This is a genomic window from Aestuariivirga sp. (assembly GCF_020252395.1).
Taxonomy (GTDB): Bacteria; Pseudomonadota; Alphaproteobacteria; order Rhizobiales; family Aestuariivirgaceae; genus Aestuariivirga.
Genome location: NZ_JADCDB010000030.1, coordinates 1 through 112652, shown reverse-complemented (window position 1 = coordinate 112652; position 112652 = coordinate 1). Strand labels below are relative to the sequence as shown.

The window sequence follows — 112652 nt, the reverse complement described above, 5'->3', positions numbered from 1 at the left end:
TGCAGGATGCGGAAGGCGATGTCGCCGGTGCCGCCCGCCACGTCGAGGTGACTGAAACCCGCCTGCCCTCGCGGCGGGTTCAGCATGGCCACCAAATCGTCCTTCCACAGCCTGTGGAGGCCGCTGGACATCAGGTCATTCATCTGGTCATAGCGCCCGGCGACCTTGGAGAAGACGTCGTTGACGAGGCCCTGCTTCTCGCCCTCATCCACACGGCGGAAGCCGAATGCCACGTCCTGTTCGTTGTTGTTGTCTTTCATAGAAGTAACTTTAGCCTTGACTTTTCAGCGTTTCAGCATCGACTTGAACTCGGATAACCTCATGGCCCCTGTGAGGTGCGCCAATGCGAAGTAGCTGACGATGCCACCGGAGACGAGCAGCGAAAGCCCCCAGGCGGCGGCAAAAAAGCCAGCGTGTTCGGCATAATTGCCTTCCAGCAACCAAGCTCCGGCCAGCAGAAGCCCGCCCATGCCGAGCCCGGATGCGACAATCCGCGGCAGGCGGCAGCGGGCTCTCTCGTCGAGGGTGAATAGCCCGCGGCGGGATAGAGTGACGCCCAGCAGGATTGTGTTGGTCCAGGCCGCCAGCGAAGTGGCAAGCGCGATGCCGACATGGCCCATGATGCGGGATAGGACGAAGCTTCCTATCACGTTGACGACGACGGATATCACCGCAAAGCGCATGGGCGTCTTGGTGTCCTCGCGGGCATAGAAGCCAGGCTGGAACACCTTAGAAAGCGAAAAGGCAACGAGGCCGGAGGCGAAAGCCAGGAGTGCCGGCGCCACGGCAAAGGTATCCGCCCGCGTGAAGGCGCCATGTTCAAACACGGTACGGATGATGGGGTGCGGAATGGCCATCAGCGCGATGGCGGCCGGCAGCGTCAGAAACATGGAGAGTTCCAGCGCCCGGTTCTGGCTGGTCAGCGCCCCAGCCTCATTTCCGGCGCGCAGCTTGCGCGACAGGTCGGGCAGCAGCACCACGCCGATCGCCACGCCAATAACGCCGAGCGGCAGCTGGTAGAGGCGGTCGGCGTAGTAAAGGATGGCAACCGCACCCGGCAGAGTGGTGGCGATCATGGTGGCGACAACCAGGTTGATCTGCATGACACCGCCGGAAATAATGCCGGGGATCGAAAGTGTGATGACCTCTTTCACATCCGGCGTCAGACGCGGCCAGCGCGGCACGAGGCGCATGTCTGCCCGCCTGCAGGCGATGGCGAGCAGCGCATATTGCGCAATGCCCGAGGCAAAGAGGCCCCAGGCGAAAATGTAACCGGTTTTCGGCGTATTTCCCGTGGCCATGAGCCAAGCCACCACGTTAGATGCAATCATCACCACATTAAGCAGGATTGGTGCTGCTGCGGCCGCGGTGAACCTGTTGAGGCTATTGAGCACCCCCGACTGCAGTGCCGTGAGCGACATCAAGAGGAGGTAGGGGAAACAGATGCGGGTTAGGTCCACCGCCAGCTGGAAGGTTTCTCCGCTGGCGTGAAAGCCGGGAGCGATCACATAGATCACCAGCGGCATAGCGATCATCGCCATAGCCGAAAAAAAGATCAGCCACGCCAGCAGGAAAGAGAAGACCTCGATGGCAAAATCCCGGGCCTTGGCCTCGCCCTCGCCCTCCACCCGTTTGGCGAACAACGGTACGAAAGCGTTGTTGAAGGCGCCCTCGGCGAACAGCGCGCGGAACAGATTGGGGAAGCGCTGTGCAACGAAGAAGGCCTCGGCAACGAAGCTTGTACCCAGGGCGAAGGCGATCAACTGGTCGCGGACGAAGCCGAGCACGCGGCTGACGAGAGTGAGACTGCCGACGGTCGCGGCAGATCTGAGCATGGTCATGGAGGTCAGACCTTCATCGGCGCGACCTGCGCCGCCGGTTTGAGAATATTGCCAAGCGCGTTCTCGATCTGTTTGTGGCGCGTCGCGTTCTCGATCTTGGCGCCCGTGAGATCGGTTACATAGAACACGTCCACCGCCTTCTCGCCAAAAGTCGTGACATGCGCCGAGGCGATGTTGAGGTTGAGCTTGTAAAGGGCTTCGGTGAGGTCATAGAGCAGGCCGATGCGGTCGAGCCCATTGATCTCGATCACCGTGAAGCGGTTGGAGGACTGATTGTCGATGATGACGCGCGGCTCCACCGTGAAGGCTTTGATGCGCTGCTGCGGCTTGCAAGCCTTGGCCACGGCCTCCCTCAGCCATAATTCGCCGCGCAGAGCCTTGCGCACAAGTTCAGCGATGCGCTCCGCCCGGCGGCGCTCGTCCGCCTCCTCGGGGAATTCGCGCTGGATCAGGATGGTGTCCAGCGCCATGCCGTCGGTGGTGGTGAAGATCTGCGCACCGGCGATGTTGGCGCCTGCCGCCGCACAGGCGCCGGTGATCAGGGCTAGTAGCCGTGGGTGGTCAGGCGTATAGATCGATAGTTCGGTGATAGCGGTAAAGGCATCGGTCTCGAAGTTCGTGACCACGCTCTTCGGTGCGGCGCCGCCAATCAACTCGGCGTGCTTCACCTGCTTATCGGTGGAGCTGCCGAGCCAATAGGCATCATAGTGCCGTGCTGCGTAGGCTGACTTCTGCTCGTCGCTCCAGCGTGGCATGCGCGCGAAGAAGGCGGCCTGTGCGTCCGCCACGCGTTCCTTTCGGGAAACCGCGGTGTGGCCGCCCGTCAGAACCGGTTCGGCTTCAGCGTAGAGCGTGCGCAGAAGCTGGCCCTTCCAGCCGTTCCACACGCCGGGCCCGACGGCGCGAATATCGGCGACGGTGAGAATGAGCAGGAGTTTCAAGCGTTCGACGCTCTGCACCACCGCGCAGAAATCAAGGATTGTCTTGAAGTCGTTGAGATCCCGCATCTGAGCGGTTTCGCTCATCAGCAGATGATGGCGGATAAGCCATGCGACGGTTTCCGTCTCCGACGCCGTGAGCCCGAGTCTCGGACAGAACTCCAGCGCGATGCGTTCACCGGCGATGGAATGGTCCTCCTTCCGGCCCTTTGCAACATCATGCAGGAAGACAGCGACATAAAGAAGGCGGCGGCTGGTGATTGTCGGGAAGATTGCTGTGGATAGTGGATGGTCGTCCGACAGCCGCCCGCGCTCGATGGCGGAGAGATGGCCCACTGCCCGTATTAGGTGCTCGTCCACCGTATAGTGATGATACATGTTGAACTGCATCATCGCCACGATTCGGCCGAAAGGCGGAATGAAACGGCCAAGTACGCCTGCCTCATTCATCATGCGCAGCACGATGTCTGGGTCCTCTATCGTGGTGAGCAGTTCGAGGAAGATCGCGTTGGCCTCCGGATTGTCAAGAGTGTCGCGGAGGAGGCCAAGGGACTTCCTCAGAAGCTTTAGCGTGTCCGGATGAATCTCGGCCCCGTGGCGGCCGGCCACGGCGAAGAGCCGAATGATGTTCACCGGGTTCCTTGCGAAGATATCGGGCGAGCTGGGCACCACGCGGCCGCCCTCTACCCGGAAGCCGGGTGCATCGCGCAGGGCGCCGGAACTCTTGGACATGAGGCGGCCGAGCACGCGGCCGAGGCTAGGCACATCCTTCATCTGCCGGGCTTCGAGGCTCGCACACAGGATGCGCGTCAGGTCGCCCACGTCCTTGGCCACCAGAAAGTAGTGCTTCATGAAGCGCTCGACGTGCTTCAACCCGCCATGCGACTTGTAGCCGAGCCGCTCTGCGATGTCGGACTGGCGGTCGAAGCTCAGGCGGTCATTGCCGCGCTTGGACAGGAAATGCAGGTGGCAGCGCACCGCCCAGAGCAAGCGCTCGCATTTCTTGAAGATTGCGAGTTCCTCCTGGCTGAATGCGCCTTTCTCCGCCAGCTCATCGGTCGAGTTCGTGGCGTAGATGTATTTGGCGATCCAGAACAGCGTGTTTAGGTCGCGAAGCCCACCCTTGCCGTCCTTTACGTCAGGCTCGACGATATAGCGGCTCTCGCCCACCTTCAGGTGGCGGAGGTCGCGTTCGCCGAGCTTGTCCGAAATGAATTCCTTGGCCCCCTTGGACACGATCTCGCGCCGGAATTCGCTGGCCAGCCGCTCGAACAGCGCTCCGTCGCCGCAAATGTAGCGCGCTTCGAGAATGGCGGTAAGAATGGTGCTGTCCGACTTCGCGAGGCGGATGCATTCATCGATGCTGCGCGTTGCATGTCCAACCTTCTGGCGCGTGTCCCACAGGCAGTAGAGGATAAATTCGACGATGTTCTGCACCCTCTCCGTCTGGCGGGCCGGCAGCACGAAGAGCAGGTCTATGTCGGAACCCGGCGCTAGCGTGCCGCGGCCGTAGCCACCCACGGCGACGATGGCGATCCGCTCCTCTGCGCCCCGGGCGGGGAACAGCGTGGTGCTGGCCAGGTTGAACAGACTGCGGATGATTTGGTCTTCGGAATTGCTCAGCGACTCGGCACAGCGTGTTCCGTCGCCATCGGCGATGAGCTGCCTCTCAGCCAGCGCGTGAGACTGTTCGAGCGTCGCTTTCAGCACCTTAACAATACTGGTGCGCAGGTTGGCTTTGGCGGCGCCTGATTCGGCCACCGCAGCCGCAAGCTGGTCGCGCAGCTGGTCAGGCTTCACGAGGCGTCTGGGCGTAGGGTCTGCCCTCACGATGGCCGAACCCCCAGAAGGCCCTTCAGCTCGTAGACCAAAGCCAGCGCATCGCGCGGTGATAGGTCATCGGCGGCCACCTGGGCCAGTTTCTTCTCGACGGCGCTTTCCTTTGCCGGTGGCGCTGGTACAGCCGAAAAAAGGGGCAAATCGCCGGCAAGTCCTGACGCGGGCGCCTTCGATCCCTCGTGCTCCAGCCGTTCGAGCACCGTCTGTGCGCGCCTGATCACCGCCGGCGGCAGGCCGGCGATCTGGGCCACGTGAATACCGTAGGAGCGGTTGGCAACGCCCGCCACAACTTCGTGCAGGAAGATGATCTGGTCCTGCCACTCCTTCACTTTCATCGTCGCGTTGGCAAGATGGGGGAGTTTGGCGGCAAGCTGGGTCAGCTCATGGTAGTGAGTGGCGAAGAGGGCGCGGCAGCGGTTCACCCCATGCAGGTGCTCGAGCGTAGCCCAGGCGATAGAGAGACCGTCATAGGTTGCAGTGCCGCGGCCAATCTCGTCGAGGATGACGAAGGACTTTTCGGTGGCCTGGTTGAGGATGGCTGCCGTCTCCACCATCTCAACCATGAAGGTGGAACGTCCCCTCGCCAAATCGTCGGCTGCCCCGACGCGGCTGAAAAGCCGGTCGACCGCGCCAAAATGCGCCTCCGCCGCGGGTACGAAAGAGCCCATCTGCGCCAGGATGACGATGAGCGCGTTCTGGCGGAGATAGGTGGACTTGCCAGCCATGTTGGGGCCGGTGAGCAGGCAGAGCCGCTTGGCCTCTCCCGAGATCTCACAATCATTGGCGACAAAGGAACCGGACGCCTGGTCCTGCAGCGCGGCTTCCACTACGGGATGCCGCCCACCGCGCACCGTAAAGCGGGTCGACCCATCGACGCGTGGCCTCACATAACGCCGCCGCTCGGCCACTTCGGCAAGCGCCGAGGCGGCATCGAGCTGGGCAGCCGCGTCGGCGATCTTGGAGAAAAGATCGCGCCGCGCCGTCACGCGGGCACAGAGGGACTGGAAGATTTCCTGCTCCAGTGCCAGCGCTTTTTCCGCTGCTGCCGCGATGCGCTGGTCCAGCGAGGCGAGCTCAGCTGTCACGAAGCGCATAGCGTTCGCCACCGTCTGACGGTGAATGAACAGGGCCTCCTTGTCAGGCGTTTGCAGGGCCGTGGCGGAGGTTGCGGGCGCCTCAATGAAGTAGCCCAGCACATTATTGTGCTTTACCTTGAGCGACTTGATCCCCGAGATCTCGCAATAGCGTGTCTGCAGCCCGGCGATCACATGGCGGGTTTCGTCGCGGAGCGACCGGTTCCCGTCGAGGTCGGTGGAGTAGCCCTGCTTCACGAAGCCGCCATCGCGTGCGAAGACCGGCAAATCGATGTCAAGAGCGGCATCGAGTTCCTGCGCCAGGTCAAGGTCGCTCCAGCTCAGCGTCTCGCAAGTCTTGTCCAGGTTTTCCGGCAGGCCACCGATCGTGGTGCTGGCGCCGAGGCGGTGGGCAAGATGCCCCGCGATCATCAGCGCATCACGGATACTGGCTAGGTCGCGCGGACCCCCACGTCCGATGGCGATGCGGCCGAGCGCACGTTCGAGATCGGGCATGGCAGCGAGCAGCTTTCGCACGTCCTCGCGCAAGGACGCATCGGTCACGAAATGCGCCACTTCGTCAAGCCGGTTGGCGATGGCATAGGGATCGCAGAGTGGAGTCGAGAGCCGCGCGGCAATGCAGCGCGATCCGGCGGCAGTTATGGCAAGGTCGATCACCGAGAGCAGGCTGCCGCGCCGGTCGCCGGCAAGCGTGCGGGTGAGCTCGAGATTGGCGCGCGTTGCGGGGTCGATGAGCAGCACGGAGGAGGCCACCTCACGCCGCGGCGGACGCAGATGCGGCACTTTACCCGCCTGAGTGATGACGATGTATTCGAGCAGCCCGCCCAGCGCCGACACTTCGGCGCGCGAGAAGCTGCCGAAGCCATCCAGCGCCTTCACGTCAAACTGGTCCTGGAGACGGCGCTCCGCAGCAAGGGAGTCGAAACGCACAGAGGGAAGCGGCGTCACCGGCGCTCCCGGCCGGTCCAGCAGGTTCATGACCGCCGGGTCGGCCAGCAGCCCGTCGGCCGCAATGATCTCGCGAGGGTCGAGACGGGTCAGGTCGGCGGAGAGCCGTGCGGCGGAGGTCTGCATCACCGCGAGTTCACCCGAACTGATGTCCGCCCAGGCGATGGCCATTTCGCCCGTCGCTTTGCTGCGGGTGACGCTTGCGAGAAAATTGTGGGTCCGCGAGTCGAGCAGATTGTCTTCCGTCAGCGTACCGGGGGTAACCAGGCGAACGACATCGCGCTTCACCACGGCCTTGGAGCCGCGCTTGCGGGCTTCCGCAGGGTCTTCGAGCTGCTCGCACACAGCGACCCGGTGACCCATGCGGATCAGCTTCTGGAGATACGCGTCGGCGGCGTGAACAGGGACGCCGCACATGGGGATGTCTTCGCCCAGGTGCTTGCCGCGCTTTGTGAGCGTGATGCCAAGGGCCTTGGCGGCAACTTCGGCATCCTCGAAGAAAAGCTCGTAAAAGTCGCCCATCCGGAAGAACAGCAGGCTTCCTGGATTGGCCTGTTTCAGCACCAGGAATTGCGCCATGACGGGCGTTGCGCGGCCGGAGGATTCCTCGCCCACTCCTTCGCCCATATGGTCCATCTCGTTCACGGCGCCTTGCATAGCAGGAATCCACTAAAGAGGTAAAAGCGGCCATTTCGGAGCGCTTGAGTGTCTCCCCCCACCTCTCTAGTCTAACTGGTTCGCAGTCGAGAATTGTTTTTTAGGGCAAAGACATGGACCAGAAACCGCGCCGTCCGACCATCACCGATGAGGAAGCCCTGCAATTCCACCAGCGCGGCAAGCCTGGCAAGCTGGAAATCACCCCAACCAAACCCATGGCAACCCAGCGTGACCTGTCGCTGGCCTACAGTCCCGGTGTCGCCGTCCCGGTTCGCCGTATTGCCGAGGCGCCGGAGACGGCATACGATTACACGGCGAAGGGGAACCTCGTGGCCGTCATTTCCAACGGCACGGCCATCTTGGGCTTAGGCGATCTCGGCGCGCTGGCCTCCAAGCCCGTGATGGAGGGCAAGGCCGTGCTATTCAAGCGCTTCGCCGACGTCGATTCGATCGACCTCGAGGTCGATACCAAGGACGTCGAGCAGTTCATCAACGCCGTGCGCTATCTCGGCCCTTCCTTCGGCGGCATCAACCTGGAGGACATCAAGGCGCCCGATTGCTTCATCATCGAGCAGCGTCTGCGCGAGATGATGGATATCCCGGTCTTTCACGACGATCAGCACGGCACGGCCATCATCGCCACCGCCGGCCTGATCAACGCTCTTCATCTGACGAAGCGCGACCTTAAGACGGCAAAGATCGTGTGCAATGGCGCAGGCGCCGCCGCCATCGCCTGTGTCGAGCTCATCAAATCGCTGGGCGTGCCCAATGGCAATGTCATCCTCGCCGACTCCAAGGGCGTGGTCTACAAGGGCCGCACCGAGGGCATGAACCAGTGGAAGTCGGCCCATGCGGCGGATACCAAGGCGCGGTCACTGGCCGATGCCATGGAGGGAGCGGACGTGTTCTTCGGCCTCTCGGTTGCCGGCGCGCTGACGCCCGCCATGGTCAAGAGCATGGCCGCGAACCCCATCATTTTCGCCATGGCGAACCCGGACCCGGAGATCACGCCGGAGGATGTGCTGAAACTGCGCCAGGACGCGATCATGGCCACAGGCCGCTCCGACTACCCCAACCAGATCAACAACGTTCTGGGCTTCCCGTATATCTTCCGCGGCGCGCTGGACGTGCGCGCCCGCACCATCAACGACGAGATGAAGATCGCGGCCGCCCACGCGCTCGCCGGCCTTGCCCGCGAGGACGTGCCGGACGAGGTGGCGGCCGCCTATCATGGCCCCCGCCCTTCGTTCGGCCGCGATTATCTGATCCCTGTGCCCTTCGACCCGCGCCTCATCTCCACCATCCCTGTGGCGGTGGCTAAGGCGGCGATGGAAAGCGGCGTGGCGCGGCGTCACATCGCCGATCTCGATCAATACGCCCATACACTCTCGGCCCGCCTCGATCCCATCGCGGGCACCCTGCATAGCGTCTTCGGCAAGGTGCGCGTGGCGCCTAAACGCGTCGTCTTTGCCGAAGGCGAGGAAGACCGCATGATCCGGGCCGCCAACAGCTATGCCAGTGCTGGCCTCGGCCGCGCCATCCTGATCGGCCGCGAGGTGCAGATTCAGCAGACGCTGTCGAGCAGCGGACTCGAACTGAACGAGAATGTGGAAATCTCCAACGCCCGCGTCTCCGAACGCAACATCGACTATGCCAACTTCCTCTACGAACGCCTGCAGCGAAACGGCTTCCTGCTGCGCGATTGCCAGCGCATGGTGAACCAGGACCGAAATGTCTTCGCCGCCTGCATGGTGGCGATGGGCGATGCGGACGCGATGGTGACGGGCCTCACCCGCAACTTCTCCGCGGCCCTCGACAACGTGCGCCAGGCGATCGACAACCGGCCTGGCCATCGCCCGATCGGCGTTTCCATGGCGCTCGTCCGTGGACGGACGGTCTTCATTGCTGACACCTCGATCCATGAACTGCCGTCCCCCGATGAGCTGGCCGACATTGCCCAGGAGGCCGCGGGCGTGGCCCGCCGCTTCGGTTACGAGCCGCGTGTCGCCTTCCTGTCCTATTCGACCTTCGGTTATCCGCGGGGCGAACGCGCCGCCTATGTGCGCGATGCCGTGGGCGTGCTCGACCGCCGTAACGTTGACTTCGAGTATGACGGCGAAATGGCTGCGGATGTCGCATTGTCGCGCGAGGCCATGGCGCTCTATCCCTTCTGCCGTCTTACGGGTCCTGCCAATGTTCTGGTCATGCCGGCCGCGCATTCGGCCTCGATATCGACCAAGATGCTGCAGCAGCTGGGTGGCGTCACCGTCGTAGGACCTCTGCTCACGGGTCTCGATCGGCCGGTGCAAATCGCGGCGATGTCGGCCACCGCCTCCGAGATTCTGAATCTCGCCGCCATAGCGGCCTACGACATCAACCGTTAGAGCATCGCGCGAGCAAATGGGCTCAACCGCGATGCGAGAGATGCTCCAGATCCGAAATTTGGCGCAAGTTCAGGCCCTCGCCTGCTCATGCACCTGAGGGCCCATTGTGCAGGGCGCTCCGAAATGAGCGAAGTAGCGCGGATGGATGGCTGAGACTGGCAGAATAATCAGCACGTCGATGGTGTTGAACTGACGGTCGATTACCGCGCCGTCACCGATGTAGCAGCCGAGGCGGAGGTAGCCCTTGACGAGCGGAGGCAGTTGCCTCAGCGCCCGCCTCGTGTCGATTCCGTCGTGCGGCAGGCGGCGCATTTCGATGCGGTGGCTGTCGTGCGCGCGCACCGCCCATTCCGGGGGTGCTGCGGCCGTGGCGAGGAAGCTCAGCGGCAGGGCGTGCGCGCCGGGCTGTGTGCCCTCCAGGCTTGCACATCCGAGCATCACGTCCATGCGGTGGGCACGCACATAATTCCAGATTCCCTGCCACAATAATTCGACCACCGGCTTTGTGCGGTAAGGCCTCAGCACGCAGGAGCGCCCAAGTTCCAGAAAGCGCAAGCGCGGGTGTGCGACAATCAGCGGCGCGATGTCGAATTCAGCCTGCGTGTAGAAGCCGCCAAAAGCCTCGGCCACCTCTTGCCGCAGCAAGCGATAGGTGCCGATCAGCTCACCGTCGCGGAGGAAAATGGCATCTTTGACGGCGGAATCACTCCGCTTCACCACCACAAGATGGTCGCAGATCGCGTCGAAGCAGTCTCCGTCCATGCGCCGTGACGCCATTTCGCCGACGGGCGTCGCGCCCAGCTCATCGTAGAATACCTTGTACCGAAGCAGCTGGCAGGCGGAGACCTCGTCAGGCCCGCTGGCCTGTCGCAGAAGCAGGCCGCCCTTTTCGGCGCTGATGTCCGGTGATGTCTGCAGTGTCGGTCACTCCCCTTATCTGTTTGCCACAGACAACGGAGGAGCGAAAGTTCGACGACGGCCGTCAGGCCACGACTTGGCGCTTCATCAGGCGCGAGATCGCTTCCTCCAGCGCATCACGGTCGAAGGGCTTGGACAGATAGCCGTCCATGCCTGCGTCAAGGCAGGAGTCGATGTCCTGGCGCCGCACGTTGGCGGTGAGGGCGAGGATGGGGATCCGCGGCAGGCCGCGGTCTGCCTCCTTGCGGCGGATGCTGCGGGTTGCCTCAAGTCCGTCGAGCACCGGCATCTCCACGTCCATAATCACGATGTCGGGCCGCTTGCCGGCCGCAAGGATCTGCAACACATCCTTACCGTTGCTGGCGGTGGTCACGTTGTAGCCTTCGCGGCGCAGAAGCGTGCTGGCCAGCAGCGTGTTTACGGGGTTGTCCTCCGCCAGCAGTACATGAATCTGACGCCTCGGCTGGAGGAAGATGACGTCGCGTTCCGGCTGCAGGGTGGCGGCAGGGGTAGGCATCTCGTCACGAAGCGTGACAAGCCGCAGTAGTGAATGGCGGCGGAAGGGCTTCAGAAGGTAGCCGGAGAAGTTCTTGGCCAGGTGATCGGCAAACTGCCGCCGTTCCTCGCTGCGCAACATCAGGTAGACGCGTTGCTCCCGTCCGCTGCCCAGTTGCGGCCAGGTATTGTGCAGGATCTCGGCGAATTCGCTGTCGCAAAGCACGGTCGTATGGGAGGTGGCATCCGCATCGCCAAGAAACCGGAGCAGCTCATGCGGATGATTCAACATCCGCACGTTTGCACCGCTGTCTTCCAGTGTCTCGCGGATGTGGTTGGCGGTGATCGAGGGCGCCGCAGCCAGCGCGAAGCAGCGGCGGCTCAGCAAGTCCGTCGTGCCCGCCTGCAAGGCTTCGGCGAAGGGCAGAACGATATCGAACGACGATCCTTCGCCCGGCGCGGACCGCACCGAGATTTCGCCGCTCATGGCCTCGACAAGGCGGCGCGAAATCGTCAGGCCCAGACCTGTTCCTCCGTATATCTTGCGCGTGCCGTCGTTGGCCTGGGTGAACTCCTCGAAGACACGCTGCTGCTCCGCCTCGGACATGCCGATGCCGGAATCGCTCACTGTAATGACCAGTTTGCTGTCGTTGCGCAGTCTTGCACTGATGCCGACGCCGCCCGAGGGCGTGAATTTGATTGCGTTGCCGCACAGATTTAGGAGGACCTGCCGCAGCCGGCGCTCGTCGCCTCGGATCTGCGGCGGGATTCGCATGGAGATGAAACTCGAGATTTCGATCCCCTTGGCATGCGCGCGCGGCGCTAGCAGCTCGGTGACCGATTCGATCAGGGCCGCAAGGTCGAAGGGTTCCTCCGAGACGTCGACGTTCCGCCGCTCGGCGATCGAGGCATCGAGCAGTTCATCGACAATCGAGAGCAGCGCGCGCGCGGAGGAATCGGCAGTCCGGGCATAGTTACGCTGCTCGAGTGTGAGTGGCGTTTCCAGCAGCAGGCTGATCATGCCGAGGATGCCATTGATCGGCGTACGGATCTCATGGCTGGTGATCGCCAGAAAACGCGATTTCGCGACGTTGGATGCCTCGGCGCGAAGATTGGCCTCTTGCAGGGCTTCAGCGGCGGCGGCAAGCTGCATCAGCCGGCGGTCGGTGGACTTGCGCCAGATAATGTGGCCCAGCGCCAGCCCGGCGGATATGAGGAGTCCGATCGCTGCCATCGCCGCTGTTACACTTGGTGGCAGGGAAGGAAGCGCCGGCGCCGCGGCAATCCCGGCTAACAGCAGCATAAGCGCGGCAGAGGCGATGAGCCCGCTGTGATTCACGCCGGCCGGGCCGGCGGCAGCGGCGGGTGAGACTGGGGAAATCACGGCTTCCGTGTGAGGTTTCAGGCGCATGAATTGAGCATGCCATGCGCCGCTTTCGAATGTTCTATGCGCGGATGTATGTGGTGAAAAATCCGTAAACGGCCTCACGCGGCTGAAACGAACGCGGCCAGCTTCTGCCGGTAACTCAGGGCCTCGGCGATGTGAATGCGCGCCACCTGCTCGCGCCGGTCCAGGTCGGCTAGCGTACGCGCCACCCTCAGCACGCGGTGGTAGCCGCGCGCCGAGAGCTTCATCGCATCTGCCGCGTCCCGCAGCAGTGTGAGGCCCGGCTGATCGGGCCGGGAGATGTCTTCCAGCAACGCTCCGTCAGCCTCGGCATTGGTGCGCAATTCGGGCTTGCCGAGCGCGGCAAAGCGCTGGGCCTGAATCCGCCGGGCTGCCAGAACGCGGCGCGCCACGTCCTCGCTCGACTCCATGGGTGGCGGCAGGCTCAGGTCTGACGCCTTCACCGCCGCCAATTCGATTTGGATGTCCATGCGGTCGAGGAGTGGGCCGGAAATGCGCGCTTGGTAATCGGCTGCGCAGCGCGGGCCATTGCGGCAGATGTGGCCAGGTTGCCCGGCAAAGCCGCACTTGCAGGGGTTCATGGCCGCCACCAGCTGGAAACGGGCAGGATAGGTGACGTGATAGTTGACGCGGGCTACGACCGTCTCTCCCGTCTCCATGGGCTGGCGCAGAGACTCGAGCACGCGAGGCTGAAATTCGGGTAGCTCGTCAAGAAAAAGCACACCATGGTGGGCAAGCGCCATCTCTCCCGGCTTGGCGCGGAGGCCCCCACCCACCAGTGCCGGCATGGAAGCGGAGTGATGAGGCGCACGGAACGGGCGGCGGCGCGACAGTTGGCCGTTCGACAGTTCTCCGGCAAGCGAAGCCACCATGCTGATATCCAGCATCTCGCGCGAGTCGAGGGGCGGCAGTATTGAGGGGAGGCGCTGCGCCAGCATGGATTTACCCGCCCCGGGAGGACCCACCATCAGGAAGTGATGGCCGCCGGCTGCCGCCACCTCGAGCGCGCGCTTGCCGGTCTCCTGACCCTTGACGTCCTTCAGATCGGGAAGTTGTTCGGCCTCCGCCGCCACGGCGGGCTTGGGCCGGGTCAGGACTTGCGTTCCCCGCACATGGTTGATCAGCTGGATCAGGTTTTCGGGTGCGAGAATGTCGGCGTCCTCCGCCGCCCAGGCGGCCTCCGGCCCCGAGGCTTTCGGACAGATCAGGCCCATGTCGCGCCCATTGGCGGCGATGGCGGCGGGCAGCACGCCGGAAACGGCCATCAGCGCGCCGTCGAGCGCCAATTCCCCCATGGCCACATAGCGGGTGAGGAAATCCTGCGGGATAATGCCAAGCGCCGCCAGCACCGCGAGGGTGATCGGCAGGTCGAAATGGCTGCCTTCCTTGGGCAGGTCTGCAGGTGAGAGGTTGACGACGAGCCGCTTGCCGGGGAGAGCCAGCCCGATGGCATGGAGGGCGGCGCGGATGCGCTCCCGGCTTTCGGCGACTGCTTTATCGCCAAGCCCCACCACGCTGAAGGCGACTTGCCCGGACAGGAAGTGCGCCTGTACGTCCACGGGCACGGCCTCAATGCCCTGGAACGCCACCGTTGCCGCGCGAGACGTCATTCCCGATCCTCCAGAAAGTGACGTTACAGGAGGTTGCAATATCAGTCAAAACTTTGGATCAGCCAGGAGATCCATCGCCTGCGATCTCGGCATTCGGCAGGCTCACATTGCGGGAATTGATTCGTACCCGCCTCACCCGGCGGGGATCGGAGTCGAGGATCTCGAACTCAAGGCCGCTTTCATGCCGGATAATCTCGCCGCGCGCCGGTACGCGGCCGGCGATCTTGAAGATGAGTCCTGCCAGCGTGTCGGCTTCCTCCTCCTCGTCCTCCGGCAACAGGTCGACGCCAAGCTGGGCTTCGAGCTGCGCAAGATCGACGCGTCCATCCGCCAAGCGGATTCCCTCCTCCAGCTGCTTGATCTCGAGGTCCTCTTCGGTGTCGTGCTCGTCAGCAATGTCGCCGACAATCACTTCCACAAGATCCTCGATCGATACCAGCCCCTCGGTGCCGCCATATTCGTCGATGACGATAGCAAGATGGGTTCGGCTTGCCTGCATCCGCACGAGGAGGTCGGTGGCCGGCATGGAAGGCGGAACGAACAGCACCTCGCGATTGAGGCCAGCCTGCTTCACCGTGGTCGACAGCGCGGTGGCGGCAATGCTGAGGCCGGGCGGCGCCGCCGTCCCGGTCTTCTCGGTCTTCGCGGCGCGGCGCTTGCGCGTGCCGCGCGAAGCCATCCAGCGCAGGAAGTCCTTGACGTGTATCATACCGGTGATGCCGTCCAGCGTTTCGCGGTAGACCGGCATGCGGGAGTGGTTGGCATCGATGAACTTCGACAGCAGCTCCTGCATGCTGCCGGTCTCGTCGACTGCCACGATGTCGACGCGCGGCACCATCACGTCGTCGACGCGGAGGCCGGAGAATTCGATGATGTTGAGCATCATCGACTTGGCTTCCTCGCCCACCGTCTCGCCGGGGTTTTGCGCCTCGTGGCTTTCGATTGCGCCCTCAAGGCTTTCGCGCAGGCCAACGTCCCGGTTGCGGCCAAAGCGGCTTCTCAGGCGTTGCCAGAGGCTCTCCCGTGAGGTGTCGGGGGGCGCCGTGCCGCCCGGGCGGTCAGTCTCGCTCATAAGGGTCGGAAATTCCCAGGCCTTTCAGAATGCGCGACTCAAGTGCTTCCATCTCCTCGGCCTCGGCGTTGCCGTCGTGGTGGTAGCCCAGAAGATGCAAGGTGCCATGAACAATAAGGTGGGCGGTGTGGTCACGCAATGTCTTGCCCTGCGCCGCTGCCTCGCGGGCGATCACCCCATGGGCAAGGACGATGTCACCCAGCGAACGCGGCTCACCCTCCGGCACCGGCATGCCGCCGGGAATCGGAAATGACAGGACATTGGTCGGCTTGTCCTTTCCGCGCCACTCGGCATTGATTTCGGCGATCGCGGCATCGTCCGCAAACAGCACGGCGACATTGCAATTGCTGCCGTCGCGTCCGACTTCTGCGAGGGCGGCTTCGACTGCCGAATGCGCAAGTTTAACAAGCCCGGCCATGGCCGCCCAGGCATCATCCTCGACCTCGATGGAAACGGTCATTTCTTCGGCTTCGGCGCCTTCTTATCGTAGGCCGCTACGATGCGGCCGACCAGGGCATGGCGCACGATGTCCGAATTGCTGAAGCCCACAGACGCCACGCCGGCTACGCCCTTCAGCACTGCAACCGCATCCGATAACCCCGATGAGATTCCTAACGGCAGGTCGACCTGCGTCGGATCGCCCGTCACCACCATCCGGCTGCCCTCGCCAAGCCGGGTCAGAAACATCTTCATCTGCTGTGGCGTTGTGTTCTGCGCCTCGTCGAGGATGATGAACGCGGAGGACAGCGTGCGGCCGCGCATGAACGCAAGCGGCGCAATTTCGATCTGGTTTTCGGCAATACCCTTCGCCACGAGACTCGCCGGCATCATATCGTAAAGCGCATCGTAGAGGGGCCGCAGATAAGGATCCACCTTCTCCTTCATGTCGCCGGGCAGGAAGCCCAGGCGCTCGCCGGCCTCCACCGCCGGGCGCGACAGAACGATCCGGTCCACCTCGCCGTTCATCAGCGCCTCTGCGGCGCAGGCTACGGCAAGGTAGGTTTTGCCGGTTCCCGCAGGCCCGATTCCGAAGACCAGCTCGTGCTTGCGGATCGCCTCGATATAGGCGCCCTGCGTGGGGGTACGCGGCATGACAAGCTTGCGGCGGGTGCGGATGGCGCCGCGCGGAACGTTGGTGTCCTGAGCTTCGCGCATGCGAATTGCACCCTCCACCTCGCCCTTGGTGATGTCGAGACCGCGTCTGGCGCGATTGTAGAGCGCCATCAGCACGTCGCGCCCCGCGTTTCGGCCCGAATCACTGCCGCGCACGGCGAGGCGGTTGCCGCGCGGTGTGATGTCGATGTTGAGCCGGTGCTCAAGCACGGCGAGATTTTCGTCATGCTCGCCGCAGAGCAACAATAACAATCGGTTATCATCGAAGGACAGGGTGAGAGTGTCCGAATCCTCTTGCCGGGAGCCGATTGCGTGACTACCGGTCTGGGCCGCAGTGACAGGCGGATTCAAGGATTATATTCTCCGTTTCTAGACTGCATGGTCATGATGACCCCAAAGACTGTTGGTTCCAACCCCCATTATATGGGTATCCACGATCGTGCCGATAAGCCCGGGTTCCGCCTGAATATGGACGGACTGGAGATAGGGCGATCGGCCGACCAGCTGGCCAGCGTCGCGCCCGGGCTTTTCGAGTAGGACGGAAAGGGTGCGGCCCACCACGGCCGCATTGAATGCGGTCTGCTGGGCATGGATCAGAGCCTGCAGCTCCTGCAGCCGGGCCGATTTTTCGCTTTCAGATATCTGTTTCGTGCTCTCGGCCGCGGGGGTACCCGGCCGGGGCGAGTACTTGAACGAAAAGGCACTGGCGTATCTGACCTCGCGGATGAGGCTCAGTGTCGACTCGAAATCTTTATCAGTTTCCCCCGGAAACCCGACAATAAAGTCGCCCGACACAGCCAGATCGGGTCTTGCTGCGCGAAACCTCTCGATCAAACGAAGGTAGAATTCGGCCGTATGTCCGCGGTTCATTGCTTTGAGTATCGAGTCACTACCAGATTGCACTGGCAGATGCAGGTAGGGCATAAGCTTCGCGTTCTCGGCATGGGCGGCAATCAGCTCGCCCGTCATGTCCCGGGGATGGCTCGTTGTGTAGCGCAGTCTCTCGATACCTTCGATGCGTGACAATTCGGCGACGAGGCCTGCGAGCCCCAGGCTGCGGCCCCGGTTGTCCATTCCGTGATAAGCGTTGACGTTCTGGCCGAGCAACGTGAATTCCTTCACCCCCTGCCCGGCCATGCGCCGCGCCTCCCCCAGTACTTGCGCCACCGGGCGGGAGAACTCCGACCCGCGCGTATAGGGCACCACGCAGAAGCTGCAGAACTTGTCGCAGCCCTCCTGCACGGTAAGGAAGGCGGCAACCCCCCTGCGCGGCAGCGGCCTGGAATCGAGTTCCTCGAACTTCTCCTCGGCGGGGAACTCGGTCTCGACCACCGCCTCGCCCGCAGCGCGCTGCCGGGCCAGCAGCTGCGGCAAGCGATGGTAGGTCTGGGGGCCGAACACCAGGTCAACCGCCGGGGCACGTCTCACAATTTCCTCGCCCTCGGCCTGTGCCACACATCCGGCGACGGCTATGAGCATCTCGGCCCCCAGCTCCGCCCGCGTGCGCTTCATGCGCCGGATCTTGCCCAGCTCGGAATAGACCTTCTCGGCGGCCTTCTCGCGGATGTGGCAGGTGTTGAGGATGACGAGGTCGGCCTCCTCCGGTGTCGCGGTTTCGGCATAACCCAAGGGCCTGAGCACATCGCGCATGCGCTCGCTGTCATAAACGTTCATCTGGCAGCCATAGGTCTTGACGAAGACCTTCTTCGGGGCGTTGTCCATAGGCCGAGGCATCTAGCGGATTTTCGGTCCTCGGTGAAGTGCCAGCACGAGGCCGCGGCGCACCTCCTCTTCGGCATGACGGGCAAGCGCCTTGCGGTTCAACTCGCCGCTCGGCGACAAGGGCTTATGGTAGACGAGTGTTACTTCGATGGGGCCGGAGCTAACAGCGCCCAGCAGGTGTGGAATGAGGCCCATATCGCCATACCAAGCATAGGAGGGGAGCATGCGGCGGTTCATCGGCAGGTTCCAGTGGCCACGGTAGGCCAGCGTCACCGGCTGCACGGCAACGCCCGGCATCTCGGCCGCTCCGAAGAAGGAACTCTTGAACGGCAGCACGCTGCGGCCGTCACCCGACGTTCCTTCTGCGAACAGCACGAGGATGTCGCCAGATTTCAGGCGTTCCCGCATCTCTTTTCGCGCGCCGCCGGTGGCATGGCGGCGGTCGCGGTCCACAAAGACGGTGCGCTGCAGCCTCGCAAGGCTCCCGAAGAAAGGCCACCTCGCAACCTCCTTCTTGGCGACGAAGGATACGGGCGCCACGGCGCTCAGCACCACGATGTCCAGCCAGCTGACGTGGTTTGCGGCGATCAGGAGCGGGCCTTGCTCTGGCGCCTTGCCAACGACCTCCACCTTTACACCAAGAATGCGGCAGACGAGGCGGTGGTAGTGCAGGGGCAAGACCTTTGCCATTTCCGGCCACAGCCAGACGAACAGCTGCTGCAACGGAATGAGGGGCAGAGTAAGTGCGCCGAACAGGACCAGCACCAGACCCGGCTGGAACCAGTTCACGGGCGAAGCTCGCGGCGCAGCACGATGGCATCCTCAAAGCCGTCATGACGTTTATAGTAATCCTTGCGGCGGCCCGCTTCAGCGAAGCCCGAACCGGCGTAGAGCGCCTGTGCCGGCAGGTTCGATGCCGCCACCTCCAGGAAGAGGTGGCGAACCCCCTGCGCCGCCAGAACCGCCATCTGCCGCCCGATGAGCTGACGTGCAATGCCGCGCCGCTGCGCGGCAGGACGCGCGCCAATGGCGATGATTTCCGCCTCGTCCAGGACCCGGCGGGTGACGATGAAGCCCAGCGGGTCTCCGCCATCATGCGCGACCGCTGCCTCCGTACCGGGCGTTACCAGCATCTCCGCAAAGGCTTTTGCGGTCCAGCAATCGTCGAAGATCTCGCTGTGCAGAGCAGAAAGCAGCTCGGCCGCCGTGGGTCCGGCCGGCTCGATCCTCAGTGTAATGATCTTTTGCGGCAGTGCCGCCCGCGGCTTTGCGTCGGGCGACCTCAAATAGAGCGGGACAGGCATTGGGCCTGCAGCAATCCCGTCAGCCAGCCTCGCAAATTGTGAGGCGGCCGGCAGAGGAAAGGCCCGGGAGAGTGCGATGTCACTGCGCCCGCTTGCCGCCACTGCCGAACGTGCCGCCGTGCCCAGCACGATTGTCTTGCCCGGCACTTGGTCGGCCACCTCCGCCGCCGCCGCAACCCGTGGACCCATGATCAGCTTGCGATCAGCATCGAACAGGGCGGCATAGACCTCGTCATTGCGCGCATCGGATATAACGAGCAGGGGAGATTGTGCAGTCTCGTTCGCAGCGATGGCCGACAGGCTGTCGATGCCGATCACCGGAATGCTGCGCGCCAGCCCCAGCCCGCGCGCCCAGGCAAGCCCGATACGAACGCCTGTAAAGGTGCCGGGCCCGGTGGTCACGGCGATCCTATCGATTTCAGAAATGGCGAGCCCCGACTGCCTCATCACCTCCGCCACCATGGGCGGCAGGGCCTCGGCGTGGCCGCGCTCCATCTCCTTCAGGGCATCCGCCAGGGGCAGCGGCTCTTGCGTGTCGATGATGGCGGCCGAACAGGCCGCCATCGTGGTATCGAGGCTGAGGATCTTCATGGGGCGGCGTGATAGGCCGCGCCGGGGCCGGACGTCAAACGGCGCGGACTTCGCTCACTTCCGGCACGAAGTGGCGGAGAAGATTCTCAATGCCGTGCTTCAGCGTGGCGGTGGAAGATGGACAGCCCGCACAGGAGCCCTTCATGTTGAGAAAGACCACGCCCTCGCGGAAGCCGTGGAAGGTGATGTCTCCACCATCTTGCGCCACCGCGGGGCGCACCCGCGTGTCCAGCAGCTGCTTGATCGTGCTCACCACCTCGGCGTCACCTTCCTCGAAGAACTCCTCGCCCTGCGCTTCGGCCTTAAGCGTCTCGCCCAGCAGCACCGGAGCGCCGGAGAGGTAATGGTCCATGATCAGTCCGAGAATTGCAGGCTTCATATGCTGCCACTCCGCACCCGAGCGGGTGACGGTAATGAAGTCCTGGCCGAGGAAAACGCCCGCAACCCCTTTGACGGAGAAGAGTTTCTGGGCGAGGGGCGACTCCGCTGCGGTGTTGGCGTCCCGGTAATCCCGCGTACCGCCGGGCAGCACGGGCTTGCCGGGCAGGAATTTCAGCGTGGCGGGATTGGGGGTGGCTTCCGTCTGTATGAACATGTCCGATTCCTCTAGTCGGAAATCATATAGCCGGAGTTTAGAATCATTTCAAACTCCCCCGGCGCAGCACGCCGCCGCGCAGCGTCAGGAAACGATGAAACCCACGATTTCGCGCGCCTTGCGCATGATCGGCGCGGCAATCGCCCGGGCCCGCTCGGAACCTTCCTTCAATACGCTTTCGACGTAGGGCCGGTCAGCCTGCAACCTCTTGGTTTCCTCGCCCACAGGTCCGAGCTTGGCCACCGCCAGATCGGCAAGGGCATTCTTGAACGCCGAGAACTGGCCCCCGCCATACTGGCTCAGCACATTGTCGAGGCTCTCGCCGGAGAGGGCGGCATAGATGCCGGTCAGGTTGTCAGCTTCGGGGCGGCCTTTGAGACCGCCGGCCTCGCTCGGCAGTGGTTCCGGGTCGGTCTTGGCTTTGCGGATCTTCTTGGCGATTGTGCCGGCATCATCGGTCAGGTTCAGACGCGACAGATCGGAGGGGTCGGACTTCGACATCTTCTTGGTGCCGTCACGCAGGCTCATGACGCGCGTCGCGGGGCCGGTGATGTAAGGCTCGGGCGGCACGAAGAACACGCCATCTGCGAAGCCTGCCGCTTCGATCGCCTCCTTGTAGTCGAGGTTGAACTTGTTGGCGATGTCACGGGCCAGCTCGAGGTGCTGCTTCTGGTCCTCGCCCACCGGAACGTGAGTTGCATGGTAGCCGAGAATGTCCGCCGCCATCAGTACCGGATAGGTGTAGAGGCCGACGGAGGCCGCTTCCTTGTCCTTGCCGGCCTTTTCCTTGAACTGGGTCATGCGGTTCAGCCAGCCGATGCGCCCGGTGCAGCCGAGAATCCAGGCAAGTTCCGCGTGCTCCGCCACCTGTGACTGGTTGAAGATAATGCTTTTCCTTGGATCGAGGCCGCAGGCGAGATAGGCCGCCGTCACGTCGATGATGGCACGGCGCAGTTCGCTGGGGTCCTGCCATACCGTGATCGCATGCATGTCCACCACGCAGTAGATGCACTCATGCGTGTCCTGCATGTGGATCCAGTTCAACATGGCGCCCAGGTAATTGCCGAGATGCAGGTTGCCGGTCGGCTGCATGCCTGAAAAGACGCGGGGAACGAACGTGGACATGGGGACCCTCTTGATCGGAAGCGCGCCGCTTATGCCCGCAAACCGGAGCCCTGAAAAGAGCCACGCATATGGCTTGCCTTCGCCAACCCAACACGGTCTAAGCAGGCCATGCCTGAGCTTCCGGAAGTCGAGACCGTTATGCGGGGGTTGAAGCCTGTACTGGAAGGCCGCCGCATCGCGGGAGTCACCCTGCGGCGGGCAGGCCTGCGCTTTCCCTTCCCTCCGCGATTTTCCGAAAGGCTGGCGGGGCGCCAGGTCACAGGACTCTGGCGCAGGGCCAAGTACATTCTGGCTGGCTTCGACTCAGGCGAGGTTCTGCTGGTCCATCTCGGCATGACCGGGCGCTTCACCGTGTTTTCGGGCCAGCAGGCGCGGCGCCTCGGCGAATTCTATTTCGAAACCGCGGCGGGTAACGCGGGTCAGGGGCCGCATGACCATGTGGTGCTTGCGCTCGATGACGGCACGCATTTGGTCTACACCGATCCGCGCCGCTTCGGAATCATGGACCTTTTCCCGGAAGTGGAGGCCGCCAGCCACAAGCTGCTTTCCGGTATCGGCGTCGAACCGCTCGGCCACGAATTCAACGTGGACTATCTGGCCGCGCGCTTCTGCGGCAAGGCAGCGCCCCTCAAGGCGGCGCTGCTCGACCAACATATCATCGCCGGTCTTGGCAATATCTATGTCTGCGAGGCATTGTTCCGCGCCGGCCTGTCTCCCCGCCGCAAAGCCCGGACTCTGGTCAGGAAGAAGGTTCATGACCCCCGCCTCGATGCATTGGTGCGCCACGTGCGCGAGGTTCTGGCGGAGGCCATCGCCGCGGGAGGCTCCACACTCCAGGACTTTGCCCACACCGATGGCGCCGCAGGCGCATTTCAGCAGCGCTTCCTCGTTTACGGCCGTGAGGGCGAGCCCTGCATGAACTGTGGAGCGCCCGTCGAAAGGCTTGTGCAGTCGGGCCGTTCCACCTTCTACTGCCGCCACTGTCAGACATAGGACGAGCGCCATGGCCTATAAGAACATTATCGTCGAAATCCGCGGCAAGGTGGGCCTCGTGACCCTTAACCGCCCGCAGGCGCTCAATGCGCTGAACGAAGCGCTGGTCGCCGAGCTGAACGAGGCGCTGAGTGATTTCGAGTCGACACCTGAGATCGGCTGCACCGTTATCGCCGGCGCCGAAAAGGCCTTTGCGGCGGGCGCCGACGTGAAGGAGATGGCGCAGAAGGGCTATATCGAATCCTATCTTGGCAAGTTCCTGGATGGTTGGACGCGCATCGCTGAAACCCGCAAGCCGGTGATTGCGGCCGTCTCGGGCTTCTGTCTCGGCGGCGGGCTGGAGCTTGCCATGATGTGCGATATCATCATCGCGTCGGAAACCGCGCGCTTTGCGCTTCCCGAGATTACCCTTGGCATCATGCCGGGTGCGGGCGGCACTCAGCGCCTGCCGCGCTTCATTGGCAAGGCCAAGGCCATGGACATGATCCTCACGGGCCGCATGATGGACGCAACCGAAGCCGAGCGCTGCGGCCTCGTGGCCCGCGTGGTCGCACCGGAAAGGCTGCTGGAGGAGTCCCTCGCCGCCGCCGCCAAGATCGCCTCTTATTCGCAGCCCATCGTCATGATGGCCAAGGAAACGGTGAACCGCGCTCAGGAGACCGCCTTGTCGGAAGGCACCCGCTTTGAGCGCCGCCTCTTCCTCTCCATGTTTGCCACCGACGATCAGAAAGAAGGCATGAAGGCCTTCATCGAGAAGCGCAAACCCAGTTTCCGCGGCCGTTAGCGCAACGTCATCGCAGACTGGCCGGGACTTGCATTGTCCAACCTGCAGGACAGACGCGGCCTCAAACCCACCCTCGACCTCCGCGCCTTGTTCAAGGGTCTGCTGATGGATCATATGGGTGTTCCGCCGACGCTGCTCGCCAGCCAGATATTCCCGGGCGGTGCAGATATGAGTCCGCTGCGGGGCCTCATCAAGGGCGGCACGGCGCCAGCGGTCGCGTCTGCTGCATGCTGGTGCAAAGCCGCTGCAACGGGTGCTGGCCGTTCCGGGGCATTTGAGCACTTCCGCAGCGGGAATGGCGCGATTGAGAACTGAAGCACCGGGCAAGCCAGTGGACCCTGTCTTGAAGCGAACGATGCTCCGGAGTCCGCGGATTGCGCAGTGTTCCGTCCACGGGTGCGGTTGCACGCTTGGGCCCGTGGTGCTGAGACGTGGTTGATCCCGAAAGACCTCAGTCTCAGGCGGGGTAGATCACGCCCTTCCTGACGATGATGTTGCCATAAAGCCGCGGCTCGCTTGAGGCGACGATGGCGAAACATGCCCTCACCTTCCTGTAGAAGGCATCGCCGACGAGTGGCACGAGACGTTGCTTCGGCTCGTGCTTCAGCAGCACGGCAGCGAAGTCCTCGAAAACCGGTTCTATGCGCTTCGGGTCCAGGTGGGCCGCTGGCCGCCACACGGCTTCCGGCGCCATGTCATCGACCGGCATCACCGAGAGGATGGCATCTAGGATGCGCGGCGCGCCATGGCCATCGAGGCGCACCAACCGCTTGCCATGCTCCTCGGCGGGGTAGTTGCCGTCAACAATGGCAATCTCGTCACCATGGCCCATGGCGCGCAGCACGCGCAGGAGATCGGGGCTCAGCAACGGATCGATTCCCTTGAGCATCAGTCCTTATCCTTGAACAAGACATTGCGGTTGATGATGAAGTTGTCGAACAGGGGCAGGCTTGCGGCGCCCATCGCCCGGGCGTCGGCCCCGATCGTTCCCTCGAGGATCGGGAAATCGGCCAGACCCTGCCGGTCGACAAGGGCAAGCGCCTGCCGCACTTCCTCCACGAAGCGGGCCCGCACGCGGAGCGGCACTGCGCCGTCGATGACGATGGCTGCGCAGTCGAGCACCGCCATCACGCCGGCCGCGGCGGTGGCCACGTCAAGTGCCGCCCGGGCGAGCCAGCGGTCAAGCGCGGGGCCAGCGCCCTGCCATTCCCCAAGGTCGCGCCACAGGAGTTCCGGGTCACCACCATCGCGCTGGATGTCACGCTCAAGAGCGGCGAGCGAGGTCGAGCGCACCAGCTGCGCCGATTGGCCGCGTTCGGACGTTACGGGGAATGAGGCGAGCGCTCCGGCATTGCCATGCCGGCCAAGATAGAGGCTGCCATTCAGCACCACGCCACCGCCGATGAAGTAGCCGAGGTAGAAATAGGCAAAATCTGTCAGGTCACGGCCTCTGCCGAAGAGCAGCTCCGCCGCGCAGGCGGCGGAGGCGTCGTTGCAGAAGTGGATGGGCCAGGTGAAAATCCTGGCAATCTCCGCCTGCAGGTCGAAGTCCTTCCATGCCATCAGCGCGCCGGGCGGTGCACCGGCATCCTCCGCCCAGTTCCACAGCTCGAAAGGGGCGGCAATGCCCATGCCGCTGATGCGCCCGCGCTGCTCCGGGTCGAGTTCGGAAACCAGCTCTTCAACCCCCGAGGTCACGAAGCCCATCATCTCCGCCGGCGACGGGAAAGTATAAGGGCGATGGATGGTCTGGCGCACATGGCCGGCCAGATCGAGCAGCATCAGGTCGCCAGACCGCCGCCCCACCTTCAGGCCGATGGAAAAGGCGCCGTTTGAATCCAGTTCGAAGGGCACCAGCGGCTGGCCCACCTTGCCGCGCTGCGGGTTGCGGCGCTTCAGAAGGCCGTCCGCCTCAAGCTGCCGCACGATGACCGACACCGTCTGGGCCGAAAGCCCGGTGAGCCGCGCCATCTCTGCCTTCGGCAACTGGCCGCGCAGGCGGACGAGGGAGAGGATCAGCCGCTCGTTGTAGAGCCTCGCACCCCGCTGTGTTGTGCCCCGCGTCAGCGGCGTTCCCTCTAGGCTCTGCCCTCCCGGGGCGCCCCAATCTGCTGCCACGGTAGATTTTTCCGCTCCGTCCGTCGATCTGGGCAGGTTTCCAGCAAAGGAACCTTGAGTCAATGGATAAGTCACGCAGCTTTATTTATTGACTCATTCCCAGTCTTGCGTTCTTATGCCTTGAGGATCGGTTAGGGAGACCTGTCCCGGTGCCGGACCTGACATAAGAACCCAACCGTCTTTTCAGAGGCCCCAATCAGGGGCACGCATACATGGGAGGATCCAACGTGAAATCGTCATTGAAAGCCGTTCTCTTGGGCGCCGCTGCCACGGCGCTGTTCAGCGCCGGGGAGGCTCACGCCGGGGTCGGCGCCTGTCTTATCACGAAGACAGAGACCAATCCGTTTTTCGTCAAGATGCGTGAAGGCGCTGCGGCCAAGGCCGCGGAGCTGGGCATCGATCTCAAGGCCTATGCCGGCAAGGACGATGGCGACAATGAAGGCCAGGTCGCGGCGATCGAAACTTGCATGGCGGATGGGGTGAAGGGCATCCTGATCACTCCGTCTGACACCAAGGCCATCGTGCCATCGATCAAAAAGGCGCGTGACGCCGGTATCCTGGTGATCGCTCTCGACACGCCGCTTGAGCCGATTGACGCCGCCGACCAGACCATGGCGACAGACAACTTCCAGGCTGGCTTCCTCATCGGCGCCTATGCCAAGGCCAAGCTCGGCGACGCTGCGAAGGATGCCAAGATTGGCTTCCTCAATATCAATCCCAAGCAGGTCACGGTTGACGTGCTCCGCAACCAGGGCTTCATGAAGGGCTTCGGCATTGACGTGAAGGACCCGAACGTCATCGGCGATGAAGACGATCCGCGCATTGTCGGCAACGACTACACCAACGGCAATCCGGAAGGCGGCCGCAAGGCCATGGAGAACCTTCTCCAGATCAACCCCGATATCAACGTGATTCACACGATCAACGAACCTGCCGCCGCCGGCGCATATGAGGCGCTGAAGGCCGTGGGCAAGGAAAATCAAGTGCTGATCATGTCGGTTGACGGCGGCTGCCCCGGCGTCAAGGACGTCGCGGCTGGCATCATCGGCGGCACGTCGCAGCAATACCCGCTGCTCATGGCCTCGATGGGCGTCGAGGCCATCAAGAAATTCGCCGACACCGGTGAAAAGCCGAAGGCCACCGAAGGCAAGAACTTCTTCGATACCGGCGTTCAGCTGATTACCGACAAGCCGGTTGACGGGGTGCCCTCGATCGACACCAAGAAGGGCCTGGAACTCTGCTGGGGCTGATACCCCACAGCATGTCCGGTAAGCTCTGATCAACTTCAGGAGGGCGGCCCTGGCGGCCGCCCTCGGTGCAGCGACAACAAGAAACGGTTCAGGCGGAAACGACCGGCAAGCCGCGGCGGGAAGGGGTTGAGCCCATGACGCAATCGCAGGAATTCGAAAAGACACTGGAGCAAAGCGACAGCGCTGTCGCGCATTTCCGCGACGGCGATTCGGCCATCCGGCGCTTCCAGCAGTTTCTGCATACAAGTCCGGCGGCGGTACCGCTGATTGTGCTGATACTCTCGGTGGCGATTTTCGGCGTTCTGGTGGGTGGCAAGTTTTTCAACGCCTATTCCCTCACCCTGATCATCCAGCAGATCACCATTGTCGGTATTGTGGGCGCGGCGCAGGCGCTGATTATCCTGACAGCCGGAATCGATCTGTCGGTCGGCGCCGTGATGGTGCTGTCGGCCGTCGTGATGGGGCAGTTTACATTCCGTTACGGAATTCCGGTGCCAGTTTCCATCCTGTGCGGCCTTGCCTGTGGAACTCTCTGCGGGTTCATCAATGGCTGGCTGGTGGCGGTGATGAGGCTGCCACCCTTCATCGTGACCCTCGGCACCTGGCAGGTTTTCAACTCGATCAAATACATCTATTCCCGTAACGAGACGATTCGTGGCCAGGATATCGAAGCCCAGGCGCCGCTGTTGCAGCTGTTTGGCGCGCAGATCAATATCGGTGGCGCCGTGTTCACGCTGGGCGTCGCCTTCATGTTCGGCCTGGTGCTGCTGCTCTGGTACGTGTTGAATTATACCGCCTGGGGCCGGAGGCTCTACGCGGTCGGAGATGACCCCGATGCCGCCGAACTCTCCGGCGTGCCGGTCAAGCGGATGCTGATCACCGTTTACACGCTGGCGGGCCTGATCTGCGGCATGGCCGGCTGGGTGCTGATCGGGCGCATCGGATCGGTGTCGCCCACGTCGGGCGAATTCGCGAATATCGAGTCGATCACAGCGGTGGTGATCGGCGGGATGTCGTTGTTCGGCGGCCGCGGTTCCATCCTCGGCATGATTTTCGGCGCGCTGATTGTCGGTGTATTCTCGCTGGGACTGCGCCTTTACGGCGCCGATGCGCAGTGGACCTGGCTGCTGATCGGCGTCCTCATCATTGGCGCCGTCGCCGTCGATCAATGGATCAGAAAGGTAGCTGGCTGATGTCACAGGCCCCCATTCTCACGGCGCGAGGCCTGGTCAAGCGCTACGGACGCGTCACCGCGCTCGATAAAGCCGAATTCGATCTCTACCCGAACGAAATCCTGGGGGTGATCGGCGACAATGGCGCCGGTAAATCGACGCTCATCAAGGCGATCTGCGGCGCGGTCATTCCGGACGAGGGCGAAATCAGGCTTGAAGGCCGGGTATTGCATTTCAAGTCGCCGATGGATGCCCGTCTCGCCGGCGTAGAGACGGTCTATCAGAATCTGGCGCTGTCGCCCGCCCTGTCGATTTCCGACAATATGTTTCTTGGCCGGGAGATTCGCAAGCAAGGCTTGCTGGGCAGCGTCTTCCGCATGCTTGACCGCCGGACAATGGAACAGCGGTCCCGCGAGAAGCTCTCGGAACTGGGGTTGATGACAATTCAGAATATCGGTCAGGCGGTCGAAACGCTCTCCGGCGGGCAGCGCCAGGGCGTTGCAGTGGCGCGCGCTGCGGCTTTTGGCACCAAAGTGCTTATCATGGACGAGCCCACAGCGGCGCTGGGCGTCAAGGAATCGCGGCGCGTGCTGGAGTTGATCCTCGACGTGAAGCGCCGCGGCCTTCCCATCGTCCTCATCTCGCACAACATGCCGCATGTCTTCGAGGTGGCGGACCGCATCCACGTTCACCGCCTGGGCAAGCGGCTCTGCGTCATCAACCCCAAGGATTTCACCATGTCGGATGCGGTGGCGTTCATGACGGGCGCAAAGACGCCACCGCCCGAACTGATGGCGGCCTGACCCGGCAGCGCAACGCCGCTTCAGCGCGGCGTTTTCCCGTTTTCCGCCCGCATGTGTGCGGAGAGCGCCATCATCCGCCTGTCACGCCAGGCGATTGCCTCTCCCAGCTTGTCTCTTGGTATTGCGGCGCGACGCTCCGCATCGAGCCTTGCGCCAATGTCGCTGGGCCATGGCGCGGCCCCGGACTGGCTTTCGCCGACGCGGCGGATGGTGGAACCATATCGATCAAGATAATCGGCAACGCCATCCGGCGCATTGAGGTCGATCGTCTCGATAGGTCCCATGAAGCTCCAGCGCAGGGCAAGGCCATCCTTGAAGGTCTTGTCCAGGTCCCCGGCGGTCACATAGTCCCCGGCAATCAGCCGGAAAGATTCATTGAGCACTGCCAGCTGCAAGCGGTTCAGGATGAAACCCTCGATCTCCCGTTTCACCACGATGGGCGACATGCCGCAGCCAGCCATGAACTCCCTGCTTCGTGCGATCACATCCGGCGAAGTGAAATGCGCACCGCACAGCTCCACGATCGGTGCGAGGTGGGGCGGGTTCATGGGATGCGCGACGAGGCAGCGCTGCCGTGTTGCCAGCGCCCCGAATATAATCGACGGCATGATGGCCGATGTCGAACTGGAGATGATGGCATCAGCCGGGGCAATGCGTTCCACCTCTGCGAACAGCGCCTGTTTAGGCTCCGCACGCTCGACGATGGACTCCTGAACGAACGCTACGCCAGTCAGGACTTCAGCAAGGCTCTCCGCACTCCTAATGCGCCGGCCCACAGCCCCGGCGTTGCCGATCAGGCCGGCCTCCGCCATGACCGGAAGGGTGTGAGCGATGTGTGAAAGGGCCCTTTCCACTTGACCCGGCTCCCGGTCCCACAGCACCACCTCATGTCCACCCCGGCCGAAGACCATTGCCCAGGACCGTCCGATCAGGCCTGATCCGAGGATCGCAACTTTCACCGTGGCACCGGCGCGTCGTTGTGGAGCAGGCCTTGGGCCTTGAGGTCCTTCCACAGCGCCTTTGGAATCTTTGCGTCGAGTGTCGCCACGTTCAGCGTCACTTCCTTGGGGCTTATGCCGCCAGGGATCACGCTCACAACATTCCTGTGGTGCATGGGGAAGCGCAGGGCTGCCTGCGCCAGCTTTACTTTATGCTGCTTGCAGATGGCCTCGATCCGGGCCACCCGCTCAAGGATGGCCTCGGGAGCCCGATCATAATTGTACCACGCCCCCGGCTTCGGCCCCGTGGCGAGGATTCCGGAATTGTAGGGCCCTCCCAGCACGATTCCGATGCCGCGCTCCTCGCACAACGGCAGGAAGGAATTGAGCGATTCCTGCTCAAGCAGCGTATAGCGTCCGGCCAGCAGGAAGATATCGACATCGGAATTCCGCGCGAGAATCTCGCAGACCTCCCACTCGTTGACGCCCGCGCCGAAGGCTTTGATCACCTTCTCGCTGCGGAGCTTCTCCAGGGCCTTGATGCCGCTGTTGAGGATCGTCTTCACATGCGCGTCGCGCGCCGCCACGGTCTTGTGGTTGAACACGTCAACGTCGTGAACGAAGATCACGTCGATCGAGTCGACACCGAGCCGTTCCAGCGAGAACTCGATCGAGCGCATGAAGCCGTCATAGCTGTAGTCATAGATTTCCCGGCGCGACGGCGTATCGAAGAACTTGCCGATACCGGTGCGCTGTTTGGGATCGCAGACTTCGAGAAGCCGCCCCACCTTGGTGGAGAGCACATAGTCCTTTCGCTTCTTGCCGAACAGGAAGCGGTTGAGCCGCGTCTCCGATAAGCCGAGGCCATAAAGCGGCGCCGTATCGTAGTAGCGGATGCCTGCTGTCCACGCAGCGTCCAGCGTCTTCTGGGCCGCCTCCGGATCCACGGCCTTATAGAGGTTGCCGATGGGTGCCGTCCCAAAGCCAAGTTCGGTGAAGGAGATGGTCTCCCCCGAAGGCGCCTTGAAAATGCGCTTCCTCATGTGTCGATTCCTCCCGTGCTGTTGAGATCGGCGAAAAGCTCGGGCCTTTCGCGTGCGAATGTTTCGAGTTCCGCCATCACCGCATCGAGGTGACGGCACATGGCCTTGCCGGCTGCGTCCCCGTCATGTGCCTCAAGCGCGGCGAGGATCGCCTCGTGCTCGGCGAGTGTCAGTTCGAGGCGGCGGCGGGTATTGAGGAGTTGCCGCACGCGATCGAGTCCGAGGCGTGCCGTTTCCGTTGCACCCCGCACGCGCTCGAATCCCAGGTAGTCCTGCAACAGTGCGTGGAAGGCGAGATCGAAACCGTGAAAGCCCTTCAGGTCCTGGGCGTCGATTGCCACCTTCTGGTAGCGAAGGTTGCTGGCCAGCTGTTCGATCAGGGCAGCCGAAGCATGCGGCGCCAGCCGCCGCACCGTCTCCGCCTCCAGCGCCCGTCGCAGGAACATATTCTCGCGCGTATCGGAGATCTTGATGAATGCAACACGCGAACCGCTCTGCGGAATGATGTCGGCGAGGCCTTCGGCGGCGAGCCGGTTCATCGCCTCGCCGACGGGAAAGCGAGATACGCCCATGCGCAAGGCGATGGCCTGCTTGTCGAGGAACTCACCCGGTTTCAGGTCCAGCTGGACAATCGCTTCGCGCAGCGCGGCGTAGACCCTGGCGGTTGCACCCTTCGCCGCCGTGCGGCCCGGGCTCAAGAAATCATAGGTGACGGCAGCCACTGACATGCTAACATGTTAGCGATATTCCAAGGGTGGGCAAGCCCCGCAATACTTAAGCGAGTCGACCGATGATTGTAACCGTGTCCAAAATGCCCCGCATGCTGCGTCTTTCGTCTGCCGATAACGTTCTCGTCGCAATCGACACCGTCGACAAGGGCGCCGATACACCGGAGGGCATCACCGCGCTGGACCGCATCGGCAAGGGTCACAAAATGGCAGCTGCCGTAATCAAGACGGGTGAGGCCGTGCGCAAGTTCGGGCAGATCATCGGCTTTGCCAAGCAGGACATCGCCAAGGGCGCCTGGGTGCATGAGCACAACACCGGCATGCAGGATTTCGACCGCGACTACGCATTTGCTCAGGATGCGAAGCCTGAAGACATTCTGCCGCTGGCGCAGCAGGCGACGTTCCAGGGCATCCGCCGCGCCAATGGCAAGGTGGGAACACGCAATTACATCGGCGTGCTAACCTCGGTGAACTGCTCCGCCACCGTGGCCGGCTTCATTGCGGAGGAGGTGAAGCGGTCTGGAATTCTCAATGATTATAAGAATATCGATGGTGTCGTTGCGCTCAAAATGGACAATGGCTGCGTCGTGGATTACCGGGGCGTGATCTTCGACATCCTGAAACGGACCGCTTGGGGTTATGCCACAAACCCCAATATGGGCGGGGTGCTGATGGTCGGGCTGGGCTGTGAGGGGTTCCAGATCCCGCGCTTCAAGGAGGCTTATGGCATTGTAGAGAATGAGCTTTTCCGCACCATGACCATCCAGGAAACGGGTGGGACGCGAAAGACGGTGGCCGCGGGCGTTGCGGCGATCCGCGAGATGCTGCCGCACGTCAACAATGTCAGGCGCGAAACGTGCCATGCCTCGGAGCTGATCGTGGCGCTTCAGTGTGGTGGATCAGATGGTTACTCGGGAATCACGGCCAACCCGGCGCTTGGGGCGGCGGTCGACATCCTGGTGCGGCATGGGGGCACCGGCATCCTGTCGGAAACGCCGGAAATCTATGGCGCGGAGCATCTTCTCACCCGGCGGGCGGCGACCCGGGAGGTGGGCGAAAAGCTGGTCGAAATCATCAAGTGGTGGGAGGATTACACCAAGCGTAACAATATGGAAATGAACAACAATCCATCTCCAGGCAACAAGCTGGGCGGTCTCACCACCATCCTCGAGAAGTCGCTGGGTGCGGCGGCCAAGGGCGGCTCGACGACGCTCAGGCATGTCTACCGCTATGCCGAGCCGGTGACGGGGCGTGGCTTCGTTTTCATGGACACGCCGGGCTATGACCCGGTGGCGGCAACGGGGCAGGTGGCGGGCGGTGCAAACCTTCTTTGCTTCACCACCGGGCGTGGTTCGGCGTATGGTTGCAAGCCTGTCCCGTCGATTAAACTGGCAACGAATACAGATGTTTACACCCGCATGATCGACGACATGGACATCAACTGCGGGGACATTCTCGACGGTGTGCCGATCGCGGAGAAGGGTCAGCAGATCTTCGACCTGATGCTGAAGGTGGCGTCTGGCCAGAAGACCAAGTCCGAGGAGCTTGGCTATGGCGACAACGAGTATGTTCCGTGGCATGTCGGCGCGATGATGTAGATGCGTTCTTGTGTTGCTGTTGGATGCATTTTGGTTGTTGTCCGGGTCATCATTGCACCATGTTTGCCGACCATTGCTCTTCCCGGTGGGAGACCCCGGGTTCACAGCGCGTAAAGTGAGCCCAGGCTAGTCTTGCCCGCATCCGGTGGTCCGGGGGGAATGATGGGTCGGTCGGGCAGGAAAGGCGAACGGGGGCAGCGCAAGGAGCCGCAGCTGTTTTTCGGCGCGGGTGGCGGAAAGGAACGGTCCCCGAAGGCCACCGTAAAACCTGCGGCCGCGCCGCGCGCGCCGCGCCGCCGCTGGTCCTTGCTGTGGCCCGTTATTCGCTTTGGCATCACGCTGGCCTTCATTGGCGGCATCGGGTTTGCCGGGCTCTTCAGCTATATCTGGATGACGCTTGACAGGCAGGGCCTGCTGCAGATTCCGGACCGCGAGCCGGGCGTCATGATCCTGGCCAATGACGGCTCGGTGCTGGCCGAGAAAGGCTCGTTCAACGGCGACGAGGTGCGGATCGCGGACCTGCCGGACTATGTGCCCAATGCCTTCATTGCCATCGAGGACCGGCGCTTCCGCAGCCATTATGGCGTCGACCCGATCGGCGTGATACGCGCCATCTACGTCAACACCCGTTCCGGCCGGCTGACACAGGGCGGCTCGACGCTGACCCAGCAGCTGGCCAAGAACCTGTTTCTGTCGCCTGACCGCACCGTGCAGCGCAAGCTGCAGGAAGCGGTGCTGGCCGTATGGCTGGAGAAGCACTATTCGAAGGACGACATCCTGCAGCTTTACCTGAACCGCGTCTATTTCGGCTCGGGCGCCACAGGGATCGAGAAGGCGGCGCAGATCTATTACAAGAAGTCCGCCGCCAGCCTGACGCTGGCCGAGGCTGCCACACTGGCCGGCGTCGTCAAGGCGCCAAGCACGACGAACCCGCTCTCCGACCCGCAGGCCGCCGCCGGCCGCGCCAAGCTGGTGCTGCAGAGCATGGCGGACGGGGGCTTCATCTCTGCCGGGGAGGCGGCCGCCGCGATCGGCAATCCGGCCTCGGCCAGGACCAGCAGCGATATGCCGGCCAAGAACTTCGTCATCGACTGGATCGGCGAGCAGCTGCCGGAATTCGTGAAGGACTATCAGCAGTCCCTTGTGGTCGAAACCACCATCGACCCGGCGCTGCAGACCAGCGCCGAACTTGCCGTTGCAAAGGAACTGAGCGCACAGGGCGCTAAGCTCAGGGTGTCACAGGGAGCCATGGTGGTGATGGACGGCTCGGGCGCGGTGCTCGCCATGGTGGGCGGCAAGTCCTATCAGAAGAGCCAGTTCAACCGCGCCACCAAGGCGAAGCGCCAGCCCGGCTCGTCCTTCAAGCCTTTCGTTTATCTGGCTGCTCTCGAACACGGCCTCACGCCGGGTTCGGTCAAGGTCGACGAGCCGATCAAGGTGGGCAACTGGTCTCCGGAGAACTACCGCAGGAGATATCTTGGCCCGGTGGCGCTGGAGACCGCGCTCGCGCTGTCGCTCAACACCATTTCGGTGAAGCTCGTGCTGCAGGTGGGGCCGCAGGCCGTCGCCGCCGTGGCGCACCGCCTCGGCATCACCTCGCCGCTCATCGGCGATGCCTCGATCGCGCTCGGCACCTCCGAGGTGACGCCGCTCGAGCTGACCGCGGCCTTCGTGCCCTTCTCCAACGGCGGCTATCCGGTGACGGCCTATGCCGTGACGCGCATCAAGACGCGCGACGGCCGTGTCGTCTATGAGCGCAATGGCTCCGGCTTTCCAAAGGCGATCGGCGACAATGCCCTGTTCGGCATGAACCGCATGATGCGCCTTGTTGTGACCGGCGGCACCGGCACGCGCGCCGCCTTTCCCGGCTTCGACATTGCCGGCAAGACCGGCACCAGCCAGGATTACCGCGACGCCTGGTTCATCGGTTACACCAGCGACCTCGTCGCCGGCGTGTGGGTGGGCAATGACGACAATTCGCCCACCAACAAGGTGACGGGCGGCCTCATCCCCGCAACGATCTGGCGCGAGGTGATGGAGCCCGCGCACCGCGGCCTGACTCCGCGCCCGCTGCCGGGCGCACCGCAGGTGGCGATGAACACGCCACCTCAGGTGACGGATCAGCAGTATGACCAGGGTGCCGCGGAAGAGCCCACGTCACCCGCCATCGATGCGGGCAACTTCTTCGAGCGGCTGTTCGGCGGCGGCAGTCGTGGCCAGGCCAGCAGCACGAAGCACACCAGTGCCCGCGACCGCGCGATGCGCGACAAGCTGGATGAGCCATAGGAATTACTCACATCTCTCATGACCGTCACCCCGGCGAAAGCCGGGAACCCGCTACTTGGTCATTGGTGCGCATGCATGACCAGAGCATCGTGCGAGCAAGTGGAATCGCTTGCGAAGCGAAAGATGCTCCAGAGTCAAAAGCTGTCGCAACTTCAAGCCCTCAAGTGCGAATGCACTTGAGGGCCCGTTGCGCTATCCCTCACACCACCACGCGGTGCACGTCCTGGCCGTGGAGGCGGAGCCAGTTCCGGGCGCGCGCCGCGTCGGGGCAGTGGGTGCGGACGAGGCGCCAGAAGCGGGGGCTGTGGTCGAGGTGGCGGAGATGGGCCACCTCATGGGCCGCCACATAGTCGAGCACATAGCCGGGTGCGAGGATGAGCCGCCAGGAATAGGAGAGATCGCCACTGGCCGAGCAGGAGCCCCAGCGGCTGCGCTGATCCCTGATGGCGATGCGGCGGAACTTCACGCCCATGAGGGCCGCGTATTTCGCGGAGGCCTTCGTCAGGTCGGCGCGCGCCTCCGCCTTGAGGAAGTCGTGAAGGCGGCGCTTCAGATGGGCCGGATCGCCCGGTACGTCGATGTAGAGGCGGTCACGGTCTGCCGTCACCACGCCGCGCCGGCCGGGCACGTGCCGGATGTCATGCTCGATGCCGCGCAAGGGAAGTGCGGCGCCGTCGGCGAGGTGGGTGAGGCCGCCGCGCGCCTTCATGTGGTCCTCAATCCAGCTGCGCGAGCGTTCGGCGAATTCCAGTGCGCGCGCGCGCGACACGTCGCGCGGCACGGTGACCAGCACGCCGGTGCCCGTGGCATTCAGCCGGAGGACGAGGCGGCGCGCCTGGGCATGGCGGCGGAAGACAACTTCCAGCACCTCGCCGCCGGCGAGGAGCCGCGAGGGTTCAAGCGGTTTTGGCGCGACCGTTCGCTGCAGGCTTCTGAGAAGTCCGATCATCGGCGTTCTTATCCACGAACGCGACGATTCGCGGAACGATTTCCTTGCGGAACCGCGAGCCGTTGAACACGCCATAATGCCCCACGCCCGGCTGCAGGTGGTGGAGCTTCTTCTCCATGGGAAGGCTGGAGCACAGGTCCTGCGCGGCTTCCGTCTGGCCGACGCCGGAAATGTCGTCGCGCTCGCCCTCGATGGTCATCAGCGCGGTGCGGGTGATCTTGGAGGGATCGACACGCGAATTCCGATGCGTCAGCGTGCCCTTGGGAAGGTCATGGTTGACGAAGACCTTCTCCACCGTCTGCAGATAGAACTCGGCCGTGAGGTCCATCACCGACATGTATTCGTCGTAGAATTCGCGGTGCTTGCCGGCCGAATCGCCGTCGCCCTCGACCAGGTGCCAGAACAGCTCGCGGTGCGCGTCGATGTGACGGTCGAGGTTCATGGTCATGAAGCCGCCGAGCTGCAAGAACCCCGGATAGACATCGCGCATCATGCCGGCATGGGGGGCCGGCACCTTCATGATCACGTTCTTGCGGAACCAGTCGACACCCTTTTCCTGGGCGAGTTTGTTGACCGCCGTGGGATTGCGGCGCGTGTCAATGGGGCCGCCCATGAGGATCATGGTGCTGGGCGCGCAAGGATCCTTCGCGGCGTTCATCAGCGAAACGGCGGCCATCACGGGAACGGAGGGCTGACACACCGCCATCACGCTCGTATCGGGCCCCAGGAACTGCATGAACTCCGTGATATAATCGACATAGCCGTCGAGGTCGAAACCACCCTTGGACATGGGCACGCTGCGGGCATCCACCCAGTCCGTGATGTAAACGTCATAATGAGGGAGCATCGCTTCGACCGTGCCGCGCAGAAGCGTGGCATAGTGGCCGGACATGGGCGCCACAATCAGCAGCTTGTGCTGCGTGTTCTGTTGGTCCCACTGCTTCTGGAAGTTGAGCAGGGTGCAGAAGGGCTTGGCGAGGGCGGCGTGCTCCTCCACCGCCACGATATCGTCACCGATGATGACATCCTGGATTTCAAAGCGCGGCTTGCCGTAGCGGCGCGTGCCGCGCTCGAACAGTTCGAGCGAGGCGGCCAGGGACCGGCCAAACTGGGTTTCTGCGAAAGGATTGGCGGGGCTGCGCCAGAAATTCAGGCCCGCATCGGCCGCCGCGCGCCAGGGCGCAAGCGCCGCATGGTTCATCTCGTACAAATAATACAGCACAACCGGGTAACCCCTCGTTAACACGGGACGCTAGCAACTCCCCCTCACGGGAGCAACCCGTCATTTCCAGACTTTAGGGGGAAGTTCTTAGTGCTTCCTTCAGGTCCGCCGCGAGCTTTTGGGCGTCGGTGGTGTAGGCCATGTGCCTGACGAAGCTGCCGTCGGGTCCCATCAGGTAGATTATGCTGGAGTGGTCCATGAGATAGTCCGTGGACGAACTGCCGTTGGAGGCCCTGGCGTAGAAGACCCGGTAAGCCTTGGCCATGGCGGCAACCTCCCCGGGCGTGCCGGTGAGGCCCATGAGGCGGGGGCCGAAGTTTCCGACATAGGCCTTCAGCACCTCCGGCGTGTCACGCGCCGGGTCGATCGACACGAAAACCGGCTGGATGCGGTCCGCCTGCGGCCCCAGCTGGTCGAGTGCCGCCATCATCACCTGCAGTTCGGTGGGGCACACGTCCGGGCAATAGGTATAGCCGAAGAACACCAGCATGTACTTGCCGCGGAAGTCTTTCTCGGTGACGCGCTTGCCATCCTGGTCGAGAAGCGAGAAGGGGCCGCCAACCAGCGCCGTGCCGGCGCCTTGCGGGCCATGCAGACTGCCTCCCATGAAGGCAAAGCCGCCGAGCCCCGCGGCCAGCAGCAGGACCAGGGCGGCGAAGATGAGGACGGGGCGGCGCGGCATCGGTGTTCTTCCTTCAATCCACCTGCACATATGTCTAGACTGGGCGCGACTGAACCGGAACCCCCGTGCCGAAGGAGCCTAATGCCCCAGGATCTCGCTATCGACCCGAGGCCGGTTTCGGCCGGCGCCGAGATCGGCATGCTGCGTTTGAGGACGCTGGTGCGCCTGCGCTGGCTCGCCATCGTCGGGCAGGCGGGCGCCGTGCTGGGCGTGCATTTCGCCCTCGGTTTTCCGCTGCCGCTGGGCCTCTGCCTTGCCGCGATCGCCCTCAGCGCCTGGCTCAACATCTTTCTCACCATCCGCTGGCGCAAGAGTGTCAGGCTGCATGAGAGCCATGCGGGCCTTCTGCTGGTCTATGACGTGGCGCAACTGGCCTTGCTGCTGTTTCTCACCGGCGGGCTGGAGAATCCCTTTTCTTTCCTGTTCCTCGTGCCCGTCACCATCTCTGCCACGTCGCTCCCCAACCGCTGGACCCTGTGGCTGGGGCTGATGGCCTTCGCCTGCGCCAGCTTCCTCGCTTTCCGCCATTTTCCGCTGCCCTGGGCGCCGGGTGAAAAGTTCGAGCTTCCCAACGTCTATATCGGCGGCATGTGGACGGCCATCATGTGCGGCGTGGTGTTCTCGGCGATCTATGCCCGGCGCATTTCCGACGAAGCGCGGCAGATGTCGGCGGCCCTTTCCGCCACCGAGCTCGTTCTGGCGCGCGAGCAGCGGCTTTCGGCGCTCGACGGCATGGCGGCGGCCGCCGCGCATGAGCTGGGAACGCCGCTCGCCACCATCGCGCTTGTCGCCAAGGAGCTGAAGCGCGAACTGCCGGCGGATGCTCCGCATACGGAGGACATCGACCTCCTCATCAGCCAAACGGCGCGCTGCCGCGAGATTCTGGCGAGGCTCGCCAACCGCGAGGCGCAGACCGACGAGATGTATCAGCGCACCGCCATCCTCGCCATGATCGAGGACCTGGTGGCGCCGCTGCGCGGCCCCGATGCCGTGATCGCGGTGACGAGCTCGGCCGATCTCGGCGACAAGGCGCTGGGCAGCGAGCCTGTGTTCCGGCGCAACCCTGCCATTACCTATGGGCTTGGCAATCTGCTCGAAAATGCCGTCGATTTCGCCGCGGCGCGGGTCGAGGTCGATGCCCGCTGGACGCCCGCCCAAGTGTCGATTACCGTGCGCGACGATGGGCCGGGCTTCCACCAAAACGTGTTCGACCGGCTGGGCGATCCCTTCGTCACCACCAGGCCCGGCTATGGCGAAGAGACGGGCGAGGCCGGGCGGCACGAGGGAATGGGGCTCGGCTTCTTCATCGCCAAGACTCTGCTGGAACGCTCTGGCGCCACGGTGTCGCTGGCCAACCGGCCCAGCCCGGAGCATGGTGCGGTGGTGCATGTTGTCTGGCCGCGGGCGCTGGTTGATCTCGGACGCGCCTGATTGCGTAGTGGAAGTGTTTGAACCTGCGCCCTCCAGAAGCTAGAGAGCGCTGGCGCCCCCACATAACCCACACAGGCTGCGCCTGAATGACCAACGCTGCGATCCCTGCCGAAAAGACCCTGCTGCTTGTCGATGACGACAAGCCCTTCCTGTCGCGGCTTGCGCGCGCCATGGAAACCCGTGGTTTCGAAGTGCTGATGGCGGAATCGGTGGCCGAGGGCGTGGCGCATGTGAAGCGCTCCTCCCCTTCCTTCGCGGTGGTCGATCTCAGGCTCGCCGATGGCAACGGCCTCGATGTGATCGAGGCATTGCACCAGGCAAGGCCCGAGGCCCGGGCCGTGGTGCTGACGGGCTATGGCAACATCGCCACGGCGGTGACCGCGGTGAAGCTCGGCGCCATCGACTATCTGGCCAAGCCCGCCGATGCCGACGCCGTCCATGCCGCGCTGGTCGGCGACACAGATACGCGCGCCGCCCTGCCTGACAATCCGATGTCGGCCGACCGGGTGCGCTGGGAGCACATCCAGCGCGTCTATGAACTGTGCAACCGCAATGTCTCCGAAACGGCGCGCCGGCTCAACATGCACCGCCGCACGCTGCAGCGCATCCTGGCGAAACGCGCCCCGAAATAGTCAGAGGGACTTGGCCAGCGGGTCATAAAGCCCGTGCAGCCGCAGCGCCGCCGCTCGCGCGAAGGCCAGCGTCAGCGCCTTGCGGCGCGAGGCGTGGAGGCTCATTGCCTGCGTGTGGCGGACAATGTCAGCCCCCCAGCTGTCGGCAATGATGAGGCCTGCCCCGGCGGGCATGATCTCCGGCGCCATGCCGGCCGGGATCGCGAAGAACAGCCGGTCGCACCAGCCGCGGTATTCGGGCCATTTCGCATCGCTGTGGAAGTCCTGGGGCGAGGACTTGATCTCGACGATCCAGATCTCGCCTGAATCGGAAATCGCCACGATGTCGGCGCGGCGGCCCGACGCCAGCGTGAATTCCGGGAGCACCGCAAAGCTTGACGCGCGCAAAAGGCGGGCCACCCCGCGCTGGATCGTCAGCGCGGTGGCGGACTGGCGGCCGTCGGGCCGGGGAGCCGGATGCGTTCGATCCATGCGTTTCATGCCAAACAGAGCCTTGCGCCGATTTCAGGGGCGGCAAGCTCCGTTCCATCCTATGTTTGAGTAATGAAGATGAAGAACGTTCCGGCAACGGTCAACGGCGAAATGGGAGCTTTGATGATGACGCGGCGCATGCGCACCGAACGCGATTCGATCGGCGAGATGGAGATTCCGGCGGAGGCCGACTACGGCATCCACACCGCCCGGGCGGTGGAGAACTTCCCCATCACCGGCATCACGCTCTCGCATTTCCCCGAGCTCATCGAATCGCTGGCCATGGTCAAGAAGGCGGCGGCGCTGGCCAACCGCGACTTCGGGCGGCTGAAGCCGGAGATCGCCCAGGCCATCGTCTCCGCCTGCGACCTGGTGATCGCAGGAGACGAGCATCATGACTTCGTGGTCGACATGCTGCAAGGAGGGGCCGGCACCTCCACCAACATGAACGCCAACGAGGTGATCGCCAACCTGGCGCTGAAGCTGCTCGGCAAGCCGCGCGGCGAATACTCGATCGTCAATCCCAACGACCACGTGAACCTGTCGCAGTCGACCAATGACGTCTACCCCACCGCGGTGCGCCTCACCGTGCTGCGGGCCTGCCCGGCGCTGATCGAGGAACAGAAGCTGCTGGTCGATGCCTTCATGGCCAAGGCGAAGGAATTCGACGATGTCATCAAGGTCGGCCGCACGCAGCTGATGGATGCCGTGCCGATGCGGCTGGGCTCCGAGTTCCGCGCCTTCGCGGTGACGGTTGCCGAGGACATCGAGCGGCTGAAGGAATTCGCAAGCCTGTTGCGCGAGGTGAACTTGGGCGGCACGGCGATCGGCACCGGCATCAACACGCCCGAGGGCTATTCCGAGCGCGTCATCCGCAACCTGGCGGAAATTTCCGGCGTGCCCATGGTGCCGGCGGCGGACTTGATCGAGGCGACCTCGGACCTCGGCGCCTTCGTCACCTTCTCGAGCGTGCTGAAGCGCATCGCGGTCAAGTTGTCGAAGATCTGCAACGACCTGCGCCTCCTCAACTCCGGCCCGCGCGCGGGGCTGGGCGAAATCCGCCTGCCGGCGGTGCAGGCGGGTTCCTCCATCATGCCCGGCAAAGTGAACCCGGTGATCCCGGAGGTCGTCAACCAGATCGCCTATCAGGTGATCGGCAATGATCTCACCGTGACGATGGCGGCGGAGGCGGGGCAGCTGCAGCTCAATGCGATGGAGCCCGTCATCGTGCTCAACATCATGCAGTCGATGCGCATGCTGCTCCGGGGCATGGCGGTGCTGCGCGAGAAATGCGTGGCCGGCATCGAGGCGGACCGCGAGCGCTGCCAGGAACTTCTGGAAGGCTCGCTGGTCACCGTGACGGCACTCAACCCCTATATCGGCTATGCCGCGGCGAGCCGGGTGGCGAAGGAAGCGCTGACATCACGCCGCTCGATCCGCGACGTGGTGCTTTCCGAAGGGCTGATGACCGAGGAGCAGCTGCAGCAGGCCTTCTCGACCGCAACGCTCCTCGGCCAGCGTTAAAGGCCCCAGCGCAGGGCGGGGGTGTGCACCGGCGCATCCCAGGCCGTGGCAATCCCGTCGTCGAGCAGTGTGACAGTGATCGAGCAGCCGGCCATGTCGAGCGAGGTGACATAGCTGCCGACCAGCGAGCGCACCGGGGTGATGCCGTGCTTGGCGAGCTGCGCCCTGGCGGAGTTATACATGAGGTAGAGCTCCATCGCCGGCGTGCCGCCGAAGCCGTTGACGAAGAGCAGAGCGTTGCCCTTTGACCCAAGGTCGCTGGCGATGGCGGCCACCATCTCCTCGGCAATCTCGTCAGCGGAGCGCAGCGCCACGCGGCGGCGGCCGGGTTCACCATGGATGCCCACGCCCATTTCCATTTCGGCGGGGCCGATGTCGAAAGTGGGTTTGCCGGCAGCGGGCACGGTGCAGCTGGTCAGCGCCACACCCATGGAGCGCGTCGCGCGGTTCACCTTGTCGCCCAGCTGCTTCAGTGTCTTGAGGTTCGCACCCTGTTCGGCGGCGGCACCCACCACCTTCTCGACCACCAGCGTGCCGGCAACGCCGCGGCGGCCGGTGGTGTAGAGCGAGTTTTCGACGGCCACGTCATCATCGGTGATGACGGTCTCGATGTCGCGGCCCGCCATTTCGCGCGCCATGTCGAAGTTCATGACGTCGCCCTCGTAATTCTTGACGATGAAGAGCACGCCCGCACCCGTATCGACGGCCTCGGCGGCGGCGATCATCTGATCGGGCGTGGGCGAGGTGAAGACCTGGCCGGGGCAGGCCGCATCGAGCATGCCGTGGCCGACGAAGCCCGCATGCAGCGGCTCATGGCCGGACCCGCCACCCGACAGGAGCGCCACCTTGCCCGGTTTCAGCACCTTGCGCCGCACGAACTTGTGCTCGTCACCCAGCGCAATGATGTCGCGATGCGCCGCCACGAAGCCATCGAGGCTCTCGGTCAGCACGTTCGATACGTCGTTGATGAGCTTCTTCATCGCCGTTTCCCTTTCTCCCGTTCGTCCTCGATCAGCCTTGCAATGTCCCGCACGAAGGCGCTGACCAGCCCGTGCAGTTTCTTGTTCTTCGTCTCGTCGCCGAGGTCCGGCAGCTCCACCGCTGGCGCCGCGCGCGAAGGCTTCTCCGCAAGCATCTTCTTCGGATGCGCGCGCGCATAGAGCCTGGTGAACTCCTGGCGTTCGGCAGCCGAGAAATGGCACACCTCGAAGACCTGCGCGAGATGGCTCGTGGGGATCGGTGTGGGATAGGCGGGATTGGTGATCTGGCTGACGAAGCTGCGGTTCTTGGCGAGGGCCGTCGCCAGCCGCTGGCGTGTGCCGGAGGGGCGGCGGTCGATGATCGCCGCCAGCAGGCGTTTGTAGGCGGCGACCGCATCCTGCGGTGTCTGGCTGGGCGCCGGATGGGCCATGTCAGAGCTCCGCGATCGCCGCCTTGAGGCGGGCAATGCGCGCGGGCGCCACGGACAGCGACGTGAGACCTGTCTCCAACAGTGCCGCGAGATGGCGGGGTTCGCTGGCCATGTCGCCGCACAGGCTGACCGGAATGCCGGCCTCGCGGCCGAAGAGCGCCACCCTGGCGATGAGGGCGGTGACGGCGGGATGCGATGGATCGTTCAGCGCCGCCACGCGCGCGTCGTCACGCGAGGAGGCGGTGACATATTGCGTGAGGTCGTTGGAGCCGATGGAGAAGAAGGCGGCGGCGCGGAACAGTTCGGGCATCACCGCAACGGCGGGCACCTCCACCATGATGCCGAGCGGCGGCCTGTGGCAGGCCATGCCCTCAGCCTTGAGTTCCGCGATACAGGCATCGAGCAGCGCGGCGCTGCGAGTGATCTCGTCCGGCACCGTCACCATGGGCAGCATGACCTTGAGATTGCCATGCTCGGCGGCGCGCGCCAGGGCGCGCAGCTGGGTGCGGAACACGCTCTCATGCGCCAGTGTGAGGCGCACGCCGCGCAGGCCCAGGAATGGATTGGACTCGCCCTCCGGCGTCAGCCCGCGCACCGGCTTGTCGCCGCCGATGTCGAGCGTGCGTATGGTGACGGGCCGGCCTTGCGCCCATTCCGCGAAGCGGCGGTAGGCACGGTACTGCGTCTCCTCGTCCGGCAGCGGCGCGCCGTCGCGGAACAGGAACTCGGAGCGCATGAGGCCGATGCCGTCGCAGGCGGCATGGTCGATGCGATCGAGCTCCTCGACGCCCGCGACATTGATCAGGAGATCGATGCGCTCGCCGTTGCGCCGCGCCGCCGGCCGGAAGCGGAACTGTTCCTCGCTGGCGCGCGCGCGCGCGTCGGAGTCCAGCGCGGCATCGAATTGCGCGCGCTGTGCGGCATCGGGATCGGACAGAACGGCGCCGCGTCCGCCATCGACGGCAAGGATCGTGATGTTGGATGGCAGCTCACCAAGACCGGTCACCATCGGAATGCCGCGGGCGCGGGCCAGCATGGCGACATGGCTCGTGGTGCTTCCCTGCAGGAGTGCGATGGCGCCCCCCGCGGACCAGTCGGTTTCGAGGAAGGCGGTGGGCGCGATGTCGTCTCCCACGAGAACCGCACCCGTCACTGTGCCTGCCGCGTGCTCGCCAGCGAGTTGCCGCAGCACGCGGTCCCGAATGTCGCGCAAGTCGGCGGCGCGGGCGCGGAAGTAATCATCGTCCGATGCTTCATAGCCTGCGATCTCGCCATCGAGCGCTGCGGCCCAGGCAACATGCGCCGCTGTTCCTTGATCGATGGCGGAAAGGGCGGGGGCGGCGAGCGCATCATCCTCCAGCATCGCCACCTGGAAGCCGAGAATGTCCTGCGCTTCGCCCTCGACGCGTTCCATCAGGGCCGCGAGGCTGGTGATGGCACGGGCGATGGCCAGCTCCAGCGCCTCGCGTTCCGAGGCTGCATCGCCGGTGCCTTGCCGCTCCTGTTGTGCGCTCCCAAGCCGCCGCACCGGGCCGATGAACAGCCCGTCCGAGGCTGCGATGCCCTGGTGGCTAATGCCCATCGCCCGCTTCGTCGAAGTCGCGGCGCACGAGTGAGGTCACCGCATCGACGGCGGCCTGCGCATCGGCGCCCGCGGCGCGCACGAAGAGGGTCGAGCCCTGCTTCGCCTTCATCGCCATGACCTTGACGATGCTCTTGGCATCGATCCACGGGCCGTGGGCCGCGCCCGCGATCTCGAGTGTGGACGCAAAGCCCTTGGCGAGTTTCGTCAGCTTCACCGAGGGGCGCGCATGGAGGCCCACATCATGGGTGATGACCACCGATCCTTCCGCCGTCTCGCTCATTGCGGGGACAGCTCCTCTGCGGTGCGCTTGACGTCAGCAAGCGAGCCGCCGCCCCAGGCTTCGGTCGCGGCCATGACAGCACCCTCGACGACGGGGGCATTGCAGATGACGATCTTCTTCTGCTTCTCCCCGGGCAGCATCTCGATGGCCATTTCGCTGTTGGTCTCCGCACCGCCCAGGTCGACGAGGATGGCAATGCCGTCCTCCGACCAGGCGGCATCGATGGCGGCGAGGATCTTCTCCACACTGGTGCCGAGGCCGCCATCGGGGTTGCCGCCGCAGAAGCCGAGCGGCACCTCGTTGCCCACCATCTGGCGCACCATGTCGGCGGCACCCTTGGCCACATCGGGCGAATGCGACACGATGACGATGCCCACCGTCATGACCTGCCCTCCAGCACATCGCAGACAGCCGTGATCATGATCTCGCTCGAGCGCGCGCCGGGGTCCATGTGGCCGATGGAGCGCTCGCCGAGGAAGGAGGCGCGGCCGCGGATCGCCTTCAGGGGCACGGTGGCCTTCGCACTTTCCGAGGCAAGTGCTCGCACGCTGTCGAAGCTGGCCGAGCCGGATTCGAGATGGCTGGCCACGGGGCCGAGAACATCGAGCATGGTCTTGTTGCCGAGTTCCGCCTTGCCGCGGGCCTTGAGCGCCGAGACGGAGGCCTGCAGGGCGCGGCCGATGTCGGCGAGTGTGGGGTTTTCGGGCAGTTCCTTGCCGAGCGTCATGAACAGCGTGCCATAGAGCGGGCCCGAGGCGCCGCCCACCTTCATCACCAGTGTCATGCCCACTGTCTTGAGCGCCTCGCCTGTGGGCTTGGCGAGGATGTTCGCTTTCTCCGCCTGCACCGCCTCGAAGCCGCGCTTCATGTTGAGGCCATGGTCGGCATCGCCGATGGCGGAGTCGAGTGCCGTCAGCTCATCGGCCGCTGCGATGATGCGGGCCGAGATCGTGTCGAGCAGGGGTTCGAGGGGAAGCGCCACGGCGGGTTCTCTGTTTAGCGATTATGTTTACTGAACACCAAATCGCTAAACAGAGCAAGCCGCCCGTCTCGCGCCTGCGAAGATGCGGCTTGGTTGACAACGGCCTCTCATTTTTTCCGCGAAATCGCGGTAGAGTGGCCAAGTCATGATTCTCCCGGATGCCGGATGAAAAAGCTCATCGCCGCGATTGCCCTGCTCCTGTGCGTCCAGCCCGCTGCGGCGGGGGAGCTGTGGCGGGGCGTCAACGCCTATCACGCCCGCAACTACGCGGTGGCGGTGGCGATCATCCAGCCGCTCGCCGAGCGCGGCGACCCCTATGCCGAATTCACGTTGGGCGCCATGTATGACAACGGCGCCGGCGTGCCGCGCAACCTGACCATGGCGCTGGCGCTCTATAAACGGGCGGGTGCGCAGGGCTTGGCCGACGGGCAGTACATGGCCGGCCGTTTCTATGGCGGCGGCCGCGGCGTGAAGCAGAATATTGCCAAGGCGCTGTTCTGGTTCGAGCTTGCGGCGGCCGGTGGCCACCCCCTGGCGCCGCTGCTGCGCGATCAGCACTTTAACCAGCTGAGCGTCAGCGTGCGCCAGAAGGTGATGGAAGATGCCACCGCCTGGCAGTCACGCCACCCGGCACAGCTGCGCTGCGGCGTGACCCGCTGCATCTACCCCAGCTGGACCAGGCGGCCGGGCTGGACGCCCTTCGACCAGCAATTCTTCTATCCGGGCCAGAACGACAATCAGTAGCTCCTGACGCCGGGCTGCGGCAAGGCCTCAGCCGGCGGCGGCGAACGGCCCTTCCGCCCCGAAATGGCGCGGGTAGAGCAGGCTTACCAGGGTCCACACCGTGCGCTTGGCCTCCGCCTGATCGTAAGGTTCGATCAGGGTCATCATTTCGAGCCAGGTGCCGTCGATGGCGAGCCGGATCAGCCGCGCGGCGCGTATGGGCGGCGCAGTATAGCCATGCGCAGCGTTCAGCGCGGTGCACACCGCTTCCATGGTGCGGGCGTAGAGCGCATCGTTCTCGCCGCATTTGGACATGTAGAGCGGCCGGCTCTGCGCCTCGCTCCAATAGGCGGACCAGGCATTCACCCGGCTGGGCTGGCACACCTGCGGGCTGAAGTCGGCCTCGACGAGGGCCATTAGCTGCTGCTCCGGAGCGGGGCCGGAAGACGCCAGCGCCGCGCGCCAGTTGGCCTGGTATTCATCCGAGAGATAGCCGAGCGTTTCGACGAGGAGCCTCTCCTTGCTCTCGAAGTAAAACAGCACAAGCCCGTGCGAAAGCCCGGCGCGGCGCGCCACCGCGGTGAGCGTAGTCCGCGACAGGCCACATTCTGATATCGTTTCCAGCGTCGCCTCAAGCAGTTGTATGCGCCGCTCTTCACGGCTCAGGGTTCGCGGGGTGCGGAGCAGCGGTGCGGACGCGGGACGGGTCACGGGAAGTCTCGGATCATTCTTCGTTCCTAAAGTATCGGCACAAACCGTCAAACTGGCAACAACTTGATTGACAATTCAGCCAGTGGAATGGCAGCGTGAAGGCCTTCGGCCCGACGAACGACATCTGCAGGAGCCGGGGAGTATGAGATGGGTCAGGAACGACACCCGCTTTCGCCGCGCCTCGCGCGTTGCCCGGACGGCCTGCCGCGCGCCGCCTATCTCGACCCTGGCTGGTTCGGCCGCGAGATGGCGAGCTTGTTCTCCCGCCACTGGGTGATGGTGGGGCGCGTCGCGGATTTCGCGCCCGGGCTCATGCGCCGCGTGTCCATCGGCACGGCCCCGGTGATTGTCGTCCGCGCTGCTGATGGCGCCCTTTCCGCCTTCCATAATTCCTGCCCGCACCGCGGCTCCGAACTGTGCCGTGGCGAAGAACGCGTGGTGGGAAAGCTTATCCGCTGTCCCTATCACGCCTTCTCCTTTTCGGCCTCGGACGGCGCTCTCGTGGCCACGGGCCATGCTGTTCCGGCTCCCGACTTCGATCGCGCGGCGCATGGCCTGAGGCGTGTTGCCTGCCGCGCCTGGAATGGCTTCCTGTTTCTCAATCTCGCGGCGGAACCCGGGGAGCTTCACGCCGGCGTGGGCCTCAACACGCTCGATAACTGGCCCATGGCGGAGCTCGTCACGGGCCATCGCTGGCAGACGGAGATCGCCTGCAACTGGAAAACCTTCTGGGAAAATTATTCCGAGTGCCTGCATTGCCCCGGCATCCACCCGGAACTCTGCGACATGGCGCCGGTCTATGGCAAAGGCATCATGGGCCCGTCCGAAGCGTTTGGCTGGACGCCGGAAGACCCGCCAAACTCCCGCCTGCGCCCTGGCGCAACAAGTTGGACCACGAGTGGCGCGCCCTGCGGGCCCATCTTCCCCGGTCTCTCCGAGGCGGAGCGGCTGGCGGGCTACACGTTCGTGACGCTGTGGCCTGCCGCCTATGTGGTGGCCCATGCAGACTATGTGCGCTCGGTGCGGATCGAGCCCGTGGCGCCGGAGCGCACGCGCCTCGTGGCCGAATGGCATTTCAGCCGGGAGACGCTGGCCCAGCCGGGCTTCGATGCCGCGGCTGTCGCCGCCTTCGCCACGCTGGTCATCGAGCAGGATGGCGCGGCTTCCGAAATGAACCAGCGCGGCATGCGCTCGCCCGCCTTCCGCGCGGCGCGGCTGATGCCCGAGGAATACGAGATCCACCGCTTCCACCAATGGGTGCGCAAGGCAATGGAGCCTGAACCATGACCGGACTTCCCTACGACACCATTGCCATTCCAAACGGCTGGGACCGCGGCGGCCTGCCCGCCTGGACCTATCATTCGCAGGCGCTCTTCGACCTCGAGCGCGACCAGCTGTTCCTCACCCACTGGCAGGTGGTGGGCCATGTCGGCAACATTCCGGCGGCGGGCGACTGGCTCTCCTTCGACATGCTGGGCGAGCGCGCCGTCATCATGCGCGGGCAGGACGGCGTGGTGCGCGCCTTCCACAATCTCTGCCGCCACCGCGGCGCCCGCGTCGTCGATGGCAGCAAGGGCCATTGCAAGGGCGCCATCGTCTGCCCGTTCCATGGCTGGGTCTATAATCTCGATGGATCCTTGCGCGGCGCGGCGCGGCCTTCGAGCTTCGGCGAGTTGAAGCGCGAGGATTTCGGACTGAAGCCGATCGAGATGGAGATGTTCCAAGGCTTCATCTTCATCCGCTTCAAGCCGGGCCCGCAGCCATCGGTTTCCGAACTGCTCGCTCCCTACGAAACCGACTTCGCTGCCTACGGCCTCGAGAAGCTGCTGCCGGCGCGCAACCTCGACTGGACGGCGGAACTTCCGGTGAACTGGAAGTCGGTGCGTGACGTCGATAACGAGGGCTATCACGTGGCGCTCGCCCATCCGGGCCTGCAGGAACTCTATGGCCGCACCTATCGCGACCTGCACCTGAAGGATGGGCTGTCGGTGTCGATCGGCTGGTTCGACGAGGGTGCGGCGCGCGGCTGGTCGGTGAAGAATTACGCGCGCATCTCGCCGCCGCGCCCCGATCTTCCGCTGCATCTGCAGAAGGCCTGGACCTATTACGGGCTGTTCCCCAATGCGGTCTTCGCGGTGACGCCGGAAGGAGCGCAGTTCTATCAGGAGATCCCGCTGGGCCCCGGGCGTACGCGGCTTTCCGGCCGCATGTACCGCTGGCCCAATGAAAGCCGCGCCACGCGGCTGGCGCGCTACCTCGCCTTCCGCATCGACCGCTTCACCTCGGCGGAAGACCAGCAGCTTTCGATCTGGTCGAACGAGTCGATGAAGTCGGAGGCCTTCGAGGGCTTCCACCTCTCCGATCTCGAATATGGGCTGCGCCGCCACCACGACGGCTTGCGCAAGCTGATGCCCGTCATGACGCTGCCCGCTGAACCTTCGGACAGACCTTTGCCGCGTGCGAATGAAGAATTGATTTGCCAGTCCACGGCCTCGTTCTAGGCTGGCGGAAGAGATAACCATCACGGGAGGAATTGATGCCGCTGACCCGCCGTAACGTCATGGCCGCCATGGCCGCCGCCGCCGGAATTGGCATGCCCTGGGTGCGCCGCGCAAGCGCCGATCAAGGCGTGGTGAATGTCTATAACTGGGCTGATTATATCGGCGAAAGCACCATCGCCGACTTCACCAAGGAAACCGGCATCCAGGTCGTCTACGACATGTATGCAAGCTCGGAGGAGATGGAGGCCAAGATGCTGGCCGGGTCTTCCGGTTACGACGTGGTGCTGCAGGCGGGTCTCAAGCTGCCGCAGATGGTGAAGGCCAAGGTCTACCAGAAGCTCGACAAATCCAAGCTGCCGAACTGGAAGAACCTCGATCCCGAGATCCTGCAGATTCTCCAGGGCTTCGACCCCGGCAACGGCTATGGCGTGCCTTATACTTGGGGCACGGTGGGCTTTACCTACAACATGGACATGGTGAAGAAGCTGCTGCCGGACGCCGATTTCAACAGCCTCGATACGATCATGAATCCCGACAATGCCCAGAAGCTTGCGAGCTGCGGCCTCTCGATTCTCGACAGTCCCACCGACATCGGGCCGGTTGTCATGAAGTGGCTGGGCATAGACCCGAACAAGGCCGGGCCCGATGACTACAAGAAACTGGCCAAGGCCTTCGCCAAGATCAGGCCCTACATCGCCACCTTCGACAATACCAACTTTCTCACCACGCTGCCCAATGGCGAGGTCTGCGCCGTCAACACCTGGTCGGGCGACTATGGCGTGGCCAAGAAGCGCGCGGCGGATGCGGGCATCGAGCTCGATCTCGAATATTTCGTGCCGAAGTCGGGTGCGCCGGCCTGGTTCGACGTGTGGGCCATTCCCTCGGATGCGAAGAACGCCGACAATGCCTATGTCTTTCTCAACTACATGCTGCGGCCTGAGGTCGTCGCCGCCGCAACCAACTTCATCGGCTATGCCAATGCCAACAAGGCGGCAACGCCCCTGGTCGACAAGTCGATCACCAGCGACCCCGCGATCTACCCCAATGCCGAAACCAAGGCCCGGCTCTTTACCCTGAACCCCATGACGCCCGAGCAGGAAGAGACGCTGACCCGCACCTGGACCGAGATCAAGACGGGCGGCTGACATTATGGCGGCGGCGGGGGAGCCCTTCCTCAGGATCGAGAACATCTCGAAGTTCTTCGGTCCCTTCCAGGCGGTGCGTAACGTCACGCTCAGCATCAACAAGGGCGAGATCTTCTCGCTGCTCGGCGGCTCGGGCTGCGGCAAGACCACGCTGCTCCGCATGCTGGCGGGCTTCGAGGAGCCGTCCTCCGGCAAGATCTTCCTTGACGGACGGGACATGACGGGGGTGGCCCCGTGGGACCGCCCGGTCCACATGATGTTCCAGTCCTATGCCCTGTTCCCGCATATGAGTGTCGAGAAGAATGTCGGCTACGGCCTGAAGCACGAGAACATGGCGGCCGGGCAGAAAGCGGCGCGGGTGCGCGAGATGCTGGAGCTCGTGCAGCTCTTGCCCTATGCGACGCGCAAGCCGCACCAGATCTCGGGCGGCCAGCGCCAGCGCGTGGCGCTCGCAAGGGCACTCGCCCGCCAGCCCAAGCTGCTGCTCCTCGACGAGCCGCTGGCGGCGCTGGACAAGAAACTGCGCGAGCGCACCCAGTTCGAGCTGATGTCGATACAGCAGCGCACCGGCGTCACCTTCATCGTCGTCACCCATGACCAGGAAGAGGCGATGACGCTGTCCGACCGCATCGCGGTGATGGACCGGGGCGAGGTGAGGCAGGTGGGCAGCCCTGGCGAGGTCTATGAATTCCCCAACAGCAAATTCGTGGCCGGCTTCATCGGCTCCATCACCTCCTTCCCGGCCACCATTGTCGAGCGGCAAGCGGAGCAGTTGCGGCTGTCGGTGCCGGCGCTGGGCGGCGAGGTGATGGCGCGCGACGTTCCGGGCCTTGCTGAGGGGCAGGAGGCAACCCTCGCCATCCGCCCGGAGAAGCTGCTCATTTCGAAGGAACGTCCCGAGGGCGCCAATGCCTTCCAGGGCACGGTGAAGGACCTTGCCTATTTCGGCAAGGACAGCCTCTATCGCGTGGTGCTGCCGTCGGGCGCGCTGGTGCAGGCCCACGCGGTCAATGCCCGGCGCGGCGGCGAGGGCTCGCGCGCCGCCGGCTGGGATGACCGGGTGTGGATCTCCTTCGCGCCATCCTCCGCCATCGTGCTGGCGGGGTGAGATGATGGATCGCAAGGGCCTGCAGCGCTGGTTCGACCGCAAAGGCTGGTCCAACCTGCTGATCGGCGTGCCCTATGTCTGGCTGCTGTTCTTCTTCCTCCTGCCCTTCCTCATCGTCATCGCGATGAGTGTCGCCACCAAGACGGCGACAGCGCCGCCCATCTCGTTCGGCGGCGATTATCCGCTGGTCAATCTCCAGGGCTATGCGCGCGCGGTTACGGACACACTCTATTTCCGCGCCTTCATCACCTCGCTGGTGAGTGCCGGCATCGCGACGGCCCTGTGCCTGCTCATCGGCTATCCCATGGCGCTGGGCCTCACCCGCGTGTCGAAGAGCTGGCGCAACATCCTGCTCATGCTGGTGATCCTGCCCTTCTGGACCTCCTTCCTGCTGCGCGTCTATGCCTGGATGGGGCTGATGGGCCGCTCGAGCTGGTTCAACGTGGGGCTCACCAAGATCTGGAACGCCATCGTGCCGCAAGGCTGGGCCGTCGACTTCATGCCGATGATGCACTCGAACTTCGCCGTCGTGCTGGTGATGGTTTATACCTACCTGCCCTTCATGATCCTGCCGCTCTATGCCAGCCTCGAGCGCCTCGACCCGGCGCTTGACGAGGCGGCCCTCGATCTCGGTTCCAGGCCCTGGCAGGTGTTCCTCGATGTGACGCTGCCGCAGAGCATTCCCGGCATCGTGGCGGGCGGCATGCTGGTCTTCATCCCGGCCGCCGGCGAACTCGTGATCCCGACACTGGTGGGCGACGCCGCAAGCCCGATGATCGGGCGGGTGATCTCCGACCAGTTCTCCGCGGCGCGCGACTGGCCCATGGCGTCGGCCATTGCCGTGGTGCTGCTGGTGCTCATGGTGGGGCCTGCCGTGATCTATGGCCATTTCCAGGCCAAGGCGGAGGGTTCAAAGTGAAGCGCCGTCACAGTTTCCTGGTCTCGATGCTGGCCTTCGGCTTCGCTTTTTTCTACATCCCCATCCTGTCGATGATCGTCTACTCCTTCAACGCCTCGCGGCTCGCCAGCGTATGGGGCGGATTCTCGACCAAGTGGTATTTCGCTCTGTTTTCCAACAAGCAGGTGCTCGATGCGCTGGTTCTGTCGCTGGAGATCGCGCTGGTCTCCGCCACCATCGCCACCATCCTCGGCGCCATGGCGGGGATCGCACTTGCGCGATTCCCGAGTTTCCGCGGCCGGCTGCTGTTCTCCGGCCTCGTCACCGCGCCCCTGATCATGCCGGAGGTGATCACCGGCATCTCGTCGCTGATGTTCTTCATCCTGATGGCGGATTGGATCGGCTGGCCGGGCGAGCGCGGCTTCACCACGGTGACGCTCGCCCACATCACCTTCTCCATGGTTTTCGTCACCACCATCGTGCAGGCCCGCATGCTGCAGTCGGACCGGTCGATCGAGGAAGCGGCGATGGACCTGGGATCGCGGCCCTGGCAGGTGATGCGCGACGTGACCATTCCGGTGATCTCGCCCGCCATCATGTCCGGCTGGCTGCTGGCCTTCACCATCTCGCTCGACGATGTGGTCATCACCTCCTTCACCACGGGGCCTGGCAGCACCACGCTGCCGCTGCTCATCTGGTCCAAGGTGAAGCTTGGCGTAACGCCCGACATCAATGCCCTGGCAACCCTGATGGTGAGCGTCGTGGCGATCGGCGTGGCGGTTGCCGGCATTGCCATGAACCGCGCCGGGCGCCGCCGCCAGTTGGACGAGCAAATGGCATTCCGCGCCAATGGATGAAACGCTGCAGCTGCTGCACACGCCTCTTGGCATCCCGGGTTCGGGCCGCGTGCGCTATGGCGCGGCGATGGAACTGTTCCGCCAGGGCGTGCTGAGCGAGGCGCAGCTCGATCTCTATCGCGAGGCCTCGCCCTTCGACGCGCGCGACCCCGCCACACTGCTGCAGGAACGCGGGCTGCCACCGGTGCTGCCTCTGCCCGGTTCGGCGGCCAGCGTCCTGCGGCGGCTGCTTGCGGCCGCGGGCGACTACCTCGCGGATCTCACCCACCCCGGCCATGAGGACGTGCGCCGCGGTCTGGCGCGCTGCGGGCCTGAGGCGGGCCACAGTCCGGCAAAGCAGCACCCGGTCGTCGAGCGCTGGCTGGAGACGGCCCTTCGCCACGCAGCAGAACATGCCCCGCATCTCGCGGACGCGATTGCGGCGGCCGCACCCCATCTCGCCTGGATCAGCTATGACCGTTACCCTCGCCACGAGATCGGCGAGAGCTTCGCCGAAGGCCATGCCTTTGCGGCGATCGCCGGCGGTGATGCGCCCTTCCCAGCGGCGGATTTCGAACTGGGCCTGTTCCTCATCGCGCCGCATGTGCTCTACCGCGATCATTGCCACCGCGCGCCGGAACTCTACGCGCCACTCACGGGGCCCCACGGCTGGCGTTTCGCGCCGGAACGCCCGCTCATCGTCAAGCCCGCAGGCGAGCCGGTGTGGAACCCATCCCTGCAGCCGCATCTGACGAAGGTGGGGGCCGTGCCTTTCCTCTGCCTGTTCGTATGGACACGGGACGTGGCCGAGGCAGCCAGGGTCATGCCTGCCGGTGACTGGGCCGAAATCGAGGCCGCAGAACTGGCCGCTGCCCAGCGGGCAAGCTAGCACCGCATCAATGCTGTTTCATGGCGCCGGCTTCCGGCCCTTCATCCCGTTCACGTGGAGGTCTGGCTGCGCTTTACCTGCCGCAGTGATTCTGGCAGCTTGCGCGTTCGTCAGTCACGAAGACCCAGTAACCTGGCAACATGACGGTTGATCTTCAGTGTACGGCGGTTGGGCCAAGGAGGCAGAAAAATGCACATCGCGGTGACGGGTGCTACGGGCTTTCTGGGTAGGCACGTCGTTCCTGCCTTGCTGTCAAGGGGTGCGCGCGTTACCGCCATGATGCGAACCGCAAGCAACCCCAAGCCATGGCTGGAGGGATGCTCCATGGCTCACCTCGACATGGCGGAACCGCGGAGCGATGCCTTTGATCTGCTGGGGCGGCCAGACTGTGTCTTGCACATGGCGTGGCACGGACTGCCCAACTACAATTCCGCACACCATTTTGAGGTTGAACTTCCGCGGCAATATCTCTTTCTGAAATACCTCTTGATGGGCGGCCTCGGGCGGCTTTTGGTGACGGGCACCTGTTTCGAATACGGCATGCAGCCGGGAGCGCTGGCGGAGACGGACCCCACCCGCCCCTCCAATCCATATGGGTTTGCCAAGGATGCACTTCGTCGCGAGATAGAATTCCTGAAGCGGAACCTTTCCTTTTCCTTGGTGTGGGCCCGGCTCTTCTATACATTTGGCGATGGTCAGCCGGAGACGTCCCTGTTCGGGCAGTTCCTGCGCGCGGCATCCCGCGGCGAGGCTCTGTTCAACATGTCGCCCGGCGACCAGTTGCGCGACTATCTTCCAGCACCCGTCATGGGCGACATGATTGCCCGGCTTGCCCTGGGACATGGCGATCCTGGACCCGTCAATGTTTGTTCAGGCAAGCCCGTTTCGGTCCGCAGTCTGGTTGAAGGCTGGATCCGGGAACGTGGTGTGCGCATGGAGCTCAACCTTGGGCATTTTTCCTATTCCGACCTTGAGCCCCTTGCCTTCTGGGGTGACGCCACCAAGATCAGGCGCTTGCTTTCCATGCCTGACGGTGCGGGCAGGAATCTCACCACGATTCGTTCAACTGAAGGAAATCTGCCTTGACACAGCATGAAAAAGAGGTCGCTGAGCGGGTCACCCGGTGGTGGGCGGACGACACGCTCGTTGCCGAGGCTGGCGCTTTCCTGCGCGCCAGTTCCGCTGCGCTTTACCCCTACAATTTTTTCTGGTTGGGCCGCCCGATCATCCAGTATCCGCAGGATATCGTCGCAACACAGGAGCTGATCTGGCAGGTGAAGCCTGACCTCATCATCGAAACTGGCATTGCGCATGGGGGTTCGCTCATCCTCAGTGCATCGATCCTTGCACTGATTGAGTATGCCGAAGCCGTCGAGAGCGGAAAACCACTTGACCCGAGTAAGCCACGGCGGCGCGTGCTTGGAGTCGACATAGACATACGATCCCACAATCGCGCGGCCGTCGAGGCTCATCCGCTGCGCCACCGCATCGACATGATCCAGGGGTCTTCGGCCGACCGGAAGGTGATCGAAAGCGTCAGGGCCCGGGCAAGTTCATTCAATCGGGTCATGGTGCTCCTCGATTCCAACCACACGCATGAACATGTGCTGGCAGAACTCGAGGCATATGCCCCACTCACCAGCGTTGGGAGTTACTGTGTCGTGTACGACACATTGATCGAAGACATGCCGGAAGGGCATTACCCGGACCGCCCCTGGGGCAAGGGCAACAATCCCAAGACGGCGGTGCGGGAATATCTGAAGCATCATGATGAGTTCGAAATCGACAAGCTGATGGATACCAAGCTTCTCATCACGGTGGCATCGGACGGCTTCCTGAAGAGAACAAGATGACCGGCCGGCCGGCGGCGGATCAATCCGCGGTCTCCGGCCCGTCTTGGCCGGCGTAGTCAGGGTAATGGGCATCGCGTTCGGAGATGACCGCCGGGTGCGCAGGCCAGTCGATCGCGAAGGTGGGATCGTTCCAGCGAACACCCTTGCCGAAGCCAGGCTCGAAGATGCGTCCCATGTGGTAGAGCACGTCGGAATCGGGTTCCAGCGTGATGTAGCCATGCGCGAAGCCTTCGGGAATGAAAATCCCGGCCGATGAAGTTGCATCAAGCCGGATGCCGAACCAGCGGCAATATGTGGCGCTGGTTGGCCGCAGATCCAGCGCCACGTCATAGATGGCGCCGCGCGTCACATGCACAAGCTTTGCTTCCGCCCTGGGCGGATCCTGATAATGCATGCCCCGCAATGTGTGCCGCGCCGGGTTGCGTGACAGATTGACCTGCATGGGCGTGAAGCCAAGCCCGGCGGCTGCGAAGGTCTCGCCACAATAGAATCTCGTAAAGGCGCCGCGCTCATCCTTTGCGGTGTCAGCCGTCACGACAGCGAGGCCGGGGATGGACACGGCGGATATCCTCATGTCACAACTGCCGCAGCTTCGGCGATGCAACAACGAAGTGGCCACCCCATTCGCGCACATAGGCATGTTCGGCAGCGATTTCCCCGACGAGGTTCCACGGCAGGATAAGAATGGCTTTTGGACGCGCCGTCCGCAAGAGATCCGGAGGTGCGACGGGAATGTGGGAGCCCGGCAGCAGCTTTCCTTGCTTCCGGGGATTGCGGTCGACAGCGAAGCCGATATCGGCGGGCCCTACGCCGCAATAGTTCAGGAAGGTGTTTCCCTTGGCCGCCGCGCCATAGGCAGCGACGTGCTCGCCGCGCTTCCGGATCGCGGCCAGATAGTCCAGCAGGTCATCGCGCATGAGCCGTGCCCGTGACGCAAAATCACGGTAGCCGCGGGGCTGATCGAGTGCGGCTGCCGTTTCATCCTGCCGGAGCGCAGCCACACGCGCGGTTTCATCGTGGTCTGCGCCTTGAAGGCAGACAAAGACGCGCAGGCTGCCGCCATGCGTGGATAATTTCTCGACATCGAAGATGCGCATTCCGTTCTGTTTCAGGATGCGGTCCACGATGGTCAGCGACAGATAGGAATAGTGCTCGTGATAGATCGTGTCGAACTGGCAGCCGGAAATCATGCTTAGAAGGTGGGGAAATTCGAAACAGGCGACACCCTGCGGCTTCAACACCAGCGGAAAACCCGCCACGAAACCGCTGATGTCCGGTACGTGGGCCAGTACATTGTTGGCAATCATCAGATCAGCCCTGATTCCCGTGCCGGCGAGGTGCCGCGCCGTATCGCGGTTGAAGAAGGCCACCATGGTCTCAACGCCACGGGCCTGCGCGGCTTCCGCGCAATTTCCGGCGGGCTCTATGCCAAGGCAGGGAATGTTCCGGGCGACAAAGTGCTGAAGCAAATAACCGTCGTTTGACGCGATCTCGATGACCATTGAGTCCGGCCCCAGCACGAAGCGTTGGGCCGCCTCATCGGTGAATCGCTTGGCATGGGCAACCCATGAGGACGAATAGGACGAGAAATAGGCATAGTTCGCGTCGAATATTGTCTCAGCCGGAATGCTCTCCTCGACCTGGACGAGGTAGCAGGCCTCACAGATCATGATGCGCAGCGGAAAGCGCGGTTCTGCTGCGATGGCAGCAGGGCTGGGTTCGAGATAGCTGTTGGCAAGCGGCTGCTGGCCGAGATCAATAAGTTCGAGAGCCAGAGGCGATTGGCAATAGCGGCAGGGCACGCTCATTCAGCATGCTCCCGTATCGCGCCATAGCCCTCGATTTGCGCGAGAGTCAGCGCCCGCATGTCCTTGCCTTCGGACCACTGCCGGTACCAGCCGGCAGTCCATGCAATGGCGAGATCGGCCGGAAGCCGGTCCTGCCAGCCAAGGCTGCTGCGGGCAAGATCGCTGTTAAGCAGGAGAAGGCCCGATTCGCGATCGTCGTGCTGCGCCGCATGGGTGATCTGCGATGACGAACCGAGCGCGTCCCGCATGGCAATTGCGATCGATTCCACGGTCACTGCGCGTCTGCCGCCGGGCCCGAAGTTGAGCGCGCGCGGCAGGCCTGCCGGGGCGCTGACAAGCGTCTCCGCAAAGAGGAGATATCCGCACAGGCAGTCAAGCACATGCTGCCAGGGCCGCACCGAACGGGGGTGGCGCAGCAGGATGGACCTATTGCCAGCCGCGGCACGAACGCAGTCTGGCACAATCCGGTCGACAGCGAAGTCGCCGCCGCCGATCACGTTGCCCGCCCTTGCCGTCGCAATTGCCGGCCGCCCGGTGGGGAAGAAGCATTCCGCATAGCTCCTGATGACAATCTCGCAGGCCGCCTTGGATGCTGAGTAGGGATCCTTGCCGCCTAGCGCGTCATCTTCACGATACGGCCGCTCGCGTCCGTCGTTCAGATAGACCTTGTCGCTCGTGACGAAGACCGCAGCGTCGATGCCCTCCGCGTTTCTCACGCCCTCGAGAAGATTGAGCGTTCCGTTCACATTGGTTTCGAATGTCTGTCGCGGGTCCGCCAGTGACTGGCGTACGAGCGCCTGCGCCGCGAGGTGGAACACGACGGAAGGCCTGCTCTCGCGCACGGCATGAGCAAGCGCCGCGGCATCGCGAATGTCGAGCATGATCCCTGAACAGGCTTCATCGGCACGCGCTGCGTTGGCGAGTGACGGTCCCGCAGGCGGCGGCAGCGCGACAGCGCTGATCACGGCGCCAAGGCGCTTCAGCCACAGCGCGAGCCACGCGCCCTTGAAGCCGGTGTGTCCTGTCAACAGAACGCGCCGGCCCTCCCAGAAATTCGCATCGGGAAGCCTGCCTACCATATCTTCCAGGGCGCCTGTCCCGACTGCCACAGGGTTTCGAGATGCTGCTTGTCGCGCAGCGTATCCATAGGCTGCCAGAAACCATCGTGACGATAGGCCATCAATTCTCCGGCCGCGGTGAGCTTTTCGAGAGGGCCACGTTCCCAGACAGTCTGGTCATCCTCGATGGCATCCAGCGCGCGGCGTTCGAGGACAAAGAAGCCGCCACTGATGTATGTGCCGTCTCCGGGGGGTTTCTCCGTGAAACGCTCCACTCGCGAACTCTTGAGGTCGAGGGACCCGAAACGTCCGGGCGGGTTTACGGCAGTCAGCGTGGCTGCCTTGCCGTGGTTCTTGTGAAATGCGATGAGCTTGCCAATATCGACATTGCTCACGCCATCGCCGTAGGTCATGCAGAACGGACCGTCGCCCAGATAGCGCGTCACCCTTCGGAGCCGGCCGCCCGTCATCGTGTCGAGTCCGGTTTCCGACAACGTCACCCGCCAGGGTTCCGTTACCGCCTCGTGGAACTCCATGGAGCCTGTACTGGTGTCCACCGTTACGTCCGCGCCATGCAGGTAGTAATTGGCGAAGAACTCCTTGATGACATATCCCTTGTAGCCGAGGCAAATGACGAAATCGGTGATGCCGTGAGCGGCATATATCTTCATGACATGCCACAGGATGGGCCGGCCTCCGATCTCCACCATGGGCTTCGGCCGGAGCGTGGATTCTTCGGAGATGCGGGTACCGTAGCCCCCCGCCAAGATCACCGCCTTCATCGCATCATCTGCCCAGATTCCCCGATCCGCCATCCGTCACTCGCCGGACGGCCTTATAAAACCGTAACGATCGCCTATCAATCCTTAAAGCCTGCCTGCCGCGCCCGTGCAACCGCAAGCCTTGGGCGACGGCATAGTTCCAGCGCGCATCCGGCAGCCGAAACCTTAACCAATATGGAACCGGCAACCGCTTAGGCTGATCGCGGCGCGTTCCGGGAAAGGGGCGTGACGGAAGGAAAATGGCTGACAACATCCGTTACAGTATCGTCATTCCGATCTTCAACGAGGCGGAAGTGATTCCGGAGCTCATTCTCCGGCTTGACAAGCTGATCGCCCAGCTTGACGGCAGCGTCGAGGTCCTGCTTGTCGATGACGGCAGCCGTGATGACTCGGCATTCATGCTGCGGGAGAAGGCGCGGCACGACCCGCGCTACCGTCTGTTGCGCATGTCGCGCAACTTCGGCCACCAAATCGCCATAACGGCTGGGCTGGACCATGCATCGGGCGACGCGGTGATCGTGATGGATGCGGATCTCCAGGATCCGCCGGAGGTGGTCCTTGCCATGATAGGCAAGTGGAAAGAGGGTTGGGAAATCGTCTCGGGAAGGAGAAGCCGCCGGGAAAACGAAACGCTGTTCAAGCGGCTTTCCGCCTACATCTATTATCGCATTCTGCGCCGTTTCAGCTCGGTCGGAATTGACCCGGACGTCGGCGACTTCCGCCTGCTCGACCGTCAGGTCGTGGAATCCTTCCGGTCCATGCGCGAGCAGGACAGGTTCGTCCGCGGCATGATCAGCTGGCTGGGTTTCCGCCAAACCTACGTAGAATATGTTCGCCAAGGCCGCCATGCAGGAAAGACGAAATACCCGCTGATCAAGATGATCCGGCTTGCGTTGAGCGGCATCATTGGCTTTTCCGACGCACCGCTCCGCATGGCGTTCTGGTTCGGAACCGCGGTTTCTCTTGCAGCGCTCGCCTATGGCATCATCGTGATCATCAACTGGCTGTTGCATGACGCCACCGTGCAGGGCTGGGCTTCGACCGTCGTGATCCTTTCCCTTCTGGGTGGCATCAACCTGATGACCATGGGCATTGTCGGCCTCTATGTGGGACGGATATTCTCGCAGGTTAAGGAGCGGCCTCTCTACGTACTCCGGCAAGATCACGACAGGGATCGCCAACCCCGGGTTGGTCATTAGACGCAGCCAAATGCTTGTATGTTCAAGCAAATTGCGTTAAGCGGACGGGGCATGAAAGAAGGCCCATGACCCGTGTAACCATCTGTATACCAGTCCGGAATGGCGACAATTATCTTGAACAGGCGCTGGCCTCCATTGCCATGCAAACCTGCCCGGCCGACAGGGTCCTCGTCAGCGACAACGCATCGACTGACCGCACGGCCGACATACTGGAGGCGTGGAAGCAGCGCCTTCCGCTGGAGGTGATCCGTCAGCCCGCGCTGGTTTCGATGGTCGAGAACTTCAACGGTCTCCTCGACCGGGTTGAAGATCCCTTTTACATGGTCCTCTCCCACGACGACTATCTGAATGCGCCAGATGCCATATCCTCGGCACGTGCGGTGCTGGAGGCCAATAGCGACGTTTCCGCCGTTTACTGCGATCTGGCCTATGTCGGCGAAAAACGCCGTAGGCTTGCAACGCGCCGCTTCCATCGCACGGGCCGTTTCGACGCCGACGAGGCAGGCCGCCAATCGATATTCAAGACGCGCAACATGTTCGGCATCCCCTTGCTCGTCCGCAGGAGCGCCCTCGGCCCTCACCGGTATGATCCCGCCTTCCGCTATGGCCCGGATCTGGATCTCTCATGGCGGATTTCCAGGCTCCAGCCGGCCTGGCATATTCCGCGCGCCTTGATCGCCAATCGCTATCATGCTGGCAACAGTACCTGGGGCTGGCTCGGTGGCGCCGCCGATGAGTATCTTCGACTGGCTTCAAAGCATGGGATGCGGATTTCGCCTGTGCTTCGCGCGCAAATCCGGCTGCGCTGCTGGAGCGTGGGCCAGCAAAGGCGCTTGTTTGGCGCTTATGAGCGGCTGGTGTCCCGCCTTGGCTGAGAATGACGGCAAGACAGGATTGGCGCGCCACAGTCTTTCCCCGCAGATCATCCGCTATGCGCTCGTCGGCTCGTTCAACACCGCAAGCAGTTTCGCCGTCTATGCGCTGCTCACGTGGATAGGCCTGCCTGTCGCCCTCGCGAGCTTCGGCGCTCTCGCATTTGGCATTTGCCTCAGCTTTGTGACGCTTGGCCGCCTGGTCTTCCTGAGCACACTGCGCGGCCGTTTCTTCCGTTTTGTCGCGGTCTGGATGCTTCTCTATGCCGTGAACCTTGGCATCATCTCGCTGCTCATGCATTTCGGCTTGGGGCCATATGTTTCAGGCCTGCTTGCAGCCATGCCGACGGTCGCAACGGCGTTCATGCTGCAGCGTATCTATGTTTTCCGGTAATCGGCCTGCCGCGAAGAGAGGAAATGATGATGCATAACATCCTCCCGGCCTGGTGGGTATGGGCGGCGCCGGCCGCCTTCGTGGCGGTGCTCGTCCATGCCTTCAACCCCAAGCGCAAGAAGCAATTCGAGCAAGAGGCCCGGGTGCCGCTCAAGGACGATCCACCGCGCAAGCGAGCCGCGCCCCGCTGCGCTTGACAGGAGGAGCGCGCGAGTGTCTTCCTCCGCCCGAACAGGAGCGCCGCGCTGTTCCGGGCCGCGGCGCTGACGCCAAGCCTCAGCCGGCGAAGCGCGCGCTCAAGCCGCCATCCGCGCGCCAGTTGGCGCCGGTGACGAAGGAGGCCTCGTCCGACAGCAGAAAGGCCACGCAATTGGCGATTTCCGCCGGTGAGCCCATGCGGCCCATGGGGTGCACGTCCAGCACCTTCTGGCGCAGCGCGGCGTCGTGTTTTTCGAAGAACTCCTTCACCAGGAAGGTTTCTGTATAGCCCGGCGACAGCGCGTTGACCCTGATCTGGTGCTTGCCCATGTCGAGCGCCAGCGAGCGGGTGAGGCCCACGAGGCCGGACTTCGCCGCGGCATAGGGGAAGAAGCCGGGATAGGTCATGTCGGCATGGATCGAGGCGATATTGACGATGCTGCCGCGCCGGGCCGCGATCATGCCGGGCAGCACCTGGCGGGCCACCAGCCAGGCGGCCTTGAGGTCGACCGCGAAGACGTCATCCCAGTCGGCCTCGGTCATGGCCACCGGGTCGGCATAGGAATTACGCCCGGCATTGTTGACGAGGCCGGTGACCGGGCCGAAGCGGGCCACACCGGCATCATGGACGCGCGCGATGTCGGCGGCGGAGGTGACGCTGCCGGCGCCGAAGTGGCAGCGGCCCGCGGCCCCGAGAGAGGCGAGAAACTCCTCCCCCGTCGTCTGCTCGATGTCGATGAAGCTGACGCTGGCGCCCTCGGCAAGCGCTTTCGCGACGATGGCTGCGCCGATGCCCCGGCTGCCGCCGGTGACGAGCACGTGCTGGCCTTCGAGTCTCCCCGCCATCACCAGTCCGCCACGCTGCCGTCGTGCTGGTGCCACTGGATGGGTTGCACTTCGGCGAAGGGATATTTCTGCGCCGCCTCGAAATTGATTTCCACACCGGTACCGGGCGCCATGCTGGGTTCGACATAACCGCCGATAATGGGGGTGACGCCGGAGACGATCTCGTCGCGCCACGGCACGTCGGAGCGCATCACTTCCTGGATCAGGAAGTTGGGCGTGGCGAAACCGAGGTGAATGTTCACCATGGTGGCGATGGGGCCCAGCGGGTTGTGCGGCGCCATGGAAACGCCGAAGGCATCGCACAGCGCGGCAATGCGCTTCACCTCGGTGAGGCCGCCGGCATGGCAGACGTCGGGCTGCGCCACGGCGATGGCTTCGGCCTGCAGCAGGTGCAGGAACTCGTGGCGGTGGACGAGGCGCTCGCCCGCCGCGATGGGCACGCGCGTGGCGCGCGCCACGCGGGCCGTGCCGCGCCAATCCTCGGGCTGGCAGGGCTCCTCGATGAAGAAGGGCCGGTAGGGCTCCAGCACCTGCGCATACTGGATCGCCATGGCTGCGGTGGTGCGGCCGTGCAAATCGACCATGATGTCCATGTCATCGCCTCCGCCCTCGCGCGCCGCCGCCATCAGCGCCGCGGCCTCGCGCAGCGCGGCGAGCCCGTCGAGCGGGGCGGTTTTGCCGACGGCGAGAATCTTCACCGCGGTGAAGCCGTCGGCGCGCGACTGCGCCGCCTTGTCGCGGAACGAGGCCACGGCGGCGGAGTTGTAGACCGCGTCCGAATTGCCGCCGCCCAGATGGTCATACATGCGAAGGCGCTTGCGGCAGAGGCCGCCGAGCAGCTGCCACAGCGGAATCCCGAGGTGCTTGGCCTTGATGTCATGCAGCGCCTGGTCGATGCCGGAGAGCGCCGACATGGTGACAATGCCGCCTTTGAAGAAGGGATGGCGAAACATGACCTGCCACAGGTGCTCGGTGTTTAGCGGGTCCTCGCCCATGATGAGCTGCGCCAGGTCGCCGATGGCGCCGGCCACCGCGCGCGTCTGGAACTCCAGCGTCGCCTCGCCGAGGCCGTAAAGGCCGGGCACATCGGTCTCCACCCGCACGAAAATCCAGTTGCGGAGCTTCGCATTGACCAAGAAGCTCTTGACGGCCGTGATCTTCATGTCAGCGCCCGGTGATCGACTGGCGGCGGATGCGGCGCTCGATGATGGTCTGCAGCACCACCGACACGACGATGACGAGGCCGAAGCACAGCTGCGTGTAGAAGGCGTTGATGCCCGCCGACACGATGCCGGCGTTGATCGCGCCGATGATATAGGAGGCGACGAAGGACCCGACGATCGAGCCGGTGCCGCCGAACACCGATGTGCCGCCGAGGAAGACCGACGCGATGGTGTTGAGCAGGAAGCCGTCGCCCGTGGTCGGCCAGAAATAATAGCCGTAGATCGAGGTCATGATTCCGGCAAGCACGGCGATGACGCCGGTGAGCACGAAGGCCCGCGTCTTGACGCTGACGACGTCGACGCCCATCAGCCGCGCCGATGTGGGATTGTCGCCGACGAGAAAGACATGCGCGCCGAAGCGCGAGCGGTTGAGCAGCACCCACAGCACGATGGCGACGGCGATCATCCACAGCGTCTGCACGGGAACGCCCCACACCGGCTCGCGGAAGATGGCGTGGAGGGCGGGGTACTTGTCGGCCGTCAGCGGCACGCCGGTGCCGTTCATCAGAACGAGTTCGAGGCCGCGGAACAGGAAGGAGGTGCCGATGGTGATAACGAGCGAGGGAATGTTGAGCCTTGCCACCAGCGTGCCGTTGATCCAGCCGCAGATGGCGCCCGTGGCGAAGGCGCCGAGCAGTGCAATGGGCCAGGGAACGCCGGCCTGGGCGAGCAGGCAGAAGGCCGCCGTGCCGAGCGCCATGATCGAGGGAAAGGACAGGTCGATCTCGCCGGTGATGACGACGAAGGTCAACGCCAGCGCGATGATGCCGAATTGCGGCGTGGTCTGGGCGAAGGCCTTGTAGATGTCGATATTGGTGAAGACGGCGGGCGCGGCCATCACGAAGCCCAGCCACATGGCCAGCCCCACGCCGATGATGCCGAGCTGCGAGCCGTAGCGGCGGAGCCAGGAGGGCGGGGCCACGCGGTTGTCGGCCGGCCTTGCCTTTGCGGTGTCAGTCGGCATGGTGTCCTCTCAATGCAGCGAGCCGGTGCGGGCGACGTGGTAGAGCCGCTCGATCAGCTGGTCCATGGTGATCTGACTCTTGTCGTAGACGCCGGCCACCTTGCCGCGGTCCAGCACATAGAGCCTGTCGACCACGGGATAGACGTGGAAGATGTTGTGGTCGATGAAGATCGCCGATTTGCCGGCCTTCTTGATGTTGCCGACGAAGTCCAGCGTCTTCCTGGTCTCGGTCAGCGACAGGCCCATGGTCGGCTCGTCGAGGATGACGAGTTCGGCGTCGAAATAGAGGGCGCGGGTGATGGCCACGCCCTGTTTCTCGCCGCCGGACATGGTGGTGACGATGTTGTCCGGGTGCACGGCGGCCGACGTGAAGCCCATATGCTCGCTCATCAGGCGCGCGCATTCGGCCCGCATGCGGTTGACGTCGAGCAGGCCCCACTTGGTGCGCAGCTCGCGCCCCATGAACATGTTGCGCCAGATCGGCTGCTTCTCGCACAGGGCCCGTTCCTGGTAGACGGTTTCGATTCCCAGCCCGCGGGCGCGCGCCACCGACCAGTCGTCGATGCGCTTGCCTTTGAAGAAGATGTCGCCGCCGGAGTCGGGGCGGTGGAAGCCCATCACGGTCTTGACCAGGGTCGATTTGCCGGCGCCATTGTCGCCCAGCAGGCCGACGATCTCGCCCGGATAGACCTTGAAGTCGATGCCGGACAGCGAGCGCACCTCGCCGAAGGTCTTGGACACGTTGCGGAGTTCGATCACCGGCACGGATGCCGCGCCGTCCTTGTTCGCCTGTGACATGAGGCCTCTTGCAGCAGGAATGAAAACGGCGGCCCCCATTGCGGGAGGCCGCCGCAGCGGCGCGTCAGCGGATCTCGACGGCGGCCAGCGGCGCCACCGCGTCGACATTGGTCGCGTCGACGAAGGCGCCGGCGGTGTTGATGTCGAGGCCGGAGAAGCCATATTTCTTGGTGAGGCAGATGTTGAGGATCGGGATATAGCCCTGCAGGAACGGCTGCTGGTCGATGACCAGGTTCTGGAAGCCTTCCTTCACCGCCTGGGCGGTGTTGGGCGACATGTCGAAGCCCGCGAAATAGACCTGCCCCGGCTTCAGCGAGGCGGCCTTGGCATAGACGCCGACGTTGGAAGTGAGGCCGCCATGATCGGTGACCACGATCTTGACGCCGGGGTTGGCTCCCATGACGCCGACGAAAGTGGCGGTGCCGGCATTCGGGTCAGCGTTGGTGGCGGCGTCGATCTCCTGGTAGATGACCTTGGCGCCGGCCTTCTCGAAGGCGTCGATCACGCCCACGGTGCGCTGGCCGCGGTCGCCGCCCTGGCCCTTGAGGCCCCAGACGAAGACGCTGTCGCCCGACTGCAGCTTGGCGCGTTTCGCGGCTTCCGAGCCCAGCGCGAAGCCGGCGCTGTAGTTCGGCGCGCCGACATAGCCGAAGCCATTGGCGGCGAATTTCTTCTGGCTGTCGGGCAGCGCTGTGTTGAGGCTGGTGAAGATCGTGCCTTGGGCGAAGGCCTGATCGACGATCGGGCCGGTGGCCGCCTCGCCGGCGAAGCCATAGGTGGCGATGCCATCCACCTTGGTGGCCACCGCCTGCTGGATCTGCTGGAGCATCTTGTTGGGATCCCAGTCAGAGAAATAATAGGTCACCGTCGGCCCAAGGTCGGCCTCGGCCTGGCGGAAGCCGTTATAGACGTTGTTGGCGAAGACGCCGCCCTGCGGCCCGCCTGGGAAGGCGGCGATCTTCACGCCCTCGCACCACTTCGGCGTGGGTTCCGCCGCGCTGGCGGCGCCGAAGGTCAAGGCAAGGGCGGCCGCCGAGGCGGCGGCAAGCGAAACGAACTTCAGAATCATGAGTGTCCTCCCGAGACGAGTGTGTGACGCCGGCTTGAAGGCCGGTCTCTGGGCCGGATGGCGCCAGGCAGTGACGGTAAAGTAGTCATACAACTCTGTAAAGACGGATTCTGGAGGTGAGTGACCACCCTCGCCGGAGACTTGCAGAACAGGGGCTTTTGGCGCAAGCTGCCGGTGTTGGTGGTGTTGCTCCGCAACATCGCCATTGTGCTTTGCAGCAAAAGTTATATTACAAGTTGATGCCTCACGCCCCGCCCGCCGGGCTCCGCCCCTCCGCCATCAGCGTTGCCGAACGCCTGAGCGAGCACGTGCTGGGGCAGATGACGCCGGGCATGCGCCTGCCCAGCGAGTCCGATCTGGCGGAGCGTTATGGCGTGAGCCGCGTCACCATGCGCGAGGCGGTGAAGATGCTGGCGGGGCGCGGCCTGCTTGACGTGGCGCGCGGCCGCCGCGCCATCGTGCGCCAGCCGGATGGCTCGGTCTTTGCGGAGTTCCTCACCTCGCTCTTGCGCACCGACCCCAAGTGCCTGTTCGACCTCATTCAGGTGCGGCGCTCGCTGGAGATCCAGTCGGTCACCATGGCCGCCCGCCAGGCGAGCCGCGCTGGGCTGATGGCGGCGGAAGCCGCGCTGGAGCGCATGCGCGCCGCGGCCGCCGAGGTGAACAAGAACGCGGAGGGTGCGGAGCTGCGCTTCCACCAGGCCGATGTGGAGTTCCACGAGGCGATCGCGCTGGCCAGCGGCAACCGCGTGCTGTCCTACCTGTTCGAGGGCATGGCCTCGGCGCTGCGCGAGAGCTTCCATGCCAGCCGCCGCGGCCAGCAGCTGCGCGGCGTGACGCTGAAGCAATCGGTGGCCGCCCACACCCATATCCTCGCCTGCGTGAAGGCGGGCGATGCCAAGGGCGCCACCGAGGCGATGACGCGCCTCATCGACGACGCCGAGCGCGACATCCGCGCCGCCTACGGCCCGCCTGTCACGCTGTGAATGCGGGAAACGGCCCGAGCCGGTCCGCCATCTGCGCGAGCAGGGCGAGTTCGGCCTCCTCGGGGCGCAGCGCTGGCGCGCGGTCGAACACGGCCAGCCCGGCGCGCGCCGCAAACAGCCGCTTGCCATAGCAGACGAGGTGCTCGAGCGAGCGCATGGCGAAGCCGATGGCGGGCAGCGTTTCCTGGTGCAGGGCCAGCGCCGCCGCGCGCGCTCCGGCATCGAAGAGCTGCATGACACGCGCCCCATAGTCGGCGAGATCGGGGGCCAGCAGGAAGCCGTCGCAGCCGGCCTCCAGGCATTCGATCATCTCAAGCCCGCCGCGGCCGTTGAAAACGCGGAAGTCCGGGCCCGCCAGCGCCTTCAGCCGCGCCGCATCGTTGGCCGTGGCCTCCGCCTTGATGATGCGGAAGTTGGCATGCCGGCGGCGCAGCGCATCGATGTCGCGGTCGGCCAGGCCGCGGCCCAGATATTGCGGCGCGTTCTGTATGGCGCAGGGAAGCTCCGTCTCCGCCATCACGCGGCTGAAGAAAGCGATGTATTCCTCGGCCGGGTAGCTGCCCACCTGCGGCGGCTGCAGCACCAGCCACTGGGCCCCGGCCCGTTCCGCCACGCGCAGCAGCGCCACCTGTTCGCCAACCGATTGACCGCCGATGGTGAATCCCAGCGTGCTGCGCCGGTTCACGTCCTCCGCCGTCCAGTCGATAACGCGGCAGCGCTCGGCGAAACTGAGCTTCGCCACCTCGGTGGCAAGGCCGAGCGCCGCGATGCCCGCCACGCCGGCGGCAAGGCAGAGCTCCACCTGCTGGCGCATGGCGGCGCGCGACAGCTCCTCGCGCGAGTCGAAGAAGGCAAAAACGATTGCATGCACGCCACGATTCATGATCCCGTCAGCCGAATTGGGGAGACAACGCGAATGATGCATAACATCCTCCCGGCCTGGTGGGTATGGGCGGCGCCGGCCGCCTTCGTGGCGGTGCTCGTCCATGCCTTCAACCCCAAGCGCAAGAAGCAATTCGAGCAAGAGGCCCGGGTGCGGCTCAAGGACGATCCCCCGCGCAAGCGAGCCGCGCCCCGCTGCGCTTGACAGGAGGAGCGCGCGAGTGTCTTCCTCCGCCCGAACAGGAGCGCCGCGCAGTGGGCAAACTCGGCACCGCACTTTACCAGCGTCTCACCGGCCCCTTCTCGGCCGCTGGGCTCATTCTCGGCGCGCTGTTCTGGGCCGCGGCGCTCACCCCCAGCCTCATCCCGCGCGACGGGCTGCTGCAGGGGGCGATCGGCGGGCTGTGCTTCAGTACGGGCTATGCGCTCGCGGTGGGCATCGCAGCCCTGTGGGTGTGGCTCGGCCTGCCGCTGCCGCCCCGGCTGCTGCTGAAGCCCATGCGCGTGCTTGCTGCCGCGGCTGCCATCGTTATCATGCTGGCCGCGGCCTTCAAGGGCGAGGGCTGGCAGGACGAGGTGCGCAAGGCGCTGGACATGCAGCCCAATGGCGGCAGCTGGCCCTTCGTGCTGCTGATCGCCGGGGTGCTGCTCATCGTGGTTCTGATGCTGGCGGGCCGCTGCTTCGCGGCACTGCGCGACTTCGTCGGCGCCCCGCTGCGCCGCGTGCTGCCGCCCCGCCTGGCGGTCTTGATCGCCGTTGTCGCCGCCTCGTGGATCTTCTGGTCGATCGGCAATGGCGTGCTGCTCGACGCGCTTCTGCGCGGGCTTGATTCCTCCTACCGGCGCATCGACGCGCTGATCCCGCCGGAGGAGGCCCAGCCCACCGACCCGATGAAGGCGGGAAGCGCCGCTTCGCTCGTCCGCTGGGAGGACCTCGGCCGCCAGGGTCGGCTGCGCGTGCTCTCCCAGCCCACTGCGGCGGAAATCGCGGCCCTCACCGGCCATGAGGCGAAGGACCCTTTGCAGATATATGTCGGCCTCAACTCGGCTGATACACCGCAGGAGCGCGCCGCCTTGGCGCTCGCGGAACTGAAGCGCACCAATGCTTTCAGCCGCAAGTTCCTGGTGATTGCCACGCCCACCGGCACGGGCTGGGTGGATCCCGCCGCCATGCTGCCGCTCGAAGTGCTGACGGGGGGCGACGTCGCCTCCGTCTCGGTGCAGTATTCCTATCTGCCGAGCTGGCTCACGCTGTTTGTCGATCCGCAATATGCCGAGGAGACGGCGGCGAAGGTGTTCGACACCGTCTATGGCCACTGGCGCAGCCTTCCCAAGGACCAGCGGCCGCGGCTGTTCCTCTTCGGCCTGTCATTGGGCTCGCTCAACTCCGATCTTGCGACCGATGCCTATGCGCTGCTGGGTGACCCGTTCGAGGGCGCGCTGTGGGCGGGTCCGCCCTTCGCCAGCCGCACCTGGAAACAGGTGACCGCGACGCGGCTGACGGAGTCTCCCGCCTGGCTGCCGCAGGCCCGCACACCCGCCGTGTTCCGCTTCTTCAATGCCGGCGACCGCGCGCAGATCGCCTCGCCCGGCTGGGGCCCGGTGAAGATCGCCTATCTGCAATATCCTTCAGATGCCATCACCTTCTTCGAGACCGGCATGTGGCGCAGGGAGCCCGCCTGGATGAAGGCGCCGCGCGGGGCGGGCGTGTCGCCGGCATTGACCTGGTATCCCGGCATCACCTTCATCCAGCTCGCCTTCGACATGATGACGGCGACGACGGTGCCGAAGGGCCGCGGCCACGTCTATGCGGCGCGCGATTATGCGGCGGGCTGGCGCGCGCTGATCCGGCCCGAAGGCATCGGCGAGGCGGAGATGCAGAGGCTCGATCAATGGATGGAAGGGAAGGGGCTCTGAGGCTGCCCCCTTGTTCACCGTCGCACCCATCCCGTTGGGTCACCCCAGCGTGTAGCGTCCCAATTGGTTGGGGTGACGGACAGAGTGGCGGGGGATCTACGACACTGCATTCGCATAATAGAACGCAATCGCCTGGGAGCGGTTGTTGAGGCCGAGCTTCTCGTAGAGGTTCCTCAAGTGGAACTTCACCGTGTTGATCGAAATGTCGAGTTCGGCTGCGAGCTCGGTGTTGGTGCGGCCCTTGGCGAGTGCGGCGAGCAGCGTCTTCTCGCGCTCGGTGAGGCTGTCGCGCGGGTCGCGCTTGAGCGAACGCACGTCCATGAAGGGAAACACCATCCGGCCCGCAGCAACGGTGGCGGCGACATCGAGCAGCTGCTGCTCCGGCGCGTCGCGGCTCAGGAACGCCGCCGCCCCCGCAGCCATGGCGCGGCGCGGCACGTCCGGCTCGCCCGCGCCCGAATACACGACGATGCGCGGCGCATCCGGCCTGTCGCGCAGGATGCCGAGCAGCCGCTCGGCGCCGAGTTGCGGAAGGGTCCAATCGACGACGCCGATGTCGACCGGCACGCGCAGGCACGATTCGAGGAAACCCTCGGCAGTCTTGGACGTTGCAACCAGGGTGAAACGCTTGTCGCGCTCGAACAACTCCGAGAGGGCCTGGAGCATGATGGTGTTCGGGTCGGCGATGATGACACTGCGGATTTCTGTCATGAACCCACCCTAACGGGTAGGCCTAGTGTTGACAAGGAAGATTTACAGCTCGGACAGGTGGGAAAATACCCACCCTAATAGATGCCAAAAGGCTGGTTTTCCGGGTGTTTTCATTTTCGGGCCGCCCGTCCATGGTGAGACCACCACAACAACACAGATGGGAGAAAGTGCATGTCAGGAACACGGGGCCTTTTCATTCCGGGACCGACCAACGTGCCGCAGGCGGTGCGTCTCGCGATGGACATCGCGATGGAGGACCAGCGTGCACCGGACCTGCCCGCCTTCACCCTGCCGCTCTTCGCCGACGTGAAGAAGGTGTTCAAGACCGAATCGGCCCAAGTCTTCCTGTTCCCGGCGTCCGGCACCGGCGGTTGGGAAGCCGCAATGACCAACACGCTCTCGCCCGGCGACAAGGTGTTGATCGCCCGCTTCGGCCAGTTCTCGCTCTTATGGGCTGACATGTGCACCCGCATGGGCCTCGAGGCTGACGTGATCGACGTGCCGTGGGGCGAGGGCGTTCCGGTCGAGATCTTCGCCGAGAAGCTCAAGGCCGACAAGGCGCATGCCTACAAGGCCGTGCTCGTCACCCACAATGAAACCGCCACCGGTGTCACGAGCGACGTGGGCGCGGTCCGCAAGGCGATGGACGATGCGCATCATCCAGCCCTTCTCTTCGTCGATGCGGTGAGCTCGCTCGCCTCCATCGACTTCCGCATGGACGAGTGGAAGGTGGATATCTGCGTCTCTGGTTCGCAGAAGGGTTTCATGATGCCCGCCGGCCTCGCCATCCTCGCCGTCTCCGGCAAGGCGCTCGCCGCGCGCAAGGTGGCCTCCATGCGCCGCTGCTACTTCGATTTCGAAGACATGATGAAGACCAACAAGGACGGCTTCTTCCCCTACACCCCGCCGCTCCACATGCTCCGTGCACTGAGGGCCGCGACGGACCTACTGCTGGCCGAAGGCCTGGAGAATGTCTTCGCCCGCCACCACCGCCTCGCAGAGGGCGTGCGCCGGGCCGTCTCGGCCTGGGGCCTCAGGCTCTGCGCCGCAGCGCCGAAGTGGCATTCCGACACGGTCAGCGCCATCCTGCTGCCCGAGGGCTTCGACAGCGCCGCCCTCGTGCGCCATGCCTACACCAAATACAACATGTCGCTCGGCATGGGTCTCAACAAGGTGGCGGGCAAGGTGTTCCGCATCGGCCACCTGGGCGACCTGAACGAGATCATGTGCCTCCAGGCGCTGGCAGGCGCCGAGATGGCGATGCGCGACCTTGGCGTGCCGGTCACGGCGGGCGCGGGCGTGGGTGCGGCCATCGAGTATTACCGCGGCGCCACCCCGGCCGCCGCTCTCAAGAACGCGGCCTGAGGAGCACGTCATGGATATTCACGAGTATCAGGCCAAGGAAATCCTGGCCCGCTTCGGCGTGGCAACACCCAAGGGCGCGCTGGCCTACAGCCCCGAGCAGGCGGCTTACCGCGCGCGTGAAATTGGCGGCAAGCTGTGGGTTGTCAAGGCGCAGGTCCACACCGGCGGCCGCGGAAAGGCCGGCGGCGTGAAGCTTTGCCGCTCTGAAGACGACGTGATGGACGCTGCCGACGACCTGCTCGGCAAGAAGCTGGTCACGCATCAGTCGGGTCCCGCCGGCAAGATCGTCGGCCGCCTCTACATCGAGGGTGGTGTTGCCATCGCCAAGGAGCTCTATCTGGGCTTCGTGCTGGACCGGAAGTCCGAGCGCGTGATGGTCGTCGCCTCCTCCGAAGGCGGCATGGAGATCGAGGAGATTGCGGCGGAGAAGCCTCAGTCCATCGTCAAGGTCAGCGTCGAGCCGGCCGTCGGCATGCAGGCCTTCCAGGCGCGCGAGATCGCGTTCGCCCTGGGCCTCAAGCCGTCGCAGATCCAGTCGGCGGTGAATGCCCTGATGGGCTGCTACCGCGCCTTCGAGGAGCTGGACGCGACGATGCTGGAGATCAACCCGCTCATCGTCACCGAGGACGACCACGTCATGGCGCTCGACGCCAAGATGACCTTCGACGACAACGCGCTGTTCCGCCACCCGGCTGTCGCCGAACTCCGCGACAAGAGCCAGGAAGACCCGCGCGAGACCCACGCCAATGACCGTGGCCTGTCCTATGTCGGCCTCACCGGCAAGATCGGCTGCATCGTCAACGGTGCGGGCCTCGCCATGGCCACCATGGATATGATCAAGCTGGCGGGCGGCGAGCCGGCGAACTTCCTCGACATCGGCGGCGGCGCCACGCCGGAGCGCGTGGCCAAGGCCTTCAAGCTCGTGACCATGGACAAGAACGTCGAGGCCATCCTCGTCAACATCTTCGCCGGCATCAACCGCTGCGACTGGGTTGCCGAAGGCGTGGTCCAGGCGCTGGAGAAGAGCCCCGCCGGCGTGCCGGTGATCGTGCGCCTGGCGGGCACGCATGTGGAGGAGGGCCGCCGCATCCTGGCGCGCTCAGGCCTCCCCATCATCCGCGCCAATACGCTGGCCGAAGCCGCCGAACGCGCGGTGGCGGCATGGAAGAACAACGCCAACACCGTTGGCCTCAAGGTGGTGAACGCATGAGCATCCTTCTCGACCGTACGACGCCGGTTCTGGTGCAGGGCATCACCGGCAAGATCGGCTCCTTCCATGCGAAGGAGATGCGCGAATACGGCACAAACATCGTGGGTGGCGTCACCCCCGGCAAGGGCGGCACGGTGATCGACGGCCTTCCCGTCTTCGACACGATGAAGGAAGCGGTGGAGAAGACCCGGGCCACGGCCTCGATCGTTTTCGTGCCGCCGCCCTTCGCGGCCGACTCGATCATGGAAGCGGCAGACGCCAATGTGCGCCTCTGCGTCGCCATCACCGACGGCATTCCGAGCCAAGACATGATCCGCGTCAAGCGCTACATGCGCCGCTACCGGGCGGAGAACCGCATGCGCCTCATCGGACCCAATTGCGCGGGCGTCATCTCGCCCGGCAAGGCGATGATGGGCATCATGCCCGGCAACATCTATCTCCCCGGCAATGTCGGCATCGTCGGCCGGTCGGGAACGCTGGGCTACGAGGCCGCTGCGCAGATGATGGAACTGGGCATCGGCGTCTCGACCTCGGTGGGCATCGGCGGTGACCCGATCAACGGCTCTTCTTTCAAGGACATTCTCGAGCTGTTCGAAGCCGATCCCGGCACCCATGCGGTCGTGATGATCGGCGAGATCGGCGGCCCGCAGGAAGCGGAAGCCGCGGAATACATCCGCGACAACATGACGAAGCCGGTGATCGCCTATGTGGCTGGCCTCTCCGCCCCCAAGGGACGCAAGATGGGTCATGCCGGCGCCATCATCCAGGCCTTTGGCGAGGGCGCTTCCGAAAAAGTGGAGCTGCTCCGCGATGTGGGCGTGGCCATTGCGCCGACCCCTGCCGAAATCGGCAGCACGGCGCAGAAGGTCCTCAAGGCGGCGTAAGGTGGACGTCATGAACCTGCCTCTTGAAACCCCAGTGCGCCTGGGGCGCATCAGGACCGCGTCCGGCGCCATCAACGTGGTGCCGGAGCTCCGCTCCTACCGCTATGACCCTAAGCCCTGCCGCCTCTCGGCCATGCAGATGCTGGTGCTGCAGCTTGTCTGCTGCGGCCTCGCCGACAAGGAGATTGCCCATCTCCTCGGCGTGTGCAGCGCCACGGTCAAGGCCCACATGTCCCGCGCGATCCGCGAGATGGGCCTCTACCGCCGCCACCAGCTGGTGCGCTATGTGTTCGAGAACGGCCTCTTCGATCCCGAAGCGGCGCAGGCCGAAATCCTGCGCCGCCGCAAGGCCGCCTGACCTGTTGCATAGGATTGATCATGAGCTTCTTTACCGTCGAACAGGCCAAGCCGCGCCTGAACCGCAGCGAACTGGCCGTTCCCGGCAGCCAGCCCCAGATGTTCGAGAAGGCGGCGAAATCCGCTGCCGACGTCGTGTTCCTCGACCTTGAGGATGCGGTGGCGCCTGATGACAAGGCCCAGGCCCGCAAGAACATCATTCAGGCCATCGGCGACATCGACTGGGGCAACAAGTCCCTCTCGGTGCGCATCAACGGCCTCGACACGCATTACATGTACCGCGACGTGGTGGACGTGCTGGAACAGTCAAGCGGCCGCCTCGACCTCATCATGATCCCCAAGGTCGGCTCCGCCTCCGACGTCTATGCGGTGGACATGCTGGTGACGCAGGTCGAGACCGCGAAGAACCGCAAGAAGCGGATTGGCTTCGAGCTGATCATCGAGACCGCACTCGGCATGCAGAACGTGCACGAGATCTCGGCGGCCTCCAGGCGCAACGAGTCGCTGCACTTCGGCGTGGCGGACTACGCCGCCTCGACGCGCGCCCGCACCACCTCGATCGGTGGCGCCAATGCCGACTACGCCGTGCTGACCGAACCGCTCGCCGACAATTCGCGCCAGGTGCACTGGGGCGACATGTGGCACTATGCCATTGCCCGCATGGTGGTGGCCGCACGCGCCAATGGCCTCAGGCCCGTCGACGGTCCCTTCGGCAACTTTTCCGACCCCGATGCCTTCAAGGCCGCGGCAGCCCGCGCCGCGGTGCTGGGTTGCGAGGGCAAGTGGGCCATCCACCCCTCGCAGGTGGCGCTCGCCAATGAGGTGATGAGCCCGTCGGAGGCGGAAGTGACGCGCGCCAAGCGCATCCTCGAGGCAATGAAGGAGGCGGAGGCCCAGGGCAAGGGCGCGGTGTCGCTCGACGGCCGCCTGATCGACTATGCCTCGATCCGCCAGGCCCAGGTGCTGGTGGAGAAGGCCGCCCAGATCGCCGCCCACTGAGATGCGGGGCGCGGGGGATATCCCCGCGCCCTGCGCTGACTTATACTGGCGCCCTGCACCGTTTGGAGGGCTCGTTGAAGGATCCATACGAAACACTGGGCGTGGCCAAGACGGCCACGGCCGAAGAGATCAGGTCGGCCTACCGCAAGCTGGCCAAGAAGCTGCATCCGGACCTGAATCCCGGCGACAAGTCGGCGGAGGAGAAGTTCAAGCAGGCCGCCGGCGCTTATGACCTCTTGTCCGATGAAGAGAAGCGCCGCCGCTTCGACGCGGGCGAGATCGACGCCTCCGGAGCGGAACGTCAGCATGAGCGCTACTACAAGGAATATGCCCAGGACCCCGGCGGCCGCCGCTACCAGTACCAGACCGCGGGTTCGGGCTTCGACGATTTCGCCTCGCAGGACGATTTTCTCGCCGAGCTGCTGCGCCGCCGTCAGGAACAGGCGCGCCGCGCGCCCGGCGCCGACCGTTCCTATGAACTCGAGATCGACTTCCTCGATGCGGTGAATGGCGCCACGCGCCGCGTCACGCTGCCCGATGGCGGCTCGCTCGACGTTGCCATTCCCGCCGGCATCGAGGAGGGCCAGGTGCTGCGGCTGCGCGGCAAGGGCGCACCCTCGCGTGGCGAAGGTCCGCCGGGGGATGCGCTGGTGGCCATCGCCATCCGTCCGCATCGCTTCTTCACGCGCGAGGGTGACGACATCCTGCTCGAACTGCCCGTGACCATCCAGGAGGCGGTGCTGGGCGGCAAGGTGAAGGTGCCGACGGCGACGGGCGCCGTCATGGCGGCGGTCCCCAAGGGTTCCAACACCGGCACCACGCTGCGCCTCAAGGGCAAGGGCGTGCCGAAGAGGGGCGGCGGTGCGGGCGATCAGCTCGTCAAGCTCAAGGTCATGGCGCCCACCGAGCCCGATGCCGCCCTTGAAAACTTCCTATCCGGCTGGACGCCGGGGCCGAGCTACGATCCGCGCCGGGACATGCTGTCATGATCATTACCAAAAGCGAATTCCTTCTGCGCACCCATCTTGACCGGCAGACACTGGAAGTGTGGATTGAGGAAGAATGGCTGTCACCCGAGCAGGCTGATCCCGAGCCCCTGTTCTCCGAAGCCGACCTGGCGCGTGCGGGCCTGATCCGCGACTTGCAGGGCGACCTTGGCGTCAACAAGGAGGGCATCGGCGTGATCCTCAACCTCGTCGACCAGATCCACAGCCTGCGCTGGGCGCTGGCCAACAGGATTGGCAGCCAGACGGAAGAGTGATCTTCTGAGCCGCGCGGCAAGTCCGTTTTCTCCCACTCTCGCGCATGTCCCGATCAGGTGATTCCACCTGATCGGAACATGCTTTAGTATCGCGCCATGGCGAGAGCGGCAAAACGGCCCCCCAAGCGGGCAGGCACTTCCGACGAGCGGGTGCACCAGAGCCTTTACAAGGCGATCATCGACCACCGCATTGCGCCCGGCACGCCGCTCCAGGAGGATGCGCTGGCGCAGGCTTTCGGCATCAGCCGCACGGTGATCCGCAAGGCGCTGCAGCGGCTGGCGCATGAGCGGCTGGTGGAGCTGGTGCCCAATAAAGGGGCTTTCGTCGCCAAGCCCTCGGCGGAAGAGGCGCGCCACGTGTTCGAAGCCAGGCGGGCGCTGGAGCGGGTGCTGGTGGAGCGGGCGGTCGAGCTGGGCTCCGAGCGCGACATCGCCACGCTCGTCGACACCGCCCGGCAGGAGAAGAAAGCGGCTGAAAAGGGCGACAAGGAAGAGCGGCTCAAGCTCTCCGGCGCCTTCCACCTGCAGCTGGCCCGCATCGGCGGCAATCCGGTGCTGACGGGCTTCCTCACCGAGCTTGTGTCGCGCAGCTCGCTGATCATCGCGCTTTATGAATCGCCCGGCGCCGTTCCCTGTTCGCATGGCGAGCACCTGGAGATCGCCACGGCCATCCGCCAGCGCAACCGGACCCGCGCCGTGCAATACATGAACCATCACCTGCAGCACATCGAGGCGCAGCTCGACCTGTCCAATGCACTGGTGAACGTCGATTTCGGCCGGCTGTTCGGGAAGGACACCGCGCGGCGCGGCGGCATCGCCGCCAAATAGGGTTTAGCCCAGCTTGCGTTTGGGCGCCGGGTTGCGGTCCGGCGGCGCATAGGCGGCGAGCGCCCCCTTGTAGGGCTTGTGCAGCGGATAGGCGAGGTCGCCCCGCTTCGAGGTGCGAAGGCCCAGCGACACCAGGGCTTCGGCGAATTTCACCGCGGCCGTCACGCCGTCGATGACGGGCACGCCCAGCTTGTCTTCGAGCCAGGCATTGAGGTCTGCCATGCCGGCACAGCCGAGCACGATGGCGCCCGAGCCATCCTCCGTGATGGCGCGCTCGCACTCCTCGAGGATCAGCTTGCGGCTGTTGGATTCGGGTCTTTCCAGTTCCAGCACCGGAATGTCGGTGGCGCGCACCCGGCGGCAGTGATGTTCCATGCCGTAATTGCGCACGAGATGCTCGGCGATGATGCGGGTGCGCTCCAAAGTGGTGACGACGGAAAATCCGGTGGCGACGAAACTCGCCGCATGCATGGCGGCCTCGGCAATGCCCAGTACGGGCCCTTCGGCGATCTCGCGCGCCGCCAGGAGGCCGGGGTCGCCGAAGCAAGCGATCACATAGGCATCCGCCACCGGGTCCTCGTTCAGGGCGTCGACCAGGCCGACGATGCTCATCGCCTCGTCGTAATGGCCCTCGATCGACACCGCCCCGGAGCGCGAGGTGACGGGAACGATTTCGGTGCCGGGCGCGGCGACGGCCCGCGCGGCGGCGGCGATCGTCGCCGTCATCGAGGCGGTGGTGTTGGGGTTGATGACCTTGATCTTCATGTCCGGCGCTCATCCTGCAAGTCTGGCGTGTCCCGGGCGGCCTGACCGGGAATTGGGCAGGCTGCCTGAAACATAGCCAAGTGTATACAGTTGTGTTTTTTTATTGCATGTTCCGGCATTCGAGTCCAACTTCAAAATCGGACCGGCAGCCAAGCCAGACCGCAAGCCATGCGGCGGCGCCGGGCGAACCGATGGGAAGAACGTCAGACCTGACAGGAGGGACTCCATGCCTACGCTTTCTCGCCGTGCCTTGATCGGGGCCGCCAGCGCCCTTGCCCTTTTCGCCGGCGCCCATGCGGCGTCCGCCGCCGATGCCAATCTCAAGATCGGCTTCGTGGGCGTCACCAGCGGCCCGGCCGCCGCCTGGGGCACGTCCAACGTGCGCTCCATGCAGACGCTCGCCGAATGGTACAATGAGCTGGGCGGCGTGAAGATCGGCGACAAGACCTATACGATCGAGATCGTCACCTTCGACGACCAGAAGGACCCCAAGCGCGCCGTCGAGGGCATGGAAAAGATGGCCCAGGAAGGCATCCACTACGTGGTGGGCCCCAACGTCGATGACGGCGCGGCCGCTGTCCGCCCGGTGGCCGAGAAGAACGGCATTATCTATTTCCCCTATGCCTTCCCGAAGGAGCTTTACACCGCGCCCGCCTCCAACGCCGTGCTGGGCATGATCGCCAACTACCAGTCGGGCCCGGCCATCTACAAATATCTGATGGACAACAAGGGCGTGAAGAAGGTGGCCTTCGTCGCCGCCAACGAGTCCGACCCGCTGAGCCAGCGCGATTCCGGCGTCGCCGCCGCCAAGGCGCTTGGCCTCGAGGTGGTGGCCGACAAGGACACCTACCAGAACGACACGCGCGATTTCACGCCCGTGCTCACCCCCATCGTGGCGCTGAAGCCCGACCTCCTGGTGCTCTCGGGCGTCGCGCCGGCCAATGCGCCGCTGCTGATCCGCGCGGCGCGCGAGCTGGGCTATGAGGGCCTGATCTCCACCGAAACCGCGCAGGACGCCAAGGTGCTGGAAGAGGGCGCCGGCGAACTCGCCAACGGCTTCATCTCGGTGGGCGGCGCCTCGACGCCGGAGATCGCGTCGGACCACATGAAGGAATTCGTCGCGCGCTATACCAAGAAGTTCGGCGAATATAACGACGAGTCGAACACCAAGGTCTATGTCCTCGACTATATCCTCGAGACCATGAAGGCCAACCCCAAGGCCATCGACAATGTCGACGAGTTCAAGAAGACCATCGACACCTTCGAAGCGCCGAACCCCTACCTCAAGGACCCGGACGCCAAGCTGAAATATGTCGGCTCCACCTCCTTCGGCCAGAAGCGTCAGGTGGCAGTCCCCATGGTGGTCAACGAATACAAGGACGGCAAGTTCGAGACGCTGTTCGTCGGCACCGTCGACTGATGACCGCCTGACACAAGACGGCACTGGGGGCCCGGCCATGCCGGGCCCCTCAGCCATTTAAACCAGCATTCGGACGTCAGATGGAACAGGTCATCGCCAACGGTCTCTACCTCGGGGCGCAATATGCCCTGATCGCGCTGGGGCTCACGCTCATCTTCGGTCTGATGAACGTGCTGAACTTCGCGCATGGCCAGATGTATGTGCTGGGCGGCTTCATCACCTACACGGTTTACGGCCAGCTGGGCCTGCCCTTTCCCATCGCCGTCCTCTGCTCCGGCCTGACCCTCGCCATCATCGGCGGCTTCATGGAGCGCTATCTCTTCCGAACGGTGATCAGGCGCAGCCACCGCGAGGAGAGCACCATGCTGCTCGCCGCCGCCACCGCCTTCTTCTTCGATGCCGTCATGCTGCTGATTTTCGGCGAGAAGCAGCGCGGGGTCCCGAAGATCGTTAAGGGCGTGTTCAACGATTACGGCATCATCCTGCCCTATGACCGCATTGTGGTGGGCGCCGTCGCCGCCGCGATGATCCTGTCCTTCATCGCCTTTATGAAATACACCAAGACGGGCCGCGCCATGCGGGCGCTCGCGCAGGACCGCGTGGCGGCCCAGCTGATGGGCGTGGAGGTCGACCGCTACACCATGATCGGCTTCGCCATGGGCGCGATGCTGGCGGGCGTGGTCGGCGGGCTTCTCGTCTCCATCACCGGCGTAAACTCCGGCATCGGCGGGCCGATCTCGGTCAAGGCCTTCATGATGATCATGATCGGCGGGGCGGGTGTGGCCGGCGGCGCCATCGCCGGCGGCTTCATCCTCGGCATGATGGAGTCGGTGGGCCTCACGGTCTTGCGCGAATATGGCGACGTCACGTATCTTGTCATCTTCGCAGCCCTCATGGTGTTCCTCTCGATCAGGCCCAATGGCCTGATGGGCAAGCCCTGGGGTTGAGCGCCATGACCAAGAAGATCATCGGCCTCCTTCTCTTTCTCATCGCCGTCTTCGTCGTGGCGCCGTGGCTGATCGCCGCCACCGGCCGCACCGATCTCTACTATGTCTTCACCTCGGTCGCGCTGCTCTCGATCGCCAGCGCGGGCGTGTGGCTTACTTTCTATATCGGCCGCATCAACATCGGACAAGGCGCCTATGCGCTGATGGGCGGCTATGTCTCGGCCATCCTCGTCATGTATTACGGCTGGTCCTTCTGGTGGACGCTGCCGGTGGCCGGCATCTTCTGCGCCGTGGCCTCGATCCTGATCGGCGTGCCGATCCTGCGGTTGCGCGGTGTCTATTTCGCCATGGTGACGCTGATCCTCACCGAGGTGATGCGGCTGCTGGCGCTGGCCGTGCCTATCACCAACGGAGCCAAGGGCATCACTTCCATCCCCCTGCCAGGTCCGATCTCGCTTTTCGGCCTTGCGCTGGCGCCGGATTTCGCGACGCTCGAGAACCCGCGCATCGCCTTCTACTATCTCTCGGTTGTGCTGATGACCGTCTGCTTCGCGCTGATGTACCGGCTCGTCCATTCGCGCATCGGCCATATCTGTTTGTCGCTGCAGCAGAACGAGGAGCTGGCCTCCTCGATCGGCGTCAACATCGCGGCGCTGCGCGTCATGGCCTATGCCATCTCGTCTTTCCTCGGGGGGCTGGCGGGGGCGGTGTTCATCGGCGCCACGCAGTCGATCTATCCCTCGAGCTTCACGGTCACGGACAGCGTCAACTTCATGCTCAACTGCTTCCTCGGGGGCCTGGGCTACGTCTTCGGGCCGATGCTGGGCACGCTGGTGCTCTATCTCGGCTGGAACCTGCTGTTCTCGATGGAGAAGTATCAGCTGCTGATCTATTCCACCGCCATGATCGTGCTGATGCTGGTGCTGCCCAACGGCCTCTTGAGCCTCGGCGCGAAGCGGAAGGGCTGAGGCATGGCGCAGATCCTCGAGGTCAAGGGACTGACCAAGCGCTTTGGCGGCCTCATCGCGGTGAATGACGTGAGCTTCGGTGTGAACGAGAGGGAGATCCTCTCGGTCATCGGGCCCAATGGTGCGGGCAAGTCGACGCTGTTCAAGCTGATCTCGTCCTTCCTCAAGCCGACCTCCGGCGAAGTGACCTTCAAGGGCGAGCGCATCTCCAACCAGGCGCCGCACATCGCGGCGCGCAAAGGTGTCGTTCGCACCTTCCAGGAGACGACGATTTTCCGCAACATGAGCGTGCGCGACAACGTGATCGTGGCGCATCAGCTGCGCGCCAAAGCCTCGCTGCTGGGCTTCTTCCTCGGCTCCGCCGAAGCCCGCCGCGACGAGGCGCGTTTTGCCGGATCGGCGGATGAGATCCTGTCCTTCCTCGGGCTCGACGCCATCGGCGGCGAGCTGGCCCGCAACCTGCCGCATGGCCATTTGCGGGCGCTCGGCATCGCCATCGGGCTTGCCACCAACCCCACCGTGCTGCTGCTGGACGAGCCCTTCGCCGGCATGAACCATGACGAGACGATGAAGGCCGTGGCCATGGTGCGGAAGCTGCGCGAGCGCGGCCTCACCGTGCTGCTCGTCGAGCATGACATGCCGGCGGTGATGAAGATTTCCGACCGCATCGTGGTCTTGAACTTCGGCGAGAAGATCGCCGAGGGCACGCCTTCCGAGATCCAGAACAACCAGCGCGTCATCGAGGCCTATCTGGGCGTCGAGGACGAAGCGATCGGACTCTAGACGATGAGCCAGATCCTCGATTTCCGGAACGTCGATCTCTTCTATGACCACGTCCATGCGCTGCGGGGCGTGTCGCTGAGCGTCAATGAAGGGGAGACGGTGGCCTTGATCGGCGCCAATGGCGCGGGCAAGTCGTCGATCCTCCGCGCCATCACGGGGCTTCGCAAGATCCGCAAGGGCGAGATCCACTATTCTGGCCAGCGTATCGACGGCCAGAACCCCGCTGATCTCGTGAAGGCCGGCATCGCCATGGCGCCGGAAGGCCGCCGCGTCTTCCCCTACATGAGTGTCAAAGATAATCTGCTGATGGGCGCCTTCACCCGCAGCGACAAGGCGGACATCGCCCGCACGCTGGACATGGTGCTGACGCGCTTCCCCCGCCTCAAGGAGCGTTATGCCCAGGCGGCGGGCACCATGAGCGGCGGCGAGCAGCAGATGATGGTGATCGGCCGTGCGCTCATGGCCAAGCCGCGGCTCCTGCTGCTCGACGAGCCCTCGCTCGGCATCGCGCCCAAGCTCGTCCAGGACATCGCCCGCTCCATTGTCGCCATCAACAGGGACGAGAAGGTAAGCGTGCTGCTGGTCGAGCAAAATTCCCGCATGGCGCTGCGCATCTCGCAGCGCGCCTATGCCTTGACCACGGGCACGGTTGCGCTCACCGGCAATTCTGCGGAGCTCCTGGCGGATGACCGCGTGAAGGCGCTCTATCTCGGCGGCGAGATTTAGGCGTCAGCGCCGCAGCGATGGCGGCCGGGCGTCGACCCATTGCCCGCCTTGCGCGGCGCTGTCGACGGCGGCTTTGATCGCCGCGATGGAGCGCAGCCCGTCGGCCGCGGTCGGGTAATGCCCTGCCGCCGGATCGGGCGCGCGGCCCTCGCGCCTTGCGTGGATCGCCTCGGCGAGATCGGCATAGATATTGGCGAAGGCCACCAGCATGCCTTCGGAATGCCCGGTGGCGATGCGCGTGGCGCGCGCCGCATCGGGTGAATCCGCCGCACCCCGCTCGATCACTTGCGCGCGGCCGTTGAGCGGCGTCCAGTGCAGCTGGTCCGGCCATTGCTGGGCCCAGCGCAAGCCCCCCTTTTCGCCGAAGACGCGGATGTTGAGGCCGTGGAAACTGCCCACCGCCACGGAGCTCGTCCACAGCCGCACCCGCGTGCCGCCGTCCATGCGGACATTCACCATCGCGTCATCCTCCAGCTTTCGGCTGGCGATGGCGGAGAGGAAATCGGCGGACAGTTCGCGCGCATTCTCGCCGGTGACGAAGCTCGCCATGTTCAGCGCATGGATGCCGCAATCGGCGAACTGGCCGGAGAGGCCGGCCAGTGCCGGGTCGTAGCGCCAGCGCATGCGCGGGTTTTCGGCATCCGCCGCGTCGGCATGGAAGCCGTGCGAAAACTCGACAACGCAGAGCCTGATGCGGCCAAGCTCGCCCCGCGCCACCATGGCCCGCATATGGCGCACCAGCGGATAACCTGTGTAACCATAATTGACGGCGCAGATGGCGCCCGTGCGCTGCGCCGTGGCGGCAATGTCTTCGGCCTCCTCGACCGTCACCGTCATCGGCTTTTCGCACAGCACGTGGATGCCTTCCTCGAGGAAGGCCTTGGCGATCCCGTAATGGGTGGCATTGGGCGTGGCCACGGTGACGAGGTCGACCCGGTCCGGGCGGCCGCGTTCGCCCGCCAGCATCGCGCGCCAGTCGCCATAGGCGCGGCCGGGTGCTATGCCGATGCGCTGCGCGAAGTCGCGGCCCTTCGCCGGGTCGATGTCGAGAGCGCCCGCGGCGAGGGTGAAGAGCCCGTCCATCGCGGCGCTGATGCGGTGCACGGGGCCGATCTGGCTCCCCTCGCCGCCGCCGATCATGCCCCAGTTCAATCGCGCCATGCCGTGCCCCGTCTGTTCATGCCATATTCACCCAGCCGCGCCGCTCGTGCGACTCCCATGCCGCCGCGATCACCTGGTTCACGCGGTGCCCATCGGCGAAGCTCGGCCAGCGCGGCCTGCCCTCGGCAATGGCGGCGAGGAAATCCCGCGCCTCGATGACGATCTGGTCCTGGTAGCCCGTGCCATGGCCAGGGCCAAGGCAGAAGGCCTTGTAGTCCGGGTGCTCGGGGCCGGTGAGGATTTTGGTGAAGCCGCGCCGCGCCTGCGGGCCTTCGGCGCGGTAGAGCCACAGCGCGTTCTGGTCCTCCTGGTCGAAGCGGATCGCGCCCTGCGTGCCGTGAAGCTCATAGGCATAGCCCATCTTGCGCCCCGTCGCGACGCGGCTGATGAACAGGTGCCCCATGGCGCCGGAGGCGAAGCGGCACATGATCTGCGCCTGGTCGTCATTGGTCACCGCCTCTGGCCCGGCGGGCGAGGGCCTTGTGGCATGCACCGTCTCGATCTCGGCGCAGAGGCTGGCAATGGGGCCCATGAAGGCCAGCGCGGCATTGACGATGTGGGGCGAGAGATCGCCCATGTTGCCATTGGCCCGGCCACGCGTGCGCCACGAGGCGGGCTCATCCGGACTGGCGCAGAAATCCTCCGTGTGCTCGGCGCGAAACCACGTCACCCTTCCGATCTCGCCATTGGCCACGATCTGCCGGGCGAGCTGCGAGGCGGGCGTGCGGATATAGTTGAAGCCCGTCATGTGGACGAGGCCGCTGGCCTCCGCCGCCGCCAGCATCTCGGCACTCTCGGCCACGCCCATGCCCAGAGGCTTTTCGCAGAACACGTGCTTGCCTGCGGCGAGTGCCGCAAGCGCGATGTCGCGGTGCGTGTGCTGCGGGCTGGCGATCACCACGGCCTCGACCTTCGGGTCGGCAACGAGGTCGCGCCAGCCGGCGGTGGCGCGGGCGAAGCCGAACTGCCGGGCCTTCTCCGCCGCGCCCTCGGGCGTCGTCGTGCAGATCGTCTCAAGCGCGGGGCGGAGCGCGGTGGCGAACACGGAGCCCACGGCCGCCATGGCCACCGCATGGGCCTTGCCCATATAGCCGCCGCCGACGATGCCGATGCCGATGCGCGCCACGTGAAAACACCTCGCCTTTCAAGCGCTTGCAACGAAACTACACACCACCTATCCTCACCCGTCAAGAACAGGCGGGTGCATGCTGGGCACGCCAGACTCCCATATGGCGCAGATCGCCGCCAATGATTTTCTCGTGCTGGGCCGCGCCGGCATGGATCTCTATGCCGATCCGCCGGGCACGCGTGCCGAGGCCGCACAGAACTTCACCGCCGCCCTCGGCGGCTCCGCCGCCAACATCGCGGCGGGCATCGTCAAACTCGGCGGCAGGGCGGCGCTCGTCACCGCGCTGTCGGAGGATGCGGTGGGCCGCTTCGTGCTGAACGAACTGGCGCGCTATGGCGTGGGCACGCAGCACGTGCGCGGCACGGGCGGCGAGGCGCGCACCTCGCTCGCGGTGGTGGAAACCCGCCGCGAGGATTGCCAGTCGGTGATCTACCGCAATGGCGCGGCGGATTTCGCGCTGCGCCCGGAGGATGTGGCGCCGATCCGCTTCGCAGACCACGGCGCGCTCATTGTCACCGGCACGGCGCTCGCCGCCGAACCATCGCGCGCTGCGGCGTTCTGCGCCATCGGCATGGCGCGCGCCGCGGGGCGGCCGGTCATCCTCGACCTCGACTACCGCCCCTATTCCTGGGCCAGTCCGGCCGACGCCGCCCGCATTTCGGCGGAGGCGGCGGAGCTGAGCGGCATGGTGGTGGGCAACGACGTGGAGTTCGACGTGCTGGCCGGCGGCAGCGGCGGGCATGCGCATGCGCGGCAGCTCGCCGCCCGCTGCGCCGCCGTCATCTACAAGATGGGCGAAAAGGGCTCCGTCACCTTCGCCGGCGACGGCAGTTTCGAAACGCCCATCTTCCCCGTGGCGGCGCTGAAGCCCACCGGTGCTGGCGATGCCTTCATGGCCGGCCTCGTCACCGGCCTCGCGCAGGGCCTTGGCCTTGCCGCCGGGGTGCGGCGCGGCGCGGCGGCGGCCGCCATCACCGTCACCCGGGTGGGCTGTGCCCCCGCCTCGCCCACCGCCGCCGAACTCGACGCCTTCATCTCGCGCCACGCGCCCTGAGGACCCCATGCACATTCCGCCCTTCGACAACCGCAACGCCCCGATCGTCGATATCGACGATCCGCGCGTGCCGCTCAACTATTTCAACATCGTCAAGCTCGGCCGCGGCGTGTCCTTCGAATATCGGGTACCCGGCTACGAGACGGCGGTGGTGCCCGCCACGGGAACGCTCGACGTTGGCGTCGAAGGCCAGCGCTTCGCCGCCATCGGCAACCGCGGCGCCGATGTGTGGGACGGCGAGCCCGAAGGCGTGTTCGTGCCGCCTGGCGCAAGGGCGCGCTTCACCTGCGTGTCGGAGGCGGCGGAGGTGTTCATCGCCGGCGCCCGCTTCGACGGCGGCGGCGAGCCCTTCGCGGTGCGCAGCGCCGACATCGATGTGGTGCAATATGGCTCCGACGGCACCAAGACGCACCGCAAGATCAAGCATATCCTCGGCGCCAAGTACCGTGACAGGGTGGGCCGCCTGCTGGTGTCGGAGCTATTCACCGTGGGCGCGGGCGGCTGGTCCGGGTTTCCGCCGCACAAGCACGACACCGACCGTCTGCCGCTCGAAACGCGCCATGACGAGACCTATAATTTCCGCTTTCGCCCGGCGCACGGCTTCGGCCTGCAGCTGGTCCAGCGCGAGGACGGCAAGACCGGCGATGCCTATCACATCGTCAACGGGTCCACGGTGATCCTCGACAAGGGCTATCACCCCTGCGTCGCAGCGCCCGGCTACGAGATGTATTACTTCACCATCCTCGGGGGCTTGAGCCAGAGGCCGCTGGTGCAGTTCTTCCAGCCAGAACATGCCTATCAGGTGGAGACCATTCCGGGCATCAAGGACATGATCGCGAAGTTCAAATGACCGTCGCCACGCTCCGTGACCTGCTGCAGCCCGCCGTCGCCGGGCGCTATGCCGTGGCGGGTCTTGTGGTGCAGGGCTGGGAGGATGCGCTTGCCTATACCCAGGCGGCGGAGGAGGCGGGCCTGCCGGTGATCCTGCAGGCGGGGCCGGGGGCGCGCCGCCACACGCCGGTGTCCGTGCTCGGGAAAATTTTCCGCCACCTTGCCGAACATGCGCGCGTGCCGGTTGCCTGCCACATCGACCATGCCGTGACGCTGGAGGAATGCCTCGCCGGCATCGGCGAGGGCTTCACCTCGGTGATGATCGACGGCTCGTCGCTCACCCTCGGGCAGAACATCGCGCTCACCTGCCGCGTGGCAGAGGCGGCGCGGGCTGCGGGCGTTTCGGTCGAGGGCGAGGTGGGCTTCGTCGGCTATGCCGGCGGACGCGCCTCCGCCGTCACCCAGCCTGCGGATGCGGCGCTGTTCGAACGCGAAACCGGGGTGGATGCGCTGGCCATATCGGTGGGCAACGTGCACCTGCAGACCGAGGCCACGGAGGGGATCGACCTTGCGGCGCTGCAGGCCATCGCGGCAGTGACGCGCGTGCCGCTGGTGCTGCATGGCGGCAGCGGCATCAGCCCGGAAACGCGCCGCCGGCTGGCGCGGCAGCACCGCGTCGCCAAGTTCAACATCGGCACCGAGTTGCGCCAGGCCTTTGGCGCCGCGCTGCGCCGGGAGCTGGCCGGTCACCCCGGCCGCTTCGACCGCATCGAGATCCTGTCCGCCACCATCCCGGCGCAGCGCGCCGCGGCAGCCGAGGCGATCCGCAATCTCGGCCCCGGCTCATCTGACTCGCCGCTCTAGACGCTGACGCCAAAGATATGGCCCACGCCGGCGGTGATGGCCATGGCCGCCGCGCCCCAGAACAGCACGCGCAGCGTGGCGGGCAGCTTCGGCGCCGCCCCGGCATGGGCGCCCAGCGCACCGAGCCCGGCGAGGGCTACCAGTGTAGTGACCACGACGGTGGGAATGATCCGGCCCTCGGGCGCGAAGACCGCGGCAAGAACGGGAAGAGCTGCCGCCACGGAGAAGGTGAGGCCGGAGGCCATGGCCGCCTGCAGCGGGTTGGCGGCATGCACCTCGGACAGTCCGAGCTCGTCACGCACATGCGCGCCGAGCGCATCCTTTTCGGTCAGCTCGCGCGCCACCAGGGCCGCGGTGGCGGGCGACAGGCCGCGCGATTCATAGATCGCAGCAAGCTCGTGCTCCTCCGCCTCGGGCGTGTCGAGAAGCGCCTGGCGCTCGCGCGCGATGTCGGCCTGCTCGATGTCGGACTGCGAACTCACCGACACATATTCGCCCGCCGCCATGGACATGGCGCCGGCGGCGAGGCCGGCGAAGCCCGCGATCAGCACCGCGGACGGCGTGGGGTCAGCCGCCGCGACCCCGACGACCAGCGACGACACCGAGACGATGCCGTCATTGGCGCCCAGCACGGCGGCGCGCAGCCAGCCGGAGCGGTTGATGTAGTGCAGCTCCTCGTGAGCCGGCTGGTAGGGAAGTTTCGCCGCTTCATTGGCGCTCATGATGTCGTGCCTTCATTCTGGATTCTGGAGTTCTATGCATCGGCCTGTTTCGTGACGGTTTGATCTGCCGCGAGCGGAAGCCTGATCGCCGCCTCGAAACCCTGTGTGCGCCCCGTGGCGGGCGAACGCAAGATGAGCGTGCTGTTCAGCCGGCCGGCGATGGCCGCGACGATGGCGAGGCCGAGGCCGCTGCCCTCGTTGCCCGACCCGCCGCGCTCGAAGCGCCGGGTGAGGCGCGCGAGCGTTTCAGGCGGCACCACCGGTCCGTCATTCGCCACCGTCAGCAGGCCGTCCGCCGCCAGCGTGACCGCGACGGGTCCATCCGCCGCGCCATGGCGCAGGGCATTCTCGATGAGGTTGCGAAGCAGGATGCCGAAAGCATCGGGGTCGAGGTCGGAGAGCACGGGCGCCGCGGGAAGCCGAAGCGTGACCCGGCCCTCGGGCGTGCCCCGCGCCGCATCCTCCGTCACGATGCGCGCGGCGGGTCTGAGGTCGCGCGGCTGATCGAGGCGCAGCCGGCCGCCTTCCGCCCGGGCCAGCTGCATGAGGCGTTCGGACAGCCGCGTGAGGCGCTTCAGCGTTGCCTCGATCTCCGCCGCGCGCGCGGCGGCGGCGGGCTCGCCGGTCTCGCCGCGCAGGCGCTGCGCCTGGGCGATGGCGCCGGCGAGCGGAGTGCGTAGCTCATGCGCGGCATGGGAGGCAAAGCTGCGCTCGGCCTCGAAGGCCGCCTTGAGGCGGGCGAGCACATCGTTGAGCGAGGCGGCGAGCGGCTTTAGTTCCGCCGGCAGCCCGTCGGCCGGCACGGCTGAGAGATCGCTGCTGCCGCGGCCCGCGAGCCCTTTGCGGAAGCGCCGCAGCGGCGCGAGGCTCGCCCGCACCGCGAAGATGATGACGGCGAGTGCGATGGGAATGACGAGCAGCAGCGGCAGGCCGAGCGCCAGGACGATTTCCCGGAACACGGTGGCGCGGTGGCTCATGGGCTCGGCCACTGAGATCCGCACCGTGCCCTTCAGCGCATCGTCGTTGTAGATGCGGAAGCCCTCGGTCTGGCGGAAGCCCGCCCCGTCATAGGGCGGGAAGATGTTCGGGTCCGCATGATGCGACTGGAGCAGGATGCGGCCCGTCCCGTCACGCACCACATAGGTGAAATATTCATTGCGCTCGCGCAGCGCTCCCAGGCGCTGGGTGCCGGCATCGTCCTCGCGGCCGACGATGTCCATGACGGCGAGCGGCAGCAGGCGCTCGGCCGTTTCCTGGAGGGCGGAATCGAAGACCTGGTTGATCTCGCCGCGCAGGAGCAGTGCCGTGACCGAGGCGGCGGCGGCCCAGAGCAGCGTGAGCAGCAGGCCGAGAGAGATGGCGAGCCGCGCCTGCAGGCTCCAGGGTTTTCTCACGGCGTGCCCAGCCGGTAGCCGAGGCCGCGTTCGGTGTGGATTACCCCGTGACCGAGCTTCTTGCGCAGGCGGCTGACATGCACCTCGATGGCGTTGCTCTCCACCTCGGCATCGAAGGCATAGAGCTTCTCCTCGAGCAGCGCCTTGGAGAGCAATTGCCGCGGCCGCGCCAGGAAGGCATCTAACAGCGCCCACTCGCGCGCCGTGAGGGTGACCGGCTTGCCGCCGCGCCGGATGCTTTTCGCCGCGCGGTCGATCTCCAGCGCGCCATGGGTGACGATGGGGCTGGGGTTGCCGCCATAGCGCCGCGCCACCGAGCCGATGCGGGCGGAGAGTTCGGCGAGGTCGAAGGGCTTGACGAGATAATCGTCCGCCCCGGCATTGAGGCCGCTGATGCGGTCCGACACCTGGTCGAGCGCTGTAAGGATGATGACTGGCGTCACGTCGCCGCGGCTGCGCAGCGCCTTGAGGAAGGTGAGGCCGAGGCCATCCGGCAGCATCAGGTCGAGCAGCACGAGGTCGAAGGCCGCACCCGCCATGGCGTCGTGCGCGGCGTCGAGACGCTTGACCCAGTCCACCGAGTGGCCGCCGGCGGCGATCTGGTCGCGCACCGCGGCGCCCAGTACCGTGTCGTCCTCGATCAGCAGGATTCGCATGGTGGTCCGCCCGTCTTGTCAGGCCGTCTTCGCCGCCGCGGCTGACGTTTTCCTGACACCCTCCTGCGCCGGGCTTCAGGATGCCGTCAGCTTCGGCTCGCATGGTCCGGCCATTCTGGCCGTAACATGGAAGGACCCGATGCGGAAGACACTGACGATTTTGGGCCTCGTGATGATCCTGCCGGCCGGCCAGGCGCTGGCCGAGGAGGGCTGCTTCGTGCCCATGTCCGACTGGCAGCCGCGCGAGGCCGTGGTGAAGCTCGCCCAGGACAAGGGCTGGAGCGTGCGCCGGATCAAGATCGATGATGGCTGCTACGAGATCGACGGCAAGGATCAGGCCGGCCAGAGCTTCGAGGCGACGGTGCAGCCCGCGACCCTCGAGGTGCTGAAGATCGAGCACAAGAAGCCGGAAAAATCCGAGGAAGAGGACTGACGAGGGTTCGTTTTCGGATGGTAAATCCCATTTTCGGAAAATAGTCCTTGACAGCGCGCGCTGCCCGTGCTATGTTCGGCTATTCTTCATCATTGTACCTGCGACCACAGGCAAACTCTTGCTTGACATCATCATGCCCGGGCTTGTCCTGGGCATCTTTCTTGGTGGCTGCGGAAAAGGATCGCCGAGACAAGCCCGGCGATGATGAGGGGAGACGGCCATCGCAACGGGAGCGCCCGGCAACCCCGGCGATGATCGGGGTGGAAATGGCCACGATGAACGGGACGTTCATGTTTCGGGCCACTTCGCCCCGGAGCCCGCATTCCTGACGGCAAGCTGAAGCGGAAAATTCGCCGCCGTCAGGAAGCGCTCAGTTGCCCGCTGCAGGTTGCGAGGCGCTAACACAAGGAGACCCTGACGTGACCAAAAAGACGCTGACCCTGCTTTTCGCTTCCGCCGCCCTGACCGCGACTATCGCACTTCCCGCCTGGAGCGCGCTGCATAAGGCAGCCACGGGCGAGACCGTGTCGCCGCTGTCAACACGTCTCGGATCGGATGACCAGCAGCGCCCGATGATGCTGGCCGAGGACGATGACCACGAGAAGGAAGGCGGCAGCGTCAGCCGCCGCGGATCGGACGATGACGATGAGGACGAATGCGAGGACGACGATGGCAATTGCGGCCCGGCCGCCGCGGCGCCCGCCCCCGCCGGCAGCGTTCCGCCGCCGCAGAACGGGCTGTTCGACAACAGCACCGCGCCCAAGGTGCAGGTCAAGTAACGCTGACGCCGAGCTTCGGAGAATCCCGACGATGATGAAGTCCCTTCTTGCCGCCCTGGCGCTCACCACGGCGCTCTCCTTCCCTGCGGCGGCCATGGCCAGGCCCGTGACGCTGAGCGCGCAGCTTAAGGATTACGGCGGCAACAATGCCTATCTGGCGCTCTACGTCACCGACAAGAACAACAAATATGCCGGCAGCCTGTGGCTTGCCGGTTCGCGCACCCGCTACTTCCAGCACCTCGCCGGCTGGTACAATGCCACCGGCGGCGACACCTCGCAGATCAACGGCATCACCGGCGCCTCGGTCGGCTCGGGCCGCACTCTGGAGGTGACGCTGGACCTCAAGGATGCGCTGTTCGACCAGGGCTACAAGCTGCATATCGACGCCGCGGCCGAGAACCTGCGCGAGAGCCCCAATGACGTGGTGGTGCCGCTCACTTCGGCCGGCGCCGGCACGCCCGTGAAGGGCCGCCGCTATATCTCCTCTTTCACCTATTCGATGTAAGGCCCGCTATCGATGATCCGCTTGCTGCACCGCTGGCCGGGGCTTCTCGCCCTGCTGTCCGTCCTCATGCTGGCGCTGAGCGGCGCCGCGCTGTCGGTGTTCCCGGCGGCCGACCGCCTTACGGCGCCGCAGGCAGAGACCTCCTTGAGCGTGGCGGATCTCGCCGGCCGCATCGCGGCGCGCTATCCGGGCGTCGAGCAGATCAAGCGGTCACCCTCGGGCCGCATCACCGCCTACTGGTTCAACGGCGACGTGGCCGAGGCGGCGACCATCGATCCGGCCACAGGCAAGGCGGTGGCCTCCGCCGATCCGAACCCGGTGCAGCGCTGGCTCACCAACTTCCACCGCTCGCTGTTCCTCGAGGATGGCGGGCGCATCGTGATGGCGCTGGGTGCGCTGGCGATGCTGGTGCTTGCCGTGTCCGGTATGCTGCTGGTGGCGCGGCGTGCGGGCGGCTGGCGGCGCTGGTTCGCGCCCATCAAGGGCCCGCTCGCAGGGCGCCTCCATGTCGAGATCGCGCGCATTGCGGTGGTGGGCCTCATGCTGTCCTCCGTCACGGCGCTTTATATGACGGCCTCGGCCTTTGGCCTGCTGCCCGACCAGCCGGCGGCGCTGGCGATTCCCGCCACGGTCAGCGGTAACACCGGGGTCAAGGTGTCGGCGATCAATTTCCTGCAAGGCACGCCGGTGACGAGCCTGCGCGAGCTCTCCGTCCCGGCGGCCGATGATGCGACCGATGTCTTCACCGTGAAGACCGACACGGGCACCGGCTATATCGACCAGGGCAATGGCGCGCTGCTGGCCTGGCAGACGCTCAGCGGCTGGGAGCGCGTGTCCGAGACCATCTATATGCTGCATACGGGGCAGGGCGCTTCGGTGCTGGGCCTGGTCCTCGGTCTGATGGCGCTGAGCGTGCCGCTGATGGGCGCCACCGGCACGCTGATCTGGCTCGCCGGCCGCCGCAGCCGGCCGCGCATCCACAACAATGCGCCGCTCGCCAGGGCCGATACGGTGATCCTCGCCGGCAGCGAGGGCGGCAGCACCTGGGGCTTCGCCGCGACGCTCCACAAGGCGCTGCATGACGCCGGCTTGCAGGTGCATGCCGCGGCGCTGTCGTCCTTCGATGCGGCGAAGCTCCAGCATGCACATCGCGTTCTCATCCTTGCCGCGACCTATGGCAATGGCGGCGAACCGGCCTCGGCCAAGGGCTTTCTCGCGAAGCTCGAGGCGATGGAGACGCCGCCCGCGGCGCAGCTGGCGGTGCTGGGCTTTGGCGATTCGAGCTTCCCCGCTTTCTGCGGTTATGCGCAGCGTGTTGCATCGCTTGCAGCGGCGAAGGGCTGGCAGCAGATGCCCGGCGTCGCCACGGTCGATCGCCAGTCGCCGCAGGATTTCGCGCGCTGGGGCAGTAACCTCGGCGCCGTGCTGGGCCTGCCGCTCAGCCTCGAACACCAGCCTGTGCTGCCCGCGGCGACCGCGATCACGCTGGTCTCGCGCCGCGATTATGGCGCGGAGGTGCAGGCGCCGAGCGCCATCCTGCGCTTTGCCGTGCCAAAGTCCTCGCTGTGGCAGCGCCTCGCCGGCGCAGGCTTTGCGCGCTTTGAAGCGGGCGATCTTCTGGGGGTGATCCCGCAGGGTTCCACCGTGCCGCGCTTCTATTCGCTGGCGTCTGCGTCTGACGACGGCTTCATCGAGATCGTGGTGCGCCGCCAGCCTGGCGGGTTGTGCTCCGGCCAGCTGACCATGATGGAGCCGGGCGGCACGGCACTCGCTTTCCTCAAGCCCAATCCGGCCTTCCGCGTGGACGGGGGCAAGGTGCCGGTGATCCTCGTCGGCGCCGGCTCCGGCATCGGGCCGCTGGCGGGCTTCATCCGCGCCAATGCGCAGCACCGCGCCATGCACCTGTTCTTCGGCATGCGCCATGCGGCGAGCGACTTTCTCTATGGCGAGGAGATGATGCAGTGGCATGCGGAGGGCCGCCTGACGAGCCTCGTCACCGCGGCCTCGCGCGGCAGGAGGCCGCATTATGTGCAGGACGCGCTGCGCGCCGAGGCGCAGGAGGTGGTGAAGCTGATCCGCGAGGGTGCGCGCATCATGGTGTGCGGCGGGCGCGGCATGGCCGCCGGCGTGAGCCAGGCGCTGGCGCACATGCTGGCGCCCACGGGATTGACCCCCGAGCTGCTGCGGGCCGAAGGACGCTATGCCGAAGATGTCTACTGAACCGGCACGCCATGCGCTGAATGGCGCGACCATGGGCACGCGCTGGTCGGCGCTGTTCTTCACCGATGCGCGTTTTGACGTCGCTCCGCTGCAAGCGGCGCTGCAGGATGCGGTGGACGAGGTGGACCAGCAGATGTCGGGCTGGAAGCCCGGCAGCGACCTGATGCGCATCAACCGCGCCCCCGTTGGCGAATGGATGGACGCGCCGCGCCGGCTGCTCGACGTGCTGCGGCTTGGGCTTGCCATCGGGCGTGACTCGGGCGGGGCCTTCGATGTGGGGATGGGTGACGCCGTGACGGCGTGGGGCTTCGGCCCCGGCCAGGCCACCGGCGAGCGCATCCGCATCGCATTGTCGGCGAAGCGCCGGCCGGGCTGGGAGACGCTCGAGATTGGCGAAGGCCGCTTGAGGAAGACCGGGGCGATCACCCTCGACCTTAATGGCATCGCCAAGGGCTACGGCGTGGACCGGCTGGCGGAGACGCTGCAGGAGTTCGGTATCCACGCCTTTCTCGCCGGGATCGACGGCGAAATGCGGGCGGCAGGCCTGCGGCCGGATGGCCAGCCGTGGAGCATCGCGGTGGAGCAGCCGGACCCCGAGCGCCGTGCGACGCATTCGGTGCTGGCGCTGGAGGATGGCGCGGTGGCGACCTCGGGCGATTATCGCCACTGGGTCGACGTCGGCGGCCGCAGGTTGTCGCATACGATGGACCCGCGGCGCGGCGCGCCGCTCACCGCGAGCCCCGCTTCGGTGACAGTCGTCGCCGGCACCTGTGCCGAAGCCGATGGCTGGGCGACGGCGCTGATGGTGTTGGGGGCCGCCGAGGGTGGCGCACTCGCCGCACGGCTTGGTCTCGACGCGCTGTTCCTGTCGCGCGCGGCGGATGGCGCGATCACCGCCACACCGGCGGGACGCCTGTTTTCCGGCGCGTGAGCATCGCGCCCGCCAGCCTCAGTTGCCCGCTCCGCCGAAGGACAGGCTCATGAACTCATGGAAGGTGCGCGCCGCCGGACCCAGTTCTTTCGCGGGGTTCCAGGCCAGCCCGACATCCATTGTCGGAATATCCGCCACGATGTTGCGCAGCTCGATGCGCTGGCCTTCGAGCGACCAGGGGCGGTAGACCATGTCGGAGAGAATGGTAACGCCCATGCCGTCGGCCACCATGGAACGCACAGCCTCGACCGAAGACGTGGTGAAGATGACGTTCGGCCTCAGCCCGGTGGGCTTCCAATAGCGTCCGGCAGTCAGGTTGGCTTCATCGACGGTCAACATGACATAGGGTTCCGCCGCCACGTCCTCAAGCGCAATCGCTTCCGCCGTCAGCAGCCTGTGCTCGACCGGCAGCCACAGCCGGCGGCGGGAGCGGATCAGAGTTTCGAAGACCAGCCGCTTCCTGTCCTGCAGGTTGGAGACCAGCATGACGGCCAGGTCCAGCGAGCCGTCCTTGAGGCCGCCCTCGATCGCATTGCGTGGAAGCTCATAGAGCTCCGCCCGGATGCGCGGGTAGCTGCGCGCGAAGCGGGTATAGTGGCGCGGCAGGAAATAGCCCGCGACCGTGTAGGAGACGCCGATCCGCACCGTGCCGCTGATCGCCGTATCCTCGGTCAGCGGCGCATGCTGCGCTGCATTCACCGCCGCCATGATGTTGCGGGCATGTTGCAGGAAGCGCGCCCCCTCGGCGGTGAGCGAGACACCGCTGGGCAGCCGCTTGAACAGCGAAACTCCGGTGTCCTCCTCCAGCTGCTTGATCGCCGCCGTCACCGCCGATTGCGAGACGTTGAGCTCGATCGCCGCCTGGCTGACCTGGCCCGCATCCGCCGTAGCGATGAAATAGCGCACCTGTTTGAGCGACAGCGTCATATCTGATTTTCCGATAGCGGGATACAGTTTTTCTGATTTTACAATATTTCCGTTGTCCCGCAAGCTCTTGGGAGAGATGGCGCTTAAGCGCAGGATGTACAGGGCGGGAGGTTCAGGTGACAGTCATCAACTGTGACATGGGCGAGGCGTTCGGCCTCTATAAAATGGGCGACGACGCGGGGCTGATGCCCCTGATCGACGTGGCCAATGTGGCCTGCGGCTTCCACGCCTCCGACTTCAACCATATGCGCACGACGGTGCAGCTCGCCAGGAAGCACGGCGTCAAGGTGGGGGCTCACCCCTCGCTCCCTGACCTCCAGGGCTTCGGCCGCCGCGAGATGAAGATGGGGCGTGACGAGCTCGCCAACTGCATCATCTACCAGGTGGGTGCGCTCAAAGGCTTCCTCGAGGCCGAGGGCATGACCTTGAACCACATCAAGCCGCATGGCTCGCTCTATGGCATGGCGGCGCGTATGGAGGAGGTGGCCCAGGCGGTGGCCGATGCGGCGGATGTCTTCAAGGCGCCGCTCATGGGGATGATCAACACCTTCCACGAGAAGGTCTACACCGCGCGCGGCCACAGGTTCATCGCCGAATTCTATGCCGATCTCGACTATCGCGACGATGGCTCGCTCATCATCACCCGCGAGCATGAGGCGAAGGACCCCGCCCATGCCGCCGCACTGTGCCTGCGCGCCATCCGCGAAGGCAAGGTCAAGGGTGTTGGCGGCGCCGACGTCGCGGTCAGGGCCGATGCGATCTGCGTTCACTCCGACACGCCCAATGCGGTGGCCATCGCCAAAGCCGTGCGCGAGGCCGTGAAACCCTATATCGACGCTGCCTGACATTTTCAGAAACGAGGACAGACAATGGCCCAGCTTCTCTCGCCCCTTCCCGGAACCTTCTACCGCAGGCCCTCGCCCGACAAGCCCGCCTACAAGAATGACGGCGACAAGGTCGCCAAGGGTGACGTCATCGGGCTGATCGAGGTGATGAAGTCCTTCACCGAGGTGAAGGCCGAGGCCGCGGGCAAGATCACGTTCATCGCCGAGAACGAAGAGCCGGTGATGGCCGGGCAGCCGCTGGCGGAGATCGGCTGAGCATGGCCATCAAGAAGCTCCTCATCGCCAATCGCGGCGAGATCGCGGTGCGCATCATCCGCGCGGCGCGGGAGCTTGGAATCAAGACCGTGCAGGTGCATTCCGCGGCAGACGCCGAGATGCTGGCGGTGAAAATGGCGGACGAGGCTGTGAACATCGGCCCGCCGCATGCCGCGAAATCCTATCTCAACATCGAGGCCATCCTGAAGGCGGCGAAGGAAACGGGAGCTGACGCGGTGCACCCCGGCTATGGCTTCCTGGCCGAGAATGCAGGTTTTGCCGATGCCGTCGAGGCCGCAGGGCTGATCTTCGTGGGGCCGAGAGGCGATTCGATCCGCGTGATGGGCGACAAGGTGGCGGCCCGCGTTGCAGCGGAGGCCGCAGGCGTTCCCGTGGTGCCGGGCTCCGACGGGCGGGTCGACGATCCGGAACATGCCAGGCACATCGCCATGGCCATCGGCTTTCCCATCATGATCAAGGCCGCGGCGGGCGGCGGGGGGCGCGGCATCCGCATCGCGCATGACATGGGCGAATTCGAGACGCTGATGCCGCAGGCTTCCGCCGAAGCCAAGGCCGCCTTCGGCGATGGCGGCCTCTATATCGAGAAGGTCATCGAGCGGGCGCGCCACATCGAGGTGCAGATCTTAGGCGACGGCCAGCGCGCGGTTCACTGCTTCGAGCGCGAATGTTCGCTGCAGCGCCGCCGCCAGAAGGTGTGGGAGGAAGCGCCCTCCGCCGTGCTGCCGCAGGCCGTGCGCGACAAGCTCTGCGCTTCTGCCGTGGCGCTGGCCGAGGCCGTCAACTACCGCGGCGCCGGCACGCTCGAATATCTCTATGACGACGAGACACATCACTTCTATTTCATCGAGATGAACACCCGCATCCAGGTGGAGCATCCGGTCACCGAGATGATCACCGGCATCGACCTGGTGCGCGAGATGATCCGCATCTGCGGCGGCGAGCCGCTGTCGATCCGGCAGGAGGACGTGCGGATCAACGGCCACGCCATCGAGGTGCGTATCAATGCCGAAGACCCGGCCAGAAATTTCCAGCCCGCCCCCGGAACGGTGACGGCGCTGCGTATTCCCGGCGGCCCCGGCACGCGCTTCGATACCATGCTCTACCAGGGCTACCAGGTTCCGCCCTTCTATGACTCGCTCCTGGGCAAGCTGATCGTCTGGGACGGGACGCGCAGCGGCGCCATTGCCCGCATGGCCCGCGCGCTGGACGAGCTTGGCGTCGAAGGCCTGCCGACCACCAAGCCGCTGCACCAATTGCTGGCGCGGGACGCAAGCATCGCGAAGGCGGATTTCCACACGCGCTGGCTCGAGCCGTGGCTCGAAGCCAACGCCCACAGACTGAACTCATGAGGAGGATGGCGCAGCAATGAAGACGCGGTATTCCTATGGAGGCGACGAGCACATCTTCGTCGAGTGCGACGAGGAGATGTCGCTCGAAGCCTTCTTCAAGTCGCTGTCCATGACGGCGGCGGTCAAGAAGGCTAGGATCAAGGGGGTGACCGAGATCTGCCCCGCAAACGCCTCGATGCAGGTGAAGTTCGATCCGGACGTCATCAAGCCTTCGGACATGCTCAAGGAGCTGAAGGCGATCGAAAAGGCGGCGGCCAAGGCCAAGCCCGTCATCAAGTCGCGCATCATCGAGATTCCAGTGCTCTATAATGACCCGTGGACGCACGAGACGCTGATGCGCTTCCGCGAGCGCCACCAGGACCCGAAATCGACCGACATCGAATACACCGCGCGCATCAACAACCTCGATGGCGTCGACGGTTTCATCAAGGCGCATTCGGGAGCGCCGTGGTTCGTTTCGATGGTGGGTTTCGTGGCGGGGCTTCCCTTCCTCTACCAGATGGTGGACCGCAAGCGGCAAATACAGTCGCCCAAATACCTCCGTCCACGGACGGATACGCCGAAGCTCACGGTCGGCCATGGCGGCTGCTTCGGCTGCATTTATTCGGTGCGGGGTGCGGGCGGCTACCAGATGTTCGGCATCACCCCGGTGCCGATCTATGACCCCAATCAGAAGATCAAGCACCTGAAGGAGTTCATGTGCCTGTTCCGGCCGGGCGACATCGTGAAGTGGAAACCCATCGGCCGCGAGGAATACGACGCGACGGTGGCCGCGGTGGAGAAAGGCAAGTTCAACCTGAAAATGAAGGACGTGACCTTCGATCTCGGCGAGTTCAAGAAGGACATGGATGGTTACAACGCCAAGCTGATGGGGGCGCTCAATGGCCGTTAAAGTCATCAAGCCGGGCCTTTCGACCACGGTGCAGGACCTGGGCCGGCCGGGCTACTACCACATCGGCATCCCGCTCTCAGGCGGCATGGACCGCCTGGCGCTCAAGGCCGCAAACCTCCTGGTTGGCAACAAGGAAGGGGCAGCGGTGCTGGAAGCCGTGTTCATGGGCCCCGAACTTCAGTTCACGGATGATGCGACCGTTGCCGTCACCGGCGCGGAGCTTCCGCCTAAGGTCAACGGCGAGGCGCGCGAGACCTGGACCTCCTTCAAGGTGAAGAAGGGCCAGACTCTGTCCTTCGACTTCCTCAAGAAGGGGGCCCGCGCCTATATCGCCATTTCGGGCGGCATCGACGTGCCCGTGGTTCTCGGCTCGCGGTCCACCTACACGCTGGGGGCGCTCGGCGGGTTCAAAGGCCGCAAGCTCGAAGCGGGCGACAAGCTGCCTGTCGGCAAGGGCCGGGGCGCCAAGGAAGGCCGCTCCATTCCCGAGAAGCTGCGCCGCGCGCCGGGCATGCCGGCGGAACTGCGCATGCTGCCCGGCCTCTACTGGCACCGCATCACAGCGGAAGCGGGCAAGCACTTCTTCACCGACACCTGGAAGGTGGCGCCGGAGGCGGACCGCATCGGCTATCGCTTCCGCGGCGGACGCCCGCTGGAATTCGTGCCGCGCGAGCAGCCCTTCGGCGCGGGCTCCGACCCCTCCAATATCGTCGATGCCTGCTATCCTTACGGCTCCATCCAGGTGCCGGGCGGCACGGAGCCGATCGTGCTTCACCGCGATGCGGTGTCGGGCGGCGGCTATTTCATGGTGGGCACCGTGATTTCCGCCGACATGGACCTGATCGGGCAGTTGCAGCCCCACACGCCGGCGCGTTTCGTGGAAGTGACCATGGCGCAGGCGCTGAAGGCGAGGCGCGACCAGGCAAAGCTCTACGACAAGCTCAAGGCATCGCTCTGATGCAATCAGCCGCCGGCAGGGGAGTGCGCCGTCCTGCACTGCCCGCAACAGCGAGGACCGCATAATGGCCAAAGCAGCCAAGAAGCCAGCCAAGAAACGGGCAAAGAAGGCCGCCCGCAAGGCGGTGAAGGTGGACCCCATCACCCTTTCGGTGGTGCGCGGCGTGCTGGAGACCACCCAGCGCGAGATGACGCTGGCGCTGGAGAAGACCGCGCGCTCCTCGGTGTTCAACCTGGCGCATGACTATTCGACGGCGCTGTTCAACGCCAAGCCGGAGATGATCCTGCAGGGACAGGATATCCCGATCCATCTGGGCTCGCTCATCCCCGCCATGAAGTCGGTCGCCAAGTTCTTCGAGGGCGACATCCATGAGGGCGACCTCATCCTCCACAACGACCCGGCCTTCGGCGGCAGCCATGCGATCGACACCTGCATGTACAAGCCGGTCTTCTACAAGGGCAAGCTCGTCTACTGGACGGTGTGCAAGGGCCATCTGACTGACATCGGCGGTCCGGTGCCGGCTGGCTACAACCCGAACGCCAAGGAAATCTATGCGGAGTGCCTGCGCATTCCGCCGGTGAAGATCTGGGACCGCGGCAAGCCGCGCCATGACGTGCTCAACATGATCCTCACCAACATGCGCGCCAGGCGTGACCAGGAGGGCGACTTCAACGCGCTCATCGGCGCCTGCCAGGTGGGCGAGCGCAACCTCATCGCCATGCTGGAGAAATACGGCGAAAAGACCGTCGATGCCTGCATCAACGAGCTCCTCGATATGGCGGACCGCCACATGCGCGGCCTCATCAAGAGCGTGCCGGACGGCGCCTATGAGGGCGTTGCCATCCTCGAGGATGCGGGCCATGGATTTGGCGATTTCGAGATCAAGGCGACGGTGACGATCAAGGCTGACCGCTGCCACATCGCCATCTCATCTCCGCCGCAGATTCCCTATTTCATTAACTCCTACGAGGGCAATTCGCATTCGGGCGTCTATCTGGGCCTGATGATGTTCGCCGCCCTGCCGCCGCCTTACAATGAAGGTCTCTACCGCTGCGTCTCGGTCGATTTCGGGCCCAAGGGCACGATCTGCAATGCGGCAGAGCCCGCCCCGCACATGAATTGCACCACAACGCCGATGGAGACGCTGACCGATGCGGTGCGGCTTGCCTTCGAGAAGGCGATGCCCTCCAAGGTGGCGGCGAGCTGGGGCCATGCCAATGGCCTCAACATCGCCGGCTGGGATTCGCGCACCAACGAGGAATTCGTCACCATGGTGCTCGCCACCATCATCTCGGGCGGCGGCGCCACGCCGCAGCAGGATGGCTGGCACGCGGTGGGCCCCGAATGCTGCTTCGGCGCGCTCACCTCAGGCGACGTCGAGCTGCTCGAATATTCTTACCCGATCATCATCCACAAGTACTCGCTGATGACGGACTCCGGCGGTGCGGGCAAGTTCCGCGGCGGATCCGGCACGGCATGGGAGGTCGAACCCCTCGACAAGGAAATGCTCTGCATCGGCTTCGGCGAAGGCCGCCGCATTCCGGCCATGGGGGCGGCTGGTGCGAAGTCCAAGGACATCGATTCGAAAGTGGGCCGCGTGATGCTGACGCGCGGCGGCAAGAGCGAGGTGAAGCGCACCAACATCATGGAGACGATCCAGCCCGGAGACACCGTCACCAACATGAACCCCGGCGGCGGCGGATACGGCAACCCCTATGAGCGGCCGATCGAAAAGGTGGTGTGGGATGTCAAGAACGGCCTCGTCTCGATCAAGGGCGCCACGGAAGATTATGGCGTGGTGATCACCGATCCTATAACCCTCGATGTCGACATGGCCGCCACCAAGCGGCTGCGGTCGGCGGCGTAAGCGAGAGAAGGAGGACGGGCCATGCGCACCACCTATCGTCTCGGCATCGATGCGGGCGGCACCTTCACGGACTTCGTCGTCGCCAACCGCAATACGGGCGACGTCAAGCTGTTCAAGGCGCTCTCGACGCCATCGGACCCCACCAAGGCCATCGAGAACGGCCTCAAGCTGATCGCCGATGACTTCGGCATCACGCCCGCCGGTCTCGTCTCGGACTGCGACCTGTGCATCAACGGCACCACGGTCGGCCTCAATGCGCTCATCACGCATCGCGGCGGCAAGACGGGCCTCATTTGCACCGCCGGCCATGAGGACTCGATCGAGATCCGCAACGGCCACAAGGAAGATGGCTTCCGTTACGATCCGGAATATCCCGCCGCCACCATGCTGGTGCCGCGCTACCTGCGAAAGGGCGTGCGCGAGCGCGTGCTGTCGGATGGCTCGGTGCGCGTCGCGATGGACGACGGCGACGTGCGCGCGGCCTGCGAGCTTTTCGCCAAGGAAGGTGTGGAGACCGTCGCCATTTCCTTCGTCTGGTCGGTGTTGAACCCGGAGCATGAGCGCCGTGCGGCCGAGATCGTGCGCAAGATGCTGCCCAATGCGATCCTCACCGTGGGCTCGGAACTCTATCCGCAGGTGCGTGAGTATACCCGCACATCGACGGCGGTGGTGAATGCCTATCTCGCCCCCGTCATGCGGAAATACGTGAAGGCGGTCGACGCCTATTTCCGCTCGCTGGGGGCGAAGCAGCCGGTGCGCTACTTCCAGTCCAATGGCGGTCTCGCCATCGGCCAGGCGATGACGGACCGCTCTGTCTATGCCATCAACTCCGGCCCCGCGTCCGCGCCGCAGGCGGGCCTCTATGTCTCAGCCCCGTTCAAGAAGAAGAACGTGATCACGGTGGACATGGGCGGCACCTCCTTCGACATCACGCTCACCAAGGACGGCCACACCAATCTCAACAAGAATATCGACTTTCTGCGCTACAGGATCGGCGTGCCGATGATCCAGGTGGAAACGCTGGGTGCGGGCGGCGGCTCGATCGGGTGGATCGATTCGCTGGGCTTGATCCAGGTGGGCCCGCAATCGGCGGGCTCGGAACCCGGCCCCGCCTGCTATGGCCAGGGCGGAACGGAACCGACGACGTCGGATGCCAATCTCGTGCTCGGCTACCTGAATCCTGATGGCCTGCTCGGTGGCAAGCTGCCGCTCGATCTCGAGAAGGCGAAGAAGGCGATCAAGACCAAGGTGGCGGACAAGCTCGGCATCCCGGTCGAGCGCGCGGCCTATGGCATGTATACCATCGTCAACAACAACATGGTGAACGGCATCCGCCGCGTCTCGGTGGAGCGCGGCTATGACCCGCGTGACTTTGTGCTGGTGGGGGCGGGCGGCGCCACCGCCGCGCATATCACGGCCCTCGCCCGCGAGATGGGGATCGACACCATTATCCTGCCGAAGCTCGCGTCGGGCCTCTGCGCCTTCGGCCAGATCATTTCGGACGTGAAGTACAACTACATGGCCACGGCCCCCTTGCGGCTCGACAATGCCGCTGCCTGCAAGCGCATCGACCGGCTGTTCGGCGAGATCGAGAAGCAGGGCGTGGCGCATCTGAAGACGGACGGCTTCAAGGCTGGCCAGATCGACGTGAAGCGCAGCCTCGACATGCGCTATGTGGGCCAGGTGCATGAGTGCACGGTCGATATCGGCGCCTTCCCGATCAACGAGAAGACCATCGAGAAGGTGAAGGATGCCTTCCACCGCCGCCACGAGGAGCTCTATACCTATTCCGAGCGCCACAATGCGGTGGAGGTGGTCAACATCGAGTCGACCCTCTATGGCCGCATCGGCAAGCCCAAGGCCCCGAAGCTGAAGAAGGGCGCCCCAGCCGCCAAGGCATTGAAGGGCTACCGGAGGGCGATCTTCGAGGCGTCAGGAAAATCGGCCAAGACTCCGGTCTATGATGGCGCCAGACTGGGCGCGGGCGCGAGCATCGCCGGTCCGGCCATCATCGAGGAGGTGACGACCACCATCGTCATCGAACCGGGCTGGACCGCGGCGCTTGATGCCAGCGGCTCATACGTCATTACGCAAAGTAAGAGATAACGGAGGGTCATGGCCCAGTCGCTTTCAGCATCGGACGTTTCGGTTTCCTTCGAGGGGCTGCGCGCCCTCTCGAATGTGACGCTGGACGTGCCGCGCGGGAAGGTGACGGGTCTGATCGGCCCCAATGGCGCGGGCAAGACCACGCTGGTCAATGTGCTGACCGGATTCCAGAAGCCCACCGGCGGAACGGTGAGCCTCGATGGCGAAAGCATCGTGGGCGTTCCGCCCTACAAGGTGCGGCAGAAGGGCATTGCCCGCACCTTCCAGTCGGGCAGGCTCTTCGCCGACTTATCCGTGCTCGACAATCTGGAGGTGACGGGGGTTGGCCTCGGCCTCTCCCGCCACGAGGCCGCGAAGAAGGCAGACCGGATGCTGGAATGGATCGGCATCCCGCACCTCGCGGAGCGCGCCGCGGGCGGGCTTCCCTATACGGATGAGCGCCGCGTCGCCATCGGCCGCGCGTTGATGCTGGAGCCAAAATACCTGCTGCTCGACGAGCCCGCCGCCGGCATGTCGGCGGAGGAGGCCAATGATCTCGCCCAGTTGATCCGCCGCATTATCGCGGAGGTGAGGTGCGGTCTGCTTCTGATCGAACACAACATCGGCCTGGTGTTGACGATCTGCGACCATATCCATGTTCTGGACTCCGGCGAAGTGATCGAGGTGGGGCCGCCCGCCCTTATCAAGGCGTCCGAGCGGGTGCGCCACGCCTATATGGGCACGCAGGCGGAAACGGAAGGAGCGGTGCTGTGAGTCTCCTCTCCGTGGAAAACATTTCAGTCCGCTATGGCCAGCTCACGGCGCTGCGCAAGGCGTCCATAAAGGTGGAAGAGGGCGAGACGCTGTTCGTCACTGGCCCAAATGGCGCAGGCAAGTCGACGCTGCTCAAGGCCATCGCCGGCGTTGTCAGCCCGCGCGAGGGCTTCATCCAGTTTGCAGGCCGGCCGATCGCCGGCAAGCCGCCTGAAGATATCGCGAGGCTTGGCTTCTCCATGGTTCCCGAAGGCCGCGAGGTGTTCGGCGGCCTCACCATCGAGGAGAATCTCCGGCTTGGCACCGGCATGCGCGCCGACAAGGACCAGACGGCGAAGGACCTCGAGCAGGTCTATGCCGTCTTTCCCATGCTGAAGGACCGCAAGGACCAGCAGGCGGGCGTTCTCTCGGGCGGCCAGCAGCAGATGCTGGTCATCGGCCGCGCCCTGATGGCGGGGCCCCGGCTCATTGCCATTGACGAGCCGTCGCTGGGCCTGGCGCCGAAGGTCATCGACGATGTCTATGCGACCCTGATCCGCCTGCGCGACAGCCGCGGCCTCACGCTGCTCATCGTCGAGCAGAGCGCCACGCGGGCGAGCCTCACCGGCGGCCGCATGGTGCTGATGCGCTCGGGCGAAGTGGCGCTCGAGGGTGATGCGCGCGAGCTCGTCAGGGGCGAGGCGCTGCGCCAGGCCTATTTCGGATATGGAGAGCATTGAGATGACGGCGTTGCTGCAGGTCCTCTTCGATGCGCTGAGCCTCGGCAGCCTTTATGCGCTGGGCGCCCTTGGCATCGCGCTGATCTTCGGCGTCATGCGGCTCGTCAACTTCGCCCATGGCGACTACATCGCCTTCTGCGTCTTCGCCATGCTGTGGCCGTCGATCGACGCGGCGGCCATCGTGTTTGCGGGGAACCTCCCCACGGTTATCCTCGTGCCCTTCATCCTGGCGGTGGGGGCTGGGCTGTCGGTCCTCTCCGAGATCGTGGTGTTCCGCCGCTTCCGCAATGCCAATCCGGCCACGATGATGATCGCCTCCTTCGCGCTGGGCTTCGTCATCAAGTATTTCCTGCTCATGCTCTATTCGAGCCGGCCCAAGTCCATCGACCTGTGGTCCAGCCTCACCCGGCAGATCGAGATCGCGGGCGCACGCATTCCGCCGCTGCAGGCCATCACCATCGGCGTCACCATCGTCATCCTTGTTACCCTCACCGTCTTCCTGAAACGCACCCGCTTCGGCCTCGAGATGCGCGCCGCCGCCGAGAACTTCACCATGGCGCGCATGCTGGGCGTGCGCGCCAACCGCGTCATCATGCTGGCCTTCGCGGTGTCGGGCATGCTGGCTGCCGCCGTGGGCCTCATCCTCGTCACCCAGACCGGCACGGTCGACATCAACATGGGCGCCAACTTGATGCTGGTGGCCTTCGTTGCCACCGTCATCGGCGGGCTCGGCAGCCTGCCGGGTGCGGTGCTTGCGGGCTATCTCATCGGCGCCGCCACGGTCATCATGCAGGTGGTGCTTCCACCGGACGCGCGGCCCTTCCGTGATGCCTTCGTCTACGGCGCGGTCATCGTCATGCTCATCTGGCGGCCGAACGGCTTGTTCGCCTCCAAGGCCGCGAAGCAGAGGGTCTAGCGCATGGCCGACCGCCCCTCCATCCTCGCCCGCACATGGACCACGCCGGTCATCCTCATCGTCATTCTCGGCGTGCTGCAGCTGGCGGCTCTTGCCGTGGGATCGGGCCCATTCAACCAGACGATCATCGAGATCTTCATCCGCGTGGTGCTGGTGGTCGGGCTTTTCGTGTTCATCGGCAATTCCGGCGTCATCAGCTTCGGCCACATCGGCTTCACCTGCCTCGGCGCCTATATGACGGCCTGGCTCACCATGCTGCCCGCCATCAAGAAGTCGAAGCTCAAGGGCCTTCCCGACATCATCCTCGACAACAAGCTGGCCTATGGCTGGGGGCTTCTCGCCGCGGTGATCTTCGCAGGCCTTGCCGCCTATGCCGCCGGCAAGGTGCTGATGCGGCTCTCTGGCATCGCCGCCTCGATCGCCACCTTCGCGGTGCTGGCCGTTATCATCCAGGTCTATTCCAACTGGGACAGTGTCACGGGGGCGCAAAGCTCCGTCGTCGGCATTCCCATCGTGCGCGTGGTCTGGCCCTATTTCCTGTGCGCCATCGCGGTGGTTCTGGTGGCCTATGCCCACCAGATTTCGCGGTCCGGCCTGGCGCTGCGCGCCGCGCGCGACGAGGCGACGGCGGCCTCCGCCTCGGGCGTTAACATTCCGCGCGAGCGGCTTATCGCATTCACGATTTCCGGCGGCATCATGGGCCTTGGCGGCGCGCTTTTCGCGCATTCCGTCGGTGTCGTGACGCCTGACACCTTCTATCTCGGTCTCACCTTCATCACCCTCTCTATGCTCGTCGTCGGCGGCATGAATTCGCTGTCTGGCGCGGTGCTGGGTGTCGTCATCCTGTCCATCATCATCCAGCTGCTGCGCTGGATGGAGAAGGGCGTGGACATCGGCGGCGCCAGCTTCGCCCTGCCATTGGGCGTGCAGGAAATCGCCATCGGTGTCGTTATGATCGTGATCCTGATGTACCGGCCCTCCGGCCTCACCAAGAACCGTGAGCTCGTGTGGCCGTCCAACAAGCTTTCCGGCTGGGGCAAGCCAAAGGCTCCGGCGGATGGGAAGACAGTGTAAACTCAAGAGGAGGACGTTAATGAAGAGCATTCTGCAAGCAGGACTGGGCGCGGCGCTGGGTGCGCTGATGCTCGCAGCGCCGATGGCCATGGCCGACGACGGCAAGATCGTCGTTGGCTTCGCCACCGCGCAATCGGGCTTCATGCAGGCCTATGACAAGCCGGCGGAAGATGCCGCGCGCATCCGCATCGACGAGATCAATAAGGCCGGCGGTCTGCTCGGCAAGCAGATCGAGATCGTCGCCGCCGACACCAAGACCGACCGCGCCGAGGGCGCCAAGGCCGGCCTCGAGGTGATCGACAAGGGCGCCGACCTCGTGGTCGTGTCCTGCGACTATGACTTCGGCGCACCGGCGGCGCTTGCCGCGGAAGCCGCCGGCAAGGTGTCCTTTTTCCTCTGCGCCGAGTCGATCAAGGCCGGCATCCAGGGTGTTGGCCCGCATTCCTTCTCGGCCTCGGTCTTGGCGGCCGTGCAGGGCGCCACCATGGCGGAATGGGCTTACACCAAGAAGAACGCCCGCACTTTCTACCGCCTGCTCGACACCTGGACCGAATACAACAAGGGCATCTGCGACGGCTTCGACTGGATGCTGCCGAAGTTGGCTGACGCCAAGCTCGTGGGCGAGGACACGTTCAAGAACGACGACGCCTCGATCGCGGCTCAGATCACCCGCATCAAGAGCCTGCCGCAGGAACCGGACGCCATCATGCTCTGCACCATGATGCCGGGCGGCGTGTCCGCCGTGAAGCAGCTGCGCGCCGCCGGCATCAAGTCGATGATCCTCAACGGCTCTGGCATGTCCGGCAGCTACTGGCTCTCGGCGGTGCCCGATCTCTCGAACTTCTACGTGCCCGACCAGGGCTCGGTCCATGGCGATGACCCGAACCCGAAGGTCAACGAGTTCAACGCCATGTACAAGGCGGCGACCGGCTCCGATCCGTCGAGCCAGTATGTCTATCCTGGCTATGTGATGATCGACGTCTGGGCCAAGGCCGTCGAGCGCGCGAAGTCGACGGATGCCGATGCGGTGGTCGCCGAACTCGAGAAGATGAAGGACGAGCCGACGCTGTTCGGCCCGCGCACCTTCACCGCCGAACTGCACCACCAAAACAAGGGCCGCTACCTGATCACCGCCGTCGACAACGGCAAGGCCCATGTGGTGGACGAGTGGACGATCTCGGAGCCGATCCCGGTCGATTATCTCGCCAGCAAGTAAGCTCACACAGTTAAGTTGGGCGGCCGCCCGCTGGGGCGGCCGTCTTACCTTCAGCACCTGCCTCCGCGGGCGCCAGGATGTGCATGGGTTCATGAGCCTTGATGGCACACGATCAAGAAAGGAGGATTGGGCCAGGTGCTGCAACGGGGAATGATCCCAAAGCGCAATCGGACAAAGCGCCCCGATCCAGCCGCATAACGCCGGTGGCGCATCCAGCCCGTCACTGGCGAAAAGGGCAAGAAAGTCCAGCCTTGGGTAATCCAGGGAATGGGGGCGGAGCACTCCGGAGCAGGACTCTAAATCTATCTGGAGGAAATCTTCAGGGTCAGGTCACTATTCATTGAGCGGTGGTGGCCGCATTTCCAGCCATACCGGATGGTGGCCAGATGCCTTCAGATTGCCTCTCAATTTCAATAATTCGCTGGCGCACCCGACAGGATTCGAACCTGTGACCTCTGCCTTCGGAGGGCAGCACTCTATCCAGCTGAGCTACGGGTGCAGCGCGAGACATCTCTATAACCGATAGGCATGGCATTCGGCAATGGCTGGCGCTAAGGGTGTCGGTAGCACACGATATGACCGGTTTAAGTAGCACACGATCTGTCCGGTAGGCTGGCCCTTTTTTGGGGGTCAGCATGAGCCGGACGGAAGCCCG

General features: G+C 64.7%; 111 protein-coding genes and 1 tRNA gene (1 of these 112 running past the window's edge). 62 read left to right on the top strand and 50 right to left on the bottom strand.

Annotated features, from left to right (window positions below):
- The 4 genes in view from ubiE to mutS are tightly spaced (at most 24 nt apart) and all read right to left on the bottom strand, a layout consistent with a single transcriptional unit that may run on beyond the window.
- Positions 1–260, bottom strand: partial view of a bifunctional demethylmenaquinone methyltransferase/2-methoxy-6-polyprenyl-1,4-benzoquinol methylase UbiE gene (ubiE, locus tag IOC82_RS14235; RefSeq protein WP_290546860.1) — the beginning only. 508 nt of this gene lie to the left of the window's left edge; only the first 260 of its 768 coding nucleotides appear in the window; it begins with the start codon at positions 258–260; its stop codon lies off the left edge, out of view.
- 24 nt (positions 261–284) lie between these two features.
- A complete protein-coding gene (gene murJ, locus IOC82_RS14230) occupies positions 285–1841 on the bottom strand; it encodes a murein biosynthesis integral membrane protein MurJ (protein WP_290546859.1) in 1557 nt (518 codons plus the stop codon).
- A gap of 5 nt (positions 1842–1846) precedes the next feature.
- On the bottom strand, positions 1847–4609 hold the full coding sequence (locus IOC82_RS14225) for a [protein-PII] uridylyltransferase (protein ID WP_290546858.1): 2763 nt from the start codon (positions 4607–4609) through the stop codon (positions 1847–1849).
- Complete coding sequence (gene mutS, locus IOC82_RS14220) at positions 4606–7317, bottom strand: DNA mismatch repair protein MutS (protein WP_290546857.1); 2712 nt, start codon at positions 7315–7317, stop codon at positions 4606–4608. Before mutS ends, IOC82_RS14225 begins: the two co-directional genes overlap by 4 nt.
- A 113-nt stretch (positions 7318–7430) precedes the next feature.
- Here mutS and IOC82_RS14215 point away from each other — a divergent pair, with 113 nt between their 5' ends.
- Entirely contained in the window at positions 7431–9701 is a 2271-nt protein-coding gene (locus IOC82_RS14215) for an NADP-dependent malic enzyme (protein ID WP_290546856.1), read from the top strand.
- 69 nt (positions 9702–9770) lie between these two features.
- Here the strand turns inward: IOC82_RS14215 and IOC82_RS14210 are convergent, their stop codons facing one another.
- The 11 genes from IOC82_RS14210 to trpS form a co-directional block, all read right to left on the bottom strand.
- On the bottom strand, positions 9771–10532 hold the full coding sequence (locus tag IOC82_RS14210) for a GNAT family N-acyltransferase (protein ID WP_290546888.1): 762 nt from the start codon (positions 10530–10532) through the stop codon (positions 9771–9773).
- Positions 10533–10683: 151 nt separating this feature from the next.
- Positions 10684–12525: a response regulator gene (locus IOC82_RS14205; RefSeq protein WP_290546855.1), complete on the bottom strand. Its 1842-nt coding sequence runs from the start codon at positions 12523–12525 to the stop codon at positions 10684–10686.
- 74 nt (positions 12526–12599) lie between these two features.
- A complete protein-coding gene (locus IOC82_RS14200; protein WP_290546854.1) occupies positions 12600–14132 on the bottom strand; it encodes a YifB family Mg chelatase-like AAA ATPase in 1533 nt (510 codons plus the stop codon).
- 58 nt (positions 14133–14190) lie between these two features.
- A complete protein-coding gene (locus tag IOC82_RS14195; RefSeq protein WP_290546853.1) occupies positions 14191–15204 on the bottom strand; it encodes a hemolysin family protein in 1014 nt (337 codons plus the stop codon).
- A complete protein-coding gene (gene ybeY, locus IOC82_RS14190; RefSeq protein WP_290546852.1) occupies positions 15191–15664 on the bottom strand; it encodes an rRNA maturation RNase YbeY in 474 nt (157 codons plus the stop codon). Before ybeY ends, IOC82_RS14195 begins: the two co-directional genes overlap by 14 nt.
- A complete protein-coding gene (locus tag IOC82_RS14185; RefSeq protein ID WP_290546887.1) occupies positions 15661–16626 on the bottom strand; it encodes a PhoH family protein in 966 nt (321 codons plus the stop codon). Before IOC82_RS14185 ends, ybeY begins: the two co-directional genes overlap by 4 nt.
- A 60-nt stretch (positions 16627–16686) precedes the next feature.
- Positions 16687–18039, bottom strand: a complete 1353-nt coding sequence (gene miaB, locus IOC82_RS14180; RefSeq protein ID WP_290546851.1) for a tRNA (N6-isopentenyl adenosine(37)-C2)-methylthiotransferase MiaB — start codon at positions 18037–18039, stop codon at positions 16687–16689.
- A 12-nt stretch (positions 18040–18051) separates the two neighbouring features.
- Positions 18052–18828: a 1-acyl-sn-glycerol-3-phosphate acyltransferase gene (locus IOC82_RS14175; RefSeq protein ID WP_290546850.1), complete on the bottom strand. Its 777-nt coding sequence runs from the start codon at positions 18826–18828 to the stop codon at positions 18052–18054.
- Positions 18825–19934 (bottom strand): tRNA (adenosine(37)-N6)-threonylcarbamoyltransferase complex dimerization subunit type 1 TsaB, encoded by a 1110-nt coding sequence (tsaB, locus tag IOC82_RS14170; RefSeq protein WP_290546849.1) that lies wholly within the window; start codon positions 19932–19934, stop codon positions 18825–18827. Before tsaB ends, IOC82_RS14175 begins: the two co-directional genes overlap by 4 nt.
- A gap of 34 nt (positions 19935–19968) precedes the next feature.
- Complete coding sequence (locus IOC82_RS14165) at positions 19969–20529, bottom strand: NifU family protein (protein WP_290546848.1); 561 nt, start codon at positions 20527–20529, stop codon at positions 19969–19971.
- An 84-nt stretch (positions 20530–20613) separates the two neighbouring features.
- Positions 20614–21654 carry a tryptophan--tRNA ligase gene (gene trpS, locus IOC82_RS14160; protein ID WP_290546847.1) on the bottom strand — a complete coding sequence of 347 codons (1041 nt, stop codon included), beginning with the start codon at positions 21652–21654 and terminating at the stop codon, positions 20614–20616.
- A gap of 108 nt (positions 21655–21762) precedes the next feature.
- On the opposite strand from trpS, the gene mutM reads away from it, so the two are divergent.
- Genes mutM through IOC82_RS14145 form a run of 3 tightly spaced genes read left to right on the top strand, consistent with a single transcriptional unit; the run spans position 21763 to position 23746 of the window.
- Complete coding sequence (mutM, locus tag IOC82_RS14155) at positions 21763–22647, top strand: bifunctional DNA-formamidopyrimidine glycosylase/DNA-(apurinic or apyrimidinic site) lyase (protein ID WP_290546846.1); 885 nt, start codon at positions 21763–21765, stop codon at positions 22645–22647.
- A 10-nt stretch (positions 22648–22657) separates the two neighbouring features.
- Positions 22658–23431: an enoyl-CoA hydratase gene (locus tag IOC82_RS14150; protein WP_290546845.1), complete on the top strand. Its 774-nt coding sequence runs from the start codon at positions 22658–22660 to the stop codon at positions 23429–23431.
- Between the two features lie 33 nt (positions 23432–23464).
- Complete coding sequence (locus IOC82_RS14145) at positions 23465–23746, top strand: hypothetical protein (protein ID WP_290546844.1); 282 nt, start codon at positions 23465–23467, stop codon at positions 23744–23746.
- A 142-nt stretch (positions 23747–23888) separates the two neighbouring features.
- On the opposite strand, the gene IOC82_RS14140 is transcribed toward IOC82_RS14145, so the two are convergent.
- Together IOC82_RS14140 and IOC82_RS14135 are read right to left on the bottom strand one after the other, a co-directional pair.
- Positions 23889–24320, bottom strand: a complete 432-nt coding sequence (locus IOC82_RS14140) for an RbsD/FucU domain-containing protein (RefSeq protein ID WP_290546843.1) — start codon at positions 24318–24320, stop codon at positions 23889–23891.
- Complete coding sequence (locus tag IOC82_RS14135) at positions 24320–25549, bottom strand: ROK family transcriptional regulator (RefSeq protein ID WP_290546842.1); 1230 nt, start codon at positions 25547–25549, stop codon at positions 24320–24322. The genes IOC82_RS14140 and IOC82_RS14135 overlap by 1 nt, the downstream gene beginning before the upstream one ends.
- A gap of 212 nt (positions 25550–25761) precedes the next feature.
- Here IOC82_RS14135 and IOC82_RS14130 point away from each other — a divergent pair, with 212 nt between their 5' ends.
- From IOC82_RS14130 to IOC82_RS14120, 3 genes are all read left to right on the top strand, one after another.
- Positions 25762–26799 (top strand): sugar ABC transporter substrate-binding protein, encoded by a 1038-nt coding sequence (locus tag IOC82_RS14130; RefSeq protein ID WP_290546841.1) that lies wholly within the window; start codon positions 25762–25764, stop codon positions 26797–26799.
- A 134-nt stretch (positions 26800–26933) separates the two neighbouring features.
- Positions 26934–27992: an ABC transporter permease gene (locus IOC82_RS14125; RefSeq protein ID WP_290546840.1), complete on the top strand. Its 1059-nt coding sequence runs from the start codon at positions 26934–26936 to the stop codon at positions 27990–27992.
- Complete coding sequence (locus IOC82_RS14120; RefSeq protein WP_290546839.1) at positions 27992–28774, top strand: ATP-binding cassette domain-containing protein; 783 nt, start codon at positions 27992–27994, stop codon at positions 28772–28774. Before IOC82_RS14125 ends, IOC82_RS14120 begins: the two co-directional genes overlap by 1 nt.
- 20 nt (positions 28775–28794) lie before the next feature.
- Here IOC82_RS14120 and IOC82_RS14115 read toward each other — a convergent pair whose 3' ends face one another.
- Genes IOC82_RS14115 through IOC82_RS14105 form a run of 3 tightly spaced genes read right to left on the bottom strand, consistent with a single transcriptional unit; the run spans position 28795 to position 31483 of the window.
- Positions 28795–29733, bottom strand: a complete 939-nt coding sequence (locus IOC82_RS14115; protein WP_290546838.1) for a 3-hydroxyacyl-CoA dehydrogenase — start codon at positions 29731–29733, stop codon at positions 28795–28797.
- Positions 29730–30755 (bottom strand): aldo/keto reductase, encoded by a 1026-nt coding sequence (locus tag IOC82_RS14110; RefSeq protein WP_290546837.1) that lies wholly within the window; start codon positions 30753–30755, stop codon positions 29730–29732. Before IOC82_RS14110 ends, IOC82_RS14115 begins: the two co-directional genes overlap by 4 nt.
- The gene (locus tag IOC82_RS14105; protein WP_290546836.1) at positions 30752–31483 is read right to left on the bottom strand and encodes a GntR family transcriptional regulator; all 732 of its coding nucleotides are present in this window, start codon (positions 31481–31483) and stop codon (positions 30752–30754) included. Before IOC82_RS14105 ends, IOC82_RS14110 begins: the two co-directional genes overlap by 4 nt.
- A gap of 83 nt (positions 31484–31566) precedes the next feature.
- Here IOC82_RS14105 and IOC82_RS14100 point away from each other — a divergent pair, with 83 nt between their 5' ends.
- Positions 31567–33081, top strand: coding sequence for a UxaA family hydrolase (locus IOC82_RS14100; RefSeq protein ID WP_290546886.1), 1515 nt, complete (start codon positions 31567–31569; stop codon positions 33079–33081).
- 306 nt (positions 33082–33387) lie between these two features.
- Positions 33388–35367 (top strand): transglycosylase domain-containing protein, encoded by a 1980-nt coding sequence (locus IOC82_RS14095; protein ID WP_290546835.1) that lies wholly within the window; start codon positions 33388–33390, stop codon positions 35365–35367.
- 199 nt (positions 35368–35566) lie between these two features.
- Here the strand turns inward: IOC82_RS14095 and IOC82_RS14090 are convergent, their stop codons facing one another.
- From IOC82_RS14090 to IOC82_RS14080, 3 genes are all read right to left on the bottom strand, one after another.
- Positions 35567–36316, bottom strand: a complete 750-nt coding sequence (locus IOC82_RS14090) for a SprT family zinc-dependent metalloprotease (protein WP_290546834.1) — start codon at positions 36314–36316, stop codon at positions 35567–35569.
- A complete protein-coding gene (phaZ, locus tag IOC82_RS14085) occupies positions 36264–37538 on the bottom strand; it encodes a polyhydroxyalkanoate depolymerase (RefSeq protein WP_290546833.1) in 1275 nt (424 codons plus the stop codon). The genes IOC82_RS14090 and phaZ overlap by 53 nt, the downstream gene beginning before the upstream one ends.
- Before the next feature lie 73 nt (positions 37539–37611).
- Positions 37612–38220, bottom strand: a complete 609-nt coding sequence (locus IOC82_RS14080) for an SCO family protein (RefSeq protein WP_290546832.1) — start codon at positions 38218–38220, stop codon at positions 37612–37614.
- 81 nt (positions 38221–38301) lie between these two features.
- On the opposite strand from IOC82_RS14080, the gene IOC82_RS14075 reads away from it, so the two are divergent.
- A complete protein-coding gene (locus tag IOC82_RS14075; RefSeq protein ID WP_290546831.1) occupies positions 38302–39651 on the top strand; it encodes an ActS/PrrB/RegB family redox-sensitive histidine kinase in 1350 nt (449 codons plus the stop codon).
- Positions 39652–39737: 86 nt separating this feature from the next.
- A complete protein-coding gene (locus IOC82_RS14070) occupies positions 39738–40283 on the top strand; it encodes an ActR/PrrA/RegA family redox response regulator transcription factor (protein WP_290546830.1) in 546 nt (181 codons plus the stop codon).
- Here the strand turns inward: IOC82_RS14070 and IOC82_RS14065 are convergent, their stop codons facing one another.
- Positions 40284–40763, bottom strand: coding sequence for an MmcB family DNA repair protein (locus IOC82_RS14065; RefSeq protein ID WP_290546829.1), 480 nt, complete (start codon positions 40761–40763; stop codon positions 40284–40286).
- Positions 40764–40832: 69 nt separating this feature from the next.
- On the opposite strand from IOC82_RS14065, the gene IOC82_RS14060 reads away from it, so the two are divergent.
- On the top strand, positions 40833–42278 hold the full coding sequence (locus IOC82_RS14060) for an aspartate ammonia-lyase (RefSeq protein WP_290546828.1): 1446 nt from the start codon (positions 40833–40835) through the stop codon (positions 42276–42278).
- On the opposite strand, the gene dhaK is transcribed toward IOC82_RS14060, so the two are convergent.
- From dhaK to dhaL, 6 genes are read right to left on the bottom strand one after another with little or no spacing between them, the layout of a single operon-like run.
- Positions 42275–43258, bottom strand: a complete 984-nt coding sequence (gene dhaK, locus IOC82_RS14055) for a dihydroxyacetone kinase subunit DhaK (protein WP_290546827.1) — start codon at positions 43256–43258, stop codon at positions 42275–42277. The genes IOC82_RS14060 and dhaK overlap by 4 nt on opposite strands.
- On the bottom strand, positions 43255–43689 hold the full coding sequence (locus IOC82_RS14050; protein WP_290546826.1) for a hypothetical protein: 435 nt from the start codon (positions 43687–43689) through the stop codon (positions 43255–43257). The genes dhaK and IOC82_RS14050 overlap by 4 nt, the downstream gene beginning before the upstream one ends.
- Before the next feature lies 1 nt (position 43690).
- Positions 43691–45271 carry a phosphoenolpyruvate--protein phosphotransferase gene (gene ptsP / locus IOC82_RS14045; protein ID WP_290546825.1) on the bottom strand — a complete coding sequence of 527 codons (1581 nt, stop codon included), beginning with the start codon at positions 45269–45271 and terminating at the stop codon, positions 43691–43693.
- Positions 45261–45554, bottom strand: a complete 294-nt coding sequence (locus tag IOC82_RS14040) for an HPr family phosphocarrier protein (RefSeq protein WP_290546824.1) — start codon at positions 45552–45554, stop codon at positions 45261–45263. The genes ptsP and IOC82_RS14040 overlap by 11 nt, the downstream gene beginning before the upstream one ends.
- Complete coding sequence (gene dhaM / locus IOC82_RS14035; protein ID WP_290546823.1) at positions 45551–45937, bottom strand: dihydroxyacetone kinase phosphoryl donor subunit DhaM; 387 nt, start codon at positions 45935–45937, stop codon at positions 45551–45553. Before dhaM ends, IOC82_RS14040 begins: the two co-directional genes overlap by 4 nt.
- Positions 45934–46536, bottom strand: coding sequence for a dihydroxyacetone kinase subunit DhaL (gene dhaL / locus IOC82_RS14030; RefSeq protein ID WP_290546822.1), 603 nt, complete (start codon positions 46534–46536; stop codon positions 45934–45936). The genes dhaM and dhaL overlap by 4 nt, the downstream gene beginning before the upstream one ends.
- Positions 46537–46701: 165 nt before the next feature.
- Here dhaL and IOC82_RS14025 point away from each other — a divergent pair, with 165 nt between their 5' ends.
- Positions 46702–47280 (top strand): tetratricopeptide repeat protein, encoded by a 579-nt coding sequence (locus IOC82_RS14025; RefSeq protein WP_290546821.1) that lies wholly within the window; start codon positions 46702–46704, stop codon positions 47278–47280.
- Between the two features lie 27 nt (positions 47281–47307).
- On the opposite strand, the gene IOC82_RS14020 is transcribed toward IOC82_RS14025, so the two are convergent.
- Complete coding sequence (locus IOC82_RS14020; protein WP_290546820.1) at positions 47308–47970, bottom strand: TetR family transcriptional regulator; 663 nt, start codon at positions 47968–47970, stop codon at positions 47308–47310.
- Positions 47971–48117: 147 nt separating this feature from the next.
- Here IOC82_RS14020 and IOC82_RS14015 point away from each other — a divergent pair, with 147 nt between their 5' ends.
- The 9 genes from IOC82_RS14015 to IOC82_RS13975 all read left to right on the top strand — a co-directional run bounded on the left by IOC82_RS14015 (position 48118) and on the right by IOC82_RS13975 (position 57200).
- The gene (locus tag IOC82_RS14015; protein WP_290546819.1) at positions 48118–49257 is read left to right on the top strand and encodes an aromatic ring-hydroxylating dioxygenase subunit alpha; all 1140 of its coding nucleotides are present in this window, start codon (positions 48118–48120) and stop codon (positions 49255–49257) included.
- On the top strand, positions 49254–50471 hold the full coding sequence (locus IOC82_RS14010) for an aromatic ring-hydroxylating dioxygenase subunit alpha (protein ID WP_290546818.1): 1218 nt from the start codon (positions 49254–49256) through the stop codon (positions 50469–50471). The genes IOC82_RS14015 and IOC82_RS14010 overlap by 4 nt, the downstream gene beginning before the upstream one ends.
- 35 nt (positions 50472–50506) lie before the next feature.
- The gene (locus IOC82_RS14005; protein WP_290546817.1) at positions 50507–51616 is read left to right on the top strand and encodes a polyamine ABC transporter substrate-binding protein; all 1110 of its coding nucleotides are present in this window, start codon (positions 50507–50509) and stop codon (positions 51614–51616) included.
- 4 nt (positions 51617–51620) lie between these two features.
- Positions 51621–52724 (top strand): ABC transporter ATP-binding protein, encoded by a 1104-nt coding sequence (locus IOC82_RS14000; protein WP_290546816.1) that lies wholly within the window; start codon positions 51621–51623, stop codon positions 52722–52724.
- A 1-nt stretch (position 52725) separates the two neighbouring features.
- Positions 52726–53643, top strand: coding sequence for an ABC transporter permease (locus IOC82_RS13995; RefSeq protein ID WP_290546815.1), 918 nt, complete (start codon positions 52726–52728; stop codon positions 53641–53643).
- On the top strand, positions 53640–54479 hold the full coding sequence (locus tag IOC82_RS13990) for an ABC transporter permease subunit (RefSeq protein WP_290546814.1): 840 nt from the start codon (positions 53640–53642) through the stop codon (positions 54477–54479). Before IOC82_RS13995 ends, IOC82_RS13990 begins: the two co-directional genes overlap by 4 nt.
- The gene (locus IOC82_RS13985; protein WP_290546813.1) at positions 54472–55347 is read left to right on the top strand and encodes a dimethylsulfonioproprionate lyase family protein; all 876 of its coding nucleotides are present in this window, start codon (positions 54472–54474) and stop codon (positions 55345–55347) included. The genes IOC82_RS13990 and IOC82_RS13985 overlap by 8 nt, the downstream gene beginning before the upstream one ends.
- A gap of 189 nt (positions 55348–55536) precedes the next feature.
- Entirely contained in the window at positions 55537–56433 is an 897-nt protein-coding gene (locus tag IOC82_RS13980; protein ID WP_290546812.1) for an NAD(P)-dependent oxidoreductase, read from the top strand.
- Positions 56430–57200 carry a cephalosporin hydroxylase family protein gene (locus IOC82_RS13975; protein WP_290546811.1) on the top strand — a complete coding sequence of 257 codons (771 nt, stop codon included), beginning with the start codon at positions 56430–56432 and terminating at the stop codon, positions 57198–57200. The genes IOC82_RS13980 and IOC82_RS13975 overlap by 4 nt, the downstream gene beginning before the upstream one ends.
- 19 nt (positions 57201–57219) lie before the next feature.
- Here IOC82_RS13975 and IOC82_RS13970 read toward each other — a convergent pair whose 3' ends face one another.
- Genes IOC82_RS13970 through rfbF form a run of 4 tightly spaced genes read right to left on the bottom strand, consistent with a single transcriptional unit; the run spans position 57220 to position 60848 of the window.
- A complete protein-coding gene (locus IOC82_RS13970) occupies positions 57220–57774 on the bottom strand; it encodes a dTDP-4-dehydrorhamnose 3,5-epimerase family protein (protein ID WP_290546810.1) in 555 nt (184 codons plus the stop codon).
- Position 57775: 1 nt separating this feature from the next.
- Positions 57776–59008, bottom strand: coding sequence for a class I SAM-dependent methyltransferase (locus IOC82_RS13965; protein WP_290546809.1), 1233 nt, complete (start codon positions 59006–59008; stop codon positions 57776–57778).
- On the bottom strand, positions 59005–60087 hold the full coding sequence (gene rfbG, locus IOC82_RS13960; protein WP_290546808.1) for a CDP-glucose 4,6-dehydratase: 1083 nt from the start codon (positions 60085–60087) through the stop codon (positions 59005–59007). The genes IOC82_RS13965 and rfbG overlap by 4 nt, the downstream gene beginning before the upstream one ends.
- Positions 60081–60848, bottom strand: coding sequence for a glucose-1-phosphate cytidylyltransferase (rfbF, locus tag IOC82_RS13955; RefSeq protein WP_290546885.1), 768 nt, complete (start codon positions 60846–60848; stop codon positions 60081–60083). The genes rfbG and rfbF overlap by 7 nt, the downstream gene beginning before the upstream one ends.
- Positions 60849–61087: 239 nt before the next feature.
- Between rfbF and IOC82_RS13950 the strand changes: the two genes are divergently transcribed.
- From IOC82_RS13950 to IOC82_RS13935, 4 genes are all read left to right on the top strand, one after another.
- Positions 61088–62047 (top strand): glycosyltransferase family 2 protein, encoded by a 960-nt coding sequence (locus IOC82_RS13950; RefSeq protein WP_290546807.1) that lies wholly within the window; start codon positions 61088–61090, stop codon positions 62045–62047.
- 65 nt (positions 62048–62112) lie between these two features.
- Complete coding sequence (locus tag IOC82_RS13945) at positions 62113–62922, top strand: glycosyltransferase (RefSeq protein ID WP_290546806.1); 810 nt, start codon at positions 62113–62115, stop codon at positions 62920–62922.
- Positions 62894–63313, top strand: a complete 420-nt coding sequence (locus IOC82_RS13940; protein ID WP_290546884.1) for a GtrA family protein — start codon at positions 62894–62896, stop codon at positions 63311–63313. The genes IOC82_RS13945 and IOC82_RS13940 overlap by 29 nt, the downstream gene beginning before the upstream one ends.
- Positions 63314–63342: 29 nt before the next feature.
- Positions 63343–63510 (top strand): cbb3-type cytochrome c oxidase subunit 3, encoded by a 168-nt coding sequence (locus tag IOC82_RS13935; RefSeq protein ID WP_290546805.1) that lies wholly within the window; start codon positions 63343–63345, stop codon positions 63508–63510.
- A gap of 79 nt (positions 63511–63589) precedes the next feature.
- Here IOC82_RS13935 and IOC82_RS13930 read toward each other — a convergent pair whose 3' ends face one another.
- The 5 genes from IOC82_RS13930 to IOC82_RS13910 all read right to left on the bottom strand — a co-directional run bounded on the left by IOC82_RS13930 (position 63590) and on the right by IOC82_RS13910 (position 68411).
- Positions 63590–64357 (bottom strand): glucose 1-dehydrogenase, encoded by a 768-nt coding sequence (locus IOC82_RS13930; RefSeq protein WP_290546804.1) that lies wholly within the window; start codon positions 64355–64357, stop codon positions 63590–63592.
- The gene (dgoD, locus tag IOC82_RS13925) at positions 64357–65520 is read right to left on the bottom strand and encodes a galactonate dehydratase (RefSeq protein ID WP_290546803.1); all 1164 of its coding nucleotides are present in this window, start codon (positions 65518–65520) and stop codon (positions 64357–64359) included. Before dgoD ends, IOC82_RS13930 begins: the two co-directional genes overlap by 1 nt.
- Position 65521: 1 nt before the next feature.
- Positions 65522–66544, bottom strand: a complete 1023-nt coding sequence (locus IOC82_RS13920) for an ABC transporter permease (RefSeq protein WP_290546802.1) — start codon at positions 66542–66544, stop codon at positions 65522–65524.
- Positions 66545–66553: 9 nt separating this feature from the next.
- Positions 66554–67342: an ATP-binding cassette domain-containing protein gene (locus IOC82_RS13915; RefSeq protein ID WP_290546801.1), complete on the bottom strand. Its 789-nt coding sequence runs from the start codon at positions 67340–67342 to the stop codon at positions 66554–66556.
- 64 nt (positions 67343–67406) lie between these two features.
- Complete coding sequence (locus tag IOC82_RS13910) at positions 67407–68411, bottom strand: substrate-binding domain-containing protein (protein WP_290546800.1); 1005 nt, start codon at positions 68409–68411, stop codon at positions 67407–67409.
- Between the two features lie 239 nt (positions 68412–68650).
- Here IOC82_RS13910 and IOC82_RS13905 point away from each other — a divergent pair, with 239 nt between their 5' ends.
- The gene (locus IOC82_RS13905) at positions 68651–69397 is read left to right on the top strand and encodes an FCD domain-containing protein (protein WP_290546883.1); all 747 of its coding nucleotides are present in this window, start codon (positions 68651–68653) and stop codon (positions 69395–69397) included.
- Here IOC82_RS13905 and IOC82_RS13900 read toward each other — a convergent pair.
- The gene (locus tag IOC82_RS13900; protein ID WP_290546799.1) at positions 69387–70268 is read right to left on the bottom strand and encodes a dihydrodipicolinate synthase family protein; all 882 of its coding nucleotides are present in this window, start codon (positions 70266–70268) and stop codon (positions 69387–69389) included. The two genes, IOC82_RS13905 and IOC82_RS13900, sit on opposite strands and share 11 nt — an antisense overlap.
- 45 nt (positions 70269–70313) lie before the next feature.
- On the opposite strand from IOC82_RS13900, the gene IOC82_RS13895 reads away from it, so the two are divergent.
- A complete protein-coding gene (locus IOC82_RS13895) occupies positions 70314–70484 on the top strand; it encodes a cbb3-type cytochrome c oxidase subunit 3 (RefSeq protein ID WP_290546798.1) in 171 nt (56 codons plus the stop codon).
- A gap of 50 nt (positions 70485–70534) precedes the next feature.
- Entirely contained in the window at positions 70535–72196 is a 1662-nt protein-coding gene (locus IOC82_RS13890) for an alpha/beta-hydrolase family protein (protein WP_290546797.1), read from the top strand.
- A gap of 96 nt (positions 72197–72292) precedes the next feature.
- On the opposite strand, the gene IOC82_RS13885 is transcribed toward IOC82_RS13890, so the two are convergent.
- On the bottom strand, positions 72293–72907 hold the full coding sequence (locus IOC82_RS13885; protein WP_290546796.1) for a response regulator transcription factor: 615 nt from the start codon (positions 72905–72907) through the stop codon (positions 72293–72295).
- A 171-nt stretch (positions 72908–73078) separates the two neighbouring features.
- Here IOC82_RS13885 and IOC82_RS13880 point away from each other — a divergent pair, with 171 nt between their 5' ends.
- From IOC82_RS13880 to IOC82_RS13845, 8 genes are all read left to right on the top strand, one after another.
- A complete protein-coding gene (locus IOC82_RS13880) occupies positions 73079–74272 on the top strand; it encodes an aminotransferase class V-fold PLP-dependent enzyme (protein ID WP_290546795.1) in 1194 nt (397 codons plus the stop codon).
- A gap of 10 nt (positions 74273–74282) precedes the next feature.
- Positions 74283–75482 carry a malate--CoA ligase subunit beta gene (locus tag IOC82_RS13875; protein WP_290546794.1) on the top strand — a complete coding sequence of 400 codons (1200 nt, stop codon included), beginning with the start codon at positions 74283–74285 and terminating at the stop codon, positions 75480–75482.
- A complete protein-coding gene (sucD, locus tag IOC82_RS13870; RefSeq protein WP_290546793.1) occupies positions 75479–76366 on the top strand; it encodes a succinate--CoA ligase subunit alpha in 888 nt (295 codons plus the stop codon). Before IOC82_RS13875 ends, sucD begins: the two co-directional genes overlap by 4 nt.
- Before the next feature lie 10 nt (positions 76367–76376).
- Positions 76377–76724: a LuxR C-terminal-related transcriptional regulator gene (locus IOC82_RS13865; protein WP_290546792.1), complete on the top strand. Its 348-nt coding sequence runs from the start codon at positions 76377–76379 to the stop codon at positions 76722–76724.
- A 20-nt stretch (positions 76725–76744) separates the two neighbouring features.
- Positions 76745–77722 carry a CoA ester lyase gene (locus tag IOC82_RS13860; RefSeq protein ID WP_290546791.1) on the top strand — a complete coding sequence of 326 codons (978 nt, stop codon included), beginning with the start codon at positions 76745–76747 and terminating at the stop codon, positions 77720–77722.
- A 74-nt stretch (positions 77723–77796) separates the two neighbouring features.
- Positions 77797–78711, top strand: a complete 915-nt coding sequence (locus tag IOC82_RS13855) for a J domain-containing protein (protein WP_290546790.1) — start codon at positions 77797–77799, stop codon at positions 78709–78711.
- Positions 78708–78983, top strand: coding sequence for a chaperone modulator CbpM (locus IOC82_RS13850; protein ID WP_366935686.1), 276 nt, complete (start codon positions 78708–78710; stop codon positions 78981–78983). Before IOC82_RS13855 ends, IOC82_RS13850 begins: the two co-directional genes overlap by 4 nt.
- A gap of 96 nt (positions 78984–79079) precedes the next feature.
- A complete protein-coding gene (locus IOC82_RS13845; RefSeq protein WP_290546789.1) occupies positions 79080–79811 on the top strand; it encodes a GntR family transcriptional regulator in 732 nt (243 codons plus the stop codon).
- 3 nt (positions 79812–79814) lie between these two features.
- Here IOC82_RS13845 and IOC82_RS13840 read toward each other — a convergent pair whose 3' ends face one another.
- Positions 79815–80576 carry an aspartate/glutamate racemase family protein gene (locus IOC82_RS13840; RefSeq protein ID WP_290546788.1) on the bottom strand — a complete coding sequence of 254 codons (762 nt, stop codon included), beginning with the start codon at positions 80574–80576 and terminating at the stop codon, positions 79815–79817.
- 226 nt (positions 80577–80802) lie between these two features.
- On the opposite strand from IOC82_RS13840, the gene IOC82_RS13835 reads away from it, so the two are divergent.
- From IOC82_RS13835 to IOC82_RS13815, 5 genes are all read left to right on the top strand, one after another.
- Positions 80803–81996: an ABC transporter substrate-binding protein gene (locus IOC82_RS13835; RefSeq protein WP_290546787.1), complete on the top strand. Its 1194-nt coding sequence runs from the start codon at positions 80803–80805 to the stop codon at positions 81994–81996.
- Positions 81997–82076: 80 nt separating this feature from the next.
- A complete protein-coding gene (locus IOC82_RS13830; RefSeq protein WP_290546786.1) occupies positions 82077–82943 on the top strand; it encodes a branched-chain amino acid ABC transporter permease in 867 nt (288 codons plus the stop codon).
- A gap of 5 nt (positions 82944–82948) precedes the next feature.
- Positions 82949–83911 (top strand): branched-chain amino acid ABC transporter permease, encoded by a 963-nt coding sequence (locus IOC82_RS13825; protein ID WP_290546785.1) that lies wholly within the window; start codon positions 82949–82951, stop codon positions 83909–83911.
- A gap of 3 nt (positions 83912–83914) precedes the next feature.
- The gene (locus tag IOC82_RS13820) at positions 83915–84694 is read left to right on the top strand and encodes an ABC transporter ATP-binding protein (protein WP_290546784.1); all 780 of its coding nucleotides are present in this window, start codon (positions 83915–83917) and stop codon (positions 84692–84694) included.
- Positions 84695–84697: 3 nt separating this feature from the next.
- Positions 84698–85420, top strand: coding sequence for an ABC transporter ATP-binding protein (locus tag IOC82_RS13815; RefSeq protein WP_290546783.1), 723 nt, complete (start codon positions 84698–84700; stop codon positions 85418–85420).
- Between the two features lie 3 nt (positions 85421–85423).
- Here IOC82_RS13815 and IOC82_RS13810 read toward each other — a convergent pair whose 3' ends face one another.
- Entirely contained in the window at positions 85424–86581 is a 1158-nt protein-coding gene (locus IOC82_RS13810) for a Gfo/Idh/MocA family oxidoreductase (RefSeq protein WP_290546782.1), read from the bottom strand.
- Between the two features lie 16 nt (positions 86582–86597).
- Positions 86598–87707 carry a Gfo/Idh/MocA family oxidoreductase gene (locus tag IOC82_RS13805; protein WP_290546781.1) on the bottom strand — a complete coding sequence of 370 codons (1110 nt, stop codon included), beginning with the start codon at positions 87705–87707 and terminating at the stop codon, positions 86598–86600.
- A gap of 79 nt (positions 87708–87786) precedes the next feature.
- On the opposite strand from IOC82_RS13805, the gene iolC reads away from it, so the two are divergent.
- Genes iolC through IOC82_RS13790 form a run of 3 tightly spaced genes read left to right on the top strand, consistent with a single transcriptional unit; the run spans position 87787 to position 90459 of the window.
- Positions 87787–88764, top strand: a complete 978-nt coding sequence (gene iolC / locus IOC82_RS13800; protein WP_290546780.1) for a 5-dehydro-2-deoxygluconokinase — start codon at positions 87787–87789, stop codon at positions 88762–88764.
- Positions 88765–88771: 7 nt separating this feature from the next.
- Positions 88772–89614 carry a 5-deoxy-glucuronate isomerase gene (locus IOC82_RS13795; RefSeq protein ID WP_290546779.1) on the top strand — a complete coding sequence of 281 codons (843 nt, stop codon included), beginning with the start codon at positions 88772–88774 and terminating at the stop codon, positions 89612–89614.
- Positions 89611–90459 carry a class II fructose-bisphosphate aldolase gene (locus tag IOC82_RS13790; RefSeq protein WP_290546778.1) on the top strand — a complete coding sequence of 283 codons (849 nt, stop codon included), beginning with the start codon at positions 89611–89613 and terminating at the stop codon, positions 90457–90459. Before IOC82_RS13795 ends, IOC82_RS13790 begins: the two co-directional genes overlap by 4 nt.
- Here IOC82_RS13790 and IOC82_RS13785 read toward each other — a convergent pair.
- Genes IOC82_RS13785 through IOC82_RS13775 form a run of 3 tightly spaced genes read right to left on the bottom strand, consistent with a single transcriptional unit; the run spans position 90456 to position 93231 of the window.
- A complete protein-coding gene (locus IOC82_RS13785) occupies positions 90456–91181 on the bottom strand; it encodes a VIT1/CCC1 transporter family protein (protein WP_290546777.1) in 726 nt (241 codons plus the stop codon). The two genes, IOC82_RS13790 and IOC82_RS13785, sit on opposite strands and share 4 nt — an antisense overlap.
- Positions 91182–91213: 32 nt before the next feature.
- Entirely contained in the window at positions 91214–92575 is a 1362-nt protein-coding gene (locus IOC82_RS13780; protein ID WP_290546776.1) for an ATP-binding protein, read from the bottom strand.
- On the bottom strand, positions 92572–93231 hold the full coding sequence (locus IOC82_RS13775; RefSeq protein ID WP_290546775.1) for a response regulator transcription factor: 660 nt from the start codon (positions 93229–93231) through the stop codon (positions 92572–92574). Before IOC82_RS13775 ends, IOC82_RS13780 begins: the two co-directional genes overlap by 4 nt.
- Between IOC82_RS13775 and IOC82_RS13770 the strand changes: the two genes are divergently transcribed.
- From IOC82_RS13770 to IOC82_RS13750, 5 genes are all read left to right on the top strand, one after another.
- Positions 93230–93664 (top strand): PepSY domain-containing protein, encoded by a 435-nt coding sequence (locus IOC82_RS13770; protein WP_290546774.1) that lies wholly within the window; start codon positions 93230–93232, stop codon positions 93662–93664. The two genes, IOC82_RS13775 and IOC82_RS13770, sit on opposite strands and share 2 nt — an antisense overlap.
- A gap of 419 nt (positions 93665–94083) precedes the next feature.
- Positions 94084–94443 (top strand): hypothetical protein, encoded by a 360-nt coding sequence (locus IOC82_RS13765; RefSeq protein WP_290546773.1) that lies wholly within the window; start codon positions 94084–94086, stop codon positions 94441–94443.
- Between the two features lie 34 nt (positions 94444–94477).
- The gene (locus IOC82_RS13760; RefSeq protein ID WP_290546881.1) at positions 94478–94948 is read left to right on the top strand and encodes a DUF2271 domain-containing protein; all 471 of its coding nucleotides are present in this window, start codon (positions 94478–94480) and stop codon (positions 94946–94948) included.
- Between the two features lie 12 nt (positions 94949–94960).
- Positions 94961–97168, top strand: a complete 2208-nt coding sequence (locus IOC82_RS13755) for a PepSY domain-containing protein (protein WP_290546772.1) — start codon at positions 94961–94963, stop codon at positions 97166–97168.
- Positions 97149–98099: an FAD:protein FMN transferase gene (locus IOC82_RS13750; protein ID WP_290546771.1), complete on the top strand. Its 951-nt coding sequence runs from the start codon at positions 97149–97151 to the stop codon at positions 98097–98099. Before IOC82_RS13755 ends, IOC82_RS13750 begins: the two co-directional genes overlap by 20 nt.
- Before the next feature lie 18 nt (positions 98100–98117).
- On the opposite strand, the gene IOC82_RS13745 is transcribed toward IOC82_RS13750, so the two are convergent.
- Positions 98118–99026 carry a LysR family transcriptional regulator gene (locus IOC82_RS13745; protein WP_290546770.1) on the bottom strand — a complete coding sequence of 303 codons (909 nt, stop codon included), beginning with the start codon at positions 99024–99026 and terminating at the stop codon, positions 98118–98120.
- A 116-nt stretch (positions 99027–99142) separates the two neighbouring features.
- On the opposite strand from IOC82_RS13745, the gene pxpA reads away from it, so the two are divergent.
- The 12 genes from pxpA to IOC82_RS13685 all read left to right on the top strand — a co-directional run bounded on the left by pxpA (position 99143) and on the right by IOC82_RS13685 (position 111997).
- Positions 99143–99871 (top strand): 5-oxoprolinase subunit PxpA, encoded by a 729-nt coding sequence (pxpA, locus tag IOC82_RS13740; RefSeq protein ID WP_290546769.1) that lies wholly within the window; start codon positions 99143–99145, stop codon positions 99869–99871.
- Positions 99872–99895: 24 nt separating this feature from the next.
- Positions 99896–100126: an acetyl-CoA carboxylase gene (locus IOC82_RS13735; protein WP_290546768.1), complete on the top strand. Its 231-nt coding sequence runs from the start codon at positions 99896–99898 to the stop codon at positions 100124–100126.
- A 2-nt stretch (positions 100127–100128) separates the two neighbouring features.
- Positions 100129–101496, top strand: a complete 1368-nt coding sequence (locus tag IOC82_RS13730) for an acetyl-CoA carboxylase biotin carboxylase subunit (RefSeq protein WP_290546767.1) — start codon at positions 100129–100131, stop codon at positions 101494–101496.
- Between the two features lie 16 nt (positions 101497–101512).
- Positions 101513–102388 carry an allophanate hydrolase subunit 1 gene (locus tag IOC82_RS13725; RefSeq protein WP_290546766.1) on the top strand — a complete coding sequence of 292 codons (876 nt, stop codon included), beginning with the start codon at positions 101513–101515 and terminating at the stop codon, positions 102386–102388.
- Positions 102378–103346: a biotin-dependent carboxyltransferase family protein gene (locus tag IOC82_RS13720; protein WP_290546765.1), complete on the top strand. Its 969-nt coding sequence runs from the start codon at positions 102378–102380 to the stop codon at positions 103344–103346. The genes IOC82_RS13725 and IOC82_RS13720 overlap by 11 nt, the downstream gene beginning before the upstream one ends.
- A gap of 64 nt (positions 103347–103410) precedes the next feature.
- Positions 103411–105213: a hydantoinase B/oxoprolinase family protein gene (locus tag IOC82_RS13715; protein ID WP_290546764.1), complete on the top strand. Its 1803-nt coding sequence runs from the start codon at positions 103411–103413 to the stop codon at positions 105211–105213.
- Between the two features lie 21 nt (positions 105214–105234).
- Positions 105235–107319 carry a hydantoinase/oxoprolinase family protein gene (locus tag IOC82_RS13710; RefSeq protein ID WP_290546763.1) on the top strand — a complete coding sequence of 695 codons (2085 nt, stop codon included), beginning with the start codon at positions 105235–105237 and terminating at the stop codon, positions 107317–107319.
- A 9-nt stretch (positions 107320–107328) separates the two neighbouring features.
- Complete coding sequence (locus IOC82_RS13705; protein WP_290546762.1) at positions 107329–108072, top strand: ABC transporter ATP-binding protein; 744 nt, start codon at positions 107329–107331, stop codon at positions 108070–108072.
- A complete protein-coding gene (locus IOC82_RS13700; RefSeq protein WP_290546761.1) occupies positions 108069–108791 on the top strand; it encodes an ABC transporter ATP-binding protein in 723 nt (240 codons plus the stop codon). The genes IOC82_RS13705 and IOC82_RS13700 overlap by 4 nt, the downstream gene beginning before the upstream one ends.
- A 1-nt stretch (position 108792) precedes the next feature.
- Positions 108793–109707: a branched-chain amino acid ABC transporter permease gene (locus IOC82_RS13695; RefSeq protein ID WP_290546760.1), complete on the top strand. Its 915-nt coding sequence runs from the start codon at positions 108793–108795 to the stop codon at positions 109705–109707.
- Between the two features lie 3 nt (positions 109708–109710).
- Positions 109711–110781: a branched-chain amino acid ABC transporter permease gene (locus IOC82_RS13690; RefSeq protein ID WP_290546759.1), complete on the top strand. Its 1071-nt coding sequence runs from the start codon at positions 109711–109713 to the stop codon at positions 110779–110781.
- A gap of 19 nt (positions 110782–110800) precedes the next feature.
- The gene (locus tag IOC82_RS13685) at positions 110801–111997 is read left to right on the top strand and encodes an ABC transporter substrate-binding protein (protein ID WP_290546758.1); all 1197 of its coding nucleotides are present in this window, start codon (positions 110801–110803) and stop codon (positions 111995–111997) included.
- A gap of 422 nt (positions 111998–112419) precedes the next feature.
- Here the strand turns inward: IOC82_RS13685 and IOC82_RS13680 are convergent.
- Positions 112420–112496: transfer RNA gene (locus IOC82_RS13680), tRNA-Arg, on the bottom strand.
- Positions 112497–112652 lie beyond the last annotated feature (156 nt).

Bases quoted from the DNA above. Each gene is read 5' to 3' on its own strand.
- IOC82_RS13815 (WP_290546783.1), top strand. From the start codon at position 84,698: ATGAGCCAGATCCTCGATTTCCGGAACGTCGATCTCTTCTATGACCAC.
- ptsP (WP_290546825.1), bottom strand. From the start codon at position 45,271: ATGGGCATTAGCCACCAGGGCATCGCAGCCTCGGACGGGCTGTTCATC.
- IOC82_RS13830 (WP_290546786.1), top strand. From the start codon at position 82,077: ATGGAACAGGTCATCGCCAACGGTCTCTACCTCGGGGCGCAATATGCC.
- IOC82_RS14040 (WP_290546824.1), bottom strand. From the start codon at position 45,554: ATGAGCGAGACGGCGGAAGGATCGGTGGTCATCACCCATGATGTGGGC.
- IOC82_RS14060 (WP_290546828.1), top strand. From the start codon at position 40,833: ATGAAGAACGTTCCGGCAACGGTCAACGGCGAAATGGGAGCTTTGATG.
- IOC82_RS14165 (WP_290546848.1), bottom strand. From the start codon at position 20,529: ATGTTCATACAGACGGAAGCCACCCCCAATCCCGCCACGCTGAAATTC.
- sucD (WP_290546793.1), top strand. From the start codon at position 75,479: ATGAGCATCCTTCTCGACCGTACGACGCCGGTTCTGGTGCAGGGCATC.
- IOC82_RS14005 (WP_290546817.1), top strand. From the start codon at position 50,507: ATGCCGCTGACCCGCCGTAACGTCATGGCCGCCATGGCCGCCGCCGCC.
- rfbG (WP_290546808.1), bottom strand. From the start codon at position 60,087: ATGGTAGGCAGGCTTCCCGATGCGAATTTCTGGGAGGGCCGGCGCGTT.
- IOC82_RS13985 (WP_290546813.1), top strand. From the start codon at position 54,472: ATGGATGAAACGCTGCAGCTGCTGCACACGCCTCTTGGCATCCCGGGT.
- IOC82_RS14125 (WP_290546840.1), top strand. From the start codon at position 26,934: ATGACGCAATCGCAGGAATTCGAAAAGACACTGGAGCAAAGCGACAGC.
- IOC82_RS13710 (WP_290546763.1), top strand. From the start codon at position 105,235: ATGCGCACCACCTATCGTCTCGGCATCGATGCGGGCGGCACCTTCACG.
- IOC82_RS13835 (WP_290546787.1), top strand. From the start codon at position 80,803: ATGCCTACGCTTTCTCGCCGTGCCTTGATCGGGGCCGCCAGCGCCCTT.
- IOC82_RS14205 (WP_290546855.1), bottom strand. From the start codon at position 12,525: ATGCGCCTGAAACCTCACACGGAAGCCGTGATTTCCCCAGTCTCACCC.
- rfbF (WP_290546885.1), bottom strand. From the start codon at position 60,848: ATGAAGGCGGTGATCTTGGCGGGGGGCTACGGTACCCGCATCTCCGAA.
- IOC82_RS13775 (WP_290546775.1), bottom strand. From the start codon at position 93,231: ATGCGAATCCTGCTGATCGAGGACGACACGGTACTGGGCGCCGCGGTG.
- IOC82_RS13980 (WP_290546812.1), top strand. From the start codon at position 55,537: ATGCACATCGCGGTGACGGGTGCTACGGGCTTTCTGGGTAGGCACGTC.
- IOC82_RS13995 (WP_290546815.1), top strand. From the start codon at position 52,726: ATGATGGATCGCAAGGGCCTGCAGCGCTGGTTCGACCGCAAAGGCTGG.
- IOC82_RS13770 (WP_290546774.1), top strand. From the start codon at position 93,230: ATGGTGGTCCGCCCGTCTTGTCAGGCCGTCTTCGCCGCCGCGGCTGAC.
- IOC82_RS14070 (WP_290546830.1), top strand. From the start codon at position 39,738: ATGACCAACGCTGCGATCCCTGCCGAAAAGACCCTGCTGCTTGTCGAT.
- dgoD (WP_290546803.1), bottom strand. From the start codon at position 65,520: ATGAAGATCACGGCCGTCAAGAGCTTCTTGGTCAATGCGAAGCTCCGC.
- IOC82_RS13745 (WP_290546770.1), bottom strand. From the start codon at position 99,026: ATGACGCTGTCGCTCAAACAGGTGCGCTATTTCATCGCTACGGCGGAT.
- miaB (WP_290546851.1), bottom strand. From the start codon at position 18,039: ATGGACAACGCCCCGAAGAAGGTCTTCGTCAAGACCTATGGCTGCCAG.
- IOC82_RS14010 (WP_290546818.1), top strand. From the start codon at position 49,254: ATGACCGGACTTCCCTACGACACCATTGCCATTCCAAACGGCTGGGAC.
- IOC82_RS13755 (WP_290546772.1), top strand. From the start codon at position 94,961: ATGATCCGCTTGCTGCACCGCTGGCCGGGGCTTCTCGCCCTGCTGTCC.
- IOC82_RS14120 (WP_290546839.1), top strand. From the start codon at position 27,992: ATGTCACAGGCCCCCATTCTCACGGCGCGAGGCCTGGTCAAGCGCTAC.
- IOC82_RS13785 (WP_290546777.1), bottom strand. From the start codon at position 91,181: ATGAGCGCCAATGAAGCGGCGAAACTTCCCTACCAGCCGGCTCACGAG.
- IOC82_RS13790 (WP_290546778.1), top strand. From the start codon at position 89,611: ATGACCGTCGCCACGCTCCGTGACCTGCTGCAGCCCGCCGTCGCCGGG.
- IOC82_RS14105 (WP_290546836.1), bottom strand. From the start codon at position 31,483: ATGTCAGTGGCTGCCGTCACCTATGATTTCTTGAGCCCGGGCCGCACG.
- mutS (WP_290546857.1), bottom strand. From the start codon at position 7,317: ATGCAAGGCGCCGTGAACGAGATGGACCATATGGGCGAAGGAGTGGGC.
- IOC82_RS13860 (WP_290546791.1), top strand. From the start codon at position 76,745: ATGAGCTTCTTTACCGTCGAACAGGCCAAGCCGCGCCTGAACCGCAGC.
- IOC82_RS13950 (WP_290546807.1), top strand. From the start codon at position 61,088: ATGGCTGACAACATCCGTTACAGTATCGTCATTCCGATCTTCAACGAG.
- trpS (WP_290546847.1), bottom strand. From the start codon at position 21,654: ATGTCCACGTTCGTTCCCCGCGTCTTTTCAGGCATGCAGCCGACCGGC.
- IOC82_RS13750 (WP_290546771.1), top strand. From the start codon at position 97,149: ATGCCGAAGATGTCTACTGAACCGGCACGCCATGCGCTGAATGGCGCG.
- IOC82_RS13840 (WP_290546788.1), bottom strand. From the start codon at position 80,576: ATGAAGATCAAGGTCATCAACCCCAACACCACCGCCTCGATGACGGCG.
- IOC82_RS14050 (WP_290546826.1), bottom strand. From the start codon at position 43,689: ATGGCCCATCCGGCGCCCAGCCAGACACCGCAGGATGCGGTCGCCGCC.
- IOC82_RS14150 (WP_290546845.1), top strand. From the start codon at position 22,658: ATGGCCTATAAGAACATTATCGTCGAAATCCGCGGCAAGGTGGGCCTC.
- IOC82_RS13735 (WP_290546768.1), top strand. From the start codon at position 99,896: ATGGCCCAGCTTCTCTCGCCCCTTCCCGGAACCTTCTACCGCAGGCCC.
- dhaK (WP_290546827.1), bottom strand. From the start codon at position 43,258: ATGAAGAAGCTCATCAACGACGTATCGAACGTGCTGACCGAGAGCCTC.
- IOC82_RS14015 (WP_290546819.1), top strand. From the start codon at position 48,118: ATGGGTCAGGAACGACACCCGCTTTCGCCGCGCCTCGCGCGTTGCCCG.
- iolC (WP_290546780.1), top strand. From the start codon at position 87,787: ATGCTGGGCACGCCAGACTCCCATATGGCGCAGATCGCCGCCAATGAT.
- IOC82_RS14025 (WP_290546821.1), top strand. From the start codon at position 46,702: ATGAAAAAGCTCATCGCCGCGATTGCCCTGCTCCTGTGCGTCCAGCCC.
- IOC82_RS13965 (WP_290546809.1), bottom strand. From the start codon at position 59,008: ATGAGCGTGCCCTGCCGCTATTGCCAATCGCCTCTGGCTCTCGAACTT.
- IOC82_RS13760 (WP_290546881.1), top strand. From the start codon at position 94,478: ATGAAGTCCCTTCTTGCCGCCCTGGCGCTCACCACGGCGCTCTCCTTC.
- IOC82_RS13725 (WP_290546766.1), top strand. From the start codon at position 101,513: ATGAAGACGCGGTATTCCTATGGAGGCGACGAGCACATCTTCGTCGAG.
- murJ (WP_290546859.1), bottom strand. From the start codon at position 1,841: ATGACCATGCTCAGATCTGCCGCGACCGTCGGCAGTCTCACTCTCGTC.
- IOC82_RS14065 (WP_290546829.1), bottom strand. From the start codon at position 40,763: ATGAAACGCATGGATCGAACGCATCCGGCTCCCCGGCCCGACGGCCGC.
- IOC82_RS13795 (WP_290546779.1), top strand. From the start codon at position 88,772: ATGCACATTCCGCCCTTCGACAACCGCAACGCCCCGATCGTCGATATC.
- IOC82_RS13705 (WP_290546762.1), top strand. From the start codon at position 107,329: ATGGCCCAGTCGCTTTCAGCATCGGACGTTTCGGTTTCCTTCGAGGGG.
- IOC82_RS14090 (WP_290546834.1), bottom strand. From the start codon at position 36,316: ATGATCGGACTTCTCAGAAGCCTGCAGCGAACGGTCGCGCCAAAACCG.
- IOC82_RS13690 (WP_290546759.1), top strand. From the start codon at position 109,711: ATGGCCGACCGCCCCTCCATCCTCGCCCGCACATGGACCACGCCGGTC.
- IOC82_RS13845 (WP_290546789.1), top strand. From the start codon at position 79,080: ATGGCGAGAGCGGCAAAACGGCCCCCCAAGCGGGCAGGCACTTCCGAC.
- dhaM (WP_290546823.1), bottom strand. From the start codon at position 45,937: ATGACGGTGGGCATCGTCATCGTGTCGCATTCGCCCGATGTGGCCAAG.
- IOC82_RS14140 (WP_290546843.1), bottom strand. From the start codon at position 24,320: ATGCTCAAGGGAATCGATCCGTTGCTGAGCCCCGATCTCCTGCGCGTG.
- IOC82_RS14000 (WP_290546816.1), top strand. From the start codon at position 51,621: ATGGCGGCGGCGGGGGAGCCCTTCCTCAGGATCGAGAACATCTCGAAG.
- IOC82_RS13825 (WP_290546785.1), top strand. From the start codon at position 82,949: ATGACCAAGAAGATCATCGGCCTCCTTCTCTTTCTCATCGCCGTCTTC.
- IOC82_RS13970 (WP_290546810.1), bottom strand. From the start codon at position 57,774: ATGAGGATATCCGCCGTGTCCATCCCCGGCCTCGCTGTCGTGACGGCT.
- IOC82_RS13730 (WP_290546767.1), top strand. From the start codon at position 100,129: ATGGCCATCAAGAAGCTCCTCATCGCCAATCGCGGCGAGATCGCGGTG.
- mutM (WP_290546846.1), top strand. From the start codon at position 21,763: ATGCCTGAGCTTCCGGAAGTCGAGACCGTTATGCGGGGGTTGAAGCCT.
- IOC82_RS14195 (WP_290546853.1), bottom strand. From the start codon at position 15,204: ATGAGCGAGACTGACCGCCCGGGCGGCACGGCGCCCCCCGACACCTCA.
- IOC82_RS13850 (WP_366935686.1), top strand. From the start codon at position 78,708: ATGATCATTACCAAAAGCGAATTCCTTCTGCGCACCCATCTTGACCGG.
- IOC82_RS13905 (WP_290546883.1), top strand. From the start codon at position 68,651: ATGCCTCACGCCCCGCCCGCCGGGCTCCGCCCCTCCGCCATCAGCGTT.
- IOC82_RS14075 (WP_290546831.1), top strand. From the start codon at position 38,302: ATGCCCCAGGATCTCGCTATCGACCCGAGGCCGGTTTCGGCCGGCGCC.
- IOC82_RS13880 (WP_290546795.1), top strand. From the start codon at position 73,079: ATGTCAGGAACACGGGGCCTTTTCATTCCGGGACCGACCAACGTGCCG.
- IOC82_RS13685 (WP_290546758.1), top strand. From the start codon at position 110,801: ATGAAGAGCATTCTGCAAGCAGGACTGGGCGCGGCGCTGGGTGCGCTG.
- IOC82_RS13940 (WP_290546884.1), top strand. From the start codon at position 62,894: ATGAGCGGCTGGTGTCCCGCCTTGGCTGAGAATGACGGCAAGACAGGA.
- IOC82_RS14110 (WP_290546837.1), bottom strand. From the start codon at position 30,755: ATGAGGAAGCGCATTTTCAAGGCGCCTTCGGGGGAGACCATCTCCTTC.
- IOC82_RS13915 (WP_290546801.1), bottom strand. From the start codon at position 67,342: ATGTCACAGGCGAACAAGGACGGCGCGGCATCCGTGCCGGTGATCGAA.
- IOC82_RS13715 (WP_290546764.1), top strand. From the start codon at position 103,411: ATGGCCAAAGCAGCCAAGAAGCCAGCCAAGAAACGGGCAAAGAAGGCC.
- IOC82_RS13930 (WP_290546804.1), bottom strand. From the start codon at position 64,357: ATGGCGGGGAGACTCGAAGGCCAGCACGTGCTCGTCACCGGCGGCAGC.
- IOC82_RS14130 (WP_290546841.1), top strand. From the start codon at position 25,762: ATGGGAGGATCCAACGTGAAATCGTCATTGAAAGCCGTTCTCTTGGGC.
- IOC82_RS14100 (WP_290546886.1), top strand. From the start codon at position 31,567: ATGCCCCGCATGCTGCGTCTTTCGTCTGCCGATAACGTTCTCGTCGCA.
- IOC82_RS13865 (WP_290546792.1), top strand. From the start codon at position 76,377: ATGAACCTGCCTCTTGAAACCCCAGTGCGCCTGGGGCGCATCAGGACC.
- IOC82_RS13885 (WP_290546796.1), bottom strand. From the start codon at position 72,907: ATGACAGAAATCCGCAGTGTCATCATCGCCGACCCGAACACCATCATG.
- IOC82_RS14200 (WP_290546854.1), bottom strand. From the start codon at position 14,132: ATGACGTCTCGCGCGGCAACGGTGGCGTTCCAGGGCATTGAGGCCGTG.
- IOC82_RS13945 (WP_290546806.1), top strand. From the start codon at position 62,113: ATGACCCGTGTAACCATCTGTATACCAGTCCGGAATGGCGACAATTAT.
- IOC82_RS13875 (WP_290546794.1), top strand. From the start codon at position 74,283: ATGGATATTCACGAGTATCAGGCCAAGGAAATCCTGGCCCGCTTCGGC.
- tsaB (WP_290546849.1), bottom strand. From the start codon at position 19,934: ATGAAGATCCTCAGCCTCGATACCACGATGGCGGCCTGTTCGGCCGCC.
- IOC82_RS13820 (WP_290546784.1), top strand. From the start codon at position 83,915: ATGGCGCAGATCCTCGAGGTCAAGGGACTGACCAAGCGCTTTGGCGGC.
- IOC82_RS13695 (WP_290546760.1), top strand. From the start codon at position 108,793: ATGACGGCGTTGCTGCAGGTCCTCTTCGATGCGCTGAGCCTCGGCAGC.
- IOC82_RS13935 (WP_290546805.1), top strand. From the start codon at position 63,343: ATGCATAACATCCTCCCGGCCTGGTGGGTATGGGCGGCGCCGGCCGCC.
- IOC82_RS13720 (WP_290546765.1), top strand. From the start codon at position 102,378: ATGGCCGTTAAAGTCATCAAGCCGGGCCTTTCGACCACGGTGCAGGAC.
- IOC82_RS13810 (WP_290546782.1), bottom strand. From the start codon at position 86,581: ATGGCGCGATTGAACTGGGGCATGATCGGCGGCGGCGAGGGGAGCCAG.
- IOC82_RS13895 (WP_290546798.1), top strand. From the start codon at position 70,314: ATGATGCATAACATCCTCCCGGCCTGGTGGGTATGGGCGGCGCCGGCC.
- IOC82_RS13920 (WP_290546802.1), bottom strand. From the start codon at position 66,544: ATGCCGACTGACACCGCAAAGGCAAGGCCGGCCGACAACCGCGTGGCC.
- ybeY (WP_290546852.1), bottom strand. From the start codon at position 15,664: ATGACCGTTTCCATCGAGGTCGAGGATGATGCCTGGGCGGCCATGGCC.
- IOC82_RS14215 (WP_290546856.1), top strand. From the start codon at position 7,431: ATGGACCAGAAACCGCGCCGTCCGACCATCACCGATGAGGAAGCCCTG.
- IOC82_RS14080 (WP_290546832.1), bottom strand. From the start codon at position 38,220: ATGCCGCGCCGCCCCGTCCTCATCTTCGCCGCCCTGGTCCTGCTGCTG.
- IOC82_RS13910 (WP_290546800.1), bottom strand. From the start codon at position 68,411: ATGATTCTGAAGTTCGTTTCGCTTGCCGCCGCCTCGGCGGCCGCCCTT.